95 protein-coding genes, 5 pseudogenes and 1 riboswitch (1 of these 101 running past the window's edge) are annotated in these 115,343 nt (G+C 71.6%); of the genes and pseudogenes, 34 read left to right on the top strand and 66 right to left on the bottom strand.

Annotated features, from left to right (window positions below):
* From HDC93_RS18920 to HDC93_RS18905, 4 genes are all read right to left on the bottom strand, one after another.
* Positions 1 to 140 carry the 5' portion of an acyl-CoA carboxylase subunit epsilon gene (locus tag HDC93_RS18920; protein ID WP_033313207.1) on the bottom strand. Its footprint begins 55 nt before the window's first position, so the window shows 140 of its 195 coding nt (coding positions 1-140); the start codon lies at positions 138 to 140; the stop codon falls past the left edge of the window.
* Positions 141 to 175: 35 nt separating this feature from the next.
* The gene (locus HDC93_RS18915; RefSeq protein WP_037821166.1) at positions 176 to 1,759 is read right to left on the bottom strand and encodes an acyl-CoA carboxylase subunit beta; all 1,584 of its coding nucleotides are present in this window, start codon (positions 1,757 to 1,759) and stop codon (positions 176 to 178) included.
* Positions 1,760 to 1,913: 154 nt separating this feature from the next.
* Positions 1,914 to 4,292, bottom strand: a complete 2,379-nt coding sequence (locus HDC93_RS18910; RefSeq protein ID WP_185012087.1) for a polysaccharide lyase 8 family protein — start codon at positions 4,290 to 4,292, stop codon at positions 1,914 to 1,916.
* Positions 4,293 to 4,982: 690 nt separating this feature from the next.
* Positions 4,983 to 5,840 carry an SDR family oxidoreductase gene (locus HDC93_RS18905; RefSeq protein WP_185012219.1) on the bottom strand — a complete coding sequence of 286 codons (858 nt, stop codon included), beginning with the start codon at positions 5,838 to 5,840 and terminating at the stop codon, positions 4,983 to 4,985.
* A gap of 464 nt (positions 5,841 to 6,304) precedes the next feature.
* On the opposite strand from HDC93_RS18905, the gene HDC93_RS18900 reads away from it, so the two are divergent.
* Together HDC93_RS18900 and HDC93_RS18895 are read left to right on the top strand one after the other, a co-directional pair.
* On the top strand, positions 6,305 to 6,907 hold the full coding sequence (locus HDC93_RS18900; RefSeq protein ID WP_185012086.1) for a YceI family protein: 603 nt from the start codon (positions 6,305 to 6,307) through the stop codon (positions 6,905 to 6,907).
* A gap of 218 nt (positions 6,908 to 7,125) precedes the next feature.
* Positions 7,126 to 7,911, top strand: a complete 786-nt coding sequence (locus tag HDC93_RS18895; RefSeq protein ID WP_033313210.1) for a trypsin-like serine protease — start codon at positions 7,126 to 7,128, stop codon at positions 7,909 to 7,911.
* A gap of 76 nt (positions 7,912 to 7,987) precedes the next feature.
* On the opposite strand, the gene HDC93_RS38515 is transcribed toward HDC93_RS18895, so the two are convergent.
* Entirely contained in the window at positions 7,988 to 8,377 is a 390-nt protein-coding gene (locus tag HDC93_RS38515) for a hypothetical protein (RefSeq protein WP_260419668.1), read from the bottom strand.
* On the opposite strand from HDC93_RS38515, the pseudogene HDC93_RS18885 reads away from it, so the two are divergent.
* A pseudogene (locus tag HDC93_RS18885) lies at positions 8,337 to 8,912 on the top strand (DMT family transporter); the annotation flags it as partial. The gene HDC93_RS38515 and the pseudogene HDC93_RS18885 overlap by 41 nt on opposite strands.
* 100 nt (positions 8,913 to 9,012) lie before the next feature.
* Positions 9,013 to 10,191, top strand: a complete 1,179-nt coding sequence (locus tag HDC93_RS18880; protein ID WP_185012085.1) for a Cmx/CmrA family chloramphenicol efflux MFS transporter — start codon at positions 9,013 to 9,015, stop codon at positions 10,189 to 10,191.
* Between the two features lie 706 nt (positions 10,192 to 10,897).
* Here HDC93_RS18880 and HDC93_RS18875 read toward each other — a convergent pair.
* Positions 10,898 to 12,247 carry a hypothetical protein gene (locus HDC93_RS18875; RefSeq protein ID WP_185012084.1) on the bottom strand — a complete coding sequence of 450 codons (1,350 nt, stop codon included), beginning with the start codon at positions 12,245 to 12,247 and terminating at the stop codon, positions 10,898 to 10,900.
* A gap of 139 nt (positions 12,248 to 12,386) precedes the next feature.
* Between HDC93_RS18875 and HDC93_RS18870 the strand changes: the two genes are divergently transcribed.
* Positions 12,387 to 13,046, top strand: a complete 660-nt coding sequence (locus HDC93_RS18870; RefSeq protein WP_185012083.1) for an SLATT domain-containing protein — start codon at positions 12,387 to 12,389, stop codon at positions 13,044 to 13,046.
* 76 nt (positions 13,047 to 13,122) lie between these two features.
* Here the strand turns inward: HDC93_RS18870 and cimA are convergent, their stop codons facing one another.
* The 4 genes and pseudogenes from cimA to HDC93_RS18850 all read right to left on the bottom strand — a co-directional run.
* A complete protein-coding gene (gene cimA, locus HDC93_RS18865) occupies positions 13,123 to 14,727 on the bottom strand; it encodes a citramalate synthase (protein WP_185012082.1) in 1,605 nt (534 codons plus the stop codon).
* A gap of 301 nt (positions 14,728 to 15,028) precedes the next feature.
* Positions 15,029 to 15,328 (bottom strand): hypothetical protein, encoded by a 300-nt coding sequence (locus tag HDC93_RS18860; protein ID WP_260419653.1) that lies wholly within the window; start codon positions 15,326 to 15,328, stop codon positions 15,029 to 15,031.
* A gap of 235 nt (positions 15,329 to 15,563) precedes the next feature.
* Entirely contained in the window at positions 15,564 to 16,169 is a 606-nt protein-coding gene (locus HDC93_RS18855; RefSeq protein ID WP_185012081.1) for a TetR/AcrR family transcriptional regulator, read from the bottom strand.
* Between the two features lie 14 nt (positions 16,170 to 16,183).
* Positions 16,184 to 16,324: pseudogene (locus HDC93_RS18850) on the bottom strand (agmatine deiminase family protein); the annotation flags it as partial.
* Positions 16,325 to 16,326: 2 nt separating this feature from the next.
* On the opposite strand from HDC93_RS18850, the pseudogene HDC93_RS18845 reads away from it, so the two are divergent.
* Positions 16,327 to 16,713, top strand: a pseudogene (locus tag HDC93_RS18845) (cytosine permease); the annotation flags it as partial.
* 9 nt (positions 16,714 to 16,722) lie between these two features.
* Here the strand turns inward: HDC93_RS18845 and HDC93_RS18840 are convergent.
* Entirely contained in the window at positions 16,723 to 17,811 is a 1,089-nt protein-coding gene (locus tag HDC93_RS18840) for a branched-chain amino acid aminotransferase (protein ID WP_031105417.1), read from the bottom strand.
* 242 nt (positions 17,812 to 18,053) lie between these two features.
* A complete protein-coding gene (locus HDC93_RS18835) occupies positions 18,054 to 19,097 on the bottom strand; it encodes a 3-isopropylmalate dehydrogenase (RefSeq protein ID WP_185012080.1) in 1,044 nt (347 codons plus the stop codon).
* 154 nt (positions 19,098 to 19,251) lie between these two features.
* On the opposite strand from HDC93_RS18835, the gene HDC93_RS18830 reads away from it, so the two are divergent.
* Entirely contained in the window at positions 19,252 to 20,832 is a 1,581-nt protein-coding gene (locus tag HDC93_RS18830; RefSeq protein WP_185012079.1) for a metallophosphoesterase family protein, read from the top strand.
* Between the two features lie 54 nt (positions 20,833 to 20,886).
* Here HDC93_RS18830 and HDC93_RS38510 read toward each other — a convergent pair whose 3' ends face one another.
* The 4 genes from HDC93_RS38510 to HDC93_RS18815 all read right to left on the bottom strand — a co-directional run bounded on the left by HDC93_RS38510 (position 20,887) and on the right by HDC93_RS18815 (position 24,563).
* Positions 20,887 to 21,018, bottom strand: a complete 132-nt coding sequence (locus HDC93_RS38510; RefSeq protein ID WP_104781486.1) for a hypothetical protein — start codon at positions 21,016 to 21,018, stop codon at positions 20,887 to 20,889.
* Between the two features lie 279 nt (positions 21,019 to 21,297).
* Positions 21,298 to 21,840 carry a GNAT family N-acetyltransferase gene (locus HDC93_RS18825; RefSeq protein ID WP_185012078.1) on the bottom strand — a complete coding sequence of 181 codons (543 nt, stop codon included), beginning with the start codon at positions 21,838 to 21,840 and terminating at the stop codon, positions 21,298 to 21,300.
* A gap of 73 nt (positions 21,841 to 21,913) precedes the next feature.
* On the bottom strand, positions 21,914 to 23,545 hold the full coding sequence (gene pruA / locus HDC93_RS18820) for an L-glutamate gamma-semialdehyde dehydrogenase (protein WP_185012077.1): 1,632 nt from the start codon (positions 23,543 to 23,545) through the stop codon (positions 21,914 to 21,916).
* Positions 23,546 to 23,636: 91 nt separating this feature from the next.
* Positions 23,637 to 24,563: a proline dehydrogenase family protein gene (locus HDC93_RS18815; RefSeq protein ID WP_185012076.1), complete on the bottom strand. Its 927-nt coding sequence runs from the start codon at positions 24,561 to 24,563 to the stop codon at positions 23,637 to 23,639.
* A gap of 152 nt (positions 24,564 to 24,715) precedes the next feature.
* Between HDC93_RS18815 and HDC93_RS18810 the strand changes: the two genes are divergently transcribed.
* The gene (locus HDC93_RS18810) at positions 24,716 to 26,335 is read left to right on the top strand and encodes a helix-turn-helix domain-containing protein (RefSeq protein ID WP_185012075.1); all 1,620 of its coding nucleotides are present in this window, start codon (positions 24,716 to 24,718) and stop codon (positions 26,333 to 26,335) included.
* Positions 26,336 to 26,422: 87 nt separating this feature from the next.
* On the opposite strand, the gene HDC93_RS18805 is transcribed toward HDC93_RS18810, so the two are convergent.
* Entirely contained in the window at positions 26,423 to 27,001 is a 579-nt protein-coding gene (locus HDC93_RS18805) for a TetR/AcrR family transcriptional regulator (protein WP_185012074.1), read from the bottom strand.
* A gap of 71 nt (positions 27,002 to 27,072) precedes the next feature.
* Here HDC93_RS18805 and HDC93_RS18800 point away from each other — a divergent pair.
* Positions 27,073 to 27,905, top strand: a pseudogene (locus HDC93_RS18800) (MFS transporter); the annotation flags it as partial.
* Between the two features lie 58 nt (positions 27,906 to 27,963).
* Here the strand turns inward: HDC93_RS18800 and serA are convergent.
* The 6 genes from serA to HDC93_RS18770 all read right to left on the bottom strand — a co-directional run bounded on the left by serA (position 27,964) and on the right by HDC93_RS18770 (position 38,031).
* A complete protein-coding gene (gene serA / locus HDC93_RS18795) occupies positions 27,964 to 29,553 on the bottom strand; it encodes a phosphoglycerate dehydrogenase (protein ID WP_185012073.1) in 1,590 nt (529 codons plus the stop codon).
* Positions 29,554 to 29,887: 334 nt separating this feature from the next.
* Complete coding sequence (gene ilvC, locus HDC93_RS18790; RefSeq protein ID WP_030851456.1) at positions 29,888 to 30,886, bottom strand: ketol-acid reductoisomerase; 999 nt, start codon at positions 30,884 to 30,886, stop codon at positions 29,888 to 29,890.
* Between the two features lie 121 nt (positions 30,887 to 31,007).
* Positions 31,008 to 31,532, bottom strand: a complete 525-nt coding sequence (gene ilvN, locus HDC93_RS18785) for an acetolactate synthase small subunit (RefSeq protein ID WP_003993148.1) — start codon at positions 31,530 to 31,532, stop codon at positions 31,008 to 31,010.
* Positions 31,533 to 31,553: 21 nt separating this feature from the next.
* Positions 31,554 to 33,419 (bottom strand): acetolactate synthase large subunit, encoded by a 1,866-nt coding sequence (locus tag HDC93_RS18780; RefSeq protein WP_185012072.1) that lies wholly within the window; start codon positions 33,417 to 33,419, stop codon positions 31,554 to 31,556.
* Between the two features lie 225 nt (positions 33,420 to 33,644).
* Positions 33,645 to 36,656 (bottom strand): EAL domain-containing protein, encoded by a 3,012-nt coding sequence (locus tag HDC93_RS18775; protein WP_185012071.1) that lies wholly within the window; start codon positions 36,654 to 36,656, stop codon positions 33,645 to 33,647.
* 424 nt (positions 36,657 to 37,080) lie between these two features.
* On the bottom strand, positions 37,081 to 38,031 hold the full coding sequence (locus HDC93_RS18770) for a 2-hydroxyacid dehydrogenase (protein WP_185012070.1): 951 nt from the start codon (positions 38,029 to 38,031) through the stop codon (positions 37,081 to 37,083).
* A 77-nt stretch (positions 38,032 to 38,108) separates the two neighbouring features.
* Between HDC93_RS18770 and HDC93_RS18765 the strand changes: the two genes are divergently transcribed.
* Both HDC93_RS18765 and HDC93_RS18760 read left to right on the top strand, forming a co-directional pair.
* A complete protein-coding gene (locus HDC93_RS18765; protein WP_185012069.1) occupies positions 38,109 to 39,107 on the top strand; it encodes an aldo/keto reductase in 999 nt (332 codons plus the stop codon).
* A gap of 127 nt (positions 39,108 to 39,234) precedes the next feature.
* Positions 39,235 to 40,407, top strand: a complete 1,173-nt coding sequence (locus tag HDC93_RS18760; RefSeq protein WP_185012068.1) for a sorbosone dehydrogenase family protein — start codon at positions 39,235 to 39,237, stop codon at positions 40,405 to 40,407.
* A 180-nt stretch (positions 40,408 to 40,587) separates the two neighbouring features.
* On the opposite strand, the gene HDC93_RS18755 is transcribed toward HDC93_RS18760, so the two are convergent.
* From HDC93_RS18755 to HDC93_RS18725, 7 genes are all read right to left on the bottom strand, one after another.
* Entirely contained in the window at positions 40,588 to 40,773 is a 186-nt protein-coding gene (locus HDC93_RS18755) for a DUF6191 domain-containing protein (protein WP_185012067.1), read from the bottom strand.
* Positions 40,774 to 40,833: 60 nt separating this feature from the next.
* Positions 40,834 to 43,878 (bottom strand): helix-turn-helix transcriptional regulator, encoded by a 3,045-nt coding sequence (locus HDC93_RS18750; protein WP_185012218.1) that lies wholly within the window; start codon positions 43,876 to 43,878, stop codon positions 40,834 to 40,836.
* A gap of 128 nt (positions 43,879 to 44,006) precedes the next feature.
* Complete coding sequence (locus HDC93_RS18745) at positions 44,007 to 44,219, bottom strand: hypothetical protein (RefSeq protein ID WP_398778673.1); 213 nt, start codon at positions 44,217 to 44,219, stop codon at positions 44,007 to 44,009.
* Between the two features lie 168 nt (positions 44,220 to 44,387).
* A complete protein-coding gene (locus HDC93_RS18740; RefSeq protein ID WP_185012066.1) occupies positions 44,388 to 44,924 on the bottom strand; it encodes a hypothetical protein in 537 nt (178 codons plus the stop codon).
* Between the two features lie 35 nt (positions 44,925 to 44,959).
* Positions 44,960 to 45,532, bottom strand: coding sequence for a GNAT family N-acetyltransferase (locus HDC93_RS18735; RefSeq protein WP_185012065.1), 573 nt, complete (start codon positions 45,530 to 45,532; stop codon positions 44,960 to 44,962).
* Positions 45,510 to 47,756 carry an MMPL family transporter gene (locus HDC93_RS18730; protein WP_185012064.1) on the bottom strand — a complete coding sequence of 749 codons (2,247 nt, stop codon included), beginning with the start codon at positions 47,754 to 47,756 and terminating at the stop codon, positions 45,510 to 45,512. Before HDC93_RS18730 ends, HDC93_RS18735 begins: the two co-directional genes overlap by 23 nt.
* 157 nt (positions 47,757 to 47,913) lie before the next feature.
* A complete protein-coding gene (locus HDC93_RS18725; RefSeq protein WP_185012063.1) occupies positions 47,914 to 48,351 on the bottom strand; it encodes a hypothetical protein in 438 nt (145 codons plus the stop codon).
* Positions 48,352 to 48,543: 192 nt separating this feature from the next.
* On the opposite strand from HDC93_RS18725, the gene HDC93_RS18720 reads away from it, so the two are divergent.
* Entirely contained in the window at positions 48,544 to 49,353 is an 810-nt protein-coding gene (locus tag HDC93_RS18720; protein ID WP_185012062.1) for a cyclopropane-fatty-acyl-phospholipid synthase family protein, read from the top strand.
* Between the two features lie 57 nt (positions 49,354 to 49,410).
* On the opposite strand, the gene gatB is transcribed toward HDC93_RS18720, so the two are convergent.
* The 11 genes from gatB to HDC93_RS18665 form a co-directional block, all read right to left on the bottom strand.
* Positions 49,411 to 50,925 carry an Asp-tRNA(Asn)/Glu-tRNA(Gln) amidotransferase subunit GatB gene (gene gatB, locus HDC93_RS18715; RefSeq protein ID WP_185012061.1) on the bottom strand — a complete coding sequence of 505 codons (1,515 nt, stop codon included), beginning with the start codon at positions 50,923 to 50,925 and terminating at the stop codon, positions 49,411 to 49,413.
* Between the two features lie 16 nt (positions 50,926 to 50,941).
* Positions 50,942 to 51,181 (bottom strand): hypothetical protein, encoded by a 240-nt coding sequence (locus HDC93_RS18710; protein ID WP_030851407.1) that lies wholly within the window; start codon positions 51,179 to 51,181, stop codon positions 50,942 to 50,944.
* On the bottom strand, positions 51,178 to 52,671 hold the full coding sequence (gene gatA / locus HDC93_RS18705; protein ID WP_185012060.1) for an Asp-tRNA(Asn)/Glu-tRNA(Gln) amidotransferase subunit GatA: 1,494 nt from the start codon (positions 52,669 to 52,671) through the stop codon (positions 51,178 to 51,180). Before gatA ends, HDC93_RS18710 begins: the two co-directional genes overlap by 4 nt.
* 5 nt (positions 52,672 to 52,676) lie before the next feature.
* On the bottom strand, positions 52,677 to 52,973 hold the full coding sequence (gene gatC, locus HDC93_RS18700) for an Asp-tRNA(Asn)/Glu-tRNA(Gln) amidotransferase subunit GatC (RefSeq protein ID WP_007384860.1): 297 nt from the start codon (positions 52,971 to 52,973) through the stop codon (positions 52,677 to 52,679).
* A gap of 103 nt (positions 52,974 to 53,076) precedes the next feature.
* Positions 53,077 to 53,352 (bottom strand): DUF4267 domain-containing protein, encoded by a 276-nt coding sequence (locus HDC93_RS18695; RefSeq protein WP_311774582.1) that lies wholly within the window; start codon positions 53,350 to 53,352, stop codon positions 53,077 to 53,079.
* A gap of 115 nt (positions 53,353 to 53,467) precedes the next feature.
* Positions 53,468 to 55,747, bottom strand: coding sequence for a bifunctional diguanylate cyclase/phosphodiesterase (locus HDC93_RS18690; protein ID WP_185012058.1), 2,280 nt, complete (start codon positions 55,745 to 55,747; stop codon positions 53,468 to 53,470).
* A gap of 259 nt (positions 55,748 to 56,006) precedes the next feature.
* Entirely contained in the window at positions 56,007 to 58,202 is a 2,196-nt protein-coding gene (ligA, locus tag HDC93_RS18685; protein WP_185012057.1) for an NAD-dependent DNA ligase LigA, read from the bottom strand.
* Positions 58,203 to 58,217: 15 nt separating this feature from the next.
* Positions 58,218 to 59,225 (bottom strand): methionine synthase, encoded by a 1,008-nt coding sequence (locus HDC93_RS18680; RefSeq protein ID WP_185012056.1) that lies wholly within the window; start codon positions 59,223 to 59,225, stop codon positions 58,218 to 58,220.
* A 71-nt stretch (positions 59,226 to 59,296) separates the two neighbouring features.
* Positions 59,297 to 59,986 carry an SDR family oxidoreductase gene (locus HDC93_RS18675; RefSeq protein ID WP_185012055.1) on the bottom strand — a complete coding sequence of 230 codons (690 nt, stop codon included), beginning with the start codon at positions 59,984 to 59,986 and terminating at the stop codon, positions 59,297 to 59,299.
* 27 nt (positions 59,987 to 60,013) lie between these two features.
* Positions 60,014 to 60,553 carry a TIGR00730 family Rossman fold protein gene (locus HDC93_RS18670; RefSeq protein WP_185012054.1) on the bottom strand — a complete coding sequence of 180 codons (540 nt, stop codon included), beginning with the start codon at positions 60,551 to 60,553 and terminating at the stop codon, positions 60,014 to 60,016.
* On the bottom strand, positions 60,550 to 61,353 hold the full coding sequence (locus tag HDC93_RS18665; protein WP_185012053.1) for a class I SAM-dependent methyltransferase: 804 nt from the start codon (positions 61,351 to 61,353) through the stop codon (positions 60,550 to 60,552). Before HDC93_RS18665 ends, HDC93_RS18670 begins: the two co-directional genes overlap by 4 nt.
* Before the next feature lie 81 nt (positions 61,354 to 61,434).
* Between HDC93_RS18665 and HDC93_RS18660 the strand changes: the two genes are divergently transcribed.
* The gene (locus HDC93_RS18660; RefSeq protein ID WP_185012052.1) at positions 61,435 to 61,758 is read left to right on the top strand and encodes a DUF427 domain-containing protein; all 324 of its coding nucleotides are present in this window, start codon (positions 61,435 to 61,437) and stop codon (positions 61,756 to 61,758) included.
* 61 nt (positions 61,759 to 61,819) lie between these two features.
* Positions 61,820 to 62,602 carry an alpha/beta fold hydrolase gene (locus HDC93_RS18655; protein ID WP_185012051.1) on the top strand — a complete coding sequence of 261 codons (783 nt, stop codon included), beginning with the start codon at positions 61,820 to 61,822 and terminating at the stop codon, positions 62,600 to 62,602.
* Between the two features lie 106 nt (positions 62,603 to 62,708).
* Here the strand turns inward: HDC93_RS18655 and mnmA are convergent, their stop codons facing one another.
* Positions 62,709 to 63,839, bottom strand: coding sequence for a tRNA 2-thiouridine(34) synthase MnmA (gene mnmA, locus HDC93_RS18650; RefSeq protein ID WP_185012050.1), 1,131 nt, complete (start codon positions 63,837 to 63,839; stop codon positions 62,709 to 62,711).
* 60 nt (positions 63,840 to 63,899) lie between these two features.
* On the opposite strand from mnmA, the gene HDC93_RS18645 reads away from it, so the two are divergent.
* On the top strand, positions 63,900 to 64,565 hold the full coding sequence (locus tag HDC93_RS18645; RefSeq protein ID WP_185012049.1) for an N-acetylmuramoyl-L-alanine amidase: 666 nt from the start codon (positions 63,900 to 63,902) through the stop codon (positions 64,563 to 64,565).
* Between the two features lie 216 nt (positions 64,566 to 64,781).
* Here HDC93_RS18645 and HDC93_RS18640 read toward each other — a convergent pair whose 3' ends face one another.
* From HDC93_RS18640 to HDC93_RS18630, 3 genes are all read right to left on the bottom strand, one after another.
* Complete coding sequence (locus tag HDC93_RS18640; protein ID WP_185012048.1) at positions 64,782 to 65,951, bottom strand: cysteine desulfurase family protein; 1,170 nt, start codon at positions 65,949 to 65,951, stop codon at positions 64,782 to 64,784.
* Between the two features lie 140 nt (positions 65,952 to 66,091).
* Positions 66,092 to 66,358, bottom strand: coding sequence for a DUF4190 domain-containing protein (locus tag HDC93_RS18635; RefSeq protein ID WP_185012047.1), 267 nt, complete (start codon positions 66,356 to 66,358; stop codon positions 66,092 to 66,094).
* Positions 66,359 to 66,408: 50 nt separating this feature from the next.
* Entirely contained in the window at positions 66,409 to 66,573 is a 165-nt protein-coding gene (locus tag HDC93_RS18630; RefSeq protein WP_031103608.1) for a hypothetical protein, read from the bottom strand.
* A gap of 116 nt (positions 66,574 to 66,689) precedes the next feature.
* On the opposite strand from HDC93_RS18630, the gene HDC93_RS18625 reads away from it, so the two are divergent.
* Entirely contained in the window at positions 66,690 to 67,328 is a 639-nt protein-coding gene (locus tag HDC93_RS18625; protein WP_185012046.1) for a TetR family transcriptional regulator, read from the top strand.
* 202 nt (positions 67,329 to 67,530) lie between these two features.
* On the opposite strand, the gene HDC93_RS38505 is transcribed toward HDC93_RS18625, so the two are convergent.
* Complete coding sequence (locus HDC93_RS38505; RefSeq protein ID WP_260419652.1) at positions 67,531 to 67,677, bottom strand: hypothetical protein; 147 nt, start codon at positions 67,675 to 67,677, stop codon at positions 67,531 to 67,533.
* 355 nt (positions 67,678 to 68,032) lie between these two features.
* Positions 68,033 to 68,893 carry a thioesterase family protein gene (locus HDC93_RS18615; RefSeq protein ID WP_185012044.1) on the bottom strand — a complete coding sequence of 287 codons (861 nt, stop codon included), beginning with the start codon at positions 68,891 to 68,893 and terminating at the stop codon, positions 68,033 to 68,035.
* A 145-nt stretch (positions 68,894 to 69,038) separates the two neighbouring features.
* Between HDC93_RS18615 and HDC93_RS18610 the strand changes: the two genes are divergently transcribed.
* Entirely contained in the window at positions 69,039 to 70,274 is a 1,236-nt protein-coding gene (locus tag HDC93_RS18610) for an esterase family protein (RefSeq protein ID WP_185012043.1), read from the top strand.
* On the opposite strand, the gene HDC93_RS18605 is transcribed toward HDC93_RS18610, so the two are convergent.
* The 9 genes from HDC93_RS18605 to HDC93_RS18565 all read right to left on the bottom strand — a co-directional run bounded on the left by HDC93_RS18605 (position 70,165) and on the right by HDC93_RS18565 (position 79,897).
* Positions 70,165 to 70,839: a trimeric intracellular cation channel family protein gene (locus tag HDC93_RS18605; RefSeq protein WP_185012042.1), complete on the bottom strand. Its 675-nt coding sequence runs from the start codon at positions 70,837 to 70,839 to the stop codon at positions 70,165 to 70,167. The two genes, HDC93_RS18610 and HDC93_RS18605, sit on opposite strands and share 110 nt — an antisense overlap.
* 85 nt (positions 70,840 to 70,924) lie before the next feature.
* On the bottom strand, positions 70,925 to 72,085 hold the full coding sequence (locus HDC93_RS18600; protein WP_311774575.1) for a dipeptide ABC transporter ATP-binding protein: 1,161 nt from the start codon (positions 72,083 to 72,085) through the stop codon (positions 70,925 to 70,927).
* Entirely contained in the window at positions 72,082 to 73,164 is a 1,083-nt protein-coding gene (locus HDC93_RS18595) for an ABC transporter ATP-binding protein (RefSeq protein ID WP_185012041.1), read from the bottom strand. Before HDC93_RS18595 ends, HDC93_RS18600 begins: the two co-directional genes overlap by 4 nt.
* Entirely contained in the window at positions 73,161 to 74,171 is a 1,011-nt protein-coding gene (locus HDC93_RS18590; RefSeq protein WP_185012040.1) for an ABC transporter permease, read from the bottom strand. Before HDC93_RS18590 ends, HDC93_RS18595 begins: the two co-directional genes overlap by 4 nt.
* 91 nt (positions 74,172 to 74,262) lie before the next feature.
* The gene (locus HDC93_RS18585; protein ID WP_185012039.1) at positions 74,263 to 76,029 is read right to left on the bottom strand and encodes an ABC transporter substrate-binding protein; all 1,767 of its coding nucleotides are present in this window, start codon (positions 76,027 to 76,029) and stop codon (positions 74,263 to 74,265) included.
* 8 nt (positions 76,030 to 76,037) lie between these two features.
* A complete protein-coding gene (locus HDC93_RS18580) occupies positions 76,038 to 77,036 on the bottom strand; it encodes an ABC transporter permease (RefSeq protein WP_175434851.1) in 999 nt (332 codons plus the stop codon).
* A gap of 343 nt (positions 77,037 to 77,379) precedes the next feature.
* Complete coding sequence (locus HDC93_RS18575) at positions 77,380 to 78,180, bottom strand: enhanced serine sensitivity protein SseB C-terminal domain-containing protein (protein WP_185012038.1); 801 nt, start codon at positions 78,178 to 78,180, stop codon at positions 77,380 to 77,382.
* A 158-nt stretch (positions 78,181 to 78,338) separates the two neighbouring features.
* Positions 78,339 to 79,127: an enhanced serine sensitivity protein SseB gene (locus HDC93_RS18570; RefSeq protein WP_185012037.1), complete on the bottom strand. Its 789-nt coding sequence runs from the start codon at positions 79,125 to 79,127 to the stop codon at positions 78,339 to 78,341.
* A gap of 101 nt (positions 79,128 to 79,228) precedes the next feature.
* Positions 79,229 to 79,897 carry an AAA family ATPase gene (locus HDC93_RS18565; protein WP_185012036.1) on the bottom strand — a complete coding sequence of 223 codons (669 nt, stop codon included), beginning with the start codon at positions 79,895 to 79,897 and terminating at the stop codon, positions 79,229 to 79,231.
* A 222-nt stretch (positions 79,898 to 80,119) separates the two neighbouring features.
* A riboswitch (glycine riboswitch) is annotated at positions 80,120 to 80,219 on the top strand.
* Positions 80,220 to 80,378: 159 nt separating this feature from the next.
* Between HDC93_RS18565 and gcvT the strand changes: the two genes are divergently transcribed.
* The 6 genes from gcvT to HDC93_RS18535 all read left to right on the top strand — a co-directional run bounded on the left by gcvT (position 80,379) and on the right by HDC93_RS18535 (position 86,935).
* On the top strand, positions 80,379 to 81,515 hold the full coding sequence (gcvT, locus tag HDC93_RS18560; protein ID WP_185012035.1) for a glycine cleavage system aminomethyltransferase GcvT: 1,137 nt from the start codon (positions 80,379 to 80,381) through the stop codon (positions 81,513 to 81,515).
* 103 nt (positions 81,516 to 81,618) lie between these two features.
* A complete protein-coding gene (gene gcvH, locus HDC93_RS18555) occupies positions 81,619 to 81,996 on the top strand; it encodes a glycine cleavage system protein GcvH (RefSeq protein ID WP_097220803.1) in 378 nt (125 codons plus the stop codon).
* Between the two features lie 8 nt (positions 81,997 to 82,004).
* Positions 82,005 to 83,267, top strand: a complete 1,263-nt coding sequence (glyA, locus tag HDC93_RS18550) for a serine hydroxymethyltransferase (RefSeq protein WP_185012034.1) — start codon at positions 82,005 to 82,007, stop codon at positions 83,265 to 83,267.
* 88 nt (positions 83,268 to 83,355) lie between these two features.
* A complete protein-coding gene (locus tag HDC93_RS18545) occupies positions 83,356 to 84,723 on the top strand; it encodes an L-serine ammonia-lyase (RefSeq protein WP_185012033.1) in 1,368 nt (455 codons plus the stop codon).
* A 99-nt stretch (positions 84,724 to 84,822) separates the two neighbouring features.
* The gene (locus tag HDC93_RS18540) at positions 84,823 to 86,232 is read left to right on the top strand and encodes an MFS transporter (RefSeq protein WP_185012032.1); all 1,410 of its coding nucleotides are present in this window, start codon (positions 84,823 to 84,825) and stop codon (positions 86,230 to 86,232) included.
* A 145-nt stretch (positions 86,233 to 86,377) separates the two neighbouring features.
* Complete coding sequence (locus HDC93_RS18535; protein ID WP_185012031.1) at positions 86,378 to 86,935, top strand: glycoside hydrolase family 25 protein; 558 nt, start codon at positions 86,378 to 86,380, stop codon at positions 86,933 to 86,935.
* A 1-nt stretch (position 86,936) separates the two neighbouring features.
* Here the strand turns inward: HDC93_RS18535 and HDC93_RS18530 are convergent, their stop codons facing one another.
* From HDC93_RS18530 to HDC93_RS18520, 3 genes are all read right to left on the bottom strand, one after another.
* Positions 86,937 to 87,599 (bottom strand): NAD(P)-binding domain-containing protein, encoded by a 663-nt coding sequence (locus HDC93_RS18530; protein WP_185012030.1) that lies wholly within the window; start codon positions 87,597 to 87,599, stop codon positions 86,937 to 86,939.
* Positions 87,600 to 87,775: 176 nt separating this feature from the next.
* Positions 87,776 to 87,988: an EF-hand domain-containing protein gene (locus tag HDC93_RS18525; RefSeq protein ID WP_030855113.1), complete on the bottom strand. Its 213-nt coding sequence runs from the start codon at positions 87,986 to 87,988 to the stop codon at positions 87,776 to 87,778.
* Positions 87,989 to 88,047: 59 nt separating this feature from the next.
* Positions 88,048 to 88,263: a hypothetical protein gene (locus HDC93_RS18520; protein WP_185012029.1), complete on the bottom strand. Its 216-nt coding sequence runs from the start codon at positions 88,261 to 88,263 to the stop codon at positions 88,048 to 88,050.
* On the opposite strand from HDC93_RS18520, the gene HDC93_RS18515 reads away from it, so the two are divergent.
* Entirely contained in the window at positions 88,253 to 88,930 is a 678-nt protein-coding gene (locus tag HDC93_RS18515) for a GNAT family N-acetyltransferase (protein ID WP_185012028.1), read from the top strand. The genes HDC93_RS18520 and HDC93_RS18515 overlap by 11 nt on opposite strands.
* Here the strand turns inward: HDC93_RS18515 and HDC93_RS18510 are convergent.
* From HDC93_RS18510 to HDC93_RS18490, 5 genes are all read right to left on the bottom strand, one after another.
* Entirely contained in the window at positions 88,897 to 90,075 is a 1,179-nt protein-coding gene (locus HDC93_RS18510) for a YncE family protein (protein ID WP_185012027.1), read from the bottom strand. The genes HDC93_RS18515 and HDC93_RS18510 overlap by 34 nt on opposite strands.
* A 76-nt stretch (positions 90,076 to 90,151) precedes the next feature.
* Entirely contained in the window at positions 90,152 to 90,760 is a 609-nt protein-coding gene (locus HDC93_RS18505) for an ATP-binding protein (RefSeq protein ID WP_185012026.1), read from the bottom strand.
* Between the two features lie 169 nt (positions 90,761 to 90,929).
* Entirely contained in the window at positions 90,930 to 91,697 is a 768-nt protein-coding gene (locus HDC93_RS18500) for an enoyl-CoA hydratase/isomerase family protein (protein WP_185012025.1), read from the bottom strand.
* Between the two features lie 167 nt (positions 91,698 to 91,864).
* On the bottom strand, positions 91,865 to 93,091 hold the full coding sequence (locus HDC93_RS18495) for an Ig-like domain-containing protein (protein WP_398985533.1): 1,227 nt from the start codon (positions 93,089 to 93,091) through the stop codon (positions 91,865 to 91,867).
* 155 nt (positions 93,092 to 93,246) lie between these two features.
* The gene (locus HDC93_RS18490; protein ID WP_185012023.1) at positions 93,247 to 94,491 is read right to left on the bottom strand and encodes an Ig-like domain-containing protein; all 1,245 of its coding nucleotides are present in this window, start codon (positions 94,489 to 94,491) and stop codon (positions 93,247 to 93,249) included.
* A gap of 188 nt (positions 94,492 to 94,679) precedes the next feature.
* Between HDC93_RS18490 and glgX the strand changes: the two genes are divergently transcribed.
* Positions 94,680 to 96,947 (top strand): glycogen debranching protein GlgX, encoded by a 2,268-nt coding sequence (glgX, locus tag HDC93_RS18485; RefSeq protein WP_185012022.1) that lies wholly within the window; start codon positions 94,680 to 94,682, stop codon positions 96,945 to 96,947.
* 37 nt (positions 96,948 to 96,984) lie between these two features.
* On the opposite strand, the pseudogene HDC93_RS18480 reads toward glgX, so the two are convergent.
* A pseudogene (locus HDC93_RS18480) lies at positions 96,985 to 97,523 on the bottom strand (ABC transporter ATP-binding protein); the annotation flags it as partial.
* 229 nt (positions 97,524 to 97,752) lie between these two features.
* On the opposite strand from HDC93_RS18480, the gene HDC93_RS18475 reads away from it, so the two are divergent.
* The 7 genes from HDC93_RS18475 (at position 97,753) to HDC93_RS18445 (ending at position 109,967) form a co-directional block, all read left to right on the top strand.
* Positions 97,753 to 99,564 carry an ABC transporter ATP-binding protein gene (locus HDC93_RS18475; RefSeq protein ID WP_185012021.1) on the top strand — a complete coding sequence of 604 codons (1,812 nt, stop codon included), beginning with the start codon at positions 97,753 to 97,755 and terminating at the stop codon, positions 99,562 to 99,564.
* The gene (locus tag HDC93_RS18470) at positions 99,561 to 101,459 is read left to right on the top strand and encodes an ABC transporter ATP-binding protein (RefSeq protein WP_185012020.1); all 1,899 of its coding nucleotides are present in this window, start codon (positions 99,561 to 99,563) and stop codon (positions 101,457 to 101,459) included. The genes HDC93_RS18475 and HDC93_RS18470 overlap by 4 nt, the downstream gene beginning before the upstream one ends.
* Positions 101,460 to 101,484: 25 nt before the next feature.
* Entirely contained in the window at positions 101,485 to 103,344 is a 1,860-nt protein-coding gene (locus HDC93_RS18465) for an ABC transporter ATP-binding protein (RefSeq protein ID WP_185012019.1), read from the top strand.
* Entirely contained in the window at positions 103,341 to 105,113 is a 1,773-nt protein-coding gene (locus HDC93_RS18460) for an ABC transporter ATP-binding protein (protein WP_185012018.1), read from the top strand. The genes HDC93_RS18465 and HDC93_RS18460 overlap by 4 nt, the downstream gene beginning before the upstream one ends.
* A gap of 321 nt (positions 105,114 to 105,434) precedes the next feature.
* Positions 105,435 to 107,495 carry a M4 family metallopeptidase gene (locus HDC93_RS18455; protein ID WP_185012017.1) on the top strand — a complete coding sequence of 687 codons (2,061 nt, stop codon included), beginning with the start codon at positions 105,435 to 105,437 and terminating at the stop codon, positions 107,493 to 107,495.
* Between the two features lie 227 nt (positions 107,496 to 107,722).
* Positions 107,723 to 109,369, top strand: a complete 1,647-nt coding sequence (locus HDC93_RS18450; RefSeq protein ID WP_185012016.1) for a M4 family metallopeptidase — start codon at positions 107,723 to 107,725, stop codon at positions 109,367 to 109,369.
* A 67-nt stretch (positions 109,370 to 109,436) separates the two neighbouring features.
* Positions 109,437 to 109,967 (top strand): DUF1990 family protein, encoded by a 531-nt coding sequence (locus tag HDC93_RS18445; protein ID WP_185012015.1) that lies wholly within the window; start codon positions 109,437 to 109,439, stop codon positions 109,965 to 109,967.
* A 197-nt stretch (positions 109,968 to 110,164) separates the two neighbouring features.
* Here the strand turns inward: HDC93_RS18445 and HDC93_RS18440 are convergent, their stop codons facing one another.
* Positions 110,165 to 112,783 carry a glycosyltransferase family 1 protein gene (locus HDC93_RS18440; RefSeq protein WP_185012014.1) on the bottom strand — a complete coding sequence of 873 codons (2,619 nt, stop codon included), beginning with the start codon at positions 112,781 to 112,783 and terminating at the stop codon, positions 110,165 to 110,167.
* 276 nt (positions 112,784 to 113,059) lie between these two features.
* Between HDC93_RS18440 and HDC93_RS18435 the strand changes: the two genes are divergently transcribed.
* Both HDC93_RS18435 and HDC93_RS18430 read left to right on the top strand, forming a co-directional pair.
* Complete coding sequence (locus HDC93_RS18435) at positions 113,060 to 114,262, top strand: S8 family peptidase (RefSeq protein WP_185012013.1); 1,203 nt, start codon at positions 113,060 to 113,062, stop codon at positions 114,260 to 114,262.
* 215 nt (positions 114,263 to 114,477) lie between these two features.
* Positions 114,478 to 115,343: maltotransferase domain-containing protein (locus HDC93_RS18430; RefSeq protein WP_185012012.1), on the top strand; the 866-nt coding region annotated here is incomplete at its 3' end.

Raw genomic sequence — 115,343 nt, 5'->3', positions numbered from 1 at the left:
CCCGCCTTGATGCGGCCTCGGTGGGCCGGGGCCGGGTCCGTGGGGCGGGCGGCGGCGCGGGCCAGGAGGATGGCCGTGATGGCGGCGACTTCCTCGGGCTCGGCGTGGCCCTTCTCGACGCGGATGTCAGCAGATTCCATGGGTGTCAGTCTCCGTGAGGAAGATGTCCGCAGGGTTACTGCGGCGGGTTGCCGTGCTTGCGGGACGGCAGGTCCGCGTGCTTGGTCTGGAGCATGGCGAGGGACTTGATCAGCACCTCGCGGGTCTCGGCGGGGTCGATGACGTCGTCGACCAGGCCGCGCTCAGCCGCGTAGTAGGGGTGCATCAGCTCGGACTTGTACTCCTTGACCATGCGGGCCCGCATGGCCTCGGGGTCCTCGGCCTCGGCGATCTGACGGCGGAAGATGACGTTGGCCGCACCCTCCGCGCCCATGACCGCGATCTCGTTGGTCGGCCAGGCGTAGGTGAGGTCGGCACCGATGGACTGGCTGTCCATGACGATGTACGCACCTCCGTAGGCCTTCCGCAGGATCAGGGAGATCCTCGGCACGGTCGCGTTGCAGTAGGCGTAGAGGAGCTTCGCGCCGTGGCGGATGATGCCACCGTGCTCCTGGTCGACGCCAGGGAGGAAGCCGGGGACGTCCAGAAGAGTGATGATCGGAATGTTGAACGCATCGCACATCTGCACGAAGCGGGCCGCCTTCTCGGAGGCCTCGATGTCCAGCACACCCGCCAGGGCCTGCGGCTGGTTCGCCACGATGCCGACGACCTGGCCGTCCATCCGGCCGAGCGCGCAGATGATGTTGCGCGCCCAGCGCTCGTGGACCTCCAGGTACTCGCCGTCGTCGACGATCTCCTCGATGACCTTGGCCATGTCGTACGGACGGTTGCCGTCCGCCGGGACCAGGTCCAGCAGGACGTCCGAGCGGCGGTCGGCCGCGTCCGAGGGCTCGGTGCGGGGCGGGTTCTCGCGGTTGTTCTGCGGGAGCAGCGAGAGGAGGTAGCGGACCTCGGCGATGCAGGTCTCTTCGTCGTCGTAGGCGAAGTGGCAGACACCGGACGTCTCGGCGTGGACGTCGGCGCCGCCCAGGCCGTTCTGCGTGATCTCCTCGCCGGTGACCGCCTTGACGACGTCGGGGCCGGTGATGAACATCTGCGAGGTCTCGCGGACCATGAAGACGAAGTCGGTGAGGGCGGGGCTGTAGGCCGCGCCGCCGGCGCACGGGCCGAGCATCACCGAGATCTGCGGGATCACGCCCGAGGCCTTGGTGTTGCGCTGGAAGATGCCGCCGTAGCCGGCGAGCGCCGAGACGCCCTCCTGGATGCGGGCGCCCGCGCCGTCGTTCAGCGACACCAGCGGGGCACCGGCCGCGATGGCCATGTCCATGATCTTGTGGATCTTCGTGGCGTGGGCCTCGCCCAGGGCGCCGCCGAAGATGCGGAAGTCGTGGGCGTAGACGAAGACCGTGCGGCCCTCCACCGTGCCCCAGCCGGTGATCACACCGTCGGTGTACGGCTTCTTGGCGTCCAGGCCGAAGCCCGTGGCCCGGTGCCGGCGCAGCTGCTCGACCTCCCTGAAGGACTCCGGGTCGAGGAGGAGTTCGATGCGCTCCCGCGCGGTCAGCTTGCCCTTGGCGTGCTGCGCCTCGGTCGCCTTCTCGCTCGGTCCCGCCATCGCCTGCGCACGGATCTCGTGCAGTTCGGCCACGCGTCCGCGCGCGTCGGTCGGCTCACCCGGCGCCTCATCCAAAACGGTCATGTAGTGACCTTACGAAGCCGACCGAGGAATGAGGGCCGTCGACTCCTCACAGTCTCCGGCGTGTTTTCCTGGTACCCCTGAACAGAACCGTGGCGCGGATGAGCCTTTCCGACTGCTCAGGGGGCGTGTCGCTTGTAGGGGTCACACAAAGGGGTCAGGCGAGAGTCACCTCACAGACGTGGGTGGCGCATACCTCCCCAGGAGTGACGCGCACGCGCAGTCGGCGGCCTGTGGAGAGCACCTCGACCGTTTCGTCCGCCCGGTCGACCCGGCGGACCGGGTGGTCCCAGACGATCTCCAGGGGTTCGCCCGTACGGGGCGGTTCGCTCACGCAGAGGGTAGCGGTACGGCCCCGGCGGACGACCAGCACGCTCGCGCCGCCGGAGGCGGAGAGCGGACCCGCGGTCCCCGCCTGCCAGAACGTGGCGGCCGTGCAGCCGAGGGAGGGCACGGTGACCGCCTGGCGGACGGCGTCGTTGGCGAGGACCGACATCCAGTGGCGGTCGGCGGCGCGGCGCGCGACCGCGTGGCGGGAGGCGCCGGGCATGAGGAGGTAGGTGTACGTGGCGTCCTCGGGGTCGGTGCCGTGGTCGAGCCAGAGGGTCTGCCAGCGGCGGGTGCGCCGCTCCGGTGTGCTGCCGGTGTTGATGTCGGACCAGGCCCCGGTGCGGTCCTCGCGCAGTGCCCTCGGCTCGCGGCCGAACAGGACCCAGCCGCCGTGGTCCTCCAGGTGGGCCCAGTGCGGGCCCTTGACGAAGCGCGGGGTGCCGGCGGCGCCGAGGGTGCGGTTGTCGACGACCGTCTCGACCGGGACGCCGTCGGAGCAGGTGATCCCGGCGCCCAGGCAGATCACCGCGTCCTCGACGCAGAACCAGGACTTGCGGGCTTCGAGGGTGGAGCCGAGGCCCTTGAGGTGCTGGCCGAGGGCCGCGTAGGTGCCGTCGGTGGTGCCACCGACCCAGCGCGCGTCCGGGCGGGCCGTGCCCCACTCGCCGCCCTCGCGGTCGGCGAGCCGTTTGGTGGAGACGGTGGTGCCGGGCAGGCGGTACCAGTCGACGGTCGGCCAGAACCAGTCCGTGTACTGGTCGCCGGTGCCCTCGGCCCACCAGCTGACCATGCCCGCGCCGGTGTGCCAGCCACGGGGGTTCTCGCCGTTGCCGCACTCGTAGTGGGCGATGCGGTCGCTGGCCATGGCGATGTTCACGGTGAAGCCGGGCCCGCGGTGGACGGCGCGGTCCATGGCGGCGAAGAGGTGGTGCCCGGTGGGTTCGGGCGCGGCCGGGGCGGGTGAGGCGGCGATGGCGTGCAGCCGGGCCAGGTCCGCTACGCCGAACTGGGGTGCCGTCAGGATCGGGCTCACGGTGTCGCGTTCGATCCAGCCCTTGACGCGGGCATGCCAGCGCTCGCGCTCCGCGGGGCTGGCACCGGCCGCGAGCAGGGCGATCGCGGCGATGAGCTGCCCGCCGTGGTAGTGGTCGCTGCGCAGGACCTTGCGGTCGTCGGTGTTGAGGTAACCGCGGCTGATGGCCCGGCCGTTGACGCTGTCCATGACGAGTCCGTCGTGGAGCAGCGGCGCGTAGGCACGCTCGACGCTGTCGAGGACGATCTGCCGGTTCGGGTCGGTGACCTCCCAGTCGGATCCGGCGAGCAGGGCGAAGAGGCGGCCGAGGCCGTCGAGCATGACCTGGCCGTAGGTGCCCGAGTAGGCGACCCAGGTGTGCTGGACGAAGGAGCCGTCGGCGTGGAGGCCATCGCCCCGGGTGACGTAGGGGAAGACCGGGGAGAGGGCGTCCCGGGCGAGGGCGATCTTTGCGGGGGCGCGGCCGAGGATGCCGCGCAGGGCCACGGAACGGCACAGGTCGACGCGGTTGGCGCCGGTGGAGGTGCCGCTGTAGTCGCCGAGGGCCGAGTCGGGGACGAAGTGGTCGACGGCGGCGCAGGCGGCACGGACGCGGGCCTCCCCCAGCTCCTCGTACAGGGCGGCCGTGATGTCCGTCAGCAGGCGGGGGCTGCCGATCTGCCACTCCCACCAGTTGCCGTAGCGGGTGGTGGAGGGGTTGTAGACGGTGGCGGAGAGGTGGTCGAGGCCGCGCAGGATGCCGGTCAGGAGGGCGGGGTCGGCGGTGGAGCCGGTGCCCGGCTGGACGTAGGCCTGGGTCATGGTCCACAACCGGCCGTAGCTGAGGGTGATGCCGGCCGGCGGGTCGAAGGGGTGCCCGGGCCAGAGGGAGTCCGCCGCCGGAGTCATGCTCGCGCGCAGGTGCCGGGCGAGCGCTCCGGTCCCGGTGAGCCGGGCGGCGTAGGGCTCGGCCGTGGGGTCGTAACCGGTACCGAGGGAGATGCCGAGCCAGCGGCGACGGAGGGTGTCGTACGGATCGCCCGGCGCGTCGCCGCCCCGGCCCGCCGGTGCCGCGCCGCCGGTGGCCGCGAGGGCGGCGACCGCCAGCATCAGGGCGCGCCGGCTGGGCCGGAGCGGGTCGGCTGCCCCGGCCGCACGGCGGGGAAAGAGGCGACGCTGGGGAGTCATGCCCATGCCCTACCACGGGGAGAGGCTCACCTGAACGGTGGATTCGGCCGGAGTGACCGGAACGGGGGAATGGCCGGTCCGATCGGACCGGCCAGACCGCCAAGAACCAACGGAGCGGGGACGATCGGGGCCGGTGGAACCGGGAACGGCCGGAGAAGCCGGAGCCGGAGCCGATCGAGACGGCCCGAGCCAGGAACGGCCGGACGGGCAGCCCGCGAAGCAGACGTTGTCGAAGGCGAGGGCGGCGGGCTCGGCGCCGTGGGAGGGCAGTGGGGCGGCCCCGGCGGCCGGTTCAGCCGGGATCAGCCCAGGGCGACGCGGACCGAGAGCGGCTGGGCAGACCCGAGCCAGGAACGTCCCGGGCCACCCGCACCGGGCACGGCCGACGGCAGCCATCCGACCAGGCCCAGCCGGAATGAGCCGCCCCGACCCGGCACTCTCCGCATGCGTCAGCCGAACCGGGCACCGCCGGCAGGCCACCCTCGCGGGCACCGCCGACGACAACCACCGACCAGGCACGGGCGAAGTAAGTCACCCCGACCGGGCACGGCCCTCATGCGTCAGCCGAACCGCACGCCTCCGACACAGGCCACTCCGACGCAACCGCCGGATGGCAGTCACCAGAACCAGCCCCGGCCGGCGTCACCCGACGGGCACGGCCGACGCCCGTACCCCCGGCCGGCACGGCCCCCTTGGTCAGCCGAAGCGGTTCAGCAGGCGGCGGTACAGGCCCGGCGCGAGGCCTCGGACCCGGCCCGGGACGGTCAGCCAGGCGGGGACGTAAGCCTCGTCGCGGTTCTGCCGGACGGCGTCCCAGATCGTGCCGGCGACGCAGCCGGGCGACAGGAGACCGGCGCGGTTGCCGTCGTAGGGCCTGCCGCGGCGGGTGTGGAAGGCCGTGTCGACGGCGCCGGGCACGACGAAGGTCACGCCCACGCCCGTGCCGCGCAGTTCCTGGCGCAGCGCCTCGGCGAAGGCGGCAAGTCCGGCCTTGGCGGCGGAGTACACCGCCTCCTCCCGCAGGCCCACGCACCCCGCGACCGCGCCGAGCAGCACCACACGCCCCCGCCCGGCCGCGATCATGGTGGGCAGCACCTCGCGCACGAGGTGGAGCGTGGCGTTGAGATCCAGGGTCAGTACGCGGTCGATGTCGGTGTGCGGCATGGCGGTGAAGGGGCCCGTCCAGCCCATGCCCGCCCCGGCGACCAGGACGTCGATCCGGCCGGTGGTGTGCAGCGCGGACTGGGCGAGCAGGCGCGGGCCGCCCGGGGCGGCGAGGTCGGCGGGCAGCACCACGGCCGAGGTGCCGAGGGCCGTCTGCTCCAGGCGGTGCCGGTCGCGTCCGTTCAGCAGCAATTGCCAGCCGTCCATCGCGAAACGCCGTGCCGTGGCCGCCCCGATGCCCGAGGAGGCGCCGGTGACCAGGGCCACGCGCCGGTCGAGCCGCCGTGGCGGCCCGTACTGGTTCACCCGGGCGGGGACGGGGGCCGTGGCGCGACGCGGGGTGGGGTCCGCCGGTGGGTCGTAGGCCGAGCCGGAGCCGGTGAGTGTCACGAGTCGCTCTCCCCTGCGCTGTGCGTCCGCCGTGGTCTCGTCTGTCTCCATACGCTCACTGGAAACGGAACCCCGTCTCGTCGGACCCCGCCACCGCACGGATGACCGCCGGGGTCCCGCGTGGCGGTCCCGGCGGGCCCCCGGCCTGTAGGGCCGCCCGTGTACGGGGCCACTGCGCACCGCCACCGGCAGAACCACCCGCGCGGGCCGCGCGATTGCTCCAAGCGGGGGTACGCGAAGGGGCGCGGAAAGGGGACCGGGGGAGGTCCGGGAGGGGGTGCGGCGGGTCCGGGAGGGGGCCGGAGGGAGGCCCGGGAGGGGTGCGGCGGGAGGTCCGCGAGGGGTGCGGCGGGACACGTCGGGAACACACCCGTCGAAGATGTTGAACATTGAACGGAATAGGTCTACGGTGGGTCGCGTTGGAGTAGTTAAAGATTCAACATCACATGCAGGAGGCGTACACCATGAGCATCTTCAGCCGCAACGACACCCAGACCGCCGCCACCGGTACCGCCGTGAGCCCCGAGCTGGCCGCCCTGACCGGCGACTACACGATCGACCCCGCGCACTCGACGATCGGTTTCGTCGCCCGGCACGCCATGGTCACCAACGTCAAGGGTGGCTTCCAGGACTTCACCGGCACGCTCCACCTCGACGGCACCGACCCGTCGCGGTCGACGGCCTCGCTGGACGTCGTGATGGACAGCATCGACACGGGTAACGCGGACCGTGACGGCCACCTCAAGAGCGCGGACTTCTTCAAGGCGGACGAGTTCCCGACCATGACGTTCCGCTCCACCAAGGCGGAGGCGCTCGGCGGTGACGACTACCGGATCACCGGCGATCTGACGATCCTCGGCACCACCCGTCCGCTCGCCATCGACCTCGAGTTCAACGGCGCCGCGAAGGACCCCTTCGGCAACGAGCGCGTCGGCTTCGAGGGCAAGGCTGAGATCCTGCGCTCCGAGTGGGGCCTGACCTGGAACGCCGCGCTGGAGACCGGCGGCGTCCTCGTCTCCGACAAGATCAAGCTCAACTTCGACATCTCGGCCATCAGGAACGCGTGAGCCCCGCGGGACCGGCCCGGTGACATCACCCCGGGCCGGTCTGGCCGGTTCCCGCCCCTTGTGCGAAGACTCCCGGCGTTCCCATAATCCAGCAGCAATATTTTGACCAGTCCATGCCAGCACATGGACGTTCTTCTTGCCCTTGCTGCTGTCATGCGCTCGTCAATCTGATGCTTCGGTTGCACCTCCCCAGTCAACCCCCCACGGAAGGCATCACGTTGAAGAGACTCCTCACGGCTCTCAAGAGATGCGCGGCCCTCGGCGCCGCCGCGCTCGCGATCGCCAGCCTTCAGCCCGTCTCCGCCGCCCAGGCCGCCCCCTCGCCCGTCGTCGGCGGGACCCGGGCCGCACAGGGCGAGTTCCCGTTCATGGTCCGGCTCTCGATGGGCTGTGGCGGCGCGCTCTACACCCAGCAGATCGTGCTCACGGCCGCGCACTGCGTGGGCTCCTCCGGCAACAACACGAGCATCACCGCCACCGCGGGGGTCGTCGACCTCCAGTCCACCAGCGGCCGGGTCCAGGTCCGCTCCACCAAGGTGCTGCGCGCCCCCGGCTACAACGGCACCGGCAAGGACTGGGCGCTGATCAAGCTCGCCCAGCCCATCAACCTGCCGACCCTGAAGATCGCCACCACCACGCAGTACAACACCGGTGACTTCACCGTCGCCGGGTGGGGCGCGAACCGTGAGGGCGGCTCCCAGCAGCGCTACCTCCTCAAGGCGACCGTGCCGTTCGTCAGCGACGCCGCGTGCAAGGCCTACGGCGGTCTCTACAGCGGTCTCGTCGCGAACGAGGAGATCTGCGCCGGCTTCGACGCGGGCGGGGTCGACACCTGCCAGGGCGACTCCGGCGGCCCGATGTTCCGCAAGGACAACGCCGGCGCCTGGATACAGGTCGGCATCGTCAGCTGGGGCGAGGGCTGCGCCCGTCCCGAGGCCCCCGGCGTCTACACGGAGGTCTCCACGTTCGCCTCCGCCATCGCGTCGGCGGCGTCGACCCTCTGACCCACGGCTTCAGGGCCCGGCACCGAGAGGTGCCGGGCCCGTTCTTCACAAGTGCGACGGCCTCCGCCCGGTGGAGTCAGCGGGTTTCCGGCTCCGCCGACTCCGACTCCGGCTCCTCCGGCTCCGGCTCCACCGACTCCGGCTCCGGCTTCGGCTCCTCCGGCTCCGGCTCCACCGACTCCGGCTCCGGCTTCGGCTCCTCCGGCTCCGGCTTCGGCTCCTCCGACTCCGGCTCCGGCTCCTCCGGCTCCGGCTCCGGCTCCGGCTCCGGCTCCTCCGACGCCAGCTTCGCCAGCGCCGCCGCCACCTGCGCGGCCCTGCTCCCCGCCGTCCGGGCGCGGAGGACACCGAGCATCGCCAGGTACCGGTCCGTGCGGCCCAGCGCCTCGAAGGCCGCGACGGCGCGGGGACTCCGGTTCAGCGGCGGCGTGGCCTGGTGGGCGTACGCCGTCCCGCTGCTCGGCATGCTGTCCCTGGTCGCGGCTACGTTCCTGGAGAGCCGGGACCGCTCGCGGGTCACCCCGTCGGGGTCGCTGACCGTCCACTGCGTCACCAGCGCGGTCCTCTGCTCGGTGCTGGCCCTCGGCACCGGGACGGCCGTTCCGCCCACGCGGGGGGACTTCTGGGTGGCGGTGGCCTGGCTCGTGGGGCTGTCCACGTTCGGCGGGTACGGGCTGTACTGGCTCGTCCTGTAGCGCTCCGGCGTCACCGAGGTCAGCACACTGATGTTCCTGATGGCCCCGGTCACCGCGGTCCGGGGCGCGCTGATGTTCGGTGAGCCGTTCGGCGTGCAGACCGCTCTCGGGCTGACCGTCCGCCTCGTGGCGGTCGTCGTCGTCCATCGCGGGTGGCCGCCGGAGGGGCACGAGCCTGACCGCCGCCCGGTCGGAGCCGGAGGAAAACCGGTGGACCCGGTCCCCCGGCTCCGCCTAGCGTGCGGTCCATGTCCGGCCCCGAGGCGTCCAGAGTGTGGCCACCGGCTCTCCGGTGGCTGCTCGTGACGCCGATGCCGGGCCGCTGAGGCCGCCCGCTCCGCTCCGCTGCCGGTTTGCCGCCCCGACCTGTCGTGTCCGACGTCGACTTCCGGTGCGGAGTTCCTTCATGCCGTTCGCTCTCCTTCTGCTGGGCCTTGCCGTGTTCGCGCAAGGCACGTCCGAGTTCATGCTGTCCGGGCTGGTGCCGGACATCGCGCGGGATCTGGGGGTGTCCGTCCCCACGGCGGGCGCCCTGACCTCGGCCTTCGCGGCCGGGATGGTCGTGGGGGCGCCGCTCGTGGCGGGGCTCGCGCGGCGCTGGCCCCGGCGGGGCGCGCTGCTGGCGTTCCTCGTCGTCTTTCTCGCCGTCCACGTCGTCGGCGCGCTCACCGACAGCTTCGCCGTCCTGCTCGCCACCCGGGTGGTGGGGGCGTTCGCCAACGCCGGGTTCCTCGCGGTCGCCCTGGTCGCCGCCGTGGGCATGGTCCCGGGCGACGCGAAGGGGCGGGCGACGTCCACGCTGCTGGGCGGGGTGACGCTGGCGTGTGTGGCCGGGGTGCCGGCCGGGGCCGTGCTGGGCGAACTGTGGGGCTGGCGTGCGGCGTTCTGGGCCGTGGCACTGGTGTCGCTGCCCGCGCTGGTCGCGGTGGCGCGGTCCGTGCCGGGTGGTGCGGCCGGGGGTCCGCCGCCCGCGCTGCGCGGTGAACTGCGGTCGCTGCGCGATCCCCGGCTGCTCGTCACCCTTCTGCTGGGCGCCCTCGTGAACGGCGCGACGTTCTGCACCTTCACGTATCTCGCTCCGCTGGTCACCGAGGTGGCAGGGCTGGGCGACACCTGGGTCCCGGGGGTCCTGGCCCTGTTCGGGGCCGGGGCGTTCGCGGGGGTCACCGCCGCCGGACGCTTCGCCGACCGGCGCCCCGGGCCGGTGCTCGCCGGCGGGGGCCTGACGCTGGGCACGGGCTGGTGCGCCCTGGCCCTCGGCGCCGGGCACCCCGTCCTGACCCTCGCGCTCGTCTTCGCCCAGGGCGCCCTGTCCTTCGGCGTCGGCTCCACGCTGATCGCCCGTGCGCTGTACGCGGCGCAGGACGCGCCGACCCTGGCCGGAGGCTTCGCGACGGCGGCGTTCAACGTGGGCGCTGCGGTAGGCCCCTGGGCCGGAGGCGCGGTGATCGACGCGGGCTTCGGGTACCGGGCACCGGTGTGGGTCAGCGCGGGTTTGGTGGCCCTGGCCTTCGCTGTCGCCGGGGCTACGGGGTGGCAGGAGCGTGAGCGGCCCGTGGGGCGGGAGACGCCGCTACGACGCTGAGTCCGCGGGCCGCGGAAATCGGGGCCTGGTCAGGTCGGCCGGAGCCCCGAGCGCGGTCACGCCGGGCCAAGCGCCCTGCGCGCCGTGGAGCCCAGGGGCCAGGCCCGGGCCAGGTGCCTGGCGGGCCGTACCCGGCCTGGGCCCGCGGCGCAGACCCGGCCTGGGCCCGCCGGCGCAGACCCGGCCTGGGCCCGCCGGCGCAGATCAGGCCCCGGGCGGACACAACCAGCGCTCCGTGCGTGCCAGGCCCGGACCGAGCACACTCCGCACCCCGCACGAATCAGGCCCGGACCGAGCACGCCCCGCACCCCGCACGAATCAGGCCCGGACCGAGCACGCCCCGCACCCCGCACGAATCAGGCCCGGACCAGCGCCCAGCGCCCCGCACGAATCAGGCCCGGACCGAGCACGCCCCGCACCCCGCACGAATCAGGCCCGGACCGAGCACGCCCCGCACCCCGCACGAATCAGGCCCGGACCGAGCACACTCCGCACCCCGCACGAATCAGGCCCGGACCGAGCACGCCCCGCACCCCGCACGAATCAGGCCCGGACCAGCGCCCAGCGCCCCGTACTCCTGCTGACCGGCCCCCGGCCAGGACCCCTGCACGCGGCGCCAGCGTGAGCCCCTGCCCGGCACGCCCCCATGCCCCGCGCAGATCAGGCCCCGCCCGGTACCCCGCATGCCGAGCAGCTCGGGGCCTCGTCAGAACCCTCCCCCGAAGTCCCCGCCGCCGCCGAAGTCCCCTCCCCCGAAGCCGCTTCCGAAGTCGCCGCCGAAGTCGCCGGAGTTGAAGTCCGCGCCGGAGACGTCGCCGCCCTCGTAGCCGCCGAAGTCGCCGTAGCCGGAGCCGTAGTCGGCCGCGTAGGCGGGGGTGGCCATCATGCTGCCGAGCATGGTGCCGACGAGGAGACCGGGCAGGAGGCCGCCGCCGAAGTAGCCGCCGGCCCAGGGGCCGTACGCCGGTCCGGCCTCCCAGTAGGGGCGGCGGCCGTAGTCGGTGTCGACCTCGCGGATCTCCGGGTCGCGGCCCTCGGCCAGGCGCCTTTCGTCGGCCGCGCAGACCGGGACCTCGCGGGCGGTGCCGGTCGGGGGCGTCCAGGTGGCGTCGGCGACCGAGGGGCCGTGGCGCGGGTCGAAGAAGCAGGGCGGGCGGCGCTCCGGCAGGGCTCCGCCCTCGCGGCGGGCCGCGAGCCGGACCAGGGAGAACCGGCCGTCCTCCACTGCCTGGGTGACGGCCCGGACGTCCTCGGGTTTCGTCGCGGCCGCCATCAGGGACTTGGCCTGGTCGTAGCAGTCCAGGGCACGCTCGTAGTCGGCGCGCATCGCGTCGTCGGCGCCGGGTTCCGAGGGATGGAAGTCGAGCCGGTCGAGTTCCTCGCCGAACGCGGTGATGTCCTCGTCGACGACCACCCGCAGCTTCTCCAGCGCGGCCCGCTGCTCCTCCTCGTGGCGGCGCCGGTTGCGGCGGACCAGGGTGTACGCGCCCGCGCCGCCGGCGGCGACCAGGGCGCCGATCGTGATCAGGCCGCCGACCGGCACGTCGGTGCCCGAGCCGTCGCTCCAACTGCTCGGCGCCGAACCGCCCACGTTGCGCAGGGCGTCGTCGACGAAGTCGTTCAGCTGGGCCTTGGTGTCGCCCGCGTCCTGCACGGCCGTGACCAGGTTGGACACCGCCTGCCGGCTCATCACGGAGCTGTCGGCGCGGGCGTCGAAGCGGTCGCCGAGGTGGATGCCGTACAGGCCGGTGATGCCGGTCTCGGTGCGCAGGTTCCGGAAGAGGTCCTGCGTGGGGTAACCGGCCGGGAGGACGGCCACGAAGACGGGCTTGCCGGCGTCCTTGATCTTGTCGGCGAGCGCTTCCGCGTCCGACGCCGCGAGCTGTCCGGAGGCGGCCGGATCGACGTAGACGGGGCTCTCACGCAGTTCCTGGGCGACCTTGGAGAGGTCGGTGGCCGCGTGCGCGCCCGGCGCGCCGGCCAGCAGCACCGCCAGTACGGCGGCGAACGGCACGATCAGCAGACGTACCACGGTACGCACCAGTGCGGCCCTCATATGTTCGAAGCTACCCGAAATGCCACAAAAAGGGTTATCCGTCGAGCAGGGGATTTATCGAGGCGGCTGCGCCTAGGATGCCTCTGGCCATTCGGACGGCGGGAGCAGGGGCATGTTCGGACGACGTAGAGCTGCGGACATGACGGTGTCCGAACTGACCGAGCTGGACCGGTCGCGCACGCGGGCCGACCTGCTGTGGGAGCTGTTCCGGCACGCCGAGGCGGAGGTGACGTCGGCGATCGGCTGGTACCTGGCCCGGCGCCGGGGGCCGTCGCTGTGGTCGCGTTCGCTGCGGGCGCTCGCCACGCTGCTGGGCATCGTCGGCACGATCACGCCGCTGGTGCACGCGGCCTCGCCCACGACCGTGCAGCCCGAGTGGGGTTTCGTGTTCCTGGCCGGCGGGGCGGGGTGCGTGCTCTTCGACCGGATCTTCGGGTTCTCGGCGTCCTGGACCCGCTACATCCGGGCCGAGATGGCGCTGCAGCAGATCCTCAAGAAGGCGCAGTCCGACTGGGCGCAGGCGTTCCTGAGGACCACCGACTCCCCCAGCGACAAGGAGCAGGCCGCCCTGCTCGGAGTGATCGAGCGGCTGCGGACCGACGCGCAGCGGATCATCGAGGACGAGGGCACGGCGTGGGTCGGCTATCTGGCCGACGGCGTCGAGGAGCTGACCCGCTCCACCAGCACCGCCACCGGCCAGCGTTCCCACACCGCGGGCCTGTTCCGCCTCGACCGGACTCCCGGCCGCGACCGGGGCGGCGAGGTCCCGGTACCGCGGTCGCGCGACACGGCGATGTGACACGCGCCCGGGGCCGCGGCCCCGGGACACGGCGGTGTGACTCCACCCCTCAGCCGAGGCCCGGCCGGACCCGCGCCTACTCCGCCGGAGCGACCCCCGCGCGCAGCAGCCCGTAGGTGTACGCGTCTTCCAGGGCCTGCCAGCTCGCGGCGATGACGTTGTCGGCGACGCCGACCGTCGACCACTCGCCCGTGCCGTCGGACGTGGAGATCAGCACGCGGGTCGTGGAGTTGGTGCCGTGCTTGCCCTCCAGGATGCGGACCTTGTAGTCCACCAGCTCCAGCTTGGCGAGCTGGGGGTAGATCTTCTCCAGGCCCACGCGCAGGGAGCTGTCCAGGGCATGGACCGGGCCGTTGCCCTCGGCGGTGGCGACGATGCGCTCGCCCTTGGCCCACAGCTTGACCGTGGCCTCGTTGGCGTGGGAGCCGTCGGGCCGGTCCTCGACGATGGCGCGCCAGGACTCGACCTCGAAGTAGCGCAGCGGTCCGCCCTGGACCTCGGCGCGCAGGAGGAGTTCGAAGCTCGCGTCGGCCGCCTCGTAGGTGTAGCCCTTGAGCTCGCGCTCCTTCACGCGCTCGACCACCCGGCCGACCAGTTCGCGGTCGCCTCCGAGGTCGACGCCGAGTTCCTTGCCCTTGAGCTCGATGGAGGCGCGTCCGGCCATGTCGGACACCAGCATGCGCATGGTGTTGCCGACCAGCTCGGGGTCGATGTGCTGGTAGAGGTCCGGGTCGACCTTGATCGCGGAGGCGTGCAGTCCGGCCTTGTGGGCGAAGGCGGAGAGCCCGACGTAGGGCTGGTGCGTGGAGGGGGTGAGGTTGACGACCTCGGCGATGGCGTGCGAAATGCGGGTCATCTCGCGCAGGTGCCCCGCGGGCAGGACCTTCTTGCCGTACTTGAGCTCCAGGGCCGCCACCACCGGGAACAGGTTGGCGTTTCCCACGCGTTCGCCGTAGCCGTTGGCCGTGCACTGCACGTGGGTCGCGCCCGCGTCGACGGCGGCCAGGGTGTTGGCGACCGCGCAGCCCGTGTCGTCCTGGGCGTGGATGCCGAGCCGGGCGCCGGTGTCGGCGAGGACCGTGGAGACGACGGCCTGGATCTGGGCGGGGAGCATGCCGCCGTTGGTGTCGCACAGGACGACGACGTCCGCGCCGGCCTCCGACGCCGTACGGACGACCGCCTTGGCGTACTCGGGGTTGGCGCGGTAGCCGTCGAAGAAGTGCTCGCAGTCGATGAAGACGCGGCGGCCCTGCTCCTTGAGGTAGGAGACCGTGTCGCCGACCATCGCCAGGTTCTCGTCCAGGGTGGTGCGCAGCGCGAGCTCGACGTGCCGGTCGTGCGACTTGGCGACCAGCGTGATCACCTGCGCGCCGGACTCCAGGAGCGCCCTGACCTGGGGGTCCTCGGCGGCTGTGGTGCCGGCGCGGCGGGTGGCGCCGAACGCGACGAGCTGGGCGTGCCGGAAGTCGATCTCCTGCTGGGCGCGGGCGAAGAACTCGGTGTCCCGGGGGTTGGCGCCCGGCCAGCCGCCCTCGATGAAGCCCACGCCGAAGTCGTCCAGGTGCCGTGCGATGGCCAGCTTGTCGGCGACGGTGAGGTTGATGCCCTCCCGCTGGGCGCCGTCGCGCAGGGTGGTGTCGAAGACGTGGAACGAATCGTCGAGGTCGCGGGTAGCGGTCATGGTCTCAAGGCTCCTGAGGATGGGATCTCGGTCGTACCGGAATGACCGGCTCCACCGCCCTCACATACTCCCTCGCGCTCTCGCCTCCGGCTGTGGGTGGGCCAGAAATGCGAAAAACCTCTCGCGGGTGCGAGAGGTCTGCGCGCGGGTCGAGGACGACGGTGTCCGCCCGTACCTGGTCGTACGTGGCGGTCACTGCGGACCGGCGCGCCTGCTGCCAATAATCATGGCGAACGAGAGCACGGAGGAAGTTTGGCACAACCCCCGCGCTTCACTCACCGCCGTCTCAGGATGCGGTCGGTCACCTCGGGTGACGGACGCAGACGTGTGCGGTGTCGCAGGTGTCGACGGGCACCAGGTCGGGTGAGGAGCTGGCGAAGGCGACCGTGCGGCCGTTGCGGTCGACCACCGGGGCGGACACGCTCTGGCCGTCCGGGCCGCCGCGGGCGTCCGGGCCGGCGAGGACGGTGCGGCCGGTGCGCAGGTCCCGGACATACGCGCGATGGGTGTGGTCGGTGTCGCCGGGGTCGGCCGACACGAAGGCCAGGTACCGGTTGTCCGCGCTGAGCCGCGCAGAGGCGGTGAAGGCGGCCAGGGCCACGCCGAGCGTGCCCTCCTGGTGCTGGTCATGTGCTGTTTCCCCCTGTTGTCCCCGGGGCTCCCGAGGCCTGAGCCCCTGTGTTCCCCGTGGACGCTTCTCCCCCGGCCCCGCGCCGAGGGCTGCTCAGAGCCAACATCACGACGCGTCGGAGGGCCCGCCGGTGGCCTGTGCCCCGCACTCCAGGACGTGCCCGGCGACCACGGCGCCTCGTATTGAGTACAACCCGGGCGTACCTTCAGGCGTCCGCGAGCAGGCTGTAGGCGAGGAACTCGCGCACGTGGCGCAGGATCTGCGCCCGGTCGGTGCCGCGCAGGCCGATCGCCACATGGATGGCGAAGCCGTCCAGCAGCGCGCGCAGCCGGGCGGCGAACCGGTCCGGGTCGACGCGGCGGAACTCGCCGCGCGAGATGCCCTCGGCGAGCAGCGCGACCAGGTCGCGGTGCCAGGCGCCCTCGATGGCGGCCTGCCGTTCGCGGGCGGCCCCGTCGACGGCAGCGCTCTGCGAGCGGTTCCAGACCTCCAGCCACAGCGTCCAGTGCGGGTCGCGGTGGCCGTCGGGGACGTACAGGTCGACGTAGGCGTCGAGGCGTTCGAGGGCGGGCGTGGTCCGGGTCAGCAGCCGGCCGCGCTCGGCGCCGAGGCGGCCCTCGCTCCACTCCAGGGTGCGCAGCAGCAGTTCGTCCTTGGAGCCGAAGTAGTAGAGCAGATGGCCGCTGCTCATGCCGACCTCGCGGCCGAGCGCGGCCATGGTGAGCTTCTCCGGGCCGCGCTCGGCGATCATCTCCATGGCCGCGGCGAGGACGTCCTCGCGGGGCGGGGCCTGCCGTCGCCCACCGGCCATGTGCACTCCTGGGTCCTCGGTTGCTGCTGCGTGATGCAGTGGATGCCGCCACCGCCCGCGAAGATCGTACGGGCGTCCACCAGCGTCACGGTGCGCTCGGGGAACAGGCGGCGGAAGATGCCGGCGGCGATCTCGTCACGCGGGTCGTCGAAGCCGCTCGCTGCGCACCGGCACCAACCTGTCGACCTCCTCCGGCGCCCAGTTCAGGGGCCGCGGGCGGCTGGTCGGCTCGGTGGTCGGGCTGCTGCTGGCCCTCGGCTACACCGCGCTGACCGTGTGGATCGGCGGAGACGTGATGGTCGGCGTCCTGGGCCGGCTGGCCGGGCTGCCGCAGGGCGGGGTGTCCTACGGCGTCGTCCACGGGCTGCTCGCCGCGGCCACCGTCGCCGGCGCGGTGTACGGCTACCGGGTGCTGCTCGCGATGTCACGGGTGCTGGCGTTCGGCATGACGGCCCTGCTGACGCTGGGCGTGACCGCCTACGCCCGAGTCGGGCGGTGGGTGGGCGCTGGCCCCCGGGGGGGCCGGGGCGGAGCCCCCGGGGGCCAGGGCGGCTCAGCCCAGGCGGTGCATCCAACCGTGGGCGTCCGAGGCCGTGCCCCGCTGGATGTCGAGCAGCGCCTGGCGCAGCCGCAGCGTGACCTCGCCCGGCTCTCCCCCGCTCTGCTTCCACTCCGCCCCGGCCCGCTTCACCGTACCGACCGGAGTGATCACCGCGGCCGTACCGCAGGCGAAGACCTCCGTCAGCGACCCGTTCTCCGAGTCCCGCTGCCACTGGTCGACCGAGACCCGGCCTTCCTCGGCCTCGTACCCGAGGTCACGGGCGACGGCGAGCAGGGAGTCGCGCGTGACGCCCTCCAGGATCGACCCGGTGAGCGACGGCGTGACGATCTTGTCGCCGTACACGAAGTACAGGTTCATGCCGCCCAGCTCCTCGACCCAGGTGTGCTCCACGGCGTCGAGGTAGCAGACCTGGTCGCAGCCCTTCGTCGCGGCCTCCGCCTGCGCGAGCAGGGACGCCGCGTAGTTGCCGCCGGTCTTCGCGTCGCCCATGCCGCCGGGGACGGCGCGGACGCGGTCCTCGGAGACCCAGATGGACACCGGCTTCACACCACCGGGGAAGTACGCCCCGGCCGGGGAGGCGATCACCAGGAACAGGTACTCGTTGGCGGGCTTCACCCCCAGCCCGACCTCGGTGGCGATCATGAACGGGCGCAGGTAGAGGGACTCCTCGCCGCCGTGCGCCGGCACCCACGCCTTGTCCTGCTTCACCAGGGCGTCGCACGCCTCGATGAACGTCTCGACCGGCAGCTCGGGCATCGCGAGCCGGCGGGCGGAGCGCTGGAAACGCTCGGCGTTCTTCTCGGGGCGGAAGGTGGCGACGGACCCGTCGGGCTGTCGGTAGGCCTTCAGACCCTCGAAGATCTCCTGCGCGTAGTGCAGGACCGTGGTGGCGGGGTCGAGGGAGATCGGCGCGTACGGCACGAGCTGGCCGTCGTGCCAGCCGCGGCCTTCCGTCCACTTGATCGTCACCATGTGGTCGGTGAAGTGGCGGCCGAACCCGGGGTTGGCCAGGATCCCCTCGCGTTCCGCGTCGGAGAGCGGGTGGGCGGAGGGCTTGAGCTCGATCGTGGGCGTCGTCATGGGTTGATGTCCTTCACCGGTTGTAGTGACGGGCCGCGCTCGGTACTGCTCTGATGGTGACCAGTGCTAGGACGTCCGAGCATTCCCTCATTCCGCGGCCTCGCGTTCGATTATCGCCCGGGGGCGGCGGCGGAAAGAACGGGGTGATTGCGGCCCGGTGGTCGATGGTGGCACCCGGCGGGAACATGTGGAAGCCGCCGGGCGCTGATGCGACCCGGCGGCTTGCGGTGTGCAGCGGCGGGTCAGCCGGCTACGCGTACGGCGAGCGCGTCGCCGATCTCCGAGGTGGAGCGGGCGGGCTTGCCGGTGCGCTCCGACAGGTCGGCCGCGACCGCCTCGTCGATGCGGGCGGCCTCGGCCTCGTAGCCGAGGTGACGCAGGAGCAGCGCGACGGACAGCACGGTGGCGGTCGGGTCGGCCTTGCCCTGGCCTGCGATGTCCGGGGCCGAGCCGTGCACGGGCTCGAACATCGAGGGGAAGTCGCCGGAGGGGTTGATGTTGCCGCTCGCGGCGACGCCGATGCCGCCGGAGACGGCCGCGGCGAGGTCGGTGACGATGTCGCCGAAGAGGTTGTCGGTGACGATCACGTCGAAGCGCTCGGGCTGCGTGACGAGGTAGATCGTCGCCGCGTCCACGTGCATGTACTCGGTGGTGACCTCGGGGAACTCCTCGGCCACCTTGTTGAAGATGTTCGTCCACAGGTGACCGGCGAAGGTCAGCACGTTGTTCTTGTGGATCAGCGCGAGCTTCTTGCGGGGGCGGGCCTGGGCCCGGGCGAAGGCGTCGCGGACCACGCGCTCGACACCGAAGGCCGTGTTCACGGACACCTCGGTGGCGACCTCGTGCTCGGTGCCCTTGCGGATCGTGCCGCCGTTGCCGGTGTACGGGCCCTCGGTGCCCTCGCGGACCACGACGAAGTCGATCTCCGGCTCGCCCGCGAGCGGGGTGGCGACACCCGGCAGGAGCTTCGAGGGACGCAGGTTGACGTGATGGTCGAAGGCGAAGCGGAGCTTGAGCAGGAAGCCGCGCTCCAGGACCCCGGAGGGCACGGACGGGTCGCCGATCGCGCCGAGCAGGATGGCGTCGTGCCGCTTCAGGGCGTCGAGGTCGGCGTCGGTGAGGGTCTCACCGGTGGCGTGGTAGCGCCGGGCGCCGAAGTCGTACTCCTCGGTCTCCAGCTTCACATCCTGCGGAAGGACGGCGGAGAGGACCTTCAGGCCTTCGGCCACGACCTCCTGGCCGATGCCGTCACCGGGAATCACTGCGAGATTGATGCTGCGAGACATGCGGGCACCCTACTCCTCGTCCCATGGGATGACACAGGGTGTCCGGGATACGGACAGGCGGAAGGCACCCGACCGGGGGACGGCACGCGTCCGTCGGGTGCCGTTCACCCGTATGTGGTGCGGCCGTTGGCCTCCGCTGGGACATTCACTTCCCATGGAGATCCCCCACTTCGGCATCCCGCCCGAGCTCGCCGCCCGGATGAGCATGGCGGAGCAGCACGAGTACCTGCGGACCCGGCTGTCGCGGCGGCGCACTCTGGTGACGGCGGGTGCGGTGGCGAGCGGGCTGCTGACCGGCTGCTCCGGTTCCGGTTCCCGTTCGGGGCAGGCCTCCGCCACGGCGACCGGCGGGCCGTCGCCGAGCACGTCGAAGGCGCCCGGCTCCCTCGTCACCCCATTCGGCCGCCATCTGGCCTTCGGCGCCGATCCGAAGACCCAGATGCGGATCTCCTGGCAGGTGCCGCTCGCGGTGAAGAAGCCGTACGTCCGGGTGGGCCTGCGCCCCGACGACCTCGACCGCAGGATCGAGGCGGAGCTGCGCGACCTGCACACCCCCGAGCTGAAGGGCATCCGGGCGGCGGTCGAGCAGTACTACCTGCACGCCGCGCTGGACGGCCTGCGCCCTGACACGACGTACTACTACGGCGTCGGCCACGAGGGCTTCGACCCGGCCTCCCCACGGCACCGGTCGACCGTCACGTCCTTCCGCACGGCACCGGCGAGCCCGCCCGAGCGGTTCGTGTTCACCGCGTTCGGCGACCAGGGCGTCGGTGACGAGGCGGCCCTCAACGACCGTACGCTGCTGCGCCGCAAGCCCGCCTTCCATCTGCACGCCGGCGACATCTGCTACGCCGACCCGACCGGCAGGGGCAAGGAGTCGGACGTCTTCGACGCGAGCCAGTGGGACCGGTTCCTGAAGCAGACCGAGCCGGTGGCCAGGTCGGTGCCGTGGATGGTGACGACCGGCAACCACGACATGGAGGCCTGGTACTCACCCGACGGCTACGGCGGCCAGCTCGCCCGGTTCTCCCTGCCGGACAGCGGCTTCGACGCGCGTACGGCACCGGGCGTGTACGCCTTCACGTACGGCAACGTGGGCGTGGTCGCGCTGGACGCGAACGACGTGTCGTACGAGATCCCCGCCAACTTCGGTTACACGGAGGGGCGGCAGACGAAGTGGCTGGACGGCAAGCTCGGCGAGCTGCGGTCCTCCAAGGACGTCGACTTCATCGTCGTCTTCTTCCACCACTGCGCGTACTCGACGTCCACGCACGCCTCGGACGGCGGGGTGCGCGCCGAGTGGCTGCCGCTGTTCGCCCGGCACGAGGTGGACCTGGTGGTCAACGGGCACAACCACGTCTACGAGCGGACGGACGCCATCCGGAACGGCGCGGTGGGCCGGCCGGTACCGGTCGGCGGGACGACGGATCCGCGGCGGGACGGGATCGTGTACGTCACCGCGGGCGGTGGCGGCAAGGAGCTGTACGGCTTCCCCGACGGCGTGAAGGAGAGCTATGAGGGGAACGCCGCCGACCACGAGCCGGTCAGCACGTTCCGGTGGACCAAGTCCCGGGACACCAAGGCGGAGTCGGCGCAGTGGTCGCGGGTGCGCTACCGCGGCTTCTCGTTCCTCTCGGTGGAGGCGGAGAGCGGCGCCAGGCCGCGACTGAAGGTGTCGGCGCTGGCGTCGAGCGGTGAGCGGATCGACCACTTCGAGGTGCGGCGCGGGGCGTGAGACCCCGCGCCGCGCCTCGTCGGGCGGCTCCCGGTCCTGTATGCGGTGCGCGGCTCAGTGGCCGCTGGATCCGCCGTTGTCCCTGCGGTCGAGGGCACGCTGGAGCGCGGCGGCGGCGTTCTTCCGGTCGGACTCGGTCGTACGGGAGACGTGACGGACTCGGCGGCGGACGGTCGTCTCGGCCATGGGAAATCGACTCCTTCGACAGCACGGAGTGCACAGGGAGGGTTACGAGACTCCCCCACTGCCTAATGGGCGTGGCTGGGACCCCCAAAGGGGCGGGGAGCGGTGCCGCAGGGGTTGCCTGCACGGGGCCCGGCTCACGACCGCCATTCGCTTGGTCGAGCGAGACGTTCGGCTTTTACAAAGCTAAGGGAGCGCGGAGCGTCTGTCTCCACAATTACTCGGACTTCCTACTATCTGAGACGGTGGACTGGGTCACACCGTGCTGACCTGCGGTGTCTTCTAGAGCACGTCGCCGTCGCGCCAGTCGAAGACCAGCTCGTGCGCGGGGTCGAGGAAGCCTGCCAGGGCGGTGCGGACGTACGTGCTGCCCTCCTCCTCCGGCAGCCGGACGATGCCCTCCCGCGGGCTGAGTGCGTGCACCCGACCGGTCCACGACTCCCAGCCGCGGGAGGTGTAGAGCCGGGCCCCGTCGTCGCTCGCGGAGAGGGCGCCGAGGTCGTAGGCGCGGTCGACGACGCGCTCCAGTTCCGCCATGACCCGCCCGCCGAGGCCACCGCGGCGGACGTCGGCGCGCACGGCGACGTTCTCGACGTACCCGGCCCGCAGCCACCGCCCGCCGTGCCGCACCCGTCGCATCACGACCGCCCCGTGCGCGGCGAGCCCGGAGTCGTCGTGCCCGAGCGCGTGCACACCGCCGAGACCGTGGTCCCAGTCCTCGTCTCCGAAGTCACCCTCGTACGCGGCGTCCAGCAGGCCGCGTACGGCGTCGAGTTCGGCGGGGGTCAGATCGGCGGTGTGGGCGGTGCGCACTCGGATGCTCATCGGCCCAGTCTTTCGCCGGACACGCCGACGGGCCAGGTCTCTTCGACCTGGCCCGTCGGTTCGTTCGGGGGTGTCAGCCCATGTGCGGGTACGTGTAGTCCGTCGGCGGGACCAGCGTCTCCTTGATGGCGCGGGTCAGGGTCCAGCGCATCAGGTTCTGCGGGGCGCCGGCCTTGTCGTTGGTGCCGGAGGCACGGCCGCCGCCGAAGGGCTGCTGGCCGACGACGGCGCCGGTCGACTTGTCGTTGATGTAGAAGTTGCCGGCCGCGTAGCGGAGCTTGTCGGCCGTGTAGGCCGCCGCCGCGCGGTCGTTCGCGATGACCGAGCCGGTCAGGGCGTAGTCGGAGACGGACTCCATCTGGGTCAGCATCTCGTCGTACTTGTCGTCCTCGTAGACGTGCACGGCGATGATCGGGCCGAAGTACTCGGTGCGGAAGACCTCGTTCTCCGGGTCGGTGCACTCGATGACGGTCGGGCGGACGAAGTAGCCCACCGAGTCGTCGTACGTGCCGCCCGCGACGATCGTGCAGGAGGCGTCCTCCTTGGCGCGGTCGATGGCGGCCTTGTTCTTGGCGAAGGCACGCTCGTCGATGACGGCGCCGATGAAGTTCGACAGGTCGGTGACGTCACCCATCTTGATGCCGTCGACCTCGGCGGCGAGCTCCTCCTTGAAACCGGAGTTCCAGATCGAGGCGGGGATGTACGCCCGGGAGGTGGCGCTGCACTTCTGGCCCTGGAACTCGAAGGCGCCGCGGGTGAACGCCGTCTTCAGGATCGCCGGGTCGGCCGACGGGTGGGCGACGAGGAAGTCCTTGCCGCCGGTCTCGCCGACGAGGCGCGGGTAGGTGCGGTACTTCTCGATGTTGTTGCCGACCGTCTTCCACAGGTACTGGAAGGTGGGGGTCGATCCGGTGAAGTGGATGCCGGCGAGGTCGCGGTGCTCCAGGGCGACCTTGGAGACCTCGATGCCGTCACCGGTGACGAGGTTGATGACGCCCTTGGGCAGACCGGCCTCCTCCAGCAGCTGCATCAGCAGCACGGCGGCGTGGGTCTGCGTCGGGGACGGCTTCCAGACGACGACGTTGCCCATGAGGGCGGGGGCCGTCGGGAGGTTGCCCGCGATCGCGGTGAAGTTGAAGGGCGTGATCGCGTAGACGAAGCCCTCCAGCGGGCGGTGGTCCAGACGGTTCCACACGCCGGGCGAGTTCGCCGGGGGCTGCTCGGCGAGCAGCTTGCGGGCGTAGGAGACGTTGAACCGCCAGAAGTCGATCAGCTCGCAGGGCGTGTCGATCTCGGCCTGCTGGGCGGTCTTGGACTGGCCGAGCATGGTGGAGGCGGCGAGCGTCTCTCGCCAGGGGCCGGACAGCAGCTCGGCGGCGCGCAGGATGATCGCCGCGCGGTCGTCGAAGGCCATCGCGCGCCAGGCGGGCGCGGCGGCCAGGGCCGCGTCGATGGCGTCCTGGGCGTCCGCCTGCGTGGCGTTGCGGTACGTGCCGAGCACGGCCTGGTGGTTGTGCGGCTGGACGACCTGGAAGGCCTCGCCGCCGCCCATCCGCTTCTCGCCGCCGATGGTGCAGGGCAGGTCGACGGGGTTGTCGGCCAGCTCCTTCAGCCGCGCCTCCAGCCGGGCGCGCTCGGGCGAGCCGGGGGCGTAGCCGTGCACCGGCTCGTTGACGGGGGTGGGGACCTGGGTCACAGCGTCCATGTTTTCCGTAACTCCTTACTGAGCGGTGATTCGGTCTCGGCCCTTGACGGGCTCTCGGCCCCTCGCAGGGCTCTCGGCCCTCGAAGGGCTGTCAGCCCTTGGTGAGCATCGAACGGGCGAAGAAGCGCAGGTTGGCCGGCTTCTCCGCGAGACGGCGCATGAAGTAGCCGTACCAGTCGGTGCCGTACGCGGTGTACACGCGCATCCGGTGGCCCTCGGCGGCCAGCCGCAGGTGCTCGTCGGTGCGGATGCCGTACAGCATCTGGAACTCGTACTCGTCGAGCTTTCGCCCGGCCTGGTGGGCGAGCTCCTGGCCGATCGCGATCAGGCGCGGGTCGTGGGACCCGATCATCGGGTACCCCTCCCCCGCCATCAACGTGCGCAGAACACGGACGTATGCCCGGTCGATCTCGTGTTTGTCCTGGTACGCCACTGACGCGGGCTCCTTGTACGCGCCCTTGACCAGCCGGACCCGGCTGCCGTTCTCGGCGAGGCGGCGGGCGTCGGCCTCGGTGCGGAACAGGTAGGCCTGGATGACGCAGCCGGTCTGCGGGAAGTCCTTCCGCAGCTCCTCGTGGATGGCGAACATCGAGTCGAGGGTGGTGTGGTCCTCGGCGTCCAGCGTGACCGTGGTGCCGATCTCGGCGGCGGCCTCGACGACCGGGCGGACGTTGCTCAGGGCCAGCTCGTGGCCGCCCTCCAGCGCCTGACCGAACATCGACAGCTTCACCGACATCTCGGCGCGGGTGCCGAGCTCCAGCGGCTTGAGACGGTCGACGAGCTCCAGGTAGGCGTCCCGGGCGGCGGCGGCCTGCGCGGGGCTGGTGATGTCCTCGCCGACGACGTCCATCGTCAGTTCGAGGCCGTGACCGGCGAGCTCCCGGACGACGGGGACGATGTCGTCGACGTCCTCGCCCGGGATGAAGCGGTCGACGACCTGCTTGGTCACCGGTGCCGCCGAGATCAGGCGTCGCATCCGGTCGCTGCGGGACGCGGCGAGAATCACGGGACCCAGCACGGGGCACCTCCAGAGCACAAGCAACGTGAAGGCCGGACCCCTCGCGGATGGCGCGTCGGGTACGGCACGGAGAACCACCGTGAAACCTAAGGATCCCTCCGATCGTCGGCCATCGACAGCTGTCACGCATCCGTGCCGCAGATCTCAGACAGATGTATGAAGGGGTCCGCAAAGTGCGCGACAATGCCCGGGTGACGTCGGAACACAGGGGCGACTACGAGGAGCTGGTCGACGAGATCTCGGAGCTGCTCGGCGCGCCCGCGACCCTGGAGAACCGGGACTTCGAGCTGATCGCCTTCGGTGCCTACGACAGCGAGGGCGACCTCGATCCGTCGGCCCTGGACCCGGTGCGCACCCGCTCGATCCTCACCCGCCGCTCGACGGCGGCGGTCCGGGCGTGGTTCGAGGGCTTCGGCATCACCCGGGCGACGGGCCCGGTCCGCATCCCCCCGACACCGGAGGCCGGCGTCTACCGCGGCCGGATCTGTCTCCCCGTCCGCCACCGGGGTGTGGTGCACGGCTACATCTGGCTCCTGGACGACGATCCCGGCCCGAGCGAACGCCAGCTCACCGCCGCCATGGGGGTCACGGCCCGCGTCGGCGCCCTGCTCGCGGACGAGGCCCAGCACGGCGCCGACCTCAGCCGCGAACTGAGAGCGGTCCTCACGGCCGAGCGCGGCTGGCAGAGCGACATGGCCGTCGCCGAGCTCCGCACGGCCCTCGGCCCCCGCGCCGACGGCCTCCACGCCCTGATGTGCGTCGCCCCCTGGCCCTCGGCGGATCCGGACGACGCCCCGTCGGTCCGCGCGGTCCCCGGCGCGACGGCCCTGTGCACGCTGCCGTGGGGTGCGACGGCCCAGTGCCTGGCGCTCCTGATCCGCCTGCGCTCCCCGGACGTCCTCACCCCGGCGACCACGGCGGCGGGGCGGCTGCTGGAGCGGGTGCGAGGGGCAAGCGGCGCGGGAAGCGCGGCTGCGCGGGGGGCCGGCGGCAGCGGTCCGCCGAGCGCCGCTTCCCGGGGAGCCGGCGGCAGCGGTCCGCCGAGCGCCGCTTCCCGGGGAGCCGGCGGCAGCGGTCCGCCGAGCGCCGCTTCCCGGGGAGCGGGCGGCAGCGGCCGGGGCGCAGACGCCACCGGCGGCACGGATGGATCCTCCACGGGCACGGCGGATGCAACGGGCACGGCGAGCACGGCAAGCACGGCGAGCGGAACAGGCGGAGCAAGCAGAGCAAGCACGGCGAGCGGAACAGGCGCAGCCGGCTCCGGCGCCGGCGCTGGTGCCACCACCCCCCGTTCCAGCCCCGCGGCCGGTGCCACCACCCCCCGCTCCGGCCCCGCCGCCGGTGTCGCCACCCCCCGCTCCGGCCCCGCCGCCGGTGTCGCCACCCCCCGCTCCGGTCTCGCCGACCTGGCGACCGCCTGGGCAGAGGCGTCGGCGGCCGCCCGGGCGGCACTGGCCGAGGCGCGGTTCGGGCCGGTCGCGCAGTGGGCGTCGATCGGGCCGTTCCGGCTGCTCACGGCCCTGCCCCCGGAGGTCGCCCACGACCCCGTCGCCCGCACGCTGCTCGCCCCGGTCCACCACGAACTCGCCCGGACCGCCGAAGTCTTCCTCGACTGCGCCGGGCAGGCCGCCCGGGCCGCCGCCGAGCTGGGCATCCACCGCCAGACCCTCTACTACCGGCTGTCCCGCATCGAGAAGCTCACCGGACTCGCCCTGGACGACGGAGAAGACCGGCTGTTGCTGCACATGGCCCTGAAGGCTCACCGACTGTGAGGACGGGCCCGCCCATGCTCATGCTGCTCGACCTGGGCAAGCCCGCCATCGATTCGGCCGTCGACGCCCCCGGGTGAGGGGGACGCGTCACTTCCCCTCGGCGGCCTCGATCACCCGGCGCAGCCCGGCGGCGAGCTGCCCGGCCTCCGGGGCGCTCTTCGGGTCGAAGGTCCACTGCGCCATGAGGCCCATCATCAGGGTCAGGTAGAAGTACCCGAGGGTGTCCACCTGCTCGCCCGTCACGTCTTCCTCGGGGCCACCGTGGAAGAGCGTCACGATGCCGCGCGCTGCCTCCCGTTGGGCCCGGGCCAGATGGTCCCGCACCTCCGGCAGCTGGTCCCCCATGGCCACGATCTCCAGGCTGAGCCGCCACATGGACCCGGGATCGCGCATGGTCCCGATGATGTTCGCCCACACCTCCGCGAACCGCTCCAACGATCCCGGCTCGCCCCGCAGTTCACCACCCCCCTCGAACGCGTCGGACATGCCCTCCACCATCTCGACGTACGCCTGCGCGAGCAGCGCGTCCTTCGAGCCGTAGTGGTAGCCGATCGACGCCAGGTTGGTGCCCGACTCCTTGACGATGTCGCGCGCGGTGGTGCGCAGGAAGCCCTTCGCCAGCAGGCAGCGCTTGGCGCCCTCGAGCAGATCCTCACGGTGTCCCATGGCACATCACCTTATCCCGGGATCCAGACGAGCGTATTAAACAGACGTACTAGACAAGCGTTTGATGCGCGATGTCAGTGACCGTCGGTCTGCTCTTCGCCGCGCTGTTCGTCCACCGCCAGCGCACGGCGGCCTCCCCGCTGATCTCGCCTCAGCTGTTCCGGGGCCGCGGCTTCAGCCCGGCCGTCGTCCTCAACCTCGTGGCCGCCTTCGGCATGATGGGCTCGGCCTATTTCACGACCCAGTACATCCAGTCGGTCCTGGGCAACAGCCCCCTGGAGGCGGCGCTGTGGAGCCTGCTGCCGTCGGTGCCCATCGGACTCGCGGCCCCGGTCGGCGCCCATCTCGTGCAGCGGGGCGTTCCCCGCGGGTCTGTCGTCTGCGGAGGCTTCGCGGTCTCGTCGTGCGGCTACGTGATGCTGGCCCTGGCCGGCACCGACTCCCTGTGGCTGCTGCTGACCGCGTGCGCCGTGCTGGCCTGCGGCATCGTCACCGTCATGTCCCAGGTGGCCGACCTGGCGCTGAGCTCGGCGCCGGTGGAGAAGGCGGGCGCGGCGTCGTCCCTGCTGGAGAGCGGCACGGAGTTGGGCGGCGCGCTGAGCATGGCGTTCCTCGGCTCCATCGGCACGGCCGTCTACCGCCACGAGATCCCGGACGCGGCACCCGCCGCGGCCCGCGAGACCCTGGGCGGCGCCCTGGCCGTGCCGACCGGCTCCCGGGGCGCGCGGGGGACGCCCTGGCGGCGGTGGCACGCGAGGCCTTCACCGGCGGCATGCACGCGGCGGCGGTCACGGGCGCGGTGCTGCTGGCGGGTGCGGCGGCAGCCGCGGCGATGACCCTGCGGCGGGTGCGGGTACGCGAAAACGCCGGACAGGCTGATCAGCTCAGCCCGTCCGGCGTGTGAGGACGAGCCCGTTCAGGGTGAACGGGGTTCCCGGGGGGGCTAGCCCCCCCCCGGGATGTCAGGCCAGGTTGACGGAGCGAGCCGAGGTCGCCCCGATCTCCGCGGCCACCTCGGCCAGCACGGTCGCGGTCACCGTGTCGTCCACGGTCAGCACTGCCAGCGCCTCGCCACCGGCCACCGCCCGCGACACCTGCATGCCGGCGATGTTCAGGCCCGCCTCGCCGAGGATGCGGCCCACCGTGCCGACGACACCGGGGCGGTCCTCGTACTTCAGCACGATCATGTGGTCGGCGAGCGCCAGGTCCACGTCGTAGTCACCGACGGCGACGATCTTCTGGAGGTGCTTCGGGCCGGCCAGCGTGCCGGACACCGACACCTCCTCGCCGTCGGCGAGGGTGCCGCGCACCGTGACGACGTTGCGGTGCTCGGTCGCCTCGGAGCTGGTGGTCAGACGCACCTCGACGCCGCGCTCCTGCGCGAACAGCGGAGCGTTGACGTACGACACCGTCTCGTCGACGACGTCCTCGAACACACCCTTGAGCGCGGACAGCTCCAGCACCTTCACGTCGTGCTGGGTGATCTCGCCGTAGACCTCGACGTCGAGACGGACGGCGACCTCACCGGCGAGCGCGGTGAAGATCCGGCCCAGCCGCTCGGCGAGCGGCAGGCCCGGCTTGACGTCCTCGGCGATGACGCCGCCCTGCACGTTCACCGCGTCCGGCACGAGCTCACCGGCGAGGGCGAGCCGCACGGAGCGGGCGACGGCGATACCGGCCTTCTCCTGCGCCTCGTCGGTGGAGGCGCCGAGGTGCGGGGTGCAGACGACCTGGTCGAACTCGAAGAGCGGGGAGTCCGTGCAGGGCTCCTTCGCGTAGACGTCGAGACCGGCACCGGCGACCCGGCCCTCCTTCAGGGCGGAGTACAGCGCCTCCTCGTCGACGATCCCGCCGCGCGCGGCGTTGACGATCCGCACGCTCGGCTTGACCTTGCGCAGCGCCTCGTCGCCGATCAGGCCGACCGTCTCGGGGGTCTTGGGCAGGTGGACGGTGATGAAGTCCGAGACCTCGAGCAGCTCGTCCAGCGACAGCACCTTGACGCCCATCTGCGCGGCGCGGGCGGGCTGGATGTACGGGTCGTACGCGACGACCTTCATGCCGAACCCGGACATGCGCTGGGCGACGAGCGCGCCGATGCGCCCGAGGCCGACGACACCGAGGGTCTTCTCGGCCAGCTCCACGCCCGTGTACTTGCTGCGCTTCCACTCGCCGTTCTTCAGCGCGGCGTTGGCCTGCGGGATGTGGCGGGCGGTGGCGACGAGCAGACCGCAGGCCAGCTCGGCGGCGGTCACGATGTTGGAGGTCGGGGCGTTGACGACCATCACGCCGGCCTTGGTGGCGGCGGAGACGTCCACGTTGTCCAGGCCGACGCCGGCTCGTGCGACGACCTTCAGCTTGTTCGCGGCGGCGATCGCCTCGGCGTCGACCTTGGTGGCCGAGCGGACCAGGATCGCGTCCACATCGGCGATGGCCGGGAGCAGCTCGGCGCGGTCCGCGCCGTTGCAGTGCCGGATCTCGAAGTCCGGGCCCAGGGCGTCGACGGTGGCGGGCGACAGCTCTTCAGCGATGAGTACGACGGGTTTCGAGCTCACGTGAGTCCTCACAAGTCCAGTGCTGCGGACGGCCGTCCCGACGGCCGCAGGCGGTGGAGGGGTGCTTGCCGCGTTGGAGACGCACGACGCTGTGGGCCTGACGCGTATGTGTGCAGCAGTCTAGTGGCGCATGGGGCGTCGTCTTGTGCCGCTGCGGAAGGATCACCCGTCCGTGGCCGGACGGGATGGACAACGCCTCACTACCCGACGTTACCCGCGGTTCGCCGAAGGGGGCCGGAGCGGGATGCTCCGGCCCCGCGGGTCATGCCGTCACCGTCCCGCCTGCCCGGCGAGCGGACGACGGGAAGGTGACGGCATGACCCGGGCAGGCGGCTTACGCCTCCTCGTCGACCCAGCTCATGAGCTTGCGCAGCTCCTTGCCGGTGGTCTCCAGCAGGTGCTCGGAGTCCTGCTTCTTGTACTCGTTGTACTTCTTCAGGCCGCCGTGGTACTCGTCCATCCACTGCTGCGCGAAGGTGCCGTCCTGGATCTCGGCGAGGACCTTCTTCATCTCGGCCTTGGTGGCGTCCGTGATGATCCGCGGGCCGGTGACGTAGTCGCCCCACTCGGCGGTCTCGGAGATCGACCAGCGCATCTTCTCCAGGCCGCCCTCGTACATGAGGTCCACGATCAGCTTCAGCTCGTGCAGGCACTCGAAGTAGGCGATCTCCGGCTGGTAGCCGGCCTCGGTCAGGGTCTCGAAGCCCGCCTTGACCAGCGCCGCGGTGCCACCGCAGAGCACGGCCTGCTCACCGAACAGGTCGGTCTCGGTCTCCTCGGTGAAGGTCGTCTTGATGACGCCGGCGCGGGTGCCGCCGATGCCCTTCGCGTACGACAGGGCCAGCGCGAAACCGTTGCCCGTGGCGTCCTGCTCGACGGCGGCGATGCAGGGAACGCCGCGGCCCTCCTCGTACTGGCGGCGGACCAGGTGGCCCGGGCCCTTCGGGGCGACCATGCAGACGTCCACGCCGGCCGGGGGCTTGATGAAGCCGTAGCGGATGTTCAGGCCGTGGCCGAAGAACAGCGCGTCGCCGTCCTTCAGGTTGTCCTTGATGTGCTTCTCGTAGACCTCGGCCTGGATCGGGTCCGGGACGAGGATCATGATGACGTCGGCCTCGGCGGCGGCCTCCGACGGGCTCACCACGCGCAGGCCCTGTTCCTCGGCCTTGGCCTTGGACTTGGAGCCCTCGTGCAGACCGACGCGGACGTCGACACCCGAGTCACGGAGCGACAGCGCGTGGGCGTGGCCCTGGCTGCCGTACCCGATGACCGCGACCTTGCGGCCCTGGATGATGGACAGGTCGGCGTCGGCGTCGTAGAACAGCTCGGCCACTTTGGGTTCTCTCCTCGGGAGTGCAGGTGTTGCGTCCCACCGTATGACGGGGGGCGGAAGGGAAGTCCGATGGTCTCGGAATACGGGCGGCCGACGGCGCGCCGACCGCCCGTTTCGGCTCTTACGCCGACCGGTCCAGGGCGCGCAGCGACCGGTCCGTGATGGATCGGGCACCGCGGCCGATCGCGATCGTGCCGGACTGGACGAGCTCCTTGATGCCGTACGGCTCCAGCATCTTGAGCATCGCGGTCAGCTTCTCGCCGGACCCGGTGGCCTCGATGGTGACGGCCTCCGGGGAGACGTCGACGGTCTTGGCGCGGAACAGCTGGACGATCTCGACGATCTGGGAGCGCGTCTCGTTGTCGGCGCGCACCTTCACCAGGACGAGTTCGCGCTGCACCGCCTGCGACGGCTCCAGCTCGACGATCTTCAGCACGTTGACGAGCTTGTTGAGCTGCTTGGTGACCTGCTCCAGCGGCAGGTCCTCCACGCCGACGACGATGGTGATGCGGGAGATGTCGGGGTGCTCGGTGACGCCCACCGCGAGGGAGTCGATGTTGAAGCCGCGGCGGGAGAACAGAGCGGCGATCCGGGCGAGGATGCCGGGGGTGTTCTCCACCAGGACGGAGAGCGTGTGCTTGGACATGATTCTTTACGTCTCTCTCGCTCAGTCGTCTTCGTTGTCGCCGAAGTCGGGGCGGACGTCCCGGGCGGCCATGATCTCGTCGTTGGAGGTGCCGGCGGCGACCATCGGCCAGACCATCGCGTCCTCGTGGACGATGAAGTCGACGACGACCGGGCGGTCGTTGATCGAGTTCGCCTCCTCGATGACCTTGTCGAGGTCGTCCGGGGACTCGCAGCGGATGGCGTAGCAGCCCATGGCCTCCGACAGCTTCACGAAGTCGGGGACGCGGGTGCCGCGGGCCTGCGGGTTCACGTCGTCCGGACCGGAGTGCAGCACGGTGTTGGAGTACCGCTGGTTGTAGAAGAGGGTCTGCCACTGGCGGACCATCCCGAGGGCGCCGTTGTTGATGACGGCGACCTTGATCGGGATGTTGTTCAGGGCGCAGGTCGTGAGCTCCTGATTGGTCATCTGGAAGCAGCCGTCGCCGTCGATCGCCCAGACGGCCCGCTCGGGCGCTCCGGCCTTGGCGCCCATGGCGGCCGGGACGGCGTAGCCCATGGTTCCGGCGCCGCCGGAGTTCAGCCAGGTGGCCGGCTTGTCGTACTCGATGAAGTGGGCGGCCCACATCTGGTGCTGGCCGACGCCCGCCGCGAAGATCGTGCCCTCGGGGGCGAGCTGTCCGATGCGCTCGATGACCTGCTGCGGGGAGAGCGAGCCGTCCTCGGGCTGGTCGTAGCCGAGCGGGTAGGTGTCGCGCCAGCGGCTCAGGTCCTTCCACCAGGCTGCATACTTTGGCCCAGCGGCCTCGCCCTGTTGGCCCTCGCTGTGCTCCTTCTGGACGGCCTGGATCAGGTCGGCGATGACCTCGCGGGCGTCACCGACGATCGGCACGTCGGCGGTGCGGTTCTTGCCGATCTCGGCCGGGTCGATGTCCGCGTGGACGATCTTGGCGAACGGCGCGAAGCTGTCCAGCTTGCCGGTGACGCGGTCGTCGAAGCGGGCGCCGAGAGCGACGATCAGGTCGGCCTTCTGCAGGCCGGTGACGGCGGCCACCGAGCCGTGCATGCCGGGCATGCCCAGGTGCTGCGGGTGGTTGTCGGGGAACGCTCCGAGCGCCATCAGGGTGGTGGTGACGGGCGCGCCGGTGAGCTCGGCGAGCACCTTCAGCTCGGCGGTGGCCTTGGCCTTGAGCACGCCGCCGCCGACGTACAGGACCGGCCGCTTGGCCTGGGTGATCAGCTTGGCGGCCTCGCGGATCTGCTTGGCGTGCGGCTTGGTCACCGGGCGGTAGCCGGGCAGGTCCATGGTGGGCGGCCAGGAGAAGGTGGTCTTCGCCTGGAGGGCGTCCTTGGCGATGTCGACCAGGACCGGGCCGGGGCGGCCGGTGGAGGCGATGTGGAACGCCTGGGCGATGATCCGCGGGATGTCCTCGGCCTTGGTGACCAGGAAGTTGTGCTTGGTGATCGGCATGGTGATGCCGACGATGTCCGCCTCCTGGAAGGCGTCTGTGCCGATCGCCTTGGACGCCACCTGGCCGGTGATCGCGACCAGCGGCACGGAGTCCATGTGCGCGTCTGCGATCGGGGTGACCAGGTTGGTGGCGCCGGGACCGGAGGTGGCCATGCAGACACCGACCTTGCCGGTGGCCTGCGCGTAGCCGGTGGCGGCGTGACCGGCGCCCTGCTCGTGCCGGACCAGGACGTGGCGCACCCTGGTGGAGTCCATCAGCGGGTCGTAGGCCGGGAGGATCGCACCGCCGGGAATGCCGAATACCGTGTCGGCGCCGACCTCCTCGAGAGAGCGGATGAGGGACTGCGCGCCCGTCACCTGCTCGGGGGCGGAGTGTCCTCCGGATCGGGGCCGGGGCTGCGGGTGATGGGCCCCGGTGGCCTGCTCGGTCATCGGCATTCTCTTCTCAGATGCTGAGGGTGTTTTGCGAGATTTGTGCGGTATTCGACTGCTGCACGAAGGGTGCCTGTGCAACAAAAAACCCCTCGTGCCATAAGGCAAGCGAGGGGAGCGCGCCGGGTGGGGTCGCTGAGCGGTCGAGGCTCAGCGTCAGCCGACGCGCTTTCCAAGTACGAGAATTCGGGTGCGCATGGCACTGACCCTCCCCCCGGCACGCACTTACTGTCAAGTGGGTGGGACGGGAGTCTCATTATGTGAGCGCAGGGCCGTACCGCCTCCGATGACGGCGGACACACCCGAGCTGTACGCCCGCGGGGAGCCGCCCACTAACGCCGGTTCGGCCGCCCCGTTCGGCACCGGATAGTGGCCGGCGGCGAGCGCCCGGCGCAGCCGGTACTCGTCGAGCGGCCCGGAGAACGCCATGCCCTGCCCGTGCGTGCAGCCCATCGCGCGCAGGGCGACGATCTGCTCGGGCAGATCCACCCCCTCGGCCACGGACTTCAGCCCGAGGTCGCCCGCGATGCGCAGCAGCCCGCTGGTGATCTTGTGCAGGCGGGCGGACTCGACAACGCCCTCGACCAGACCGCGGTCGAGCTTCAGGACGTCGACGGGCAGGCGCCTGAGGGCCGTGATCGCCGCGTAGCCGCTGCCGAACCCGTCGAGCGCGACCCGTACGCCGACCCGCCGCAGGGCGCCCAGGCGCCGCTCCAGCTCGTCCAGCGAGACCCTGGGGTCGGCGTCCGACAGCTCGATGATCAGCGACCCGGACGGCAGCCCGTGCCGTGTGAGCAGCGCCTCGATCGTGCCCAGCGGCATCGAGCGGTCCAGCAGTCTGCGGGCGCTCATCCGCACGACGACCGGCACGGACAGCCCGGTGGCGTGCCGCTCGGCGGCCTGCTCGACGGCCTCCTCGATCATCCAGCGGCCCAGCTCGGCGGTCTTGTCGCCGTCCTCGGCCACCCGCAAGAACTCCGCCGGGGTGAAGAGCACCCCTTGCGAGGAGCGCCAGCGCGCCTGCGCGGACACCGACGTGATCCGGCCATCCTCCAGGGACACCACCGGCTGGTGCAGCAGGGCGAACTCCCCGTCGTGCAGGGCGGCCCGCAGACGGGTGGCGAGCTCGGCCTTGCGGACGACGTCCTGCTGCATCTGCGGCTTGTACAGCTCGACGCGCCCCTTGCCGCCGGCCTTGGCGCGGTACATCGCCAGGTCGGCGTTGCGCAGCAGTTCACCCGCGCCGAGGCCGGATTCCGCGAAGGCCACGCCGATGGAGGCGTTGACACGGACATCGTTGCCGTCGATGAGGTAGGGCTGGGACAGGGTCGACCTGAGCCGGTCGGCGAGCTCCAGTATGTGCCGCTCCCGGGCGTCCCGGTCCCGGGTGTTGTCCCCGGCGATCAGGGCCGCGAACTCGTCCCCGCCGAGCCGGGACGCGGTGTCGCCGTGCCGGACGGAGTCCTGGAGCCTGCGGGCGGCCTGAACGAGCAGTTCGTCCCCGGCCTGGTGCCCGATGGTGTCGTTGACGGCCTTGAAGCCGTCGAGATCGATGAACAGCACGGCCGTGTTCCGCAGGGCCACGCCCCGGTCGGAGGCGCGGCGGCCCGAGAGGGCGTGCTGGACGCGCTTGGTGAACAGGGCGCGGTTGGGCAGGTCCGTGAGCGGGTCGTGCTCGGCGTTGTGCTGCAACTGGGCCTGCAGTCGCACCCGTTCGGTCACGTCGCGGCTGTTGAAGATCAGGCCGCCTTGATGGCGGTTGACGGTCGACTCGACGTTCAGCCAGCCCCCGTCGCCCGAGCGGAAGCGGCACTCGATGCGTGTGGTGGGTTCCTCGACCGGGTTGGCGGCGAGGAACCTGCGCACCTCGTGCACGACGCAGCCCAGGTCCTCGGGGTGGATGAGGTTGGCCAGTTCCGTACCCACCAGCTCCTCCGCCGAGCGGCCGTACACACCCGCGGCGGCCGGGGAGACGTACCTCAGGACACCGCTGGGCGCGGCGATCATGATGACGTCGCTGGAGCCCTGTACCAGGGAGCGGAAGTGGTTCTCCTTCTGCGCCAGTTCCTGGGTGAGGGTGATGTTGTCGAGCAGCATGATCCCCTGGCGCACGACGAGCGCGAGCACCACCGTGCCGCCGGTCAGCAGGACCACGCGGTCGACACTGCGGCCGTTGAGGACGTTGTAGAGGATCCCCAGCGTGCACACGGCGGCCGCGAGATACGGAGTGAGAGCGGCCAGGGAGCCGGCGATGGGCCGGGCCGCCGGGTACCGGCTGTGCTCGGCGCCGGGCAGGGGCGCCTGATGGTTGAGGCCGCTGCGCTGCCCCGGCACGTGCTCGTGCACCACACGGGTACGGCCCGTGCCGGCGTGCCGGTCGGGGCCGTGCCGGTCGCCCTCCGCGCGGGGCGCGGCCCAGGGGGCGTACGCCAGGAGCAGCGAGCCCGCGAACCAGCCCGCGTCGAGCAACTGCCCGGAGCGGTAGTCGTGGTGCATGAGCGGCGAGGTGAACAGGGCGTCGCACATCACGGTCAGCGCGAGGGCGCCGATGGCGGTGTTGACCGCGGAGCGGTTCACCGCGGACCGCCTGAAGTGCAGGGCGAGCACCATGCTGACCAGCGCGATGTCGAGCAGCGGATACGCCAGCGACAGCGCGATGTGCGCCACGCCGGGGCCTTCCGACTTCGCGGCCTGGGCGAGGGCGAGGCTCCACGCCAGCGTCAGCAGCGAGCCGCCGATCAGCCAGGCGTCGAGCCCCAGGCAGACCCAGCCGGCCTTGGTCACCGGCCGCTTGGCGAGCACGAGCAGCCCGACGATCGCGGGGGGCGCGAAGCAGAGGAAGAACAGGTCGGCGTAGCTGGGGCTGGGCACGGGCAGTCCGAGGACCACCTCGTACCACCCCCAGACCAGGTTGCCCAGCGAGGCCATGGCCGAGGAGAGGCCGAACAGCAGCCAGGCGGGTCGAAAGCGGGTGCGGCGGCTGCGGGCGTAGAGGAAGCACGAGACGGCGGCGGTCGCGGCCGCGGCGCTCAGCCCGAAGTCGCCCATGAACAGGGCCACTTCGTACGAACCCCAGCCGAGCGCGGCACCGACGGCGTATCCCGCGCAGGCCAGGGCGAGGACGAACCGGAGGGCCGGGCCCGGCCGGTGGCCGGGGGCCGGCGTGCGAGGCAGCAGCGCGCCCGGGGACGGAGGCTGTGCCCGCAGCGCTCCGTCCAGCGTGGGGGTGGGGGGCGCGCTCACCGGGCCCTCCCGGTGAGCGCCGCTCCCCAGTCCCGTGGGTTTTGGTGGACCGGCTGGTCATGCCTTCTGCGGCTGCCCGGCCTGCGGTGGTGATGGCTGTGTTCGGTGTGGTGTTCGCCGTGGTGGGTGTGGTGGCCGACGTGATCGGCGCGCTGACCGCGTCTGCCCGCGGTCGTCCGCCCGGGTCGCCGCCGGCAGCCCCGCCCGCTCGGATCGCTCGTCCATAGGCCGTGCATCGCCTGTCGCCCCCCTCACAGTCCGAACTGTCCGTCCCCGGCGCCGAACGGTCCCCGGCGCAGCCCCTGTCGGGACGATACACCAGTCTCGTCACTCAGGGACATAGCTTCTCTACGCTCCGTGACGATCAACAGATATATGAGTACCCACCGCACCTGAAGGATTGCGGACGGTACTCGAAGGTCTCTCAGTCGGTTGATGCACCCGTCGTGAGGATCACGTTGCGGAGCGGCTCCCGGTTCACATAACGGTTCAACTGGTCCACCAGGAGCCGCTTGGCGCGCGGAAGGAACGCGGAGGTGGGTCCGCCGGCGTGGGGGCTGACGAGTACCCCCGGTGCACGCCACAGGGGGTGTTCGCGCGCCAGCGGCTCCGGGTCGGTGACGTCGAGGGCGGCGGTGATGCGGCCGGTCTCCAACTCGGCGAGCAGGGCCTTGGTGTCGACGACCGGGCCGCGGGCGACGTTGACGAGGAGCGCGCCGTCCTTCATGCGGGACAGGAAGTCGGCTCCGGCCAGGCCACGGGTGGTTTCGTTGAGCGGGGTGGACAGGACGACGACGTCCGCCTCCGGCAGCAGCGCGGGGAGTTCGGTGAGCGGATGCACCGGACCGCGCGCCGTGGTGCGCTCGGAGCGCGCGACGCGCGCCACCCGCGCCACCTCGAACGGAACGAGCCGGTCCTCGATGGCCTCGCCGATCGAGCCATATCCCACGATGAGGACGTTCTTGTCGGCGAGCGCGGGGCGGAACCCGCCGAGCCACTCCCCCCGGTCCTGCGCGCGGACGAAGTCGGGGATCCCGCGCAGCGACGCCAGGATCAGCGCGAGCGTGAGCTCGCCGGTGCTGGCCTCGTGCACCCCGCGCGCATTGCACAGCCGCACGCCCGCCGACAGCTGCCCGAGGCCCGGCTCGACGTGGTCGATCCCGGCGGAGAGGGTCTGCACGACCTGCACGTTGCTCATCCGCCCCAGGGGACGCACGCACAGCGGACTGGGCTTCATGTAGGGGACGACGTAGAAGGCGCAGTCGGCCGGGTCCGCGGGGAACTCCTCCGCGCCGTTCCAGAAGCGGTAGTCCGGGCCCTCGGGGAGTCCCTCGATCTCGTCCGGCGGGATGGGCAGCCACACGTCAGCAGTCATGCTCTGGAGGCTATGTCAGGAGCGTGCGACGGCAGAGGTTAGGTTGGGGTGGCTCGAACAGGGAGGGTCACGACCAGGTGGAGCGCAGGACGATCGGCGCGGCGGCGCTCGCGGTGGGGGCCGTCGGACTCGGGTGCATGCCGATGAGCTGGGCCTACAGCGCGTCGAGGCGGCGCGGCGACGAGTCGCTCAGGGCGATTCACCGGGCGCTCGACCTGGGTGCGTCCCTGCTGGACACGGCCGACATGTACGGCCCCTTCACCAACGAGCTGCTGCTGGGGCGGGCGTTGAAGGAGCGGCGGTCCGACGCGTTCGTGTCGACGAAGGTCGGGCTGCTGGTGGGCGACCAGCACATCGTCGCCAACGGCCGCCCCGGGTATGTGAAGCGCGCCTGTGACGCGTCGCTGCGCCGGCTCCAGACGGACGTCATCGACCTCTACCAGCTGCACCGGGCCGACCCCGAGGTGCCGGTCGAGGAGACCTGGGGCGCGATGGCGGAGCTCGTCCAGGCCGGGAAGGTACGGGCGCTGGGCCTGTGCGCGGTGGGCGCGCGGGCCGGCCGCCGGTCCGGGGCACGGCTGCACGACGGAACGATCCGGCAGCTGGAGCGGGTGCAGCAGGTCTTCCCGGTGAGCGCGGTCGAGGCGGAGCTGTCGGTGTGGTCGCCGGAGGCGCTGGAGACCCTGCTGCCCTGGTGCCGGACGCGGGGCGTCGGTTTCCTCGCCGCGATGCCGCTCGGCAACGGCTTCCTGACCGGCAGGCTGCGGCCCGGCGCCGGCTTCGAGGCGGACGACCCGCGTGCCCGGCACCCCCGCTTCACGGCCGAGATGATGGCCGCGAACCAGCCGGTCGTCGCGGGCCTGCGCCGCGTCGCCCGCCGGCACGGCACGGACGTCACGCCCGGACAGGTGGCCCTCGCGTGGGTGCTGGCCCAGGACCCGCACGTGGTCCCGGTCCCGGGCACGAAGCAGGAGCGCTGGGTCACGGAGAACACGGCCGCGACGGCGGTGCGCCTGACCCCCGACGATCTCAAGGAGATAGCCGGGCTGCCGCCGGCCCAGGGGTCCTGGGACTGAGCTCCGGTTCCGCCTCCGGTGCGTTTCGGGCAAACCCCGTCCTTCCCGGTCCGGCGTTCCGTGATCGGGAACCTGGGAGCCGCGAGCGGTGTATGACAGGGAGAGGACCCGCCCCGTCGAAGGGACCATGATCGTGCAACGTCGAGCCGCCCCGGCCGTGCTGGCCGCCGCCGCGCTCCTGCTGACGGCCGGTTGCTCCTCCGACAGCGGGGGCTCGTCCGGCAAGCAGACGAGCGCCTCCCCGAGCCGTACGGCACCCGGGTCGTCCGCGCCGCCGGGGCAGGCCGCCGAGGAGACGCCTCCGGCCAAGGGGTCGGTGAAGGTGGTCCGCACCGTCGCCGAGGGCCTGGACTCCCCCTGGGGGCTCGCTCCGCTGCCGGGCGGCGGCCTGCTCGTCTCCTCCCGGGACGACGGGACGATCGTCCGGGTCGACGAGAAGACCGGAAAGAAGACCGAACTGGGCGAGGTTCCGGGGGTCTCGGCCGCCGGCGAGGGCGGCCTCCTCGGGATCGCCCTGTCCCCCGACTACGCCTCGGACCACATGGTCTACGCCTACTTCACCTCGGCCTCCGACAACCGCATCGTCCGCATGATCTACGACGAGCAGAAGCCGGCCGGCGAGCAGCTCGGCGCGCCCGACACCGTCTACAAGGGCATCCCCAAGGGCTTCATCCACAACGGCGGCCGCATCCAGTTCGGCCCCGACAAGATGCTCTACGTGGGCACGGGCGAGAGCGGCGACACCGGTCTGTCCCAGGACAAGGACTCCGTGGGCGGCAAGATCCTGCGCCTGACGCCGGAGGGCGAGCCGGCGCCGGGCAACCCCTTCCCTGACTCGCCGGTGTACTCGTACGGCCACCGCAACGTGCAGGGCCTGGCCTGGGACGGCAAGCAGCGGCTGTTCGCCTCGGAGTTCGGCCAGGACACCTGGGACGAGCTCAACGCGATCAAGCCGGGCGACAACTACGGCTGGCCGGAGGCCGAGGGCCGGTCCGGCGCCAAGGGGTTCCACAACCCGATCGACCAGTGGACGACGGCGGAGGCCTCCCCCAGCGGCATCGCCTACGCCGACGGCTCGATCTGGATGGCGGGCCTGCGCGGCAAGCGGCTCTGGCGCATCCCGCTGAACGGCACGGAGGCCTCGGCCGAACCGCAGGCCTTCCTGGAGGGCGAGTACGGCCGGCTGCGCACGGTGGTGTCGGCGGGCGGCGACCGGCTGTGGCTGGTGACCAGCAATACGGACGGCCGGGGCGACCCGGAGGGCGGGGACGACCGGATCCTGGAACTGCGGGTGACGTAGCGACTCCCGCGATGCCTAGTGCCGCGGCAGGCAACGTTCGCCCCGTCGCGACGCCCGGCACGCACTCTCGCCGCACCGGGCACAAACCCAAGTACATCCAGTACGAGGGCATGCACCCGGCACGCCGAGAGCACGCACCGGACGCCGCTCCTTGACGGGCAAACGTTGCCTGCCGCGGCACTAGTTCCCGGGGTTGTCCTGCTCCTCGTCGGGCGGGCGTACGACGACCTTTCCGGACGCGAGATCTATCGGCCCGCGTCCGGGATCGCCGTCCCCGACGTCCTCACGGGTCAGTTCCAGGCGGTTCTGCTCGTCGCGGGTGTGCTTGCGCCCGGGCGAGAACAGCTCCTCCAACATGTTGAACAACGGGTGCCTCCCTGGGCCGCGGGCTTCATGTCATCCGCGACGTCCCTTACAGCGTATGCCTCAGCCCGCCGGGCCGGGCATGAGCATGTCGGCCGGGAACAGCCCCAGCCGGTGCGCCACCGCCGCCGCCTCGCCCCGCCCGGAGACGCCGAGCTTGCCCAGGATGTTGGAGACGTGCACGCTCGCCGTCTTCGGGGAGATGAACAGCTCCTGGGCGATGCGGCGGTTGGTGTGGCCGACGGCGACCAGGCGCAGGACGTCCCGTTCCCGGCTGGTGAGGCCGAGGGCCTCGGCGGGGTCGGCCGGTGCGGGGCCGGGCTGCGTGGCGGGCGAGAGCCGGAGGCGGGCGCGCCGGCCGAGTGCGGTGGCGGCATCGGCGAGCGGCCGGGCGCCGAGGTGGCGGGCGACGGTGCGGGCGAGGCGGAGCAGTTCCGTGGCGCGCTCGCGCTCGTCCTCGCCGGCGCACGTCAACAGGGACTCGGCCAGGCGGTACCGGACGCGGGCGAGGTCGTAGGGCCGGCTCAGGGGTTCGAAGGCGGTGACCACCTCCGACCAGGTGTCCGGGGTGCTCCGGCCCTCGGCGCGGTGGAGTTCGGCGCGGACCCACTGCTCGTGGGCGAGCCAGACGGGGGCGTGGGTGGTGAGGCGCTTGACGGCGGAGAGTATGCCGTCCAGGACCTGCCCGCGGCCGTCGCGGGCGGCGGGCAGCGCCCGGGCGTCGGCCTCGGCGGTGGCCGCCTGGAGCAGCAGCGGCCAGGCGTAGCGCTGGGTGCCGAGCGGGAAGCCGGATTCCAGGGTGCGGGCCAGTTCGGCGCGGGCATCGGCCAGGCGGCCCTCGACGGCGGCCACGGCGATGGTGAGACAGGAGACCGGCAGGTCGTGCTGCGGCATGGGGTCGTGCGGGCCGTAGGAGGCGCGGGCCTCGGCGAGGTGGCGGGCGGCCTCGGACACCTCGCCGCGGGCCAGGGCGAGGAAGGCCAGGGTGCTGGCGCCGGACCCGTACGGTGCGGCCGTCTGCCCTTGCCGCTGGGCGCTGACGGCGGACTCAGCGGCCTCCTCCCAGCGGCCCAGGGAGATCAGCGACTCGGCGAGGTTGCCCCGGACCCAGCCCTCGGACTCGGTCAGCCCCATCCGGCAGGTGAGCCGCAGGCCCTCGCGCAGGATGTCCACGGAGTCCTCGGAGCGCCCGATGCCTTCCAGGGTGGAGGGCAGGTTGACATGGCTGCGGCCCACGACAGCCGCGAGATCTCGGGCCACCACCTCGTCCCTGACGTCGTACATGTGGGCCAGCCCGGCCTCGATCTGCCCGGCCTCGACCATGAGCCCGCCGAGCGTGAGGCGGGCGTTGTACTCGATCTCGTCGGCGCCCACCATGCGCGCGTACTCGACGGCCCGCTCGGCGGCGGTCAGGGCCTCCGGGCCGGGCAGGCGGAGCATGGACCAGTGCGCGACGGTGGCCAGCACCTCGGCGTGCACCTCGGACGCCGGCAGGCCGCGGACCAGGTCCTGGGCGGTGGCGATCTCCTTCCAGCCGTCGCCCCGGGCCAGCCGCTGCACCAGCCGGGAGCGCTGGATCCAGAACCAGGCCGCACGCAGGGGGTCGGGCTCGTCCTCCAGCAGGCGCAGCGCCCGCTTGGTGATCTTCAGGGCGCGTTCCCGCTCCCCGCAGAGCCGTCCGGCGACGGCCGCCTCGGCCAGCAGATCCAGGTAGCGCAGCGCGGTGGTGGCCGGGTCGCGGCCGCAGGGCGGATAGACCTCGGCGTAGTCCACGGGGCGCAGAGTCCGGCGGACGGCGTCGGGGGCGGCGTCCCACAGTTCCATCGCCCGTTCCAGGAGGCGGAGTTGCTCGGAGTAGGCGTGGCGGCGGCGGGCCTCGACGGAGGCTTCGAGGACGGCGGGCAGGGCCTTGGCGGCGTCGTGGGCGTGGTACCAGTAGCTGGCCAGGCGGGTCGCCCTCTGGTCGGCGGGGACGAGGGCCGGGTCGCTCTCCAGGGCTTCGGCGTAGCGGCGGTTGAGGCGGGAGCGTTCGCCGGGGAGCAGGTCGTCGCTGACGGCCTCGCGGACCAGGGAGTGGCGGAAGCGGTAGCCGTCGCCGCCGGGTGCGGGGGCGAGGATGCTCGCGTTCACGGCGCCCCGCAGCGCCTCGATGAGATCGTCCTCGGCGAGCCGGGCGACGGCTGCCAGCAGCCGGTACTCGACGGTGGAACCGCCCTCGGCGACGATGCGGGCGACCTGCTGGGCGGTCTCCGGCAGTCCTTCCACGCGGACGAGCAGCAGGTCGCGCAGGGAGTCGGTCAGGCCGGTCCGGCAGCCCTCGTGGGCGGCGACGGCGAGTTCCTCGACGAAGAAGGCATTGCCGTCGGAGCGTTCGAAGATCGCGTCGACCCGGTCCGGCTCGGGCTCGTGGGCGAGGATCCCGGTGACCTGGCGGCACACCTCGTCGCGGTTGAAGCGGGCGAGTTCCAGGCGGCGGATCGTGCGGAGCCGGTCGAGTTCGGCGAGCAGGGGGCGCAGTGGGTGGCGGCGGTGGATGTCGTCGGAGCGGTAGGTGGCGAGGACGACGAGGCGGCCGGTGCGCAGGGTGCGCAGGAGGTAGGAGAGGAGGTGGCGGGTGGAGGCGTCGGCCCAGTGCAGGTCCTCCAGGGCGAGGACGACGGTGTGCTCGGCGGTGACGCGCTCCAGCAGGCGTGCGGTGAGCTCGAAGAGGCGGGCCATGCCGTCCTCGTCGTGCCGCCCGGCTGCGGACTCGCCCAGCTCGGGCAGCAGCCGGGCCAGTTCCTCCTCCTGGCCGGCGGCCGCGGCGGCCAGCTCGGCGGGGAGTTCGCGGCGCAGGGCGCGCAGGGCGGTCGAGAAGGGGGCGAAGGGCAGTCCGTCGGCGCCGATCTCCACGCAGCCGCCGAGTGCGACCACCGCCCCGCGCCGGCGGGCGGCGGCGGCGAACTCCTCGACGAGGCGGGTCTTGCCGACTCCGGCCTCCCCGCCGATGAGCAGTGCCTGCGGCTCGCCCTCGCGGGCGCGGACGAGCGCGTCGTGCAGCGTGCCCAGTTCCTCGGCACGGCCGACGAACACGGGGCTCACGGACCTGGTCTCCACGGCCCCGAGCATCGCATGCGGGTCCGACGGCACGGCACCGGTTTTCCGTCGAACGGCCGGAGCAGCGGCCGCCGTTCCTGTGCGAACGACGACCGCTGCTCCGGTGGCGGCCACGCGGGCGGCCGGCCCCGCCCCGGTGTTCACGCGGTCCGGGCGGATCGCGGCCGGCGGAAGCGGCGGCTATGGCTCTCGTGCTCGGCGGAGTCCTGGCCGGCTTCGTGGCGGGCCGCGCGGCGGGCCCGGGCGGCTTCGCGGACCAGGCGCTCGTGGTCGGCACGGCGGATGAGGTCGTTGGTGCGCAGCTGCTGGAGCTCGTACTCGTACATGGTGTGTCCTTGAGGAGAGTCGGTCACGGAGTGCTTCTCCGTGCTGACCTCACTCTCGTCTCCCAGGTGGGGCCGCCACATCGGGAGAGTTCCGCATCTTCGACCACGCGGGGGGCCTTAGACGCGGCTGAGGGGCCTCAGGCGCTCCGTAAGGTGCTCACGGAACGCCTAAGACCCCTCAGGACCTGCGGGCTATCAGCTCGCGGACGGCAGTCCGAGCAGGATGCCGGTGTACTTGAGGACGGCCAGGAACAGGCCGATGACGCCGAGCGCGACTCCCGCCCAGGCGACGGACTTGATCCAGGGGGCCTGGATCCGGCCCGGGGTGCCGAACGCGGGCCGGGCGAGCGTCACGACGCCGACGACCAGCGCGATCAGCGCGAACAGGCCGCCCCACAGGGCGGTGGTCTGCCAGGCGTCGCCGTAGACCGCCTGGATCTGCTGGGCCACGCCCGCGTTCTGCGCGGTCTGCAGCTGGCCGACGAGGTTCTGGCGCGCGGAGGCCACGGTGCCGATCCAGCTGCCGGTGAGCGAGACGACGCCCAGGGCGGCGGAGACGACGGCGGCGGCGCCCTGTCCGACGCCGGAGGGGGCCTCCTCCTTGGTCTGCGCGTCGTCGGCCGCGGCCGGGACCTCGGTCTCGGGCACCTCGTCGGACGTGGTGGTGTCCACCGCCTTCTCGTCGGTCGTGGCCTTGGTGGCCTCGGTCTCGTCCACTGCGTTCGTAGCCATGTCTCGCACCGTAGGGTCGCTGTCTGAGAAGTCTCTTAATGATCGTTGTGAGCGGCACGCGCGCGTGCGGCGCGCCACTCGGGCGCCAGCACCGACCAGACTTCGAGATCGTGCCGTACGCCACCATAGGGGTGTGCCTCGCGCCGCACACCGTCCCGGGTCATGCCGAGTCGCCGCGCCACGTTCAGGCTGGGCCGGTTGCCGGTGGCGGCGACCCACTCGACGCGGTGGATGCCCCGCTGCTCGACGGCCCAGTCGATGAGGACCCGCATCGCGCGCGTGACCAGACCCCGGCCCGTCGCGGCCGGCTCCAGCCAGCAGCCGACCTCGCAGTTGCCGGTCGCCGCGTCGAAGTTCAGGAACAGCACTCCGCCCACCAGCGTGCCCTCCAGCCACAGGCCGTGCAGGGACCCCGTGTCGGCGGCGCGCATGTCGGCGTAGCGCTGGAGCTTGGCGCGGGCCGAGAGCAGGTCCGTCTCGGTCGTGCCGAACGGGATGTACTGCCCGATGAACTCCCGCCCCCGCTCCAGGTGCGCCAGGAACTCCCCGGCGTGCCAGGGCTCCAGGGGCCTCAGCTCGGCGTCGTCATCCAGGGATATCGCGTACATCCCGCTGCCGCTCCTCCTCCGCCAGGACGTCCGCCACCTCGGCGTCCGTCGCGGCGGCCAGCCTCTCATGGGCGGCACGGCTCTCGGGCGGCTCGATGCTGATGCGCGGCATGCGCTTGTCCAGCCAGCGGGGCAGCCACCAGTTGGCGCCGCCGAGCAGGTGCATGAGGGCCGGGACGAGGAGGGTGCGCAGGACGAAGGCGTCGAGGGCGACGGCGGCGGCCAGGGCGATGCCGAACATGGCGATCACGCGGTCGCCGCTGAGGACGAAGGCCAGGAAGACGGAGATCATGATGACCGCCGCCGAGTTGATCACCCGGCTGGTCTCGGCGAGGCCGACGCGCACGGCCCGCCGGTTGTCGCCGGTCTCCAGCCACTCCTCGTACATCCGGCTGACCAGGAAGACCTGGTAGTCCATGGAGAGGCCGAAGAGCACCGACACCATGATCACGGGCAGGAAGGGTTCGATGGGCCCCGCGCTGCCCAGGCCGAGCAGTTCGCTGCCCCAGCCCCACTGGAAGATCGTGACCACGACTCCGAAGGCGGAGGCCACGGCGGCGACGTTCATCGCGGCGGCCTTCAGCGGGATGCCGACGGACCGGAAGGCCAGCAGGAGCAGCAGACAGCCCAGGCCGATGACGGCCCCGACGAAGACCGGCAGCTTGGAGACGATGACGTCGGCGAAGTCGTCGTAGCCGGCCGTCATGCCGCCCACCTGCACATCGAGCGAGGTGCCCGACTCGGCGCGCGGCAGCACCTCGCCGCGCAGCCGGTCGACGAGGTCGCTGGTGTGCTGCGACTGCGGGGAGGACTCCGGGACGACGGTGAGATAGGCGGTGTGGCCGCCGGAGTCGAAGGTCACGGGGGTCACCGAGGCGACGCCGTCGGTGGTGCGCAGGGTGCTGTCGAGGTTGTCCAGGGCGAGCTTGTCGTCGGCTCCGTCGACCTGGGTGACGAGGGTGAGCGGGCCGTTCACGCCCGGACCGAAGCCGTCGGCGAGCAGGTCGTAGGCCTGGCGGGTGGTGGCGGTCTTCGGGCCGTTGCCCTGGTCGGAGGTGCCCAGGTGCAGGGAGAAGGTGGGCAGTGCGAGGACGCCCATGACGACCAGGGCGAGTGCGCCGAGCACCTTGGGGTGGCGTTCCACGAAGGCCGACCAGCGGGCCGCGAAGCCGGTGGGCAGCTCGGGTTCGGGCCCGTGCTCCGCGAGGCGGCGGCGCTCACGGCGGCTGAGCGCGCGCATGCCGATGAGGGACAGCAGGGCGGGCAGCAGGGTCACGGAGGCGGCGACGGTGAGGATGACGGTGAGGCTCGCCGCTATGGCGACGCCGTTGAGGAAGCTCAGCCGCAGGATCAGCATGCCGAGCAGGGCGATGCAGACGGTCGCGCCCGCGAAGACAACGGCCCGTCCGGTGGTCGCGACGGCGTGCGTGGCCGCCTCGGTGACGGACAGCCCGCGTTTCAGCCCGCGCCGGTGTCTGGTGACGATGAACAGCGCGTAGTCGATGCCGACGCCGAGCCCGATGAGCATGCCCAGCATGGGGGCGAAGTCGGCGACGGTCATGGCGTGCCCGAGCAGCACGATCCCCGCGTAGGCGGTGCCGACGCCGACCAGGGCGGTGGCTATGGGCAGCAGGGACGCGGCGAGCGAGCCGAAGGCGAGGAACAGCACCACGGCGGCGACAATCACTCCGACGATCTCTGCGACGTGCCCGCCGGAGGACTCGGTGAGTGCGACGGCGCTGCCGCCCAGCTCCACCTGCAGCCCGTCGGTCTCGGCGCTCTTCGCGGTGTCGACGACGGCCTGCGCCTCGCTCTGGGCGATGTTCTCGGCCTGGTCGTCGAAGGTCACCGAGGCGTACGCGGTGTGGCCGTCCTCGCTGACGCGGCCCGTGCCGGGCCCGTCGTAGGGGCTGGTGACCGAGGCCACGCCGGGGAGGTTCTCGATCCGGTCCAGGGTGCGGGTCATCGTCTGCTCGACGTCGGCGGCGCGGACGCTGCCGGACGTGGTGTGCCAGACGACGGTGTCGCTGTCGCCGCCGAGCCGCGGGAAGCCCTCGTGCAGCAGCTCGGAGGCGCGGCCGGACTCGGTACCGGGAACCTGGTAGTCGTTCGAGTACGCGGTGCCGGCGACGGCGGCACCCGCGGCGACACCCGCGAACGCGAGGAGCCACAGCATGACGCTGAGCAGACGGCGCTGGACACACCAGCGGGCGAGGGCTGCCACGAAACGTGCTCCCGGGTTGCCTTGTGTGGATCTTTGACCGGGAACAGTCGTTCATGAACTGAACAGCCAGCAAAGAACGCATGAGCAATGCGCTGCCACTCTTACAAACGAACGAGATCATTTGTCGTTTTCGTGGGCTTGTTCACAGCGGCCCGTCTCAGTCGAACTGGTCCCCCAGCGCCATCACCATCACGCCCGCGATCAGCAGCCACAGGGCCCTCCGGGTGCGCCCTCGGGAGCCCAGCACGGCGGCGGCGGCGCACACGGCGGCCCCGCCGGCGTAAGCGGCCGGGACGAGGGCCGGTGCGGAGCGGATGAGGCGGAGCAGCGCCGCGGCGAGACCGGCCAGCGTCAGCGCGGCGCCGGTGCCCGCAGCCGTCCAGCGGGCCCGGCGCGCGTCCTCCAGGAGGTCGTCGGACTCGTGCGGGAGATCGTGGGACTCGTGCGGGAGATCGTCGGACTCGTCCAGGAGATCGTCGGACTCGTCCAGGAGATCGTCGGACTCGTCCAGGAGATCGTCGGACTCGTCCTGGTCGGCTGCCGCCTGCGAGTCCGCTGCCTCTGGACCGGTGTCGGAATCAGGACGTCCACTCATGGCCGAGACGGTAGCGCGCCGTGCGCGGAAAACCGGGCGCGGGGCCGCCGGGCCGGCTGTTGGCGTCCGTCGGTCCGAGAAACGCCCGCGGCCTCCCGCCGCCCGGCCGAAGCAGGTGCATTGTTTGACGGTCCGACCCGAGCTCCTACGCGACCCCGTTCTTCCGCAAGGACTCAAGGAGCCCGTTCACCGATGTCGGACATCACTTCCCGGACCCCGAACGACCCCCTCACTGACCGTGTGAGCCACCCCGGCTACCCCCGCAGCAACGGCTACGACGCCCGCTGGATCATCGACAACCAGATGGGTCCGCACGCACTGTGGCTGCTGGAGTGGCTGGCCCCCGCCCTGGGGCTCGACACCCTGAGCCCCGGCTCCCGGGTGCTCGACCTGGGCTGCGGCCGCGCCATGACGTCGATCTTCCTCGCCAAGGAGTACGACGTCCAAGTCGTCGCCGCCGACCTGTGGATCAAGCCCGACGAGAACGCCGGGCGCATCGCCGAGGCGGGTGTCGCCGACCGGGTCCTGCCCGTGTTCGCCGAGGCCCATGACCTGCCGTTCGGCGAGGGCACCTTCGATGCGATCGTCTCGGTCGACGCCTACCAGTACTTCGGCACCAACGACCTGTACCTGCCCACTCTGACCCGGCTGCTGAAGCCGGGCGGGCGGATCGGTGTCGTGATGCCGGCGCTGCGGGAGGAGCCGGAGGGCGACGAGCCGCCGGCGCACCTGAAGGAGTACTGGGAGAAGGATCCCGGCTTCTGGGCCTTCCACTCCCCCGCCTGGTGGCGGCGGCTGTGGGCCCGCAGCGGGGCCGTCGAGGTCGAGACGGCCGACTGGCTCGACGACGGCTGGCGCGACTGGCTGCTGTGGAGCGAGGTCTGTGCCGAGGAGAGCACGAGCGAGTTCATGGCCGACATGGCCCGCTGGTCGGTCGAGCTGATGCACGCCGATGTGGAGCACGTCCTGGGCTTCACCCGCGTCGTCGGCCGCCGCGTGTGAGTGACGAGGGGGGATGCACCGGGTCCGGTGCATCCCCCCTCGTCGGGTCCGCTGCGGTCAGCCCTCGCTGACGCCCAGCTTCTCCAGGATCAGTTCCTTCACGCGGGCCGCGTCGGCCTGGCCGCGGGTGGCCTTCATGACCGCACCGACCAGCGCACCGGCCGCGGCCACCTTGCCGCCGCGGATCTTGTCCGCGACGCCCGGGTTGCCGGCGATGGCCTCCTCGACGGCGGCGGTGAGGGCGCCCTCGTCGGAGACGACCTTCAGACCGCGCTTGTCGACGACCTCGTCCGGGGTGCCCTCGCCCGCGAGGACGCCCTCGATGACCTGCCGGGCCAGCTTGTCGTTCAGGTCGCCCTTCGCGACGAGCTCGGTGACCCGGGCGACCTGCGCCGGCGTGATCGCCAGCTCGTCGAGCGCCTTGCCCGACTCGTTGGCGCTGCGGGCCAGCTCGCCCATCCACCACTTGCGGGCGGAGGCGGCGTCGGCCCCGGCCTCGATCGTGGCGACGATGGGCTCCAGCGCGCCGGCGTTGAGGATGGCCTGCATGTCGGTGGCCGTCACGCCCCACTCCTCGCGGAGCCGGCTGCGGCGGACCAGCGGCAGCTCGGGCAGCCCGGCGCGGATCTCCTCGACCCACTCACGGGACGGGGCCACGGGGACGAGGTCGGGCTCCGGGAAGTACCGGTAGTCCTCGGCCTCCTCCTTCACCCGGCCCGAGGTCGTCGACCCCGTGTCCTCGTGGAAGTGGCGGGTCTCCTGGATGATCGTGCCGCCCGAGGACAGCACGGCCGCGTGCCGCTGGATCTCGAAGCGGGCCGCGCGCTCCACGGACCGGAGCGAGTTGACGTTCTTCGTCTCCGAGCGCGTGCCGAACTTCTCCCGGCCGTGCGGGCGCAGCGACAGGTTCACGTCGCAGCGCATCTGGCCCATCTCCATGCGGGCCTCGGAGACGCCGAGCGCCCTGATGAGCTCGCGCAGCTCACGGACGTAGGCCCGGGCGACCTCCGGGGCACGCTCGCCGGCGCCCTCGATCGGCTTGGTGACGATCTCGATGAGGGGGATGCCGGCGCGGTTGTAGTCCAGCAGCGAGTGCGAGGCGCCGTGGATGCGGCCGGTGGCACCGCCGACGTGCGTCGACTTGCCGGTGTCCTCCTCCATGTGGGCGCGCTCGATCTCCACACGGAAGGTCTCGCCGTCCTCCAGCTGCACGTCGAGGTAGCCGTTGAAGGCGATGGGCTCGTCGTACTGGGAGGTCTGGAAGTTCTTCGGCATGTCCGGATAGAAGTAGTTCTTCCGGGCGAAGCGGCACCACTCGGCGATCTCGCAGTTCAGCGCGAGGCCGATCTTGATCGCGGACTCGACGCCGGTCGCGTTGACGACCGGGAGAGCGCCGGGCATGCCGAGGCAGACCGGGCAGGTCTGCGTGTTGGCGTCCTGGCCGAGGGCGGTCGAGCAGCCGCAGAACATCTTGGTCTTGGTGCCGAGTTCGACATGGACCTCGAGGCCCATGACGGGGTCGTACGACGCGAGTGCGTCCTCGTACGACACCAGGTCGGTCGTGGTGGTCACGGTGAGTACTTCCCTCTCAGCCCAGCAGAACGTCGTCGTCGCCCAGCTGCTTCAGCTCGCGATAGAGAATGGCCAGGTTGGTGACGACCGCGGCGCCGGTCACGACGGCGTCGAGCAGCCGCAGCGTGTCGTTGTCTCCGCGGGCCTTCTTGATCTGCTTGTAGACACCGACGGCGCCGAACGCCGACGTGGCCATCGAGATGTACAGACCGGACTTGGACTTCTTGAAGCCCTTGGCCTTGGACAGTGCGCTCACAGCGACGGAGCCTCCTCGATCAGCGGGTGGCCCCACTTTTCCACGAAGGCGGCCTCGACGGCGGCACCCACCTTGTACAGGCGGTCGTCCTTCATGACGGGGGCGATGATCTGCAGGCCGACCGGGAGGTTGTCCTCCGGGGCGAGGCCGCACGGCAGCGACATGGCCGCGTTGCCCGCCAGGTTGGTCGGGATGGTGCACAGGTCGGCGAGGTACATCGCCATCGGGTCGTCGGCGCGCTCGCCGATGGCGAAGGCGGTGGTCGGGGTCGTCGGGGAGACGATCACGTCGACCTGCTCGAACGCCTTGTCGAAGTCCTGCTTGATGAGCGTGCGGACCTTCTGGGCGCTGCCGTAGTAGGCGTCGTAGTAGCCGCTCGACAGGGCGTACGTGCCGAGCATGATGCGGCGCTTGACCTCGGGGCCGAAACCGGCCTCGCGGGTGAGGGAGGTGACCTCCTCGGCGGAGTGCGTGCCGTCGTCGCCGGTCCGCAGGCCGTAGCGCAGGCCGTCGAAGCGGGCGAGGTTGGAGGAGCACTCCGAGGGCGCGATCAGGTAGTACGCCGACAGCGCCAGGTCGAAGGACGGGCAGTCCAGCTCGACGATCTCGGCGCCCAGTTCCTTCAGCAGCTCGACGGACTCGTCGAAGCGCTGGATGACGCCGGCCTGGTAGCCCTCGCCGCGGAACTGCTTGACGACGCCGACGCGCATGCCCTCGACGCTGCCGTTGCGGGCGGCCTCGACGACCGCCGGGACGGGCTCGTCGATGGAGGTCGAGTCGAGCGGGTCGTGCCCGGCGATGACCTCGTGCAGCAGCGCCGCGTCCAGGACCGTGCGGGCGCAGGGTCCGCCCTGGTCGAGGGAGCTGGAGAAGGCGACCATGCCGTAGCGGGAGACCGCGCCGTACGTCGGCTTCACACCGACCGTGCCGGTGACGGAGGCCGGCTGGCGGATGGAGCCGCCGGTGTCGGTGCCGATGGCGAGCGGGGCCTGGAAGGAGGCGAGCGCGGCGGACGAACCGCCACCGGAGCCGCCGGGGATCTTGGTGAGGTCCCAGGGGTTGCCGGTCGGGCCGTAGGCGCTGTTCTCGGTGGAGGACCCCATGGCGAACTCGTCCATGTTGGTCTTGCCGAGGATCACTACGTCGGCGGCCTTGAGCCGCTTGGTGAGCGTCGCGTCGTACGGCGGGATCCAGCCCTCGAGGATCTTCGATCCGACGGTGGTCGGGATGCCCTCGGTGGTGAAGATGTCCTTCAGCGCGAGGGGCACGCCGGCCAGCGGGCCGAGCTTCTCGCCCTTGGCGCGCTTGTCGTCCACGGCGCGGGCCTGGGCGAGGGCGCCCTCGCGGTCGACGTGCAGGAAGGCGTGCACCTTCTCGTCGACGGCCTCGATGCGGGCGAGGTGGGCCTCGGTGACCTGCACCGCGGTGAGCTCGCCGGAGGCGATCTTCGCGGCGGTCTCGGCGGCCGTGAGCTTGATGATGTCCGTCATGGCTGTTAGTCCTCCCCCAGGATCTGCGGCACCTTGAAACGCTGCTGCTCCTGGGCCGGGGCGCCGGAGAGCGCCTGCTCGGGGGTGAGCGACGGACGGACCTCGTCCGCCCGCATGACGTTCGTCAGCGGGAGCGGGTGCGAGGTCGGCGGTACGTCTTGGTCGGCGACCTCACTGACGCGTGCGACCGCGCCGATGATGTCGTCCAGCTGTCCCGCGAAGTGCTCGAGCTCTTCGGGCTTCAGCTCCAGACGCGCCAGCCGGGCGAGGTGGGCGACCTCCTCGCGCGTGATGCCAGGCATGCAGCGATCCTCTGGGGTGAGTGAATGTGGTTTGGCCCAATCCTATGGGGCGGGGGGCCGTGCCCGTGAAACGGTTTGCCGCCCCGGAGGCTCTCGGCCCCCCTCAGACCGCGAAGAGCGGTCCCGCGATGACCAGGACGACGACCGCGGTGGCGAAGTGGATTCCGAAGGCGACCGCCTTCGTTCCGCCGTTGCGCAGCACGATCAGGGTGTCGCCGAGCGGCACGAGCGCCACGGCGAGCATGAACCAGGCCCCGGCTCCGGCCCCCGCGAAGGCGAGCAGCGCCAGACCGGCCGGCCCGAGGGTGCCCTCCCTCAGGCCCTTGATCGTCAGACGGCTGCCCGAGGAGGCACACGAGCAGCGACTGGCGCTGCTGATCGGCCACTTCGTGCCGCCCGGCACGAGCTGAGCGCTCACCCGAAGCCCGGGGCCGGGGCCGGGGCCGGGGCCGGGAGAAGTGGAGCGGCCGGGCGAGCGGAGAGGCGGGTGCGGCCTACTCGTCGGCCGTCGCGGCGGGGAGCGCGGCGCGTGGGCGCTGCCAGCCCCGGGGCCCCCGCGCCCGCAGCCACGCCGTGGTCTCCTCCGGGGGCATCGCCGCCGCGACCAGCCAGCCCTGCACGGCGTCGCAGCCGAGGTCGCGCAGGCGCTCCCAGGTCTCGTCGTCCTCGACGCCCTCGGCGACGACGAGCAGTCCGAGGGAGTGCGCGAGGTCGACCGTGCAGCGCACGATCTCCGCGTCCTCGGTGTCGACCGCGAGCCGGGCCACGAACGAACGGTCGATCTTCAGCTCGCTGACCGGGAGCCGGCGCAGGTGCACGAGCGAGGAGTAGCCCGTGCCGAAGTCGTCGAGGGACATCTTCACGCCGTGCGCGGTCAGTTGGTTGAGGGTGTCGGCGGCACGCTGCGGGTCCTCCAGCAGGACGTGCTCCGTGATCTCCAGTTGGAGCGCTCCCGCCGGGACGCCGTGCCGGGCCAGCCGGGCGGCGACGGAGCCGGCGAAGCCGGGGGTGTGCACATCGCGCGGGGAGACGTTCACCGCGACCGGGACGAACAGGCCCTGCTCCCGCCAGTGCGCGACCTGGCCGAGCGCCGTCTCCAGGACGTACTCGGTGAGGTGGGGCATCAGGCCCGAGGACTCGGCGATCGCTATGAACTCGTCCGGCGGCACCTTGCCCCGCTCGGGGTGCACCCAGCGGACCAGGGCCTCCAGGCCCGCCACCTGCCCGTCGAAGCGGACTTTGGGCTGGTAGTGCAGATGCACCTCGTGCGCGTCGAGGGCGCGGCGCAGATCCCCCAGCAGGCCGAGGCGGTCGGGGGTGTTGGAGTCGCGCTTGGACTCGTAGACCTCGACGCCGGTGCGGTCCCGCTTCGCCTGGTACATCGCCACGTCCGCCCGGCGCAGCAGCCCTTCGGCGTCCAGGGCGTGGTCGGGGAAGACGGCGACTCCGGCGCTGGCCTCCAGGACGAGGGTGAGGCCGTCGAGGTCGAGGGGGGAACTGAGGGCGGCGACGAGGTTGCGGGCGACCCGGGTCGCGGAGGTCGTGGAGTCGGCGACCGGCAGTAAGACGGCGAACTCGTCCCCGCCGAGCCGGGCGGCCTCCGCACCGCGCGGCAGCGCCACCCGCAGCCGGTCGGCGATCTGCAGCAGCAGCCGGTCACCGGCGAGATGACCGAGCGTGTCGTTGACCGACCGGAACCGGTCGAGGTCGATCAGCATCAGGGCGGCGCGGGCGTTGATCCGCTCCGCGTCGTCCAGCGCGGTCCAGATGCGCTCCAGCAGCCACTGGCGGTTGGGCAGACCGGTCAGCGGGTCGCGCAGCTGCTCCTCCGCCCGGGCCCGGGCGATCCACAGGGTGGAGTCCAGGGCGATCAGCGGGATGGAGAACAGCGGCAGCAGGATCGGCTTGGCCACGGCGACCACGCAGACCAGCGGCGCGATCCCCAGCAGCGCGACCGCGACCAGGCCTTGTCTGGCCAGGGCGGTGCGGGCGACGGTGGGCAGGCCGGGGCGCGGGGCGTGCAGGTACCAGAGCAGGACGCGGGTGACCATCAGGTAGGCGACGGCGACCAGGGCCACCTGGGGTGCGGTGGCGAGGGTCCAGGCGGCGGGCTCCGCCGGAGCCTCGACGGACGGCACGGTGCCGAAGACGCCCAGCACGAGCGCGCCGGCGCCGATGCCGAGGAGGTCGACCGCGCCGTGCAGCACACCTTGGCGCCAGCGGTTGCGGCGGGCTATCCCGACCAGTACGACGACCGTGAGGCTGACCAGGCCGGCCGGAACCCAGCCGTAGAGCAGCAGGACGGCGAGGGTGAGGGCGGCGCCCGAGCCGGTGCCGCCCCACCAGCGGGAGCGGCCCAGCATGACGAGGTGGCCGACGATGATGCCGGTCAGGACGGCCAGCGACCAGCCGGCCGTGCCCGCCGGGAAGAGCGCGTGGCCGTCGGTGAAGGCGCGGTAGAAGCCCGCGCCGAGGACGAACCCGGCCGCCGCGACGACGGCCGCGGGCAGCGCGGGCCAGGACTGGTGCCGTTCGTCGTCCGCGTCGTCCGCGCCGGTGAGTCCGGGCGTGTGTTCGGTGCTCGGCTGTGCTCCGGGGCCGTCCGCGGCGCGCCCCGCACCGCCACGTCCGTTCGGGGTGTACTGTCCGACGGCGCGCACCTCCGCACCCGGACGCCCCGCCGGCCTGACGGCCTCACGGACTGCGCGCCATGCGACCGCCATGCGGCGCAGGCGCGGCCGTGAGCCCGGCACGGCGCTCTCGGTCGGTTCCATTCCCGTCCCTCTCACAGCCGGCGGTGCCCACGCCCCGCGGCCCGGTGCCCGACAACCCTTAGGCGGCCCGCGCCCGAAAACCCTTCCCCGCGCTCCGTGCGAGCACGACGATGCCCCGACCGCAGCTGGGCACGGCAGGCGCACCTCTCAACAGTAGGCCGCAGAAGGCTTCCAGGGGCAGCGGTCGCCGACGGTTGCCCGAATGCGCCCCGGCCACCCGTATGCATCTGGTATGCGCCGAACGGGTGGCCTTCAACCGCTACTCCTCGGCCGAAAGGGCGACTTCGGCCGCCGCGTCCGGTCCCTGCTCCAGCAGGACGCCGAAACCCTCCTCGTTCAGGACCGGAACCTTCAGCTGCATCGCCTTGTCGTACTTCGACCCGGGGCTGTCACCCACCACGACGAACGACGTCTTCTTCGAAACCGAGCCGGTCACCTTCGCGCCGCGGCTCTGCAGCGCCTCCTTGGCGCCGTCCCGCGTGAAGTGGTCGAGGGTGCCGGTGACGACGACGGTGAGGCCTTCGAGGGGGCGCGGCCCCTCGTCCTCGCCGGTGCTCTCGGCCTCCATGCGGACGCCCGCGGCCTTCCACTTGCGGATGATGTCGCGGTGCCAGTCCTCGGCGAACCACTGCTTCAGGGAGGCGGCGATGGTGGGGCCGACGCCCTCGGTGACCGCCAGCTCCTCCTCGGTGGCCTGGTCGATGCGCTCGATCGAGCGGAACTCGCGGGCCAGTGCCTCGGCCGCCACGGGGCCGACGTGACGGATCGACAGGCTGGTGATGACCCGGGCGAGCGGGCGCTCCTTGGCCGCCGCGATGTTCTCCAGCATGGCGACCGCGTTCTTGCGGGGCTCGCCCTGCTGGTTGGCGAAGATCGTGGCGACCTTCTCCTCGCCGGTCTTCGGGTCGCGCTTGGGCAGCCCGCTGTCCGGGTCGAGGACGTACGCCTTGATGGGCAGCAGCTGCTCGATGGTGAGGTCGAACAGGTCGCCCTCGTCGACCAGCGGCGGGGTCTTCGGCTCCAGCGGGGCGGTGAGGGCCGCCGCCGCCACATAGCCGAAGTGCTCGATGTCCAGCGCCTTGCGGCCCGCCAGGTAGAACAGGCGCTCGCGCAACTGGGCCGGGCAGGTGCGGGCGTTCGGGCAGCGCAGGTCGACGTCGCCCTCCTTCATCGGCCGCAGCGCCGTACCGCACTCGGGGCACTCGCTCGGCATCACGAACTCGCGCTCACTGCCGTCGCGCAGGTCGGCGACCGGGCCGAGGATCTCCGGGATGACGTCACCGGCCTTGCGCAGCACGACCGTGTCCCCGATGAGGACGCCCTTGGCCTTGACCACGTCCTGGTTGTGGAGCGTGGCGAACTCGACCTCGGAGCCCGCGACCGTGACCGGTTCGACCTGGGCGTAGGGGGTGACCCGGCCGGTGCGGCCCACGCCCACGCGGATGTTGACGAGCTTGGTGTTGACCTCCTCCGGCGCGTACTTGTAAGCGATGGCCCAGCGCGGGGCGCGCGAGGTGGAGCCGAGGCGGCCCTGGAGGGGGATCTGGTCGAGCTTGACGACGACACCGTCGATCTCCCACTCCACGGAGTGGCGGTTCTCACCGAAGTACGCGATGAACTCCCGGATCCCGTCCAGGCCGTCTACCACCCGGTTGTGGCCGGATGTGGGCAGGCCCCAGGACTTCAGCAGGTCGTAGGCCTCGGAGAGACGGGTCAGACCGGTGAAGCCCTCCAGGGCGCCGATGCCGTGGACCACCATGTGCAGGGGTCGGGTGGCGGTGACGCGCGGGTCCTTCTGGCGCAGTGAACCGGCCGCCGCGTTGCGCGGGTTGGCGAAGGGCTTGTCGCCGGCCTCGACGAGGCGGGCGTTGAGCTCCTGGAACTTCTCCATCGGGAAGTAGACCTCGCCGCGGATCTCCACCAGGTCGGGGACGGAGTCGCCCTTGAGCCGGTCGGGGATCTCCGCGATCGTCCGCACGTTCGGCGTGATGTCCTCACCGGTGCGGCCGTCGCCGCGGGTGGCCGCGCGGGTGAGGCGGCCGTGCTCGTAGGTGAGGTTCACCGCGAGGCCGTCGACCTTGAGCTCGCACAGGAAGTGGTAGTCCTGCTCGCCCAGTTCCCTGGCGATGCGCTCCGTCCAGGCGGCCATCTCCTCGTCGTTGAACGTGTTGTCGAGGGAGAGCATGCGCCGGCGGTGCTCGACCGCCGTGAACTCCGTCTCGTAGGAGCCGGAGACCTTCTGGGTCGGCGAGTCCGGGGTACGCAGCTCCGGGTACTCCTCCTCCAGCGCCTCCAGGGAACGCAGCAGCTGGTCGAACTCCGCGTCGCTGACGACGGGAGCGTCCTTCACGTAGTAGCGGAAGCGGTGCTCCTCGATCTGCTCCGCGAGGCGCGCGTGCTTCTCCCGTGCCTCTGCGGGCACCGTCGTCGTCTCCGCTTGCTTGTCGCCGGCCACCGTGTCGTCCTCCCGTTACTCTGGGTTGTCCGCGAGGGATCTCGCCGCCCGGGCGCAGTGCGCGAGAGCCGTGCGCGCGTACCCCGGGGAGGCCCCCGCGAGTCCGCACGCCGGGGTGACCGTGACCGCCTCCGCGAGAAGCCCCGGAGACAGCCCCAGCCTGCGCCACAGCGTCCTGACACCCATGACGCTACCGGCAGGGTCTGACAACGGGCCCTCCGCGGACGGGACGACACCGGTGAAGAGCCGGGTGCCGCCCTCCACGGCCTCCCCGATCGCCTCGTCGTCACGCTCGGTGAGCAGCGAGAAGTCGAAGGAGACGGCGGCCGCGCCGGCCCGGCGGAGCAGCGCGAACGGCACGTCGGGGGCGCAGGAGTGGACCACGACCGGGCCCTCGGTGTGCGCCCCGACGAGGTCGCGCAGCGTCTGCTCGACGACCTGCCGGTCGACGGCCCGGTGGGTGCGGTAGCCGCTGGCGCTCTTCACCTGCCCGCGCAGGACGGCCGTGAGGGACGGCTCGTCGAGCTGGAGGACGAGCTGCGCGCCGGGGATCCGCCGCCGCACCTCGGCCAGGTGCTGGCGCAGTCCCTCCGCGAGGGAGGCGGCGAGGTCGCGGCAGGCACCGGCGTCGGAGAGGGCCGCCTCGCCGTTCCTGAGCTCCAGGTTGGCGGCGAGGGTCCAGGGGCCGACGGCCTGGACCTTCAGCGGCCCCTCGTACTCCTGTGTGAACTCCTCCAGCGTGTCGAGATCCTCGCCGAGCCAGGAGCGGGCCCGCTTGGTGTCCCGCCCCGGCCGGTCCCCGAGACGCCATCCGCTGGGCTCCACGCGCGCGTAGAGCTCGACGAGCATGCCGGCGGTCCGCCCGGTCATGTCCGCGCCGGGTCCCCGGGCGGGCAGTTCGGGCAGGAAGGGGAAGTCCTCGAAGGTGCCGGTGACGGTTTTGGCGGCCTCACGGGCGTCGCCGCCCGGCATGGACCCCACGCCGGTGGCCGCGCCGAACCTGAACTGGCTGTTTTCGCTCACCGGAGAAGCCTACGCAGGGGCCCGGCCGGGGTCAGGTCCCCGGGGTCGGCTCCCGTGGTCGGCTCCCGGGATCAGCCCCCCGGGCGCACCGTCAGGTCGTTGACCTCCGCGTCCCGGGGCAGATCCAGGGCCATGACGATCGTCGTGGCGACCGACTCCGGGTCGATCCACCGCGCGGCGTCGTACTCCTTGCCCTCCTGCTGGTGGACCTTGGCCTGCATGGGGCTGGCCGTGCGGCCGGGGTAGACCGAGGTGACGCGGACCCCGTTGCCGTGCTCCTCGTGGCGCAGGGAGTCGGCGAGCGCCTTCAGGCCGTGCTTGGAGGCTGCGTACGCGGACCAGTCGGCGTGGGCGTTGAGGCCGGCGCCGGAGTTGACGAACAACACGTGGCCGCGGGCGGCGCGCAGTTGGGGCAGGAAGTGGCGGGTCAGCTCGGCGGGGGCGACCAGATTGACGTTGAGCTGCTGGCGCCAGGCCTTCGGGGTCAGCTCGCCGACCGGGCCGAGGTCGACGACGCCGGCGATGTGCAGCAGCGAGTCCACCCGGTCCGGCAGCGACTGGTGGGAGAAGGCCCAGGAGAGCCTGTCGGGGTCGGCGAGGTCACCGACCAGGGTCCGCGCCCCGGGGAACTCGGCCGCCAGCTCCTTCGCGCGGCCCGCGTCGCGGGCGTGCAGCACGAGGTCGTCCCCGCGCGCGTGCAGGCGGCGGGCCACGGCCGCGCCGATGCCGGAGCCGGCTCCGGTGATCACATGAGTAGCCATGCCCGCCATGCTCGCATCAGTTCCGGGTCACGCGACGCCCCGGCTCTCCTCCAGGTACGCCAGGGCCCCCACCGGCTCCTCGGCGAAGAACACCAGGTCGGTGAGCGGCCGGGGCAGGAAGCCCTCGGCGTCCATACGGCGGAACTGCTCCTTCAGGCCGTCGTAGAAGCCCGCGGTGTTGAGCAGGACCACCGGCTTGTCGGTGTGCCCGTGCTTCTTCAGTTCCAGGATCTCGGTCGCCTCGTCGAGCGTGCCGGTGCCGCCGACCATGATCACCACGGCGTCGGCCTTCTCCAGGAGCAGCCTCTTGCGCTCGGCGAGGTCCTTGGCGACGACCATCTCGTCGACGCCCGGGCGGGCCTTGGACGCGAGGAACTGCACGGAGACGCCGGCCAGCCGGCCGCCCGCCTCCTGCACCCCGTCGGCGACCACCTTCATCAGGCCGACGTCGGAGCCGCCCCACACGAGCGTGTGACCGCCCTTGCCCAGCAGCTCGGCGAACTCCCGCGCGGGGCGGGTGTAGCGCTCGTCGAGGTCGGCGGCGGACAGGAAGACACAGATGTTCATGAACCCACCGTACGGGCCCGGTCCCCCGCGACGACGACCCGCATTTTGGACTGCCGGTGGGGCAGGCGCTCCCAGTCGTCCATGAACCGGGCGTCCAGGCCGTGCCGGGCGGCGAGCTCGGTGAGGGTCCGGGTCCGGTAGTAGAAGTCCTCGTGCAGGACCTGGTGCTCCTCGCCCTCGGTGCGGTCGAAGGTGAAGTCGAAGAACCCGCCGGCCGCGAGGATCCGGCCGACGTGGGCGAAGCACTCCTCGATGACGTGCAGCGGTGAGTGCGAGAAGACGCTGTGCGCGTGCACGACGTCGAAGTGGGCGTCCGGCAGGAAGGCGAAGGTGAGGTCGTCGGCGAGCGCCAGGTAGGGCAGTTTGGGCTGGAGCTTCTCGGCGACGAGGGTGTCCTGGGCGGCGAGCAGGATGTGCGGCGAGATGTCGATGCCGTAGTAGTGCCCGGTGTCGAGGTGGTCGATGAACAGCCGCCCGGCGCGCAGGTTGCCGCAGCCGATCTCCAGCATCCGGTGGTGCGGCTTCAGGCCGTGGCCCACCAGGTAGTCGAACTGCATGCGGCCGATCCGCGCCCACTGCTCGCGCGAGGGGTTGTGCCCGACCGCCGCCTCGGTGCTGCGGGCCGCGTCCGAGGCCATGACGGCCCGGTAGTAGGCGATGTGGTCGGGGTGGCGCAGCCGCAACCAGGCGTCCCGCACCGCACGCCGGGCGTGCGCGGGCACCCGCTCCGGGTGGCGCAGCGCGTACCGGACCTGGTGGAGCAGACGGGAGCGGTTTCCGGCCGGTTCCTTGGCGCGCATCGGGGCCTCCTGCGGCGAGGGAAGAACTCCGCTTCAGCCTGCGCTGTACCCCGGGAGTCGGCTACCCGAGGAGGGGCGATCGTGACCAGAGGGCATCGCATCACCATCGAGCGCGGCGGCGGGCACGTGCGCGTGGTGCACGACGGGCAGGTGCTGGCGGAGAGCGACCGGTCGCTGGTGCTGCGCGAGACGGGCTGTCCCGAGCGGTACTACATCCCGCCCGAGGACGTGCGCCTGGACCTGCTGACGCCGTCCGGTACACAGACGTACTGCCCGTTCAAGGGCACCGCCTCCTACTGGTCGCGGCCGGACGCGGCGGACCTCGTCTGGGCGTATCCGGACCCCAAGCTGGACGTCGCGGAGATCAAGGACCACCTGTGCTTCTACGAAGTGGAAGTGTTCTGATCGGCTGACGCGCCGCCCGCTTCACCGATGAACACCGCGGCGTGCGGCAGTCTGCATGAGCATGGACAAGAAGACCCTTTCGCGCGACGGCACCCGCATCGCCTACGAGAGCACCGGCCGCGGTCCCGCGGTCGTCCTGGTGAGCGGCGCGATGTCGACGGGCGGCACTCTGGCGCCGCTCGCCGTGTCGCTCTCGGAGCGTTTCCAGGCCGTGGTGTACGACCGCCGGGGCCGCGGCGCCAGCGCGGACACCGCGCCGTACGCCGTGGAGCGTGAGGTCGAGGACCTGGCCGCGGTGATCGAGGCGGTGGGCGGCGAGGCGCTCCTGTACGGCATCTCCTCGGGCGGGGCGCTGGCGCTGGAGGCGGCGGCGAGCGGGCTGCCGGTACGGCGCGTCGCGGTGTACGAGACGCCGTTCGCGATGTCCGAGGAGGGCGCCAAGGAGCGCGCAGAGTACACGGAGCGGCTGACGGAGGCGCTCGGCGAGGGGCGGCGCGGGGACGCGGTCGAACTGTTCCTGCGGCTGACCGGTCTGGCCGAGGGGGTGATCCAGGGCGCCCGCCAGTCCCCCATGTGGGCCGGCATGGAGACGATGGCCACGAGCCTCGCCTACGACGACGCCGTGATGCGCGACGGCCGGGTCCCGCGCTCCCGGCTGGGTTCGGTCGCTGTTCCCGTCCTCGCGGTCGCGGGCGACGCGAGCCCCGCGTGGCTGCGCGAGGCGGCCCGGGCGATCGCGGACACGGTCCCCGAGGGCACGTACCGCACGCTGCAGGGGCAGACGCACATGGTCGAGCCGAACGTGCTGGCGCCGGTGCTGACGGAGTTCTTCAGCCGGGACTGAGCCGGGGGCGCGGGGGCACGCGCGCGTGGAGCCCGCCCCCGGGTCCCGCGGCGGGATCAGGTCCCGGTGCTCGTGGCGGGATCGGGTACCGGGTCCAGCGCCGGGATCAGGCCACGCCCGCCGTCGCCCGGGTCGTCGACGCGATCGTCGCCGAGCCCACCACGCGCGTGCCGTCGTACAGCACGATCGCCTGGCCGGGGGCGACGCCGCGGACGGGCTCGGTGAAGGTGACCTCCAGGGTGCCGTCGACGACGCGGGCGGTCACCTCGGTCTCGCCGCCGTGGGCGCGCAGCTGGGCCGTGTAGGTGCCGGGGCCGGTGGGGGCGGCGCCGCACCAGCGGGGCTTGATCGCGGTGAGGGCGCTGACGTCCAGGGCGGACGCCGGGCCGACGGTCACCGTGTTGTCCACCGGCGAGATGTCGAGGACGTAGCGCGGCTTGCCGTCGGCGGCGGGGGTGCCGATGCGCAGGCCCTTGCGCTGGCCGATGGTGAAGCCGTACGCGCCCTCGTGCGTGCCGAGCTTGGCGCCGGACTCGTCGACGATGTCTCCCTCGGAGCGGCCGAGCCGGTTCGCGAGGAAGCCCTGGGTGTCGCCGTCGGCGATGAAGCAGATGTCGTGCGAGTCGGGCTTCTTGGCCACGGCCAGGCCCCTGCGCTCGGCCTCCGCGCGGATCTCGTCCTTGGTGGTGAGGGTGTCGCCGAGCGGGAACATCGCGTGGGCGAGCTGCCGGTCGTCCAGCACACCGAGGACGTACGACTGGTCCTTGGCCATGTCGGAGGCGCGGTGCAGTTCGCGGGTGCCGTCCTCGCGCACGATCACCTGCGCGTAGTGGCCCGTGCAGACCGCGTCGAAGCCAAGCGCCAGCGCCTTGTCGAGGAGGGCGGCGAACTTGATCTTCTCGTTGCAGCGCAGGCACGGGTTGGGGGTGCGGCCGGCCTCGTACTCGGCGACGAAGTCCTCGACGACGTCCTCGCGGAAGCGGTCGGCGAGGTCCCACACGTAGAACGGGATGCCGATGACGTCCGCGGCCCGGCGGGCGTCGCGTGAGTCCTCGATGGTGCAGCAGCCGCGCGCGCCCGTCCGGAAGGACTGGGGGTTCGCGGAGAGCGCGAGGTGGACGCCGGTCACGTCGTGGCCCGCTTCGGCCGCGCGGGCGGCGGCGACGGCGGAGTCGACTCCGCCGGACATGGCGGCCAGGACGCGGAGGGGGCGGGGGCTCTGCGGGGTGTCAGTCATAACCCTTCCAGGGTACGGGGACGCGGGAACCAGGGCCGCCGGGTATCCGTTGACGATCACATGGGAGAGCGGAAGGCTTCGAAGGACGGCGACCGGAAGGTCGGCCGCCGCGCGCTGCTGATCGGCGGGACGGTGGCCGCGGCGGGCTCCGCCGTGCTCGCCCGGGACGAGCTGGCGCGCCTGTGGTGGCGCACTCCGGGCGTCGAGAAGCCGCGCAAGGAGGGCGAGGTCGACTACACGGGCGCGCGCTGGGTGGCGGCGTCGGAGGCGAACTGGCGGCGCGCGGACCGCCCCGACGACTACGGCATAGACATGGTCGTGGTGCACGTCACACAGGGCAGCTTCGACAGCGCGGTGAGGGCCTTCCAGGACCCGGGGCACCGGGCGGCGGCGCACTACATCGTCCGGCGGGACGGTCATGTCACGCAGATGATCCGCGAGCTGGACGTGGCCTACCACGCGGGCAACCGCGACTACAACGAACGCAGTGTCGGCATCGAGCACGAGGGTTTCGTGGACCGCCCGCGGGACCTCACGGACGAGATGTACGAGGCCTCGGCCCGTCTGACGGCCCGGATCTGCGCCCGCTACGACATACCCGTCGACCGCGAGCACATCATCGGCCACGTGGAGGTCCCGGGCACGGACCACACGGACCCGGGGCGGCACTGGGACTGGGAGAAGTACATGCGCCTGGTCCGACGGGCTCGGACGACACCGGCCTGATCCGACGGGACCGTACGACACCGGCCCTGTCCGACGGGCGCGGACGACTCCGTCCCTTCCACGACGGGACGTACGACACCGGCCCTGTCCGACGGGCGCGGACGACTCCGTCCCTTCCACGACGGGACGTACGACTCCGGCCTGACGGCACCGGTCCGTTCGCGACGGGACCCGCCCCGGCCCCGGCAAGGTCAGGTCAGGTCAGGTCAGGTCAGGTCAGGTCAGCCCCGCCGCCCTCGCCCGTTCCACCGCCGGGCCGATGGCCTTCGCCAGAGCCTCTATGTCGGCCTCGGTGGAGGTGTGGCCCAGGGAGAAGCGCAGGGTGCCGCGGGCCAGGTCGGGGTCCGTCCCGGTGGCGAGGAGGACATGGCTGGGCTGGGCGACGCCGGCGGTGCAGGCGGAGCCGGTGGAGCACTCGATGCCCTGGGCGTCGAGCAGGAGCAGCAGGGAGTCGCCCTCGCAGCCGGGGAAGGTGAAGTGCGCATTGGCCGGAAGACGACCCCCCGGGTCCGGGTCGCCACCGAGGATCGCGTCCGGGACGGCCGAACGGACCGCGCTGACGAGGGCGTCGCGCAGGGCGCCGATCTCGCGGGCGAACCACTCGCGCTGCTCGGCGGCCAGTCGCCCGGCGACGGCGAAGGAGGCGATGGCGGGCACGTCGAGGGTGCCGGAGCGCACGTGGCGCTCCTGGCCGCCGCCGTGCAGGACCGGTACGGGGGTGTGCTCGCGGCCGAGGATCAGTGCGCCGATGCCGTAGGGGCCGCCGATCTTGTGGCCGGACACGGTCATCGCGGCGAGGCCGGAGGCGGCGAAGTCCACGGGGATCTGGCCGAAGGCCTGGACGGCGTCCGCGTGCAGCGGGACGGCGAACTCGGCTGCCGCGCCGGCGAGTTCACGGACGGGGAGGATCGTCCCGATCTCGTTGTTCGCCCACATGACGGTGGCGAGGGCCACGTCGTCGGGGTCGCGGGCGATCGCCTCGCGCAGGGCGTCCGGGTGGACTCGGCCGTGGGAGTCGACCGGCAGGAACTCGATGGTGGCGCCCTCGTGTTCGCCGAGCCAGTGCACGGCGTCGAGGACCGCGTGGTGCTCGACGGGGCTGGCGAGGACGCGGGTGCGGGCCGGGTCGGCGTCGCGACGTGACCAGTACAGGCCCTTGACGGCCAGGTTGTCGGCCTCCGTGCCGCCCGAGGTGAAGACGACCTCGCTGGGGCGGGCGCCGAGGGCTTCGGCGAGGGTCTCGCGGGCCTCCTCGACGGTGCGGCGGGCCTGCCTGCCGGATGCGTGGAGGGAGGACGCGTTGCCGGTGGCACCCAGCTGGGCGGTGAGCGCCTCTGCCGCCTCCGGGAGCATCGGGGTGGTCGCGGCGTGGTCGAGGTAAGCCATGGTGAGCCCGATTCTACGGCTCCCTTTCGGCGGGCCTCGGATCAAGGCTGGCCGAACGTGAAGCGCCGTGCGGCGCGGCGACGGCCCGTCGTCCCCGGGCCCGGCCGCGGCGTACCGGCGGACGGTTGTCCGACGACGGCTCAGAAGCTCCACGAGATGGTGCTGTCGAACTCCATGAAGGCCGCGAGGACCAGCAGGTCGGCGACGCCCAGGCCCAGGCCCAGCAGTGCGCGGCCGCGGCGCTCGGTGCCGCGCCACAGGGCGACGCTCGCCAGCACGATGGCGATCGGGCCGAGGAAGAGGTTGAGCACGAGCAGGCCGAGCAGGCCGAGGATGAAGGACGCGACGGCCATGCCGTCGGTGTCACGGATACCGGTGCGGCGCGGGGCCGGAGCGGTGAGCTGCATGATGATCGACTCCCGGAGTCGGATCGGAGGGACGGTGGACGGCGTCGGTGTCAGTGGGCCTGGGTGTGGCGCCGGCGACCGCGCTCGCGGAGCGCGAAGATGCCGAGCCAGACGGCGATGACGGCACCGACGGCGACGGAGAAGGTGAGCGGCGCGTGCGCGACGGTGCCCAGGACGACACCCAGCAGCAGGAGCGCGGCGACGATGAACAGCACGGGTAACAGCCCCCAAGATTTCGGTGAACGCTTGTAGTTACACTTGTTCACTGACTTCCCAGCCTAACGCCTGTCATGACTTTTCAATTCCAGAGAACAGTTGTTAACTGCATGGCATGAGTCACACCCTCGGCATCCGGCAGGCCCAGAAGCAGAAGACCCGGCAGGCACTCCTGGACGCGGCCCTGGTGCTGCTCGAGGAGCAGAGCCTGAGCAGTCTGGGACTGCGTGAGGTCACCCGCGCCGTCGGTGTCGCCCCGACCGCCTTCTACCGCCACTTCCGCTCCACGGCGGATCTGGGCGTGGCCCTGGTCGAGGAGGCGCTGGGCAGCCTGCACCCGATGATCCGGACGACGGTGTCCACGACGGGCGACCGCGAGGAACGCGTCACGCGCACCATCGGCCTGATCGCCCGTCACGTCGACGGGTACCCCGCCCATGTCCGGTTCATCGCCCGTGAACGACATGGCGGAGTTCAGCCGGTCCGGGAGGCGATACGGGAGCAACTCGCCCGGTTCGCCCAGGAGGTCAAGGACGAACTGGCCAAGGACCCGGTGTCCGAGGGCTGGAGCGAGGACGACCTGCTGATGCTCGCGCATCTCTACGTCGACCAGATGCTGAGCACGGCGTCGCTGTTCCTGGAGGCCCTCGAAGGGCCGGAGGAGGAGCGCCCGGAGCGGACCCGGCAGGTCGCACAGCTGGCGGCCCGCCAGATGCGGCTGATCGGCCTCGGTCGGCATCACTGGCTGGATTGACACCCCCGGCCGCCGGCACCGGCCGGATCGACACCCCCGGCCGCCGGCACCGGCTGCATCGACACCCCCCGCCGCCGGCACCGGCTGCATCGACACCCCCCGCCGCCGGATCCACCCTCGCGACAACACACAGGGGCGGCGCGCCCGTTACCCGGACGCGCCGCCCCTGCCGTGCCCGGGCGGACCCGGGCCCGCACCACGCCTACTGCTCCTTCTGCGACTGCTGGGGCTGCTGCCCCTGCCCGCCCGCGGCCTGACCGCCGCCGCCCGGGCCGCCACAGCCGCCGCCCTGCCCCCCACCGGGACCGCCCTGGCCGCCCTTCCCGCCTCCCGGCGCGCCGCTGGGCATTCCCGAAGGGGCCCCGGACGGCGCGCCCGTGGGCTCGGCTCCCGCCAAGGCGGCACCCGAGGGAGCTCCGGAGGGTGCGCCGGAAGGGGCTCCCGAGACCGCCCCCGACGGCGCCTGGCAGGCCTGCTGCCGACCGGACCCGCCGCTGTTCGAGGACGACGAGGAGTCACCCGACCCGCAGGCCGCCAGGGCCAGGGGCGAGAGCGCCGGCAGGGCAACGGCGGGAAGGAGACGCGCACGCTTCATGAGAAACAACTCCCGGGAGGGTGAGGAAGTCCTGAGGCGTGAACTCAACCAATCCCGCTTGGGCCTCCCTTGGGGCCGCCCTGTGGCCTGCCTGTCGACCGGGCGAAGTTCAGCCCAGCCGGGCCCGCGCCAGCTGCCGGGACTGGGCGACCAGCCGGTCCGCGCTGTCCCACACCTCGGCGTCCTCCTCCAGGAAGCCGCCGGCGAGGTTACGCGTGGTGATCGACACCCGCAGCGGGCCCGGCGCCGGGCGGCAGCGGACGTGCACGGTCAGCTCGACGGTCGGCACCCAGCCCTTCAGGCCGATCTCGAACGCCGTGGGCGGCAGGGCGTCGACCGCGAGCAGCAGGGAGAGCGGGTCGTGATCGCGCCCGTCCTCGAGTCCGAACCAGGCCCGCATCTCACCCTTGCCGGAGGGTTGCCCGAAGGCCCAGCCGAGGGTGGACGGGTCGAGCTTGAGCATCAGGCGCTCGGTGATCGCCGAACTGCCGTCGACGGGGGCGGGCCCGTCCTCCGGGCCGAAGCAGTGCTCCAGCGGCGGGATCGCGGGCGGCAGGGCCGTCGTACGGACGTCGTCGGGCAGGGTGTCCAGGTCGCCGTAGGAGGCGAGGACGCGGATGCGTTCCACCTCGCGACCCTCGTCGTCGTACTGGAAGAGGGATGCCTGGCCGGTCGACAGGGTGCGGCCGGTGCGGACGACGTCCGTGCGGACGACCGCCGGGCCGGGCTGGGACGCGGTCAGGTAGTGCGCAGAGATCGTGAAGGGGTCGGCGTGCGGCAGGGTGTCCGCGAGGGCGCGGCCCAGGACGGCCAGCAGGTAGCCGCCGTTGACGGCGCTGATGATCGTCCAGCCGGCGGAGAGGTCGATGTCGTAGACGCCCGGCGCGCGGCGGGTGAGCGCGGTGTCGCGGTCGAACTCGCTGTCGCCGATCGTGGCCCGGGCGGCCGGGGCGGTGGCTGCTTCTGGCATGGCTGAACAGTACAAGAACTAACTACTAAGCGGTAGCTTTTCTACTCCGGGTCAAGGTCATGCCTTGGTGAGACACGGGCAATTTCTCGGTAAGTGTCCGACTCGTCCGTAAACCCAGGGGCTCGACGCGTCCCTCTACAGGGGCATGAGCCTCACCGGGACACCGTTCCTCTGCACGCTGGTCGTACTGTCCGTCGCCACCCTCGTCCTGCCGCTGATCCTCTGGTCGCGCATCCGCGGCCCCCGGGTCCTGCGTGCCGCGGCCCGGGCGCTGATGCTGCTGTTCGCCCAGGGTACGGCCGTGGCCCTGGTCTTCACGCTGGTCAACAACGCCAACAACCTGTACGACAACTGGGCCGACCTGCTCGGCACCGGCGACCACGTGCAGGAGGCGGCGAATCTGGGCGCCGACGGCACCGGCGGGATCGCGCTCGAGCGGCTGCCCAAGGTGCGGCAGGCCTTCGAGCCGGCCACCGGGCCAGGGATGAGCGCGGCCGGCGGGGTGCGGGTGACCCAGCTCAGGGGCCGGGTGTCGGGGGTGAACGCGGAGGTCTACGTCTGGCTGCCGCCGCAGTACGACGAACCGGCCTACCGGCACCACAGGTTCCCGGTGGTGGAGCTGCTGCCCGGCTACCCCGGCTCGGCGAAGGCGTGGTTCGGCTCACTGCACGCGCACGAGCAACTGCTGCCGCTGATGCGGAGCGGGCAGGTCGCCCCGTTCATCCTGGTCGCCCCCCGCACCAACCTGCTGGCCGGCGTGGACACCGGTTGCGCCAACATCCCGGGCACCGTCGACGCCGACACCTGGCTGAGTGTCGACGTGCCGAAGATGGTGACGGACAACTTCCGCGCCCAGTCCGCCCCGCGGGGCTGGGCCGTCGCCGGCTACTCCGCCGGGGCGCACTGCGCGGCCCGGCTCGCCGTCGCCCACCCCGACCGCTACCGGGCCGCCGTCAGCCTGTCCGGCTACAACGACCCGATCGGCGAACGCGACTCCCTCACCGCGCAGAGCCCCGCCCTGCGCGCCGCGAACAACCCCTTCCTGATGCTGCGCCGGTCACCCGTCCCGCCGCGGATCGCGCTGTACCTCTCCGGCCAGCCGCACGACGGCTACGAGGCCGCCGTGGCCCTGGAGCAGACCGCGAGGGCCCCGACGACGGTGCACGTCGTGTACATCCCGAAGAGCGCGGGCGGCCACAACATGGCGCTGTGGCGGCCGCAGGTGGTGCCGGTGTTCCGGTGGCTGACCCAGGAGATGGGCGCCCGCCCCGTCACGGCAGGACGGGCTGCTCCTCCTCGCTCACCGTCGACCGGCGGTGCCACGCCCGCGGAGCTCGCCAGTGGTACCGCATCGCGAGCAGGCGCAGTACGAAGGCGGTGATCACCGCGAGGCCGCTGGTGAGCGGGTTCAGGACGTCGTAGCGGATGCACAGGGCGATCAGCGCGGAGCCGACGATCGCCGGGACCGCGTACAGGTCGCGGTCCCAGCGCAGCAGCGAGGGCACCTCGTTGGCGAGGACGTCCCGCAGCACACCGCCGCCCACGGCGGTGGTCAGCCCGAGTCCGGCCGAGGCGGTCAGGCCCAGCCCGTACTCGTACGCCTTGATCGTGCCGGCGGCGCAGAACAGGCCGAGGCCGGCCGCGTCGAAGACGTTCACCGCGACCTGGATGCGTTCCACCTGCGGGTGCAGGAAGAAGACCAGGAGGGTGGCGAGCAGCGGGGTGAGGAAGTACCCCAGGTCCGTGAAGGCGGCGGGCGGTACGGCCCCGATGACCAGGTCCCGGAACAGCCCGCCGCCCAGCGCGGTGACCTCGGCGAGGACGGCCATGCCGAACACGTCGAAGTTCTTCCGCACGGCCAGCAGGGCGCCGGAGATCGCGAAGACGAAGATGCCGATCAGGTCGAGCGTGTGCTGGACGGACGGGCTGAAGAGTTGCTGGAGCACCCCGTCATTTTCACCCACGGGTGAGCCCCCGCCCTGATGTACGAGGGCGGGGGCTCGGGTGGACTCGCTTCCGGTCCGGCCGGACTCACTTCTCCACGGTCGCGGCGTCGTCCCCCGCGGTCTTCCCCACGTTGTTCTCCGCGGCCGCCTCGTGCGCCGACGACAGCAGCTTGGTGTCCTGCGGCTGCTGGTCCGCGAAGTTCTCCGGGTGGTGACAGGCGACCTGCTGCCCGGCCCGCAGCTCCTTGAGCGGCGGCTCGGTCGTCTTGCAGATCTCCGTCGCCTTCCAGCACCGGGTGTGGAAGCGGCAGCCGCTCGGCGGGGCGATCGGCGAGGGCACGTCGCCCTTGAGCAGGATGCGCTCGCTCTTGGCGCCCCGGCGCTTCGGGTCCGGAACCGGCACGGCCGACAGCAGGGCCTTGGAGTACGGGTGCATCGGGGACTTGTACAGCTGGTCGCGTTCCGCCAGCTCGACGATCTTGCCGAGGTACATCACCGCGATCCGGTCCGAGACGTGCCGGACGACCGACAGGTCGTGCGCGATGATCACATACGTCAGGCCCAGCTCCTGCTGGAGGTCGTCCAGCAGATTCACCACCTGCGCCTGGATCGACACGTCCAGCGCGGAGACCGGCTCGTCCGCCACGACCAGCTTGGGATTGAGGGCGAGCGCGCGGGCGATGCCGATGCGCTGGCGCTGGCCGCCGGAGAACTCGTGCGGGTAGCGGTTGTAGTGCTCGGGGTTGAGGCCGACCACCGACAGCAGCCGCTGGACCTCCTTCTTCACACCGCCCTCGGGCTCGACGCCCTGGAGCCGGAAGGGGGCGCCGACGATCGTGCCGATCGTGTGGCGGGGGTTCAGCGAGGAGTACGGGTCCTGGAAGATCATCTGCACGTCGCGGCGCATGGGGCGCAGCTCGCCGGTCTTCAGGTGCGTGATGTCCTGGCCCTCGAACTCGACCGAGCCGCCGGTCGGTTCCAGCAGCCGGGTGATCAGCCGGCCCATGGTGGACTTGCCGCAGCCCGACTCGCCGACGACGCCGAGCGTCTCGCCCTTGCGCACCTCGAAGTCGATACCGTCGACGGCACGCACCGCGCCGGTCTGCCGCTGGAGCAGGCCCTTGCGGATCGGGAAGTGCTTCTGAAGGCCGGTCACCTTCAGCAGGACCTCGCCGTCGGCGGTGGTGCCCTTGGTGAGGGTGCTCCCGCTGGTGTCCGGTGTGCTCACCGTTTTGTCGTCGCTCACAGCTTCGGCGCAATCTCTTCGGTCCAGATACGCTCCCGCTGCTCCTGCGTCATGTGGCAGGCGGCCCAGTGCGAGCCGCCGACCTCGGTCAGCTCGGGGCGGACCGTGCGGGTGACGTTGTCCTTCGGGACGTCCGCGTACGGGCAGCGCGGGTTGAAGGCGCAGCCGGACGGGAGGTTGATGAGGGAGGGCGGCGCACCCTTGATCGGGATGAGCCGGTCGGTCTCCTCGCGGTCCATGCGCGGCATCGAGCCGAGCAGACCCCAGGTGTAGGGGTGCCGGGGCCGGGAGAACACGTCCTCGGCGGGGCCGCGTTCCACGCACCGGCCGCCGTACATGACCAGCAGGTCGTCGGCCATCTCGGCGACCACACCCAGGTCGTGGGTGATCATGATGACCGCGGAGCCGAACTCCTTCTGCAGATCGTGGATCAGGTCCAGGATCTGCGCCTGCACGGTGACGTCCAGCGCGGTGGTCGGCTCGTCGGCGATGAGCAGCTCGGGGTTGTTCACCAGCGCCATGGCGATCATGGCGCGCTGGCGCATACCGCCGGAGAACTCGTGCGGGTAGCCGTCGACGCGCTTGGCGGGCTCGGGGATGCCGACCCGGTCGAGCATCTCGACCGCCCGCTGCCGGGCGACCTTCTTGCTGACGTCGTGGTGGACGCGGTACGCCTCGACGATCTGCTGCCCCACGGAGTAGTAGGGGTGCATCGCCGACAGCGGGTCCTGGAAGATCATGGCCATCTTCCGGCCGCGCAGCCGCCGTACGTCGTCGGGGTCGGCCCCGATCAGCTCCTGGCCGTCGAGCCAGACCTCGCCGGAGACCCTGGCGCGCGCCGAGCGGTGCAGGCCCATCACGCCGAGCGAGGTGACCGACTTGCCGGAGCCGGACTCGCCCACGATGCCCAGGGTCTTGCCCTTGCGCACGTCGAAGCTGACGCCGTCGACGGACTTGACCAGACCGTCGTCGGTGTCGAAGTGGATGCGCAGATCACGGACGGACAGAAACACGTCGTCCGGGACGGACGCTGCGGTGGTGTCCGGTTCGCCGAGCGCCGCCTTGTCGAGCTTGCTCACGAGTACCTCACCCGGGGGTCGATGGCGGCGTACACCAGGTCGACGATCAGATTGCAGAAGACGATGAAGAACGCGGCGACCATGGTGACGCCCATGATGATCGGCAAATCGTTCGTCTGGATGGACTGGATGGCGTAGGCGCCGATGCCCTGGAGCGAGAAGACGGTCTCGGTGAGCACAGCGGAGCCGATGAGGATGCCGAAGTCCATACCGAAGATGGTGACGATCGGGGTGAGCGCGGAGCGCAGGCCGTGCTTGGCCACCACCGTGGTCTCCTTCAGACCCTTGGCCCTGGCCGTTCTGATGTAGTCCTCGCTCATCGTCTCCAGCATGCCCGCCCGGGTGAGCCGGGCGTAGAGCGCGGAGAAGAGAAAGGCGAGGCTGATCCAGGGCAGCACCAGGTGCCAGGCCCATTCCGCGGGGTTCTCGGTGAACGGGACGTAGTCGACGCTGTCCCAAATGGGGATCTCGTAGACGAAGAGCGCCAGCAGGATCTGGCCGGTGAAGAAGATCGGGAGCGAGACGCCGGCGAGGGCGATGAACATGGCGGCGCGGTCGATCGGCTTGCCCTTGCGCAGGGCCGAGATGACACCGGTCGTGACACCGAAGAGCACCCAGATCACCGCGGCACCGACGGCCAGCGAGAAGGAAACGGGAATCCGCTCCGTGAGCTGGGGCCACACCTCGACGTGGCTCTTGAAGGAGTACCCGAAGCAGGGTGCGCTGCAGTGCGTCGCGTCGGGACCGAACTTGTAGTCGGCGCCCACCACGAGGCCCTTGAGGAAGTCCCAGTACTGGACGTAGAACGGCTGGTCCAGACCCAGGTTCTGCTTGATCGCGGCAACGGATGCGGGGTTCGCGTCCTTGCCGACGTACTGGGTGGCCAACTGGTCGGCCGTCTGCCCGCCGATGCGGGGTACCAGGAAGAAGATGGCGAAGGTGACTGCGCTGACCACCAGCAGCAACAGCACTGCGCCCATGACGCGTCGGAGGATGTACGCAGCCACAGCTGTACGGCCCCGGGTGGCCGCGGCGGGGTCGTCCGCCGCGGCCACCCGGTGCCTTCACCTGCCTTTCGAAAGGATCCGGCCTGCTGAATTACTTCGAGGAGCTCATCAGCAGGTAGTCGTACATGCCGAGGTAGGCCTGCGTGACCGTGACGTTCGTCGCGGACGTCGGCCGGAGCAGCAGGTTCTTGCGGTAGACCAGCGGGACGACCGAGGCGTTGTCGAGGACCATCTTGTCGATGTCACCCCAGGCCTTGGTGCGGGCCGCGTCGTCGGTGTTGGCGATCGCGTCCGTCAGGGCCTTGTTGATCTTCGGGTCGTCCAGCTCCATCAGGTTGTTGCCGCCCGAGGGCTTGATGGCCGCACCGTTGACGATCTGGTCGAGGAAGCCGTAGCCGGTCGGCCAGTCGGCACCCCACGCCATCGAGAGCATGCCGAGCTTGTTGTCGTGGACGTAGCTCGGGACACCGGCGAAGTTCGAGAAGTACTTGCCGGAGGGGAACTGCTTGATCTCGATGTTGATGCCGACCTTCTTCAGCGACGCCTGGATGGCGGTCGCCGCGGCGATCTCGGCGGGACGGTCGGAACGGGCCGTCAGGATCGTGTTGAAGCCGTTCGGCTTGCCGCACGCCTTCAGGGCCGCCTTGGCCTTGGCCACGTCACCCTTGTGACCGTCGGTCGCGTAGGTGTCGAACTTGGTGTAGCCGTTCACCGACGGCGGCAGCAGCGTGGTCGCCACGTCACCCTTGGGCGAACCGCCCATGGCGTCGAGCACCGACTGCTTGTCGAGGCCCCACTGGACGGCCTTGCGGCAGTCGGCGTTGTCGAACGGCTTCACGTTCACGTTGAGCGCGATGTACTGCGTGGCGCCCGCGTAGGAGCTGTCCGTCTGGTTGGCGTACTTGCCGCGCAGCACCTTCGGCTGGGTCTGCGGCTGCACACCCGTGCCGGCCGCGTCAGCCGTGATCTTGTCGGAGAGCAGGTTGTTGTCGACCGTGACCGGGTTGACCTTGAACTTGATCGTGATCTTGTCCGGCAGGGCCTTGCGGATCGGGTCCGTCTTGGCGTCCCACTGCTTGTTGCGCACGAGGGTGGCGCCGCGGCCCTCCTCGTAGGACTGGAACTGGTACGGGCCGGAGGACTGGATGGCCTGCACGTACTTCGCACCGGTGTCCTTCGCCTGCGGCACGGGGGCCGTCTGCGAGAACGTCGCCAGGTAGTCGAAGTCGGCGAACGGCTGCTTCAGCTTGAAGACGATCGTCCGGTCGTCCGGCGTCTCGATGGACTTGAGGCCATCGGCGGACTTGTCCTTGTAGGGACCCTGGTACTTGTCGCCACCCTCGAGGTACGCCTTGAAGTACGTCGGGCCGTTGGACAGTGCCTCGGGCGCGAAGTTGGAGCGCTCGATGGCGTACTTGACGTCCTTGGACGTCACCGGGGTGCCGTCCTGGAACTTCACACCCGCACGCAGCTTGTACGTCCAGGTCTTGGCGTCCGGGCTGGCCTTGCCGAGTCCCTCGGCGAGGTCCGGCACAACCTCCAGGCCTTCCTTGCCCGCCGCCGGCTTGAACGTGGTGAGCGTCCGGCCGTAGAGGCGGGAGAAGTTCTGCACCCAGCCGTAGTACGTGTTGCCCGGGTCGAGGGAGTCCGGCACGTCCGAGTGCTCGTACGTGGCCGTCCCTCCCTTCTTGTCCGACGCGTTGACGATCGAGTTCAGCGCGGCGTCCTTCTTGCCGTTGCCTCCCCCGTCGTTGTCGTCACCTCCGCCGCCGCACGCGGCAGCACCCAGCGACAGTGCCAGGACCGACGCAACGCCGGCGGTCACCCTTCTCGTCTTCACCTGAGGAAGCCCCCTCATTCGATGGATCACTTGCTGCGAGGGTCGAGGGCGTCACGCAGCCCGTCACCCAGCAGGTTGAAGGCCAGGACGGTGATGAAGATCGCCAGTCCGGGCACGAACATGTACTGCGGATCAGCCGTGTAGAGATCCACAGCGTTGCTGAGCATGCCGCCCCAGGAAGCCTGCGGCGGAGCGATACCGACGCCGAGGAAGCTCAGCGCGGCCTCGAACAGGATGTTCGTCGGGATGATCAGCGTCGAGTAGACGAGGATCGGCGCGACGAGGTTCGGGAGAAGCTCCCGGAACAGGATGTACGGGCCGCGTGCCCCGAGGCTCGTGGAGGCCTCGATGAACTCCCGCTTGCGCAGGGTCATCGTCTGGGCCCGCACAATGCGGCCGATGTACGGCCAGCTGAAGAAGCCGATCACGAAGATCAGCACACAGATGCGCAGCGGCAGGCCTTCGAGGCCGAAGAACCCGTCCTGCACCGAGGCGGAGATCGAGATCGCGAACAGCAGCAGGGGGAAGGCCAGGAACGTGTCCATGAGCCTGCTGATCACGCTGTCGATCCAGCCGCCGTAGTAGCCGGCGACGACACCGAGCACGGTGCCGATGCACACGGACAGCAGCGTGGCACCGCCCGCGACCAGGAGGGAGACCCAGGAGCCGTCGATGATGCGGGCGAGCATGTCACGGCCGTACTGGGGGTCCACGCCGAGCGGGTGGTCCCAACTCATTCCTCCCCAGCCGCCCTTGGGGGCGAGCAGCGCGGGGTCGATGAGGTCCTGGTTGAACTTGTTGGGATCGAGGTTGAAAATCCACTGGATCGGCTTGGAGAACACCGCCATGAGCACGAGCAGGATGACGACGACGCCTCCCGCCATCGCCACCTTGTCCCGCTTGAAGCGCATCCAGGCGATCTGGGTGAGCGAGCGCCCCTCGATCTGGCTCTTCTTGACCCCGGAGAGCACGGCCTCGGGCTGTGCTCCGGCTTCCGCCCCGGTGGTCTCGATGGGTGCGGTCACGGTGCGATTGACCCCTCTCGGGCCGGCGATCGCCGAGCCCCTGGCTGCCGCTGTAGCGGTTTTGTTTGTCTCGTACACAAGACCGACCCGGCCCGTGTCTTGCGGGGAGTCTTCAACGCTTTGGCGATCTGTTGCCAGACTTGGCGATGAATGGATGCGTAAACGTGATGCTGTCCGGGGGGTTCCGTTATCCGGACAGCGGGTAGCGGGGGTCGGACGCGCCAGGACAGGTGGATTTTAGGACATCCTTGCCCTTTCCGCCCCTATCTACGCGCGGAGAGCTGAGCGGTTGTCGCGTTCGAGGGGTGGTGCGAGGGGGGCTACGGGGGCGACTTCGAGCCGGTCAGTACCGGCCCTGCGCGGGAGGGTATCCGTAGCCGGAGACCGGGGCCTGGACGGGGGCGGTGGCGTGGGCCTCGCGGTCGTAGAACGGGCGGGCCTTCGCACGCAGCCACATGGCCACCGGGTCGTGTTCGTCGGACATGGCGACGGTCGACACGGGAAGCCCGTCCGGCACGGCGCCGAGGGACTGCTGCATCATCGCGCGCACGGAGTCCACGGCCGGCGGCGAGGTGTCGTACACATCCAGTCCGATGGCGAGGTACGGCGCCCCGAGGGCGGGCTGCACCCAGGCCCGGCGCAGCGAGCGGACGGCGGGGGTGCGGTGGGCGTTCTGCGCGAGCAGGGCGTAGAACTGCGGGATCTCGATGGCGGGTTCGGACAGCCGCAGGGGGCCGGCGGGCTGGCGGTCCAGGCCCGTGGCGATTCTGCGCAGGTCGAGCCAGGGGATGCCGACGCCGCCGCCGGGGGCGTGCGGGTTGAGCCAGAGGCCGTGGTGGTCGGGGTAGAGGGCGCGGGCGACGTCGACTCCGTCGACCACCTCGCAGGAGCGGTTCCAGCCGCTGGCGGAGAGCTCCTGGGCGGAGGTCACGCAGGGGGCGTAGCCGTAGCCGTCGACATCCATGTTTCCGTACTGGGCGTCGGGGGAGCCGGCCTGCCCGTGCCACAGGAGCATCCAGATCTGGCCGCTGTGCGGGGTCGCGAGCGCGCGCAGGAGTGCCTCGTAGGCGTCGTAACGCCCGGGCGTGACCTGGCGCAGCATGTGCTCGACCTGTCCGGCCGCGGCCGTGCCGCTCGCGCTCACCTTTACCGCCCCTTCGTACAACGCCTCGACGGTGCCCTAGCTTAAGCCCGCACGGGAGCCCGGGGATTATGCCGCCGGGCGGGTGCGGGTCGAGTGTGGTTGATCGCGCCCGCGCGCCGGAGCCGCCGATACGGCCTCGCGCCCCTGGGGCGGCTGCCCTACCGCTGGTAGAAGGGCCGGACCCGCTCCCGCATCCACGCTCCCACCGGGTCCTCCGCCACGTCCAGGAGGACGAGGTTGACCGGCCAGGGGGCCGGGACCGCGGTGACGGCCCGGGTGAGGGCGTCCAGGGGGAGGGCGCGCAGGTCGCCTTCCCACTGGGAGAGTTCGACGCCGACGAACATCACCGGTTCGGCGGTCTCGATCGCGGCGAGGCAGCGGCGGGCCGTGACGACGACGCCGGTCGCCTCGAACTCGGCGGAGGCGGCGGCGAGGAAGTCCACCGGGTCGTCCTGCCAGTCGGGCTCGAAGAGGCGGACCCGGCCGCCGCTCGCGGGACCGTCCAGCGGCGTCCGGCCGGCCCGGCACAGCTCGGCCACGGCGGGCGGCGGGAGCGGGATGCCCACCACACCGCCCGGGTTGACGGCTATGCCGGCGTGCGGGGGCAGGCCGCGGGCGAACTCCACGGCGGGCGCGATCGTGTACGACATGTGGGAGCCGACGACCTGGCGGAACTGCTCCTCGGAGCTGAACACCGGCACGAACGCCTGGCCCTCGATCTCGATGCCGGGCAGGTCGAGGGGGCCGCTGTGCGGGCCGCCGCCGCTGGGCAGCGGGATCCACACGAAGCTCCGGCCGAGCACCTCGACGATCCGCCCGCCGGCCGCCGGTCCGGCGCCGAGGGAGGCCGAGAGCACCTCCTCCAGCTCGTTGCCGGGCCAACCGCCGTGCGGGTGGGTCTGCGTCTGCGCCGGGAAGTCCGCGGAGAAGTCCGCCGGGATGTCCATCTGCCTACCGCCTGCCTGGAACCACTGCTGTGGCTCAAAAGGCTAACGGCTGACGGGCGCCCGGGGCATCGGGAACAGGGCCGGTGCGATACGGCGCGGGCTCAGCCCGTGAAGCCGATTCTGTGCAGGGTGTTCGCCGTGTCCCGGTCGGCGAGGACGGCCGAGCCGCAGCCGCTGGGGAGGTCACCGCGCTCCACCGCGCGCATGAGGCGGTTGCTCGCCGCGCGGTGACGCAGGAACGCGTAGCGCGAGACGCCGCGGCCTCGGTCGCGCTGACCGGCCAGGGCCTGCTCGGGGGTGACGTCGAGGAGGAACAGATGGAGCGTGCCGCCCCGGCGGCGGGCCTCGCGGGCGAGCCAGCGGCGGACCCAGGCCTGGGCTCCGCAGTCGTGCACGACGACGCCCTCCCCGGTGCGCAGGGCGCGGCGCAGCCCGGCGTAGTGGGAGAGGCGGACGAGCGGGCGGTAGAGCGCGTACGGCAGGGCGCGCGGCATGCGGCGCTCCCAGCGGTCGCGGGTGTCCTGGGAGTCGATGCGCCGGCCCGGCACGGTGCGCCGCATCAGCGTGGACTTGCCGCTGCCGGGCAGGCCCGTGACCACGACGAGGTCGCGGGGGCCGAACAGCAGCGCGTGCGGGCCGCCTTCGGGGCGGTCGCGCAGGTCGCGGACGACCGGCGCCGGCGCCGGGGCGCGGACCGCCCGGACCGGAGCGGCGGCCGGCTGCTCGGGCAGCGCGATGCCCGTCGTCGCGTACGCGGTGGTCCTGTTCACCGTGATCGTCCTCCCCTGGGGCCAGGTACGGAGTCCCATCCCCGCCGAGTGTAAAGAGAAGGTAATGCGGCAGGCCTCTCATTTACGTTCTCGTCCTGCAACAGGGCTGCTACAGGTCGCTGTGTCCGGCGCGCGGGACTCGTGCACTCCCTGTGAAAGGTCCCCCTGCCGCGCCGGAAGGATGCGTGCAATGATGTGCGCGCCAACTGCATACCGGCCGTTTGAATCCGCGCGGGAGAGTCCCCGGCATCGCAAGAGCTGGGGCGCCGAAGGAGCAAGTCCCTCCCTTGAATCTCTCAGGCCCCGTTACCGCGCGGGCGAGGCACATCTGAAAAGCGGGCCGCCCCCTGTCCTCGACGGGGACGCGGCTCCACCCAAGGTGCAAGCCATGGACCCGTGCGGTCATGGCGAACCTCTCAGGTTCCGATGACAGATGGGGAGGAACGACCTCGCCCGTCATTGCCCTGGGAGACGACCGACCGTGAGCAGTACAGGAGAACTCCGTCACACCGCGCTCGATGCCCTGCATCGTGTCCTCGGTGCGACGATGACCGATTTCGCCGGCTGGGACATGCCCCTGCGCTACGGCTCCGAGCGCGACGAGCACATCGCCGTGCGCACGAAGGCCGGCCTCTTCGACCTCTCCCACATGGGCGAGATCACCGTCACCGGGCCGCAGGCCGCCGCGCTGCTGGACTTCGCCCTGGTGGGCAACATCGGCGGCGTGAAGCCGGGCCGGGCCCGCTACACCATGATCTGCCGGGCCGACGGCGGCATCCTGGACGACCTGATCGTCTACCGGCTGGGCGAGACCGAGGCCGCTTCTTCTGAATACATGGTCGTCGCCAACGCCTCCAACGCCCAGGTGGTGCTGGACGCGCTGACCGAGCGCGCCGCCGGCTTCGACGCCGAGGTGCGCGACGACCGGGACGCCTACGCGCTGCTCGCCGTACAGGGTCCCGAGTCCCCCGGGATCCTGAAGTCCCTGACCGACGCCGACCTCGACGGCCTGAAGTACTACGCCGGGCTGCCCGGCACGGTCGCGGGCGTCCCGGCCCTGATCGCCCGGACCGGCTACACCGGCGAGGACGGCTTCGAGCTCTTCGTGAAGCCCGAGCACGCCGTCGAGCTGTGGCAGGCCCTGACCAAGGCCGGCGAGGGCGTCGGCCTCGTCCCGTGCGGGCTGTCCTGTCGCGACACGCTGCGCCTGGAGGCGGGCATGCCGCTGTACGGGCACGAGCTGTCGACCTCCCTCACGCCCTTCGACGCCGGGCTCGGCCGGGTGGTGAAGTTCGAGAAGGAGGGCGACTTCGTGGGCCGCGAGGCCCTGCGCGAGGCCGCCGCCCGCGCCGAGCAGAACCCGCCGCGCGTCCTGGTCGGCCTGATCGCCGAGGGCCGCCGGGTCCCGCGCGCCGGGTACGCCGTCGTCGCCGGCGGCGAGGTGATCGGCGAGGTCACCTCCGGCGCCCCCTCCCCCACCCTCGGCAAGCCGATCGCGATCGCGTACGTCGACCCCGCGCACGCCGCGCCCGGCACGAGCGGCGTGGGTGTGGACATCCGGGGCAGTCACGAGCCGTACGAGGTCGTGGCGCTGCCGTTCTACAAGCGCCAGAAGTAGACACTGGCCGAAGGGCCGCGGCAGCGACCCCGTGCCCGTCGCCCCAGCTCACCAGCAGTCCCCCCTTCCACAGCACTCCCGCGCGTACAGGAGAATCCAGGCCATGAGCAACCCCAAAGAGCTGCGCTACAGCAAGGAGCACGAGTGGCTGTCGGCCGCCGAGGACGGCGTGTCGACGGTCGGCATCACGGAGCACGCGGCCAACGCGCTCGGCGATGTCGTGTTCGTCCAGCTTCCCGAGGTGGGTGACTCCGTGTCCGCCGGCGAGACCTGCGGCGAGCTGGAGTCGACCAAGTCGGTGTCCGACCTGTACTCCCCCGTCTCCGGTGAGATCACCGAGGTCAACGAGGACGTCGTGAACGACCCGGCGCTGGTGAACTCGGCCCCCTTCGAGGGCGGCTGGCTGTTCAAGGTGCGGGTCACGGACGAGCCGGGCGACCTGCTCTCCGCCGACGAGTACACCGCGTTCTCCGCGGGCTGAGGAGTCGTATGTCCGTCCTGAACACACCCCTGCACGAGCTCGACCCGGCGGTCGCCGCCGCGGTCGACGCCGAGCTGCACCGCCAGCAGTCCACGCTGGAGATGATCGCTTCGGAGAACTTCGCTCCGGTCGCGGTCATGGAGGCGCAGGGCTCGGTCCTCACCAACAAGTACGCCGAGGGCTACCCGGGCCGCCGCTACTACGGCGGCTGCGAGCACGTCGACGTGGTCGAGCAGATCGCGATCGACCGCATCAAGGAACTGTTCGGCGCCGAGCACGCCAACGTCCAGCCGCACTCGGGCGCCCAGGCCAACGCCGCCGCGATGTTCGCGCTGCTCAAGCCGGGCGACACGATCATGGGTCTGAATCTCGCGCACGGCGGGCACCTGACCCACGGCATGAAGATCAACTTCTCCGGCAAGCTCTACGACGTCGTCGCCTACCACGTGGGCGAGGACGGCCGGGTCGACATGGCCGAGGTCGAGCGGCTGGCCAAGGAGTCCAAGCCGAAGCTGATCGTCGCCGGCTGGTCGGCCTACCCGCGGCAGCTGGACTTCGCCGCGTTCCGCCGGATCGCGGACGAGGTCGGCGCGTACCTGATGGTCGACATGGCCCACTTCGCCGGGCTGGTCGCGGCCGGGCTGCACCCGAACCCGGTGCCGCACGCGCACGTGGTCACCACCACGACCCACAAGACCCTCGGCGGCCCGCGCGGCGGTGTGATCCTCTCCACGGCCGAACTGGCCAAGAAGATCAACTCCGCCGTCTTCCCCGGTCAGCAGGGCGGTCCGCTGGAGCATGTGATCGCCGCCAAGGCGGTCTCCTTCAAGGTCGCCGCCTCGGAGGACTTCAAGGAGCGCCAGCGCCGTACGCTGGAGGGTGCCCGCATCCTGGCCGAGCGTCTGGTGAAGGACGACGTCCGGGCCGTGGGCGTGGACGTCCTGTCCGGCGGCACGGACGTGCACCTCGTCCTGGTCGACCTGCGCCACTCGGAGCTGGACGGCCAGCAGGCCGAGGACCGCCTCCACGAGGTGGGCATCACGGTCAACCGGAACGCGATCCCGAACGACCCCCGTCCGCCGATGGTGACGTCCGGTCTGCGGATCGGCACGCCGGCGCTGGCGACCCGGGGCTTCGCAGCCGAGGACTTCGCGGAGGTCGCGGACGTCATCGCCGAGGCGCTGAAGCCGTCCTACGACGCGGAGGCCCTCAAGGCCCGGGTGAAGGCCCTGGCCGACAAGCACCCGCTGTACCCGGGTCTGAACGCGTAACGAAGAACCCTTTCGGGCGCCGCGCCCGCCACCAGCGGACGCGGCGCCCACCCCCCTCTGCACCACCCATGTAGTCAGGAGTTCCCCCGTGGCCATCTCGGTCTTCGACCTGTTCTCGATCGGCATCGGCCCGTCCAGTTCCCACACCGTCGGCCCGATGCGGGCGGCCCGGATGTTCGCCCGGCGGCTGCGCAACGAGGAGCTGCTGGCCCCGACGGCGAAGGTCCACGCGGAGCTGTACGGCTCGCTCGGCGCCACCGGCCACGGCCACGGCACGCCCAAGGCGGTGCTGCTCGGCCTGGAGGGCGACTCCCCGCGCACGGTCGACGTGTCGAGCGCGGACGAGCGGGTGGAGGCGATCAAGACCGGCGGGCGGCTGAACCTGCTCGGCGAGCACGAGATCGCGTTCTCCTTCGACGACGACATGGTCCTGCACCGCCGCAAGACGCTGCCGTACCACGCCAACGGCATGACCCTGTGGGCGTACGACGCCTCGGGCGCCGAACTGCTGACGAAGACGTACTACTCGGTCGGCGGCGGCTTCGTCGTCGACGAGGACGCGGTCGGGGCGGACCGCATCAAGCTCGACGACACCGTGCTGAAGTACCCCTTCCGCACGGGGGACGAGCTGCTGCGCCTGACCGAGGAGACGGGGCTGTCCATCTCCGCGCTGATGCTGGAGAACGAGCGGGCCTGGCGCACCGAGGAGGAGATCCGCGAGGGCCTGCTGGAGATCTGGCAGGTGATGCGGGACTGCGTGGCGCGCGGACTGTCCCAGGAGGGCATCCTGCCGGGCGGCCTCAAGGTGCGCCGCCGGGCCGCGAACACCGCACGCAAGCTGCGCTCCGAGGGCGACCCACTGGCCCTCGCCATGGAGTGGATCACCCTGTACGCCATGGCGGTCAACGAGGAGAACGCTGCCGGCGGCCGGGTCGTCACCGCCCCCACCAACGGCGCCGCCGGCATCATCCCGGCGGTCCTGCACTACTACGTCAACTTCGTGCCGGGCGCCGACGAGGAGGGCGTGGTCCGCTTCCTGCTCGCCGCGGGCGCGATCGGCATGCTCTTCAAGGAGAACGCCTCCATCTCCGGCGCCGAGGTCGGCTGCCAGGGCGAGGTCGGCTCCGCCTGCTCCATGGCCGCGGGCGCCCTGGCCGAGGTCCTCGGCGGTTCGCCCGAGCAGGTCGAGAACGCCGCCGAGATCGGCATGGAGCACAACCTCGGCCTCACCTGCGACCCGGTCGGCGGCCTGGTCCAGATCCCCTGCATCGAGCGCAACGGCATGGCCGCGGTCAAGGCCGTCACGGCCGCCCGCATGGCGATGCGCGGCGACGGCTCCCACAAGGTGTCCCTGGACAAGGTCATCAAGACGATGAAGGACACCGGCGCGGACATGTCGGTGAAGTACAAGGAGACAGCCCGGGGCGGGCTGGCGGTGAACATCATCGAGTGCTGAGCCCGGCGCGGACGTCTTGCCATGCGAGACGTCCATACCGGAAATCAAGACGGCTGACATCGTTGCAGCGCCCATGTTTCATAGGTGAAAGACCGAACGATGCCCGCACCAGCCACCGGTTCAGCCCCGGCGCCCGTCAACCCGAGGTCCCGCGTCCTCGTCGCCAGCCTCATCGGCACGACGATCGAGTTCTACGACTTCTACATCTACGCGACCGCCGCGGTGCTCGTCTTCCCCCAGCTCTTCTTCCCGAGCAGCGACCCGACCACCGCGCTGCTGTCGTCCTTCGCGGTGTTCGGCGCCGCGATGGTCGCCCGCCCGATCGGCGCCGTCGTCTTCGGGCACCTCGGTGACCGCCTCGGCCGCAAGAAGACGCTCGTCGTCTCGCTGCTGACCATGGGCATCGCCACGTTCCTCATCGGCGTCCTGCCCACCTACGCCCAGGCCGGCTGGGTGGCCACCGCGCTGCTCGTGCTGATGCGGCTCGCCCAGGGCTTCGCGCTCGGCGGCGAGTGGAGCGGTGCCGCCCTGGTCGCGACCGAGAACGCCCCCCGCGGCAAGCGCGCCCTGTACGGCACCTTCCCGCAGCTGGGCGCCCCGCTCGGCTTCATCATCGGCAACGGCCTGTTCCTGGGCATGGGCGCGCTCCTGCCGTCCGCGGCCGGCGCCGACCCCTCGCAGCCCTCGGAGGCCTTCGTCAGCTGGGGCTGGCGTGTGCCGTTCCTGTTCTCCGCCGTGATGGTCGCGATCGGCCTGTGGGTGCGCTCCCGGCTCGTCGAGTCGGCGGTCTTCGCCAGGACCCGCGAGTCCGGCGGGGTGCGGCGGCTGCCGCTCGCCACGGTGGTGCGCAGCCACGGGAAGCAGCTCGTCCTGGGCACCTTCATCATGCTGGCGACCTACGTGCTCTTCTACCTGATGACCACGTTCTCGCTCAGCTACGGACGGGCCGCGAAGGACGCCGCCGTGCCCGGACTGGGGTACGGCTACACGACGTTCGTGCTCATGATGATCTTCGGCGTGCTGTTCTTCGCCGCGTTCACCCTGGTCTCCGGGCCGCTCGCGGACCGGTACGGGCGGCGCGCCACCCTGATCTGGATCACCGCCGCGATCGTGGTCTTCGGGCTGGTCTGGGAGCCGCTGATCGAGCTGGGCACCCTCGGCGTGGTGCTGTGGCTCGTGCTCGGCTTCACCCTGATGGGCATGACCTTCGGCCCCATGGGCGCGCTGCTGCCGGAGCTCTTCCCGACCAGCGTGCGCTACACCGGCTCCGGCATCTCGTACAACGTCAGCTCGATCCTCGGGGCGGCTCTCGCCCCGTTCATCGCGGTGGCGCTGTGGGAGACCGGGGACGGCTCGCCGTGGCTGGTCGGTGTCTACCTCTCGGCGATGGCGGTGCTGACGCTGATCGCGCTCCTGCTCGGCAAGGAGACCAAGGACGTCTCCCTGGACGACCGGGAGGCCGTCGCCGACGAGCCGGCCCGCGCCCCGGCCGGCTCCCCTGCCCCCTGAAACAACCGACCGCCAAACCCACCGGCGTTCACCACCGCCGGGCCGCGAGCCACCTCACGCCCGGCGTACGGCCGCCCTCGCGGGGCATAACAACATCCCCTGACCCGAGGGAACTTGAGCCCCACCCGCCCCAGAGGGAGCCCCCATGCTGCGCGGCATCGACGTGAGCGCCTACCAGTCCTCCTCCTACGGCACCGACGGCCTCTCCTTCGTCTTCGTCAAGGCGACGGAGGGCCGTTCCTACGTCAATCCGAAACTCGCCGCCCAGACCAGACGAGCCCGTGACGCCGGGCTGGTCGTCGGGTTCTACCACTTCCTGTGGCCCGGCAACCTGACCGCCCAGGCCGAGTACTTCGTCAGCAAGGCCTCCGAGCGGGCGGGCGACATCCTCGCCGTCGACTGGGAGAACACCAGCAACGGGACGCACGCGAGCAACGCGGAGAAGGACCTGTTCATCAGGAAGCTGAAGGACCTTCGGCCGAACAACCGGGTGGTGCTCTACTGCAACCGGCACTTCTGGCTCGACATCGACACGACGTCCTATACGGGCGACGGCCTGTGGATCGCCGACTACGTCTCGGCGGGCAAGCCCCGCATCAAGGCCAAGTGGCGTTTCCACCAGTACACCGACGACCCGCTCGACAAGAACGTGGCCGACTTCGGGAGCAAGGCGGCGCTGCGGAGGTGGGCGGAGGACGCCTGACCTAACCGCTGAACTCCGGCGTGCGTTCCGGGGACGCCTCCGCCAGGGCCTTCGTGACCGCCCCGACTCCGCCGCGCAGGCCGTAGACCGGGGTGCCGGGCTGCTGGCGCCAGGAGTCGTCGATGCCGCCCGCGTCGACGGTGTCGAAGCCGAGGGCGTCGATCAGGTCCCGCACCGCGCGCTTGGCCGTCTCTTCGTCGCCGGCCACCGGGAGGGCCATGCGGCCGGGGTCGCCGGCGGGGAGCGGGCGGTCCAGGATGTCCTGGGCGTAGGTGCCGTTGAAGGCCTTGACGACCGGGTGGCCGATCCGGCGTTCCGTCCAGCGGCTCTCGGTGAGGCCGTCGTCCTCGATCTCCGCGATCCTGCCGTCGCGCTGCCGCGGGTAGTAGTTGCCGGTGTCGATGACCGCGACGCCGTCGGCCGCGCCGTCGAACAGGCCGGCGGGAAGGTCCGGGACCGCCTTCAGCGGGATGGTGACGACGACGATCTCGGCACCCCGCGCCGCCTCTGCGACGGTCACGGGCGTCGCGCCGGTCTCCTCCGCCAGGGCCGTGAGCGTCTCGGGGCCTCGGGAGTTGGCGACGGCGACGTCGTGCCCGAGGGCGGTGAGCCGCCGGGTCAGATTGCCGCCGATGTTGCCCGCTCCGATGATGCCGATCTTCATGTTCTCGCCTTGCCCTTCCGGAGATGAACAGCGCCGCGTGAAGCCCTGGTGACCAGGGTCAACCTCGGGGGCAAGTGGGCTATTCCGGTCCGGGAAGGGTCTCCGCCCGGGCACCGCGAGGGGCCCGGTCCGAGGATCGTGGACCGGGCCCCTTCGCGCGCGGGTGAGCCGGAGGCCTACTTGTTCAGGTAGGCCCAGAACTCGTCGAAGCTCAGCTGCTTGTCGCCGTCCAGGTCGCGGGTCTTGATGACGACCTCGGCGACCGACTCGGTGACGTTCCAGTCGCCCGACTTGGCCAGGGCGCTCTTGAACTCGGCAGCGGTGATGAATCCGTCACCGTCCGTATCGATCCGCTCGAACTGCTTGCGTGCTTCCTCGATGTCCGCCACCGATCCGCCCCTCATCTCGTGCCGTGCTTCCTGCTGGCGCAGGTCTGACGCAGGTCAGATTAACCGGCCGTGCGGGCCTGCAGCGCGGCGACCACCCAGGCGAACTCCTCGTCGTAGGTCGGCTGGGGGTCGAGGCCGTTGACGTTGGCCTGTAGTTCGCGGTAGCGGGCGACCCGTATGTGGGCGGCCGCCGTGAGGCGTTCGAGTACGACGGCCCGGTCGAGTCTGGACCTTCCAGCGGGTGGAGACTCAAGGAGCGCGGTGGTGACGGACACTCTGGCGGACGTCCTCGACGCGGCGGCGCGGGGCGTCTTCCCGCCGGCGGACGGCGGGACGACGATCGTGCCCCAGCCCTCGGCCCGGGACGCCGGGGTCCTCGCCTTCACGGCCCATTCGGTCGTCTTCACGGACGAGGACCCCGACTGGGTGCGCGGCGTCCTCGCCCGCACCGAGTGCGACGCCCTCGCCGCCACGATGAACGCCCGTTTCCTCACAGCCCTGATGGACCGGACGGGGCGTACGTCCGACACGGTCGACGTGCTGCTGACGGGTACCGCGCTGCCCGGGGAGCCGCCCCTCGCGCTCACGGAGGTCGACGGCCCCGGGCATCCGCGTGTGGTGTCCGCGACGCGGCGGCGGGACGGCGTGCGCGGGTGGACGACGGACGGCGGAGTGCTCGTGCCGGGCCGCGGGGTGGCCGGGCGCTGGGAGGTCGTCGTCGAGGTGGAGGAGGGGGCGCGGCACCGCGGGGTCGGGCGGCGGCTGGTGTCCGCGGCCCGGCAGCCGGCCGGGGGCGCGCCGGTGTGGGCGCAGGTGTCGGCGGGGAACGCCCGCAGTCTGCGGGCGTTCCAGGCGGCCGGACACCGGCCGGTGGGATCGGAAGTCCTGCTCGTCCCCGGAGCCGGGCGTCACCGGAAGACACCGGTGTGGCCGAGCGAGTAGCGGCCGGGCTGCGGGTAGACCGCGAGGCCGTGCGGACCGCTGCCGACCGGGATCCGGGCGAGCTGGATGCCGGTGCGGGTGTCGACGGCGTACACCTCGGCGTCGTAGCGGCCGGACAGCCACAGCACCTTGCCGTCGGCGGAGACGCCGCCCATGTCGGGGCTGCCGCCGTCGGGCAGCTTCCACTTCTTGGTCAGCCTGCCCTGGGTGAAGTCGAAGACCGAGATGGTGCCCTCGCCGCGGTTGGTCACGTACATCTCGCGGGAGTCGCGGCCGACGTAGAGGCCGTGGCAGCCCCTGCCGGTGGGCATCAGGGTGGGTTCGGTGAAGGTGTCGCCGTTCAGGACCCACATGCCGTGGGCCATCATGTCGGCGATGTAGAACCTCTTGCCGTCGGGTGAGATCTTCACGTCCTGCGGCATGGCGCCTTCGAACGGCAGCCGCTGCTGCCCGACGACCTCCATCTTCTCGGTGTCGACCTTGAGCAGTTCGCCGCTGAACTCGCAGGAGACGATGAAGTAGCGGCCGTCGAGGGAGAAGTCGGCGTGGTTGACGCCGTAGCAGGAGACCGGGACGGTCTTCTTCACCTTCATGGTGTGCGGGTCGCGGAAGACGAGCTCGCGGTCGAGGGAGGCCATGACGACGGCGTACCTGCCGTTGGGCGTGAAGTAGAGGTTGTAGGGGTCATGGACCTCGACGTCCTTGCCCGCCTTGCCGGTCTTCGGGTCGATCGGGGTGAGGGTGTGGCCGCGGTTGTTGTTGACCCAGAGCGTCTTCAGGTCCCAGGAGGGCACGACGTGCTGGGGCTGCCGGCCCACCCGGATCGTCTCGGTGACCTCGTACGTCTTCGGGTCGATGACGGTGACCGTGTCGGACTCGGTGTTGGGGACGTAGACCCGGGACGGGAAGTCCTTGACCACCGGGGACAGCTTGCCCGGACGGTCGGCGGCGTACACGTCCTCGGGGTCCAGGACGGGCGGCATGCCCGGCAGGCCCTTCACGGGCTTCTTCTCGGGCGGGGCGGGCACGGCGGCCTTGGTGGCGCGCGCCTCGGAGGTCCGTTCCCCGCTCCCGGTGCCGCAGGCGGAGAGGACGGCGAGGGCGGCACCCGCGACCAGGGCGCTCTTGACGAGATGGCGGTGCATTGCACCATTTAATGGGCGGCTCGGAGGGAAACCGGTGATTCGTCCGTCCGGCGACCGGGTGAGGCATCGGGCGCGCTCAGCGGTCGGCGACCCGCATCTCGAACCAGGTCGTCTTGCCCCGGGGCAGCAGGTCGACCCCCCAGCGGTCGGCCAGCTTGTCGACGAGGAACAGGCCCCGGCCACTGATGTCCATCTCCTGGACCGGCATCAGGCACGGCAGCCCGCGGGAGGGGTCGCGGACCTCGACGCGGATCCAGCCGCGGCGCCGGTGCAGACGCAGCCCGAAGACACGGGCGCCGGTGTGGCGTACGGCGTTGCCGACCAGTTCGGAGACGAGCAGGACCGCGTCCTCGGTGGTTTTGGGGGTGAGGCCCCAGTGGCGCCAGACCACGACCTGGGTGAGGCGTCTCGCGGTGGCCGCGGACTCGGGGCGGGACGGCAGTGGAACCTCTGCCTCCGTCGGGTTGCCGTACAACTCGAGCGCCTTCAGCGCGTGTTCGTCCTCGACGGTCGGCGACCAGCGCGCCGCGGCCGCATGTGCGTGTCCCCGCGGCTGTTCCATACCCTCCAGCCCCGCCATGCCCCCATCATGGCCGCCCAGGGCCTCCAGCGGGGCCGTTCCCGGGGAAGACGCCCCGGGGAACGGGGGGTGGACCGGCGGCCGTCCGTCATATGCCGGCGGCACTTCGGAGCCTCCGGCACCCCGTCCGACCTGCTGGAACGTCTCATTCCGGGGCAATCGACGGACTCTTCCGTTCCGGCACGCTTAAGGCTGTCTTAAGGTTGCCATAAACCGCCCCATCGAGGGACCCCGGGTCAGACACCGTGTCAATTGCAAGCCCCTGGAGGGATGTTCAGAGGAACTTCGCCTTGCCCGGGCCCTCCTCGACGAAGCTGCGCATCCCACGCTCGCGGTCCTCGGTGGCGAACAGGCCCGCGAACCAGTTCCGTTCGACCGCGAGGCCGGTGTCGATGTCCGTCTCCAGGCCCGTGTCGATCGACTCCTTCGCGGCGCGCAGCGCGAGCGCCGGGCCCTGGGCGAGCTTCGCGGCCCAGGCGTGCGCCTGCGCGTACACGTCGTCGGCGGGGACGACCCGGTCCACCAGGCCGATCTCGCGGGCCTCGTCGGCCTTCACCATGCGGCCCGTGAAGATGAGGTCCTTGGCCTTGGAGGGGCCGACCAGACGGGCCAGGCGCTGGGTGCCGCCGGCGCCGGGGATCAGGCCGAGCAGGATCTCCGGCTGGCCGAGCTTGGCGTTCTCACCGGCGATGCGGAAGTCCGCGCACAGGGCGAGTTCGCAGCCGCCGCCGAGCGCGTACCCCGTCACGGCCGCGACGACGGGCTTGGGGATCCGGGCCACCGCCGTGAACGAGTCCTGGAGCGCGCGGGCGCGCAGGACCATCGCGGTGTGGTCCATCGCCTGCATCTCCTTGATGTCCGCGCCGGCCGCGAACACCTTCTCGCCGCCGTAGAGCACCACGGCCCTGACGTCCTCGCGGCGCGTGGCCTCCTCGGCCAGTTCCTTCAGCCGGTCCTGCGTGGCGATGTCCAGCGCGTTCATGGGCGGTCGGTCGAGACGGATCGTGCCGACGCCTTCAGCGACTTCGAGAGAGACGGTCATAGGCAGCAGGTTAACGGGGGCTAACAGGATTGGAGGCGGTGCGGTGGGTCACATCGGCCGGGGGTCCGGGGGCTGACCCCGGGCAAGCACAGCACGGGGGCAACGGGAAGGGCCCCGGTGCGGTCCGTCGGTCCGTCGCACCAGGGCCCTCTTGTCAGCAGCGAGAGCTACTTCTTCCACTTCTCCCAGGACATGTTCCAGCCGTTCAGCCCGTTGTCCGGGTCGACGATCCGGTCCCTGGAGTTCTTGACGACCACCACGTCGCCGACCATCGAGTGGTTGAAGAACCACGCGGCCGGCACCTTCTTGTCCCAGCCGCCGCGCACGTCGCGCAGGCCGATGCAGCCGTGGCTGGCGTTGTAGTTGCCGAAGGCGCCGCTCGCCCAGTAGTTGCCGTGCAGGAAGGTGCCGGAGGTGGTCAGGCGGACGGCGTGCGGGACGTCCTTGATGTCGTACTCGCCGCCGTAGCCGACCGTCTCGCCGTTCATCCGGGTCACCGTCAGCATCTCGCTGATGACCATCTGGCCGTTCCAGGTCTCCATGCCGGGCTGGCCGGTGGTGACCGGGATGGTCTTGATGGTCGTGCCGTCCCGCATGACCTTCATCGTGAGCTTCTTGGCGTCGACGACGGAGACCTGGTTGCGGCCGATGGTGAACTTCACCGTCTTGTCCTGCTCGCCGTAGACACCGGAGCGCCCCTCGACGCCGTCGAGGTTCAGGTCGACGGTCACCTTGGTGCCGGGCTTCCAGTACTTCTCGGGGCGGAAGTCGAGACGGTCGTCGCCGAACCAGTGGCCCTCGACGTCGACGGCCGGCTCCGTCTTGATACGGATGGCCTTCTCGACGTCCTCCGGGTTGGTGATGCCCCGGTCGAAGCGGATGGAGAACGGCATCCCGACGCCGACCTTCGAGCCGTCCTCGGGGGTGAAGGTGCCGGTGAAGGTGTTCTCCGGGGTCAGGGTGGTGAAGCCGGCGTCCTCGGCGGCCGTGCGGCCCTCGGAGTCCTTGGCGACCGCGTGGACCGTGTACTTGGTGGCGCCGGCCAGGTGGATGGACGGCGTCCAGCTGGCGCCGTCCGCGGATATCGCGCCGTCGACCTTGTTGCCCTTGGCGTCCTTGACCTCGACCTCGGTCAGCTTCCCCTTCTCGGCGGTCACCTTCAGCGCACCGCTCGTGTCGACGGACCTGGCGCCGTCCTTGGGGGTGATGCCGACGACCGCCTCGGACTGCTTGCTCTGCGCGGCGCGCGAGTCCTTGCCCTTGCCGTCGCCCTCGCCGGAACCGGTCCCCCCGCCGCCGCACGCCGTCACGGCGAGGAGCAGCACGCCGATCGCCGACGCGAACATTCCGTTCCTGCGCCCAACCGACGCCCCCGATATCGGTCGCCCGTTCACGTCTTTCTCCCCTCCCAGGGCCTGGTCAGGCCCGCACCCCGCGCGATCCCCCGCGCGTCGGCGAATAGTAACCACAGGGTGCGCGGCACCGGCGGCCCGCGATTGTCACTGTTCGGTCCCAACAGATCGCCGGCTCAACCCGCCCCCTTGTCGGGCTACTTCACCGCACTGCCCGCCTTCCATGCATTCCAGTCCATATTCCAGCCTCCGAGCCCATTGTCAGGAGCGACCTTTTTGTCATTGCTGTTGACGACCTCGACGACGTCCCCGATGAGGCTGCGGTCGAAGAACCAGCCGGCCGGGGTGTCCGAGCTGCCGCCCTTCACATCGCGCAGTCCGATGCAGCCGTGGCTGATGTTGGTGCGGCCGAAGACGCTGTGGTGCGCCCAGTAGTTGCCGTGCAGGAACGTCCCGGAATCGGTCAGACGCATGGCGTGCGGGACGTCCGGGATGTCGTACTCGCCCCTGCCGTCGCGCTTCTTGAAGCCGACCGTGGCGCCGTTCATCCGGGTCACGTCGAGCATCTCGGTCACCACCATCGTGCCGTTGTAGGTGGTGTTGCCGGGGGCCCCGGCCGTGACGGGCACGGTGGCGAGGGGCTCGCCGTCGCGCCGGACCTCCATGGAGTGCGCGGCGGCGTCGACGATGGCGACCTGGCTGCGGCCCACGGTGAAGGAGAGCGTCTTGTGCTGCAGGCCGTAGACGCCGGGCGCGCCCTCGACGTCGCGCAGGTTCAGGGCGACGGTGACCTGGGTGCCGGGTTTCCAGTAGTCCTCGGGGCGGAAGTCGAGGCGGCTCCGGCCGAACCAGTGCGGGCGGATCTCGACGGCCGGGCGGGCGGTGACCCGGATCGCGCGTTCGACGGCGGCCCGGTCGGCGATCTGCCGGTTGAACTCCAGGGAGACGATCATGCCGGTGCCGACCGTGGCGCGGTTCTCCGGGGCGACGTAGCCGACGAAGCGTTCCTCCGGGACATAGGTGGTGAAGGTGGTGTGCCGGGCGGAGCGGCGTCCGCCGCCGTCCACGGCCACGGCGTCGATCGTGTACTTGGCGGCCAGCGCGAGCCGTTCGTCGTCGGGCTCCCAGGTCAGGCCGTCGGCGGAGATATGCCCGGGCACCGGGGACTCCTGCGCGTCCTGCGACCTGACGACCTTCACCTTCTCCAGCCGGCCGTCGGGCACGCGCACCCGCAGCTTCTTCCCGGGGCGCACTCCCCTGCTGCCGTCGTCGGGCGAGACCTTGATGACGTCCTCGGGCGCCGGGGGCGCGCCGAACGCCCCGGCGATCCCTCCCGCGTCGTCCGAGGTACAGCCCGTGGCCCCGGCGAGGAGCCCTGCCCATGTCACTACGGCGGCCAGCGCGGCCCTCGCGCGCCGCGCGCGCCCTTGTACGTGCCTCACGCGGTGCCCAACGACCGGCCGTGTCCCCGGGAAACGACCATGCCCGCCCCCGGGGAAACGTGAGTGCGACCCACGCTCTGGGCAGAACAGTGGGGAGGACGACGCGCAGGGGAGCCGCGACCCGGGCCGCAGCACTGGCCGCACCCCTCTGTCCCCCGTCGTCCCATGAGCCGGTGGGAGGCTGACAGGTGTCCAGCGCAGCCGAGCAGGAGGCGGTGGCCGGTCGTCAGGCCACCGGGAACGGGCGCCAGGCCGCCGCCGTGAACGGCGCACGGCGGGCCGCGCCGCCGCCCACCGTGCCCGCGTGGCCGGGCGCGCCGACGCCGCTGGGCGCCCGGTTCCGGGTCGGCCCGGACGGGGTGGCGGGCACCAACTTCGCGTTGTGGGCGGGCGGGGCCGAGGGCGTCGAGCTGTGCCTGTTCGACGAGGGGGGCAAGGAGTCGCGGGTCCGGCTCGCCGAGCTGACGCACGAGATCTGGCACGGCTTCGTCCCCGGTGTGCTGCCCGGGCAGCGCTACGGCTACCGGGTGCACGGCCGCTGGGACCCGTGGACCGGCGCCCGCTGGAACCCGGCGAAGCTGCTCCTCGACCCGTACGCGCGGGCGGTGGACGGGGCCGAAGGAAATGATTACAGCAGCCTGCCGCCGGAGGTGTACGGGCACGTCCGCGACTGGCCGCAGCAGCATGTCGCCGACACCGTGCGCGACGACCGGGACTCGGCGCCGCACGTCCCGAAGGGCGTCGTCGTGCACGATGACGACGACTGGGCCGACGACCGCCGCCCGAAGACGCCGTGGGCGGACTCGGTGATCTACGAGCTGCACGTCAAGGGCTTCACGCAACTCCACCCGGGCATACCCGAGGAACTGCGCGGCACCTACGCCGGCCTCGCGCACCCGGCGGCGATCGAGCACCTGGTGAAGCTGGGCGTGACGGCGGTGGAGCTGCTGCCGGTGCACCAGTTCGCCCACGAGGACCACCTGCTGCGCAGAGGCCTGAAGAACTACTGGGGCTACAACTCCATCGGCTACTTCGCCCCGCACGCGGCGTACGCGGCCTCCGGGACGACCGGGCAGCAGGTCGGCGAGTTCAAGCGGATGGTGCGCGCCCTGCACGCGGCCGGGATCGAGGTCATCCTCGACGTGGTCTACAACCACACCGCGGAGGCGGGCGAACTGGGCCCGACGCTGTCCCTCAAGGGCATCGACAACCGCGGCTACTACCGCCTCCAGGACGACGCCCGCCGCTATGCCGACTACACGGGCTGCGGCAACACCCTGCACGTGGTCCAGCCGCACGTGCTGCGTCTGATCACGGACTCGCTGCGGTACTGGGTGACCGAGATGGGCGTGGACGGCTTCCGCTTCGACCTGGCGGCGGCGCTGGCCCGCTCCATGCACGACGTCGACATGCTCTCCCCGTTCCTCGCGGTCATCGCCCAGGACCCGGTGCTGCGCCGGGTGAAACTGATCGCCGAGCCGTGGGACGTGGGATCCGGCGGCTACCAGGTGGGGGCGTTCCCGCCGCTGTGGACGGAGTGGAACGACCGGTACCGCGACGCCGTGCGGGACTTCTGGCGGCATGCGCTGCCGGACGTACGGGAGATGGGCTACCGGCTGTCGGGCTCCAGCGACCTGTACGCCTGGGGCGGGCGCAGGCCGTACGCGTCCGTCAACTTCCTCACCGCGCACGACGGGTTCACGCTGCGGGACCTGGTCTCCTACGAGCGCAAGCACAACGAGGCCAACGGCGAGGGCAACCGGGACGGCACGGACGACAACCGGGCCTGGAACGGCGGCACCGAGGGCGAGACGGACGACGAGGGCATACGGGCGCTCAGGCGCCGGCAGCTCAGGAACCTGCTGACCACCCTGCTGCTGTCGACGGGTGTGCCCATGCTGGTCGCGGGCGACGAACTGGGCCGCACCCAGCGCGGCAACAACAACGCCTACTGCCAGGACAACGAGATCGGCTGGCTGGACTGGGGGCTGCTGGAGGATCCGGGCTGGCGGGCCCTGTTCGCGCTGACCTCCCGGCTGATCGCGCTGCGCCACCGCCACCCGGTGCTCCGGCGCCGGGCGTTCTTCTCCGGCCGGGCGCAGACCGCCGACGGGCTGCGCGACCTGGCCTGGTTCACGTCCCGGGGCACGGAGATGACGGAGCAGGACTGGTACGCGCCCGCCGCCACGCTGGGCATGTACCTCTCCGGCCGGGACATCCCGGGCCGTGACGAGCGCGGGGAGCAGATCCTCGACGACAGCTTCCTGACGGTGCTGCACGCGGGCGAGGGGCCGGTGGACTTCCGGTTGCCGGGACCGCCCTGGGCCGAACGGTACGAGGTCGTCGTCGACACGAGCCTGGAGGAGCAGGGTCGGGCGCCGGGCGTGGAGCACCCGGCGGGGACGGAGATCACGATGCCCGGGCGGGCGGTGCTGCTGCTGCGGGTGGCGGGCTGAGGCATCGTTTCGCCGGTCGGCCGGACGGTGAGTCCCGGGCGCGGACGTCCTCGATGAGCTGCCAGGTGTCGCGACGGGCCCGCGGGTCGAGGCCGGTGGTGAGCTCGTCCAGACCACGACCCGGGGGTCGCCGATCAGGGCGAGCGCGATGAACAGGCGCTGCCGCCGGCCGCCGGAGAGCTTGGCGAACCGGGTCGACAGCTTCTCCTCCAGGCCGAGGCGTTCGGCCAGCGGGCGCCAGTCGGCGGGGCTCGGACAGAACGCGGAGTACAGCTCCAGCGCCTCGCGGACGGTGAGTTCGGGCTGGAGCCGGCTCTCCTGAAGCCGGGCACCCAGCACCCGGGCGACCCGCTCGTGGTCGGCGACGGGGTCGAGGCCGGTCACCCGGACCCGGCCGGAGTCGGGCACGCGCAGCCCCTCGACGCACTCCACGGTGGTGGTCTTCCCCGCCCCGTTCGGGCCGAGGATCCCGAAGATCTCCCCGTCCTCCACGGCGAAGGAGACACCGTCGACGGCGGGACGGCCCGCGTAGCTCTCGCGCAGCTCGGTGACTTCGATGACAGGTGCGGTCGGCATACGAGGAAGGGTCCCGGCGAGGCGGGGTCCACCACATCGGCCGTCGCGCTCGAACGGACATCAACCGATCGGCTGATGGAGCGGTACGACCCGGGCGGTCGTGCCGTGCGGCCCGGCCGGTCGACGCCGTACGGCCCGTCGAACGCCCAGGTCGTAGGACCGACGACCGATTCCGGTCCGGCGGAAACTCGGTGGGCAGTGTCAGTGGCGATCCGTAGGCTCGCTGCTGATGGCCACGACACCCGCCCCCGCCCAGGACCGTTCCACCGTAGGCACGCTGCTGCGCCTGTGGCCGTATGTGCGGCCCGTGCGGGCGCGGCTGTCCGGTGCCGCGTGCGTCGCGATACTCGCCTCCTGCGTGGGCCTGGTCATCCCGCTCGTCCTGAAGTGGATGGTGGACGGACCGATCGCCCACCGGGACCCGGCCGGGGTGTGGCTCGGCGCGCTGTACCTGCTGCTGCTCGGCTTCACGGAGGCCCTGCTGTTCGGGCTGCGGCGGCTGCTGGTGGCCCGTCCGCTCTCGCACGTCGAGGCGTCCATGCGGGCGGATCTGTACCGGCACCTCCAGCGGCTGCCGGTGGCCTTCCACGACCGCTGGGCCTCGGGGCAGTTACTGTCCCGGGCGACGACGGATCTGATGCTGCTGCGTCAGTTCCTCGCCTTCCCGCTGACGTTCCTCCTCGTCAACGGAGTGACGATCGTCGTGGGCGTGGTCATCATGCTGCTCCAGGACTGGACCCTCGGGCTGGTCGTCCTCGGGCCCGCCCTCCCCCTCATGGTCACCTGCATGGTCTTCGAGAGGCGCTACGCCAAGGTGGCCCGGCGCGCGCAGGACCAGGTCGGCGACCTGACGACGGTCGTCGAGGAGAGCGTCCTCGGCATCCGCGTCATCAAGGGCTTCGGCCGCCACCGCAGCCAGGCGCGGGCGTTCCGGGACCTGTCGAAGACACTGCGCGGCACGGAACTGCGCAAGGCGCGGCTGCTGGCGACGATCTGGGGCGTCATCGTGACGCTGCCGGAGGTCGCGATCGGGGCCGCGCTGGTGGTGGGGGTCGTCCAGGTGGCCGACGGTGCCCTGTCGGCGGGGACGCTGGTGGCGTTCCTGTCGACGGCGCTGGCGCTGCGGTGGCCGGTGGAGTCGATCGGGTTCCTGCTGGCGATGAGCCAGGAGGCGGCGACGGCGACGGAGCGGTACTTCGAGGTCATGGACGAGGAGGTGGAGGACGCCACCACCGCCCCGGGCACCGGAACCGGCTCGGACTCCGGCACCGGCACCGGCTCCGGGCAGGTCCGGGACAGGGGGCTGCGCTTCCACGACGTCCGCTTCCGCTACCCCGACGCCCCCGCCGACACCCCGCCCGTCCTCCAGCACATCGACCTGCACATCCGGCCGGGCGAGTCCATGGCCCTGGTCGGCGCCACGGGCAGCGGCAAGACCACCCTCACCGCGCTCATCCCCCGCCTCTACGAGCTCACTTCGGGCCGCATCACCCTCGACGGCGTCGACATCACGGAGCTGTCCCGACAAGCGCTGCGCGCCAAGGTCGCCGTGGCCTTCGAGGAGCCCACACTGTTCTCGGCGACGGTCGGCGACAACGTTCTCATGGGGGCGCGGGACACCGCCGGAGCAGCGGACCTGGAGCGGGCGCTCGCCGTCGCCCAGGCCGACTTCGTGCACGCCCTGCCCCAGGGCACGGACACCCAGGTGGGCGAGCAGGGCCTCAGCCTCTCCGGTGGTCAGCGCCAGCGCCTCGCACTCGCCCGGGCCGTCGTCGCGCAGCCGGACTTCCTCGTCCTGGACGACCCGCTGTCGGCCCTGGACGTGCACACCGAGGCCGCCGTCGAGGCCGCCCTGCGGCAGGTCCTCGCGGACACCACCGCCCTGATCGTGGCGCACCGCCCGTCGACCGTTCTGCTCGCCGACCGCGTCGCCCTGCTGTCCGGCGGCCGGATCGCCGCGGTCGGCACCCACCACGAACTGCTGTGTACGAACGCCGAGTACGCGCATCTGATGTCAGGGGAAGAGGAGGGCGCACGATGACGGCGGCCACCAGCGCACCGGCCGGCAACAAGCCCGACGACCAACCGGGCGGCCGACCGGGCGACCAGCAAGGCGGCCGGACCGATGACCGGCCCCTCGCCCCGGTCGACCCCTTCGACCGGGACGTCCTGCCCACCCCGCCGGGCGCCACCGCAGCCCTGCTGCGCTCCCTGCTCGCGCCGCTGAAGGCCCGGGTCACGGTCACGACGCTCCTGCTGCTGCTCCAGCAGGCGGTCGTGCAGGCGGGCCCGCTGCTCGTGGCGTACGCCATCGACCGTGCCGTACCGGCGTTCCGGGCGCAGGACCACGGGCCGTTGATCGCGGTGGGCGTCGGCTATCTGGTGTGCGCACTGGCCGCGGGCGGGCTGCAGTTCGCGTTCGTCGCCGCCGCGGCCCGGGTCAGCCAGGACGTGCTGCTGGAGCTGCGCGGCCGGATCTTCCGCCACGCGCAGGCGCTGAGCGTCGACTTCCACGAGCGCTACACCTCGGGCCGGCTCATCTCCCGCTCCACGTCCGACGTGGAGTCGCTGCGGGAACTGCTGGACGAGGGCCTCCAGGAACTCGTGACGGTCGTCCTGTCCTTCGTCTACATCTCGGCGATGCTGCTCTGGCTCGACCTGGGCCTCGGGGCCGTGGCGGTGGCCTCCCTCGTGCCGCTCTACGCGCTGGTGCGGTGGTACCAGCGGCGGGCCGGGCGGGTGTACCGGGCCCGGTCGACCGCCATCGCCGCCGTCATCGTCATGTTCGTCGAGACGATGAACGGCATCCGGCCGGTGCGCGCCTTCCGCCGCGAGGCCGCGGGCGACGCGGACTTCGGCGCACTCAACCGGCGGCACGAACGGACCAACGGGGACGCGCTGCTGGAGATGGCCCGCTATGTCACCGGCTCGCGGCTGGTCGCCAACACGGCGGTCGCGGCGATCGTGCTGTGGGGCGCCTACCGGGTCGCGGACGGCACGCTGGCCCTCGGTGTGCTGGCCGCGGCCGTGCTGTACCTGCGGCGGCTGTACGACCCCATCGACCGGCTCGGGATGTTCCTCAACTCCTACCAGTCGGCGGCGGCCTCCCTGGAGAAGATCGCCGGGCTGCTCGCCCAGACCCCGTCCGTCCCCGAGCCGGCCACGCCCCGGCAGCTCCCGCCGCTCGCGAGCGAACACCCCGGCCGCGCGGTGGTCTTCGACGGCGTCCGCTTCGGCTACCGCACCGGCGGCGAAGTGCTGCCCACGTTCGACCTCACCCTCCCGGCCGGACAGACCGTCGCGGTCGTGGGCTCCACGGGCGCCGGCAAGTCGACGCTGGCCAAGCTGCTGGCCCGGTTCTACGACCCCTCCGGCGGACGCGTGCTGCTGGACGGAGTCGACCTGCGCGACCTCGCCGTGCCCGAGCTGCGGCGCGGGGTGGTCATGGTGACGCAGGAGGCGTTCCTGTTCTCCGGGACGGTCGCCGACAACATCGCGATCGGCCGCCCCGACGCCACCCGCGAGGAGATCGAGCAGGCGGCGAAGGAGATCGGCGCGCACGACTTCATCACCACCCTGCCCGACGGCTACGACACCGACGTCCGCAAGCGGGGCGGACGCATCTCCGCCGGGCAGCGGCAACTGGTGGCGTTCGCCCGGGCGTTGCTGGCCGACCCGGCGGTGCTCATCCTCGACGAGGCGACCAGCTCGCTGGACGTCCCCGGGGAGCGTGCCGTGCAGCGGGCCATGACGACGGTGCTGAAGGGCCGTACGGCGGTGGTCATCGCGCACCGGCTGTCGACCGTCGAGATCGCGGACCGGGTCCTGGTGATGGAGCACGGACGGATCGTGGAGGACGGCGGACCGGCCGAACTCATCGAGGGCGCCGGCAGGTTCGCGGACCTGCACCGGGCCTGGCGGGACAGTCTGGCATAGGGCGACGGCGGCAGAGGGCGGGCGGATGATCGACGCGTACGAGGACCCCGGCACACCCGACCACCGCAGCGGCGCCCGCTACCTGTGGTGGCTGGTCACCCGGCAGCCGGGGCGGTGCGCCGCGGGGGCGATGTTCGCCACGGTGTGGATGGTGCTGCTGGCGGCGACGCCGTACCTGATGTCCCGGGCGATCGACGACGGCCTGGAGCCCGGTGACATGAGCGCGCTGACGCTGTGGAGCGGAGCGCTGTTCGCGGTGGGCGCCTTCAACGCCTGGCTGAGCATCATGCGGCACCGCACCATGACCCGGGTCCGCATGGACGCCAACTTCCGGACGGTGAAGGTCGTCGTCGGACACGCGGTGCGGCTCGGCGCCTCGCTGCGGCGGCAGGCGGGCGCCGGGGAGGTCGTCACGATCGGCGTGGGCGACGTGCAGACGGTCAGCCAGTCGCTGACGGTCGTGGGGCCCGGGATCGGCGCGGTCGTCGGGTACCTGGTGATCGCCGTGCTGCTGGTGTCGGTCTCGGGGGTCGTCGCGCTGGTCGTGCTGCTGGGCATTCCGGTGCTCGCCCTGCTGGTCGGGCCGCTGCTCGGCCGGTTGCAGGGGTCGGAGGCGGAGTACCGCGAGCGGCAGGGCGTGCTGACCGCGCGGATCGGCGACCTCGCCGGCGGCCTGCGGGTCCTCGCCGGCCTGGGCGGCAGGCAACTGGTGGCGGACGCCTTCCGGCGGGACTCGGGGCGGCTGCGTGAGCAGGGGTACCGGGTGGGGGCGGTGACCAGCTGGGTGCAGGCGCTGGGCATCGGACTGCCGAGCCTGTTCCTCGCGGTGGTGACGTGGCTGGCGGCCCGGCTCGCGGCGCAGGGCGACATCACCGTGGGCCAGCTGGTGTCCGTCTACGGCTATGTGGCGGTGCTGGTGTGGCCGGTGGCCTTCCTGGTCGAGTGCGGCTACCAGGTCAGCCGCGGCGTGGTGTGCGCACGCCGGGTCGTACGGTTCCTGCGTCTGGAACCGATGGCCGACTCGGGGACCCTGGACGCCCCGTCCGAGCCGTCGGCCCTGTACGACCCCGAGTCGGGCGTACGCGTCCTGCCGGGACGTCTGACGGCCTTGGTGGCGGAACACCCGGCGGACGCCACGACGGTGGTGGACCGCCTGGGCCGCTACGCCCCGTCGGGCGCGACGTGGGGCGACACCCGCCTGGACGACATCGCCCTGAACCAGATCCGGGCCCGCATCCTGGTGGCCGACCACGAGGCGGACCTGTTCGCGGGCTCCCTGCACCAGATGCTGGGCGTTCAGGGCACGTCCCCCGGGGACGCGGGGAACAGCGCCAATCGGGACGCGGGAAACAGCGCCAATCGGGACGCGGGAAACAGCGCCAATCGGGACGCGGGAAACAGCGCCAACGGGGGCGCGGGGAACGGCGCGACCAACCCCGACGCGCCCGCAGCCGCCTCACCACACCACCCGGCACCCCAGAAGGCGCTCCACACAGCCGCAGCGGAAGACATCGTCCAAGCCCTCCCCCACGGCCTCGACACCCCCATGGACGCCCAGGCCCGCAACCTCAGCGGCGGCCAACGCCAACGCATCCGCCTGGCCAGAGCCCTCCTCACCGACCCGGAGATCCTCCTGGCCGTCGAGCCCACCTCCGCCCTGGACGCCCACACCGAAGCCACCGTCGCCACCCGGCTGAGGAAGGCGAGGAAAGGCCGCACCACGGTCGTGACCACCACCTCCCCCCTCGTCCTGGACCACACGGACACCGTCCACTACCTCAAGGACGGCAAGGTCGAAGCCACCGGCACCCACCACGAACTGCTCGCCACCACCCCCGGCTATCGGGCACTCGTCGCGAGGGACACAGAGGAGGTCCTGGGATGAACCGCGCCCACCTGCCGGTCGCCGAACGGGCCGACGTCCGGCGCGCCCTGCTGCGTCTCGTCCGGGCCGACGCCCGCGCCTTCGGTGTCGTCCTCGGCCTGAACGCGCTCGCGGCCGTGGCCGCACTGGCCGGGCCGTGGCTGCTGGGCCGGATGATCGACGACGTGCGGGCCGGGCACGGAACGGCGGCCGTGGACCGGCTGGCCCTGCTCCTGCTGCTGTCCGCCCTCGCGCAGGTGCTGCTGGCGCGCTGGGCCCGGTACGTGGGGCACCGCTTCGGGGAGCGGACCCTGGCCCGGGTGCGGGAGCGGTTCGTGGACCGGGCGCTGGCCCTGCCCGCGTCGGTGGCGGAGCGGGCCGGCACCGGTGACCTGACGGCACGCGGCACGGCGGACGTGACGACGGTCGGCAACACCCTGCGGGACGCGGGTCCCGTCCTGCTGGTCAACCTGGTCCAGGCGCTGTTCCTCATCGTCGCGGTGTTCCTGATGGACCCGCTGCTCGGCGCCCTCGCGGTGCTGGCGCTGACGCCGATCTGGATCGCGCTGCGCTGGTATCTGCGCCGGGCCCGGGACGGGTACCTCGCCGAGGGGGCCGCCACCTCCGACGTGGCGGAGATCGTGGCGTCGACGGCGGCCGGGGCACGCACAGTGGAGGCATTCGGGCTCCGGGAGCAGCGCACGGCCGCGAGCCGGGACGCCCTGGAGGCCTCCCGCCGCACCCGCTTCCACACGCTGTTCCTGCGCTCGGTGTTCTTCCCGGTGATGGAGACGTCGTACGTCCTCCCGGTGGCCGGAGTGCTGGTGATCGGCGGCGCGCTGCACGCGTCCGGCTCAATGAGCCTCGGAGCGGTGGTGGCGGCGACGCTGTATCTGCACCAGCTGAGCGCGCCGTTGGACGAGGTCCTGGTGCGGATCGAGCAACTCCAGTCCGGCGGCGCCTCCTTCGCCCGGGTGGAGGGGCTCGCCCGGGCCCCGCAGGCCCCCGGCGAGGGCGACTGTCCGGATCCCGACGGCGACCGGATCGACGTCACCGGGGTGCGCTACGCGTACGACGGGGGCGTCGAGGTGCTGCGCGGCGTCGATCTGACGGTGCGGCCCGGGGAGCGGCTCGCCCTGGTCGGGCCGTCCGGTGCCGGCAAAACCACGCTGAGCCGGCTGATGGCGGGCATCGACGCGCCGACCGCGGGCTCGGTGACGGTCGGCGGTGTGCCGGTCGTCGGGCTGGGACCGGAGCGGCTGCGCCGGCAGGTCGTCCTGGTCACCCAGGAGCACCACGTGTTCCTCGGCTCGGTCCGCGACAACCTGCGGATCGCCGAACCGTCGGCCGAGGACGAGGAGTTGTGGGACGCGCTGGCGGTGGTGGGCGCCGAAGCGTGGGTGCGGAAGCTGCCGCAAGGGCTGGACACCCCGCTGGGGCAGGGCGGTTGCCGTACCGACGGTTCGCAGGCCCAGCAACTGGCCCTGGCCCGGGTGGTGCTGGCGGACCCGCACACGCTGATCCTCGACGAGGCGACCGCGTTGCTCGACCCGACGACCGCCCGGCACACCGAGCGGGCCCTGGCCGCCGTCCTCGAGGGGCGCACCGTCATCGCCGTGGCGCACCGGCTGCACACCGCGCACGACGCCGACCGCGTGGCGGTGATGGAGGACGGCCGGCTGACCGAACTCGGCACGCACGACGAGCTGGTGACGGCCGGCGGCGCCTACGCGGCACTGTGGCACTCCTGGCACGGGGATCTGCCCGAGGACAGCACAGCACTCCCATAGCGGATCCGCCAGGACAGCACAGCGCCCACACAGCGGATCCGCCAGGACAGCACAGCGCCCACACAGCGGATCCGCCGAGGACAGCGGAGCGCCCGCCCAGCGAATCCGCCCGGAGACAGCGAAGCGCCCGAAGAGCGATGTGTCCGCATAGCGAACATGAACTTCCGGACAACGAACCGTTTCCGGCCATACTTTTGACGCGGTCCTGACAGAAAGCGCGCTCCCCTGCCACGCTTCCCACGACTGCTCCACAGGAACCCCACAGCAACACCTCCACCTCCCCAGGCCGGGCGACCCCCGGTCCCGCAGAAGGAGTCAGTGTTGAGAAGCAGTTCCTCGCGAAGAGGCACCTCCCACAGACGCACTCCCCACACCCCCCGCCGCACCGCGGCCGTGGCCCTCGCCGGCGTCGCCGCGCTGATCGCCGCCGCCGTCCAGGGCGGCACCGCCATCGCCGCCCCTCCGACGGCACCGTCGGCCGCGAGCAAGGCGAACCCCGGCTCCGAGTCGGTCAGGCTCACCCCCGCCCAGCGCGCCGCGCTGATCCGGGAAGCCAACGCCGGCAAGGCGGAGACGGCCAAGGACCTGGGCCTCGGCGTCAAGGAGAAGCTGGTCGTCCGCGACGTCCTCAAGGACCGCGACGGCACCGTGCACACGCGCTACGAGCGCACCTACGACGGCCTGCCGGTCCTCGGCGGCGACCTGGTCGTCGAGAGCACGAAGGCGGACGCCACCGCGGCCGTCGTGAAGGCCACCCGCGCGGCCATCAAGCCGGCGACGACGAAGACGGCGGTGCCCGCCGCGAAGGCCCGGCAGCAGGCCCTGACCGCCGGCGAGGCCGACGAGACCAAGAACGCCGACATCAACCGCGAGCCCCGCAAGGTGATCTGGGCCGCGAACGGCAAGCCGGTCGTGGCCTACGAGACGGTCGTCGGCGGCTTCCAGCACGACGGCACCCCGCGGGAACTGCACGTCGTCACCGACGCCACCACCGGAAAGAAGCTGTTCGAGTGGGAGGCGATCGAGACGGGCACGGGCAACACGGTGTACTCCGGCACCGTCGACCTCACCACCACCCAGTCCGGGTCGACGTACAACCTCACTGACGGCGCCCGCGGCAACCACAAGACGTACAACCTCAACCGCGGCACCTCCGGCACCGGCACCCTGTTCTCCGGCCCGGACGACGTGTGGGGCAACGGCACCCCGTCCAACCTGGAGTCCGCGGGTGCCGACGCGCACTACGGCGCCGCCCTGACCTGGGACTACTACAAGAACGTGCACGGCCGCTCCGGGATCCGCGGCGACGGCGTGGGCGCGTACTCCCGGGTCCACTACGGCAACAACTACGTCAACGCCTTCTGGTCGGACAGCTGCTTCTGCATGACCTACGGCGACGGCTCGGGCAACGCGAACCCGCTGACGTCGATCGACGTGGCCGCGCACGAGATGACCCACGGGCTCACCTCGAACACCGCCGGCCTCAACTACAGCGGCGAGTCCGGCGGCCTGAACGAGGCCACCTCGGACATCTTCGGCTCGACGGTGGAGTTCTACGCGAACAACTCCTCCGACGTCGGTGACTACCTCATCGGCGAGGAGATCAACATCAACGGCGACGGCACGCCGCTGCGTTACATGGACAAGCCGAGCAAGGACGGCGCGTCCAAGGACAGCTGGTACTCGGGCATCGGCTCGATCGACGTGCACTACTCGTCGGGCCCGGCGAACCACTTCTTCTATCTGCTCTCCGAAGGCAGCGGCACCAAGACCATCAACGGTGTCACGTACAACTCGTCCACCTCGGACGGCCTTCCGGTCACCGGCATCGGCCGGGACAAGGCGGAGAAGATCTGGTTCCGCGCACTCACCACGAAGTTCACCTCGACCACCAACTACGCGGGCGCCCGCACCGGCACCCTCGCGGCCACCGGTGAGCTCTACGGCACGGACAGCGCCGAGTACAAGGCCGTCCAGCACGCGTGGGCGGGCATCAACGTCGGCACCCGTCCCGGCGACGGAGGCGGCGGCGGTACGTCCTTCGAGAACACCGCCGACGTGGCGATCCCGGACCGGGGCGCGGCCGTCACCTCGTCGATCACCGTCTCCGGCCGGACGGGCAACGCGCCGTCCAACCTCCAGGTCGCGGTGGACATCGTCCACACCTACATCGGTGACCTCAAGGTGGAGCTCGTCGCCCCCGGCGGCACGGCGTACACGCTGAAGGGGTACGGCACCGGCGGCAGCGCCGACAACATCAACACCACGTACACGGTGAACGCCTCCTCCGAGGTGGCCAACGGCGTGTGGAAGCTGCGGGTGCAGGACAACGCGGCCCTCGACACCGGCTACATCAACAGCTGGAAGCTGACGTTCCCGTAGACCGGTAGATCCGCGGGCCCGTAGGGCCTCAGAGTCAGGGCGCCGCCCCGGTGGGTTCGAATCCCCCGGGGCGGCGTCCGTTTCACCTGCCCTCGCGTACATCTGGCCGTCGAGTTCCGGCCAACATCACGTCCCACTCCTGACATGTACGCGTCCTAAGTGCCACTCTTCCCCCACCCGCACAGCACCACCGCAGCACAGCACTTCCCCCACATCGAGGAGCTTGTGTGTCCACCTCTGTCTACGCGCGTCAAAAGCGCGCCACGCTCGCCATCGCCACCGCCGTCGCCGCCGGCGCCCTGCTCACCACCGGTCTGACCTCCGGCAGCAGCGCCGCCGCGGACACCGCGAGCAAGCCGGCCCTCGCCGCCGCCCCGGTCCTGCTCTCCGCGCCCGCCCGCACCGCGCTCATCCAGGAGCAGCAGGCGGACGCCGCGAAGACCGCCGACGAGATAGGCCTCGGCGCCCAGGAGAAGCTGGTCGTCAAGGACGTCGTCAAGGACGCGGACGGCTCGGTCCACACCCGCTACGAGCGCACCTACGCGGGCCTGCCGGTCCTCGGCGGCGACCTGGTGGTGCACGAGTCGAAGTCCGGCGCGGCCAAGGGCGTCACCAGAGCCACCACGGCGGCCCTGAAGGTCGCCTCGCTCAAGCCCGAGGTCACCGCCGCCAAGGCGGAGAAGCAGGCCGTGACCCTCGCCAAAGCGGCCGGCTCGGCCAAGACCGAGGCGAGTTCCGCTCCCCGCAAGGTGATCTGGGCGGCGAGCGGCAAGCCGGTCCTCGCCTACGAGACCGTCGTCGGCGGCCTCCAGGAGGACGGCACCCCGAACGAACTGCACGTCGTCACCGACGCCGCCACCGGCAAGAAGCTCTACGAGTACCAGGGCATCGAGACCGGCACCGGCAACACCACCTACAGCGGCCAGGTCACCCTCAGCACCACCAAGTCCGGGTCGACGTACAACCTGACGGACGCCACCCGCGGCGGCCACAAGACGTACAACCTCAACCGCGGCACCTCCGGCACCGGCACCCTCTTCTCCGGCTCCGACGACGTGTGGGGCACCGGCAACCCGTCCAACGCCGAGACCGCCGCCGCCGACGCGCACTACGGCGCCCAGATCACCTGGGACTTCTACAAGAGCACCTTCGGCCGCAACGGCATCCGGGGCGACGGCAAGGCCGCCTACTCGCGCGTCCACTACGGCAACAGCTACGTCAACGCCTTCTGGTCCGACAGCTGCTTCTGCATGACCTACGGCGACGGCTCGGGCAACACCCACCCGCTGACCTCGCTCGACGTGGCCGCGCACGAGATGAGCCACGGCCTGACCTCGGCCACGGCGGGCCTGAACTACAGCGGCGAGTCCGGCGGCCTGAACGAGGCCACCTCCGACATCTTCGGCGCGGGCGCCGAGTTCTTCGCCAACAACTCCTCCGACGTCGGTGACTACCTCATCGGCGAGGAGATCGACATCAACGGCGACGGCAGCCCGCTGCGCTACATGGACAAGCCCAGCAAGGACGGCGCGTCCAAGGACAGCTGGTCCTCCAGCCTCGGCGGGGTGGACGTCCACTACTCCTCCGGTCCCGCCAACCACTTCTTCTACCTGCTGTCCGAGGGCAGCGGCTCGAAGACGATCAACGGCGTGACCTACAACTCGCCCACGTCCAACGGCTCCACGGTCGCCGGCATCGGCCGCACCAAGGCTCTGCAGATCTGGTACAAGGCGCTGACGACGTACATGACGTCGACGACCAAGTACGCGCAGGCCCGCACCGCGACCCTGAACGCGGCCTCGGCCCTGTACGGCGCGTCCAGCACCGAGTACAAGGCGGTCGCGTCCGCCTGGTCGGCCGTGAACGTCGGCTGACCGATCCACGCCCCTGGGCGGTACCCGGACCCGAAGCGGGTCCGGGTACCGCCCTACTCTTGGGGCCGTGTCTTCTACGGATTCGCAGGACTTCACCTACGCCGACGTCGGCGCCACCCGTGACCGGGATTTCTGCCCCCCGGGCTTCCGCTCCATGAACGTCCGCACCCGCCTCGGCGAGGGCGAGGAGGTCTTCCGCCGGGCCTCTGAGGCCGTCCTCACCTGGGAGATGCACCGGTCGATGGGCGTCGGCCTCGACGCGAGCGCGGAACGAGCCGCCCCCGGGGTCGACGTCACCGTCACCCTCGCCGGCATGATCAAGGCCCCCTGCCGGGTGGTCTGGACCGTCGAGGAACCCCGCCGGGCCGGCTGGGCCTACGGCACCCTGCCCGGCCACCCGGAGACCGGCGAGGAGTCCTTCGTGGTCGACCGCACGGGAGACGGCACGGTGTGGCTCACCGTGAACGCCTTCAGCCGTGCGGCCAAGTGGTACGCCAAGGCGGGCGGCCCGGCGACGAGGGGCTTCCAGCACGCCTATGCCCGCCGCTGCGGCACCGTCCTGCGCAACCTTGCGACGCGGGGTGGCGACGGTACCTAGGAGTGTCCTGAAGATCTTGGAATTGCGCCCGGCTTGCACTGGTTCGTGGCGATTGACATCTACCGGCAATCCGGGGCGATCCCGGCGGCCGGAGCAAGATCTTCCTCGGTCTTCCAGGGGCGCGGGGCTGTACCGATGTGCGGCTCCGCCGCGTGGGCGCGACCGAGCACCGCACCCACGCGCCCGCAGACGGCGAACTACCGCATCAACAGCCCGGCAGCCGCCACCAGCTCCTCGGAAGGCCCGGCCACCAGCCCCAACTCCGCGCTCGAAGCCAACAGCCGATGCGCGGGAAGGATCCGCACCGTGTACCCGAAGGGCCCGGTGCGATCCAGCGACAAGGGCCCCTCGTAGGCCCAGCGCCCCTCCTGATCGGCGGAGCCCACCGGCTTCAGGGGAATCACCGTCGCGTCGCCGATCCGGTCCTCCTCGTCCACCCGCCCCGAGACGACCTGCACCTCCACGTCGTCCGGCCCGAGTTCCCCGAGCCCGACCAGCACCCGAAGCCCCAGCGTCGTGCCGAGCTCCGCCAGCGCGGCCACCGCGGACGTCTCCACATGGTCGACGGTGACGCCCGGCCAGGCCGCCCGCACCCGCCCCTTCCACTCGGCGAGCTCCCGCGCCGAGTCCGGCACGAGCGAGCGGTGGGCGAGCGCCGCCGGAGCGTAGAGCCGCTCGACGTACTCGCGGACCATCCGCCCCGCCAGCACCTTCGGCCCGAGCAGGCTCAGCGTGTGCCGGACCATCTCGATCCACCGGTCGGGCAGCCCGCTGCTCCCGCGCTCGTAGAAGCGGGGCGTCACCCGCTGCTCCAGCAGGTCGTACAGCGCCGCGGCCTCTATGTCGTCCCGATGATCGGGATCCGTCCCCACCCCGTCCGCCGTCGGGATGGCCCAGCCGAAGTCGGGCTGGAACCACTCGTCCCACCAGCCGTCGAGGACGGACAGGTTGAGACAGCCGTTGAGCGCGGCCTTCATCCCGGACGTGCCGCAGGCCTCCAGCGGCCTGAGCGGGTTGTTCAGCCAGATGTCGCAGCCGGGGTACAGCTTCTGCGCCATCGCCATGCCGTAGTCCGGCAGGAACACGATCCGGTGCCGCACCCGCGGGTCGTCCGCGAACCGCACCAGTTCCTGCACCAGCCGCTTCCCGCCGTCGTCCGCCGGGTGCGCCTTGCCCGCCACGACGATCTGGACCGGCCGCTCGGGGTGCAGCAGCAGGTCCATCAGCCGGTCCCGGTCGCGCAGCATCAGCGTCAGGCGCTTGTACGAGGGGACGCGCCGGGCGAAGCCGATGGTGAGGACGTCCGGGTCGAGGACGCCGTCGATCCAGCCCAGTTCGGCCGTGTGCGCGCCGCGCTGCCGCCAGGAGGCCCGCAGCCGCTCGCGCACCTCGGCCACGAGCTGCTCGCGCAGCACCCGCCGGAGGTCGAAGATGTCCTGGTCGGGGATGTCGGCCACCGTGTCCCAGCGGTCCGAGCCGCCGACGGTCAGCGCGTCCTCGGCGCGCTGGACGCCGATCTGGCGGGCGCCGAGCCGGAACACCTCGGGGGCGACCCAGGTGGGCGCGTGCACCCCGTTGGTCACGGACGTGATCGGCACCTCGTCGGCGTCGAAACCGGGCCACAGGCCGGCGAACATCTCACGGCTGACGTTGCCGTGCAGCAGGGAGACCCCGTTGGCGCGCTGGGCCAGGCGCAGGCCCATCACGGCCATGTTGAAGAGGTTGGGCTCCCCGCCGGGGTAGGTCTCCATGCCGAGCCGCAGGACGCGGTCGACGTCGATGCGGGGCAGCTCGGCGTCGGGGCCGAAGTGGCGGGCGACCAGCTCGCGGTCGAAGCGGTCGATGCCGGCCGGGACGGGCGTGTGGGTGGTGAAGACGGTCCCGGCGCGCACCGACTCCAGCGCGGAGTCGAAGTCCAGACCGTCGGCGCAGAGTTCGGCGATGCGCTCCAGGCCGAGGAACCCGGCGTGCCCCTCGTTGGTGTGGAACACCTCCGGCGCGGGGTGGCCGGTCAGCCGGCAGTACGTCCGTACCGCCCGGACACCTCCTATGCCGAGGAGCATCTCCTGGAGCAGCCGGTGCTCGCTGCCGCCGCCGTAGAGCCGGTCGGTCACGCCTCGCTCGCCGAGGTCGTTCTCCTCGACGTCGGAGTCCAGCATCAGCAGCGGGACCCGGCCGACCTGCGCCAGCCAGATCCGGGCGTGCAGCTGCCTGCCGCCGGGCAGGGCGAGGGCGACCTGGGCGGGGGTGCCGTCGGGCTCCTCCAGCTGGACGACGGGCAGCTCGTTGGGGTCGAGGACCGGGTAGTGCTCCTGCTGCCAGCCGTCACGGGAGAGGGTCTGGCGGAAGTAGCCGTGCCGGTAGAGCAGGCCGACGCCGATCAGCGGGACGCCGAGGTCGCTGGCTGCCTTGAGGTGGTCGCCGGCCAGGATGCCGAGGCCGCCGGAGTACTGGGGCAGGGCGGCCGTGATGCCGAACTCGGGTGAGAAGTAGGCGATCGCGGCGGGCAGTTCCTCGGGCTGGGTCTGGTACCAGCGCTCGCCGGTCGTGTAGTCGTGCAGATCGCCCGCGACCGCGGCGAGGCGGCGCAGGAAAGGGCGGTCCCCGGCGAGCTCCGCCAGCCGCGCGGGCGGCACGCTGCCGAGCAGCCGGACGGGGTCGCCGCCCGAGGCGGCCCACCGCTCGGGGTCGACCGACCGGAACAGCTCACGGGTCTCCGCGTGCCACGACCAGCGCAGGTTGCGGGCCAGATCGCTGAGCGGCCGGAGGGGTTCGGGGAGAACGGGTCGGACGGTGAATCGACGGATCGCCTTCACGGGTTCCACCTCGGCGCGTTCGCTGGATTTCGCAGGGCTTCGACGACGTCTCCTACGACAGTACCGGCGTCGGCGCCCCCGCCGCTGGAGCTCCGCCATCCGCCCCCCGATCGGCCTGAACAGCACCATTCACGGATATGGCCGATTCCGCACCCATAGGCGTCCTTGTGGTGCTTCATACGTCACGAGAGGCTGCCTCTGGCGTACCGGCCCGCGCCCGCCGCACGCGGCTCCGCGCGGCAGCCTTACGCCGAGTCGAGGAGGGGAACTCGGACCATGGCTCGGACGCGCGAGCGGCGTCTGCGCCGGGCGGGGGGCCTGACGGCGGCGATCTGCGCCGCGGCGTTTACGGCCACCACCCTGCCCGCGCACGCCGTACCGGAGGGGCGGATACTCGGCGCCGGATCACCCGGCTCCGTGCACGGCAGTTACCTGGTGACACTGAAGGAGGGCACGCAGGCCCGGTCGGCGGCCGGAAAGGGCCTCGCCGAAAAGTACGGGGCGGAGATCAGCCACACCTACGGCACGGTCCTGAACGGCTACGCGGTGCGGGCGGCCGGGAGACAGGCCGCGCGGCTGGCCGCCGACCCCCGGGTCGCCTCGGTCGTCCAGGACACCCGCGTGCGGCTCGACGGCACCCAGAAGAACCCGCCGTCCTGGGGGCTCGACCGGGTCGACCAGCGGAAGCCGGCGCTGGACCGGAGCTACACCTGGCCCCGGTCGGCCGGCGCGGGGGTGACGGTGTACGTGATCGACACCGGCGTCCGGACCACGCACGAGGACTTCGCCGGCCGGGCGAGCCACGGCTGGGACTTCGTGGGGAACGACCGGGTCGCCTCGGACGCCAACGGCCACGGCACCCACGTCGCCGCCACGGTCGCCGGAACGTCCTTCGGCGTCGCGAAGCGGGCCCGGGTCGTCTCCGTGCGCGTCCTCGACGCGGCGGGCGGGGGCACCACGGCCCGGGTGATCGCCGGGATCGACTGGGTGACCCGGCACGCGAGGAAGCCGGCGGTCGCCAACCTCAGCCTGGGTGGCCCGCGCAACGGCCGGCTGGACGCCGCCGTGCGCGCCTCCATCGCCTCCGGCGTCACCTACACGGTCGCCGCGGGCAACGACGGCAGGCCGGCCGGCCTGTCCTCCCCGGGCGGCGTCAAGCAGGCCGTGACGGTCGGCGCGACCGACCGCGGGGATACAAAACCGGCCTTCTCCAACGACGGTCCGGCCCTCGATCTGTTCGCCCCGGGCGTCGATATCACCTCCGCGTCCGCCGTGAGCGACACGGCGCGGGCCACCTTTTCGGGTACTTCGATGGCGTCCCCGCACGCCGCGGGAGCGGCCGCGCTCTATTTGGCCGATCATCCGAAAGCGACTCCGGCCCAGGTCGGGGCGGTTTTGACCACCACGGCGGCGGCCGGGAAGGTCTCCGGCCGGGGTATCGGTTCGCCGGACAGACTGCTGCGGGTGCCGCGCGCGTAGGGCGATGCAGCAGCCATGCCAGGGGGCCGGCCTCGTCCGCGACGGACGAGGCCGGTCTTGTGTGTCGACATACGCGTGAGTAGTTAACAAAGAGCCGGATTGCCCACCCGAATAGGGTGGGAAGGCTCCTGCGGGTACCCCTCTCAGGAGCACCACGCAGGACCCACCTCCCCACAGACATCCGCCTACCCACGTTGACGCGGACAGGAGCGGTCATGCCCGCCAAGCACCATTCGCCAGCACCCCTCAACCGCCGCACCACCGGGGCGCGCGCACCCGGCGGCGAAGCACGCCCCGCGCGCCCGGCCGTCGCCGGTCCACCGGCCTCGCCGCCACCACCCGATCACGACGCGACCGCCGTGGGGCGCATACCCGTACTGGATGTCCGCCCGGTGGTCCAGCGGGGCCGCCGGCCGGCCAAGGCCGTCACCGGCGAGACCTTCGAGATCTCGGCGACCGTGTTCCGGGAGGGGCACGACGCGGTGGCCGCCAATGTCGTCCTGAAGGATCGCGAGGGCCGTCCCGGCCCGTGGACGCCGATGCGCGAGCTCGCCCCGGGGACGGACCGGTGGGGTGCGACGGTCACCGCCGGGGAACCCGGCCTGTGGACGTTCACCGTCGAGGCATGGGGGGACCCGGTCGGTACCTGGCGCCACCACGCCGAGATCAAGATCCCTGCGGGCATGGACACGGACGTCGTCCTGGAGGAGGGCGCGCGTCTGTACGAGCGGGCGGCCGCGGGTGTGCCCGAGGAGGAGGGACTGCGCGACGTGATCCTCATCGCCGTCGACGCCCTGCGGGACGAGGACCGCCCCGCGGCGGCTCGTCTGGCGGCGGCGCTGACGCCGGAGGTGGACGCGGTCCTGGAGCGGCATCCGTTGCGGGATCTGGTCACCAGCAGTGAGCCCCTGCCGCTTCTCGTGGAGCGGGAGCGGGCGCTGTACGGCTCGTGGTACGAGTTCTTCCCGCGTTCGGAGGGCACCCCTGAGCAGCCCCACGGCACGTTCCGCACGGCCGCGCGGCGGTTGCCGGCGATCGCGGCGATGGGCTTCGACGTGGTCTACCTGCCGCCGATCCACCC

The sequence above is a fragment of the Streptomyces sp. AK010 genome, assembly GCF_014207295.1.
Taxonomy (GTDB): Bacteria; Actinomycetota; Actinomycetes; order Streptomycetales; family Streptomycetaceae; genus Streptomyces; species Streptomyces massasporeus.
This window is presented reverse-complemented; position numbering and strand designations above follow the sequence as displayed.

Bases quoted from the DNA above. Each gene is read 5' to 3' on its own strand.
- HDC93_RS18915 (WP_037821166.1), bottom strand. From the start codon at position 1,759: ATGACCGTTTTGGATGAGGCGCCGGGTGAGCCGACCGACGCGCGCGGA.
- HDC93_RS18910 (WP_185012087.1), bottom strand. From the start codon at position 4,292: ATGGGCATGACTCCCCAGCGTCGCCTCTTTCCCCGCCGTGCGGCCGGG.
- HDC93_RS18900 (WP_185012086.1), top strand. From the start codon at position 6,305: ATGAGCATCTTCAGCCGCAACGACACCCAGACCGCCGCCACCGGTACC.
- HDC93_RS38515 (WP_260419668.1), bottom strand. From the start codon at position 8,377: ATGCCGAGCAGCGGGACGGCGTACGCCCACCAGGCCACGCCGCCGCTG.
- HDC93_RS18880 (WP_185012085.1), top strand. From the start codon at position 9,013: ATGCCGTTCGCTCTCCTTCTGCTGGGCCTTGCCGTGTTCGCGCAAGGC.
- HDC93_RS18875 (WP_185012084.1), bottom strand. From the start codon at position 12,247: ATGAGGGCCGCACTGGTGCGTACCGTGGTACGTCTGCTGATCGTGCCG.
- HDC93_RS18870 (WP_185012083.1), top strand. From the start codon at position 12,387: ATGACGGTGTCCGAACTGACCGAGCTGGACCGGTCGCGCACGCGGGCC.
- cimA (WP_185012082.1), bottom strand. From the start codon at position 14,727: ATGACCGCTACCCGCGACCTCGACGATTCGTTCCACGTCTTCGACACC.
- HDC93_RS18855 (WP_185012081.1), bottom strand. From the start codon at position 16,169: ATGGCCGGTGGGCGACGGCAGGCCCCGCCCCGCGAGGACGTCCTCGCC.
- HDC93_RS18840 (WP_031105417.1), bottom strand. From the start codon at position 17,811: ATGACGACGCCCACGATCGAGCTCAAGCCCTCCGCCCACCCGCTCTCC.
- HDC93_RS18835 (WP_185012080.1), bottom strand. From the start codon at position 19,097: ATGTCTCGCAGCATCAATCTCGCAGTGATTCCCGGTGACGGCATCGGC.
- HDC93_RS18830 (WP_185012079.1), top strand. From the start codon at position 19,252: ATGGAGATCCCCCACTTCGGCATCCCGCCCGAGCTCGCCGCCCGGATG.
- HDC93_RS38510 (WP_104781486.1), bottom strand. From the start codon at position 21,018: ATGGCCGAGACGACCGTCCGCCGCCGAGTCCGTCACGTCTCCCGTACG.
- HDC93_RS18825 (WP_185012078.1), bottom strand. From the start codon at position 21,840: ATGAGCATCCGAGTGCGCACCGCCCACACCGCCGATCTGACCCCCGCC.
- pruA (WP_185012077.1), bottom strand. From the start codon at position 23,545: ATGGACGCTGTGACCCAGGTCCCCACCCCCGTCAACGAGCCGGTGCAC.
- HDC93_RS18810 (WP_185012075.1), top strand. From the start codon at position 24,716: ATGTATGAAGGGGTCCGCAAAGTGCGCGACAATGCCCGGGTGACGTCG.
- HDC93_RS18805 (WP_185012074.1), bottom strand. From the start codon at position 27,001: ATGGGACACCGTGAGGATCTGCTCGAGGGCGCCAAGCGCTGCCTGCTG.
- ilvN (WP_003993148.1), bottom strand. From the start codon at position 31,532: ATGTCCAAGCACACGCTCTCCGTCCTGGTGGAGAACACCCCCGGCATC.
- HDC93_RS18780 (WP_185012072.1), bottom strand. From the start codon at position 33,419: ATGCCGATGACCGAGCAGGCCACCGGGGCCCATCACCCGCAGCCCCGG.
- HDC93_RS18770 (WP_185012070.1), bottom strand. From the start codon at position 38,031: ATGACTGCTGACGTGTGGCTGCCCATCCCGCCGGACGAGATCGAGGGA.
- HDC93_RS18760 (WP_185012068.1), top strand. From the start codon at position 39,235: ATGATCGTGCAACGTCGAGCCGCCCCGGCCGTGCTGGCCGCCGCCGCG.
- HDC93_RS18750 (WP_185012218.1), bottom strand. From the start codon at position 43,878: ATGCTCGGGGCCGTGGAGACCAGGTCCGTGAGCCCCGTGTTCGTCGGC.
- HDC93_RS18740 (WP_185012066.1), bottom strand. From the start codon at position 44,924: ATGGCTACGAACGCAGTGGACGAGACCGAGGCCACCAAGGCCACGACC.
- HDC93_RS18735 (WP_185012065.1), bottom strand. From the start codon at position 45,532: ATGTACGCGATATCCCTGGATGACGACGCCGAGCTGAGGCCCCTGGAG.
- HDC93_RS18725 (WP_185012063.1), bottom strand. From the start codon at position 48,351: ATGAGTGGACGTCCTGATTCCGACACCGGTCCAGAGGCAGCGGACTCG.
- HDC93_RS18720 (WP_185012062.1), top strand. From the start codon at position 48,544: ATGTCGGACATCACTTCCCGGACCCCGAACGACCCCCTCACTGACCGT.
- gatA (WP_185012060.1), bottom strand. From the start codon at position 52,671: ATGACGGACATCATCAAGCTCACGGCCGCCGAGACCGCCGCGAAGATC.
- gatC (WP_007384860.1), bottom strand. From the start codon at position 52,973: ATGCCTGGCATCACGCGCGAGGAGGTCGCCCACCTCGCCCGGCTGGCG.
- HDC93_RS18690 (WP_185012058.1), bottom strand. From the start codon at position 55,747: ATGGAACCGACCGAGAGCGCCGTGCCGGGCTCACGGCCGCGCCTGCGC.
- HDC93_RS18675 (WP_185012055.1), bottom strand. From the start codon at position 59,986: ATGGCTACTCATGTGATCACCGGAGCCGGCTCCGGCATCGGCGCGGCC.
- HDC93_RS18670 (WP_185012054.1), bottom strand. From the start codon at position 60,553: ATGAACATCTGTGTCTTCCTGTCCGCCGCCGACCTCGACGAGCGCTAC.
- HDC93_RS18665 (WP_185012053.1), bottom strand. From the start codon at position 61,353: ATGCGCGCCAAGGAACCGGCCGGAAACCGCTCCCGTCTGCTCCACCAG.
- HDC93_RS18655 (WP_185012051.1), top strand. From the start codon at position 61,820: ATGGACAAGAAGACCCTTTCGCGCGACGGCACCCGCATCGCCTACGAG.
- mnmA (WP_185012050.1), bottom strand. From the start codon at position 63,839: ATGACTGACACCCCGCAGAGCCCCCGCCCCCTCCGCGTCCTGGCCGCC.
- HDC93_RS18645 (WP_185012049.1), top strand. From the start codon at position 63,900: ATGGGAGAGCGGAAGGCTTCGAAGGACGGCGACCGGAAGGTCGGCCGC.
- HDC93_RS18640 (WP_185012048.1), bottom strand. From the start codon at position 65,951: ATGGCTTACCTCGACCACGCCGCGACCACCCCGATGCTCCCGGAGGCG.
- HDC93_RS18635 (WP_185012047.1), bottom strand. From the start codon at position 66,358: ATGCAGCTCACCGCTCCGGCCCCGCGCCGCACCGGTATCCGTGACACC.
- HDC93_RS18625 (WP_185012046.1), top strand. From the start codon at position 66,690: ATGAGTCACACCCTCGGCATCCGGCAGGCCCAGAAGCAGAAGACCCGG.
- HDC93_RS38505 (WP_260419652.1), bottom strand. From the start codon at position 67,677: ATGCCCAGCGGCGCGCCGGGAGGCGGGAAGGGCGGCCAGGGCGGTCCC.
- HDC93_RS18615 (WP_185012044.1), bottom strand. From the start codon at position 68,893: ATGCCAGAAGCAGCCACCGCCCCGGCCGCCCGGGCCACGATCGGCGAC.
- HDC93_RS18610 (WP_185012043.1), top strand. From the start codon at position 69,039: ATGAGCCTCACCGGGACACCGTTCCTCTGCACGCTGGTCGTACTGTCC.
- HDC93_RS18585 (WP_185012039.1), bottom strand. From the start codon at position 76,029: ATGAGGGGGCTTCCTCAGGTGAAGACGAGAAGGGTGACCGCCGGCGTT.
- HDC93_RS18570 (WP_185012037.1), bottom strand. From the start codon at position 79,127: ATGGACATCCCGGCGGACTTCTCCGCGGACTTCCCGGCGCAGACGCAG.
- gcvH (WP_097220803.1), top strand. From the start codon at position 81,619: ATGAGCAACCCCAAAGAGCTGCGCTACAGCAAGGAGCACGAGTGGCTG.
- glyA (WP_185012034.1), top strand. From the start codon at position 82,005: ATGTCCGTCCTGAACACACCCCTGCACGAGCTCGACCCGGCGGTCGCC.
- HDC93_RS18540 (WP_185012032.1), top strand. From the start codon at position 84,823: ATGCCCGCACCAGCCACCGGTTCAGCCCCGGCGCCCGTCAACCCGAGG.
- HDC93_RS18535 (WP_185012031.1), top strand. From the start codon at position 86,378: ATGCTGCGCGGCATCGACGTGAGCGCCTACCAGTCCTCCTCCTACGGC.
- HDC93_RS18530 (WP_185012030.1), bottom strand. From the start codon at position 87,599: ATGAAGATCGGCATCATCGGAGCGGGCAACATCGGCGGCAATCTGACC.
- HDC93_RS18510 (WP_185012027.1), bottom strand. From the start codon at position 90,075: ATGCACCGCCATCTCGTCAAGAGCGCCCTGGTCGCGGGTGCCGCCCTC.
- HDC93_RS18500 (WP_185012025.1), bottom strand. From the start codon at position 91,697: ATGACCGTCTCTCTCGAAGTCGCTGAAGGCGTCGGCACGATCCGTCTC.
- HDC93_RS18475 (WP_185012021.1), top strand. From the start codon at position 97,753: ATGGCCACGACACCCGCCCCCGCCCAGGACCGTTCCACCGTAGGCACG.
- HDC93_RS18470 (WP_185012020.1), top strand. From the start codon at position 99,561: ATGACGGCGGCCACCAGCGCACCGGCCGGCAACAAGCCCGACGACCAA.
- HDC93_RS18465 (WP_185012019.1), top strand. From the start codon at position 101,485: ATGATCGACGCGTACGAGGACCCCGGCACACCCGACCACCGCAGCGGC.
- HDC93_RS18460 (WP_185012018.1), top strand. From the start codon at position 103,341: ATGAACCGCGCCCACCTGCCGGTCGCCGAACGGGCCGACGTCCGGCGC.
- HDC93_RS18435 (WP_185012013.1), top strand. From the start codon at position 113,060: ATGGCTCGGACGCGCGAGCGGCGTCTGCGCCGGGCGGGGGGCCTGACG.